Genomic DNA, 113,809 nt, shown 5'->3' on the forward strand with positions numbered 1-113,809 from the left:
CGCCACGTAGAACGGGAACCAGCCGTCGTCCGTCGTCGTGCAGTCGCCGAAGACGAGGCCGCCGCAATCGGTCCGCCAGGCCATGGAGGCCTGCGTCGCGACGAATCCCGCCGTCAGCAGGAGCGCGCCGGCCAGGTGCACGCGCGCGAGGTGGCGCGTGACGCGATTCGACCAGAAGCCCGCCTTCGACAGGACGGCCGGGGGCGCGGCTTCCGGCTCGCGGCGGCTCGCGCGGCTCTGCTCGGCGACGGGGGGCGCGGGGACAGGTCGCGCATCGGCGGCGCCGGCCGCGGGCGGCTTCCGGGCTCCGTCGCCGCCGTGGTCCTGCATGCCCGGGAGGTTGTCGTAGCGCAGCCGCGACATCGCGGACAGGACCCACAGCACCGCGGCCAGCCCCACGGGGATGAGCGCCATCAACGCGAGGCGCTGCCCGGGCGACCAATCCTTCATCGGACCGAAGACCCCCGAGAGCGGCCCGCAGAGCGCCGGCTCGGCGCCGCACTGCGAAGCGCCGATGTCGAGGGCCAGGGTCGCCATGGTCGTCGTGAACAGCAGCGTCAGCACGAAGCAGAACAACCGGGTCAGGCCCGATGTGAAAGCGATCCACCCCTGCCGTCCCCTGCTGTCGCCGGGCTGCGTCAGCCGCCGGGTCCACTGCGCGGCGTTCGCGAGCGAGAAGGGGAGGATCAGGGCGTAGAAGACGCGGGTGATGACGCCGAGAACGACGCCGCCGGCGCTGAACACCCCGGCCGTCGGGACCGTGCGCACCATACCGCCCCATGAATACGCCTCGCGCTGGATCCCCTCCGGGACGAATCCCCGGCTGTCCGGGGTCGTCGTGTCGAGGGATTCCTTCGTGGGCGCCCAGAACGATCCCAGGGTGTCGCCCGCGAGCCGGCGGATGGCCTCGGGCGGAAGGTCCAGCAGGGACGCCGGGGTGGTGTTGTTGACCCCGTGCACGCGCAGCTCGAGCGTCAGCTCGCCGCCGCGCACGATCTCGTCGGGTGGAGCCGCGCCGGTCGACGGGGCCCCGCCGCCGTCCTCTTCGGGAACCGGCTCCGTTGTTCCTATGGGCGCAGGGGTCTGGTCGGACATGGCGCGCCTCCGATCGGCGAGATTGCGCCACATGTTAGTGATCGCGTGCCCGCGGCGGAATACACCCTCGGAACGGGCCTTCCGACCCGCCGGCGCGCCGAGCCCCGGATCGCGTGCCGAGCCCGGATCGGCCGTCGAGCGCCGGTCAGCCGCCGAGCGCCGCCTCGATCGGCCCGCGGGCGAAGTAGACGACGAAGCCCGCGGCCACGATCCACAGGAGCGGGCTGATCTGCTTCGCCTTGCCCGACAGCGACCGGATCACGACCCACGAGATGAAGCCTGCGCCGATGCCGTTGGCGATCGAGTACGTGAACGGCATGACGGTCACCGTGAGGAAGACCGGGGTGAGCACCGTCAGGTCGCCGAGGTCGACGTGGCGGATCTGCGACATCATGAGCGCGCCGACGATGACGAGGGCGGCCGAGGCGACCTCCGAGGGCACGATGCTCGTGAGCGGCGTGAGGAACATCGCGAGGAGGAAGAGTCCGCCCGTCACGACGTTCGCGAGGCCCGTGCGCGCACCTTCGCCGATCCCCGACGCGGATTCGATGAACACGGTGTTGGACGACGACGATGTGAAGCCGCCGGCGATCGCGCCGACGCCCTCCACGACGAGGGCCGAGCGCAGCCGCGGGAAGTCGCCCTTCGCGTCGGCGAGCTCGGCCTCGCGCGAGAGCCCCGTCATGGTGCCCATGGCGTCGAAGAAATTCGTGAAGACGAGCGTGAAGACGAGCATCGTCGCGGCGAGGCCGCCGACGCGGCCGAAGGCGCCGAAGAGGTCGACCTGCCCGACGAGGCTCAGGTCGGGGATGCTCACCCAGCTCGTCGGCAGAGAGGGGACCGAGAGCGACCAGCCGCCCGGATTGACGGCGCCGTCCGCGCCGAACTTCGGCCCGATGTGCCACACGGCCTCGATGACGACAGCAAGGACCGTGCCCGAGACGAGGCCGATGAGCAGCGCACCCTTGACGCGCAGCACCATCAGCACGGCGCACAGCAGGAGCGTGACGACGAACACGAGGGTCGGGATCGTCGCGATCGAGCCGCCCTCACCGAGACCCACGGGCGGCGACGCGACGCCCGTCGAGGTCACGAATCCCGCGTCGACGAAGCCGATGAACGCGATGAAGAGGCCGATGCCCACGGTGATCGCGGTCTTGAGCGCGACGGGCACGGCGTCGAAGATGAGCCGCCGCAGACCTGTAGCCGCGAGCAGCACGATGATGAAGCCGTTGATCATGACGAGGCCCATCGCCTCGGGCCACGTGACCTGACCGACGACGCTGACGGCGAGGAACGAGTTGATGCCGAGCCCCGCGGCGAACGCGAACGGCAGCCGCGAGACGAGGCCGAAGAGGATCGTCATGACCCCGGCCGTCAGCGCCGTGACGGCGGCGACCTGCTGGAAGCCCAGACTGTCGCCCGCGACATCCGTCCCGCTGGACAGGATGATCGGGTTCAGGATGACGATGTAGGCCATCGTCACGAACGTCACGAGCCCGCCGCGCACCTCGGCGCCCGGGCCCGAGCCCCTTCGCGTGATCTCGAAGAAGCGGTCGAGCGCTCCTCGCTCCTCGGTGACGGACTTCTCGGACGCGGGTGCAGTGCTCACGGATGGACCTCCGTAAGAAGACGTTAGCCGCACCCTCGCCCACCGGAGGCCGCGGCATCCCGTCCCGCCCTGTTCCAGCCGGATTATTGTGAAGGCATGCCGCTGTCGGGAGAGTACAAGCCGTCCACCGCCGACTGGGCCCGCAAGCAGGCCGAGGAGTTCGAGCAGAGCGAGGGAGCGAAGGCGAACCTTCTGCGCGGGAAGCCCATCATCGTCCTCACGACGCTCGGCGCCAAGACGCGGGGCCTGCGCAAGACCGCGCTCATGCGCGTCGAGCACGAGGGCCGCTACGCCGTCGTCGCCTCGAAGGGAGGCGCGGAGCACGAGCCGAAATGGGCCGGCAACATGCGCAAGCACCCGCACGTCGAGCTCCAGGACGGCGCCGTCAAGCACGACTACGTCGCGCGGGAGCTGTCCGGCGACGAGCGTGCCGAATGGTGGAGTCGCGCCCTCGAGGTGTGGCCCGACTACGAGGGCTACCAGCGCAAGACGGACCGCCTCATCGCGGTCTTCGTGCTCGAGCCGACCGGGTCCTGACCTCGATCGCGCGGCCGGGGCGCGTCCGCGAAGACGGTTCCTCCCCGCTGGGTAGGGTCGACAGGGCATGCACCGCCTCATCGTCGCCTTCCTCTCCGCCTTCGACGCCGCCATCGCGGTCGCCGCGGGGATCGCGGCGACCCTCGCACCGCTGACGGTCCTGTGGGTGTTCGCCCTGGGCGACACGGCCGACTGGGGGGCGCTCTGGCCCGTGAGCGCCGTCGTCTGGCAGCTCGGGCACCTCGTGCCGCTGACGCTCACGCTGCCCGGCGAATACCTGGCCGAGACGGGGATCACGGAGGACGCGGCATCCTTCGTCCTCTCGCTGGCTCCGCTGGCCTTCGCGTCGTTCACGGCGATCTTCGCCGCCCGCTCGGGCGCGCGCGCGTCCCGGGCGGGCGGATGGATGACGGGGGTCGGGGTCTCGACCGTCGCCACCGCGACGCTCGCGACCCTCATCGCCCTGAGCTCGCAGAACGCCGTCGCGGCGGTCACGCTGTGGCAGGCGATCGTGTTCCCGACGCTCGTCTTCGCCGTCCCGGCGCTCATGGGCGCGGTCGCCACGGAGTGGCGCGAAGCGCCCGACGGGCTCATCGCACGGCTGCGCGATCGCGTCGAGAGCGCTCCGGGCTGGTGGGGCGCGGTCCCCGGTGTCGCGGTCCGCGCCTCGGCCGCGGCCGTCGCCGGCCTCGTGGGCGCGGGAGCGCTCGTCCTGAGCGTCGCCTTCCTGCTCCGCGGGGGCGAGATCGTCGCGCTGTACCAGGCCGCGAACCTCGACGCGCTCGGGGCGATCGTCGTGACGCTCGCGCAGGCGGCCTACCTGCCGACGCTCGTCGTGTGGGGAGTGTCGTTCGTCGCGGGTCCGGGCTTCTCCGTCGGCGAGGGCACCGCGGTCTCTCCCTCGGGCACGCAGTCCGGCGTCATGCCCGGCGTGCCGGTTCTCGGCCTCATCCCCGAGTCGTCGAGCCCGTGGCTCCTCCTCGTCGTGCTCCTGCCCATCGCCGTCGGGGCCGTCGCGGGGTGGATCGCGCGCTCGCGCCTGCTCGCTGCGGCCGGCATCCCGCCGCGCGTGCGGACCCGACGCGTCAAGGCGGACAGGACGGATGCCGTCGCCCCCGCCTCCGACGCCGGGCTCGACATCGACTCCGCCGATGCGGCGCGCCGCGCAGCCCTCGCCGAGCTGCTGACGCGGCCACCTCTCTCCGCGAGTGCGGGACCGGGAGAGGCTCGGGATGCCGAAGCCGCCGCGGACGGCGGAGCGGCAATGGACCGCGAGGTCGACCCAGAGCCCCGTCGCGCCGTCCACGTCGCGGAGCCCGTCCTGCCCCGCATCGTCGTGACCCTCGCGATCGCGGCGCTCGCGGCGGGTGCCGCGGCGGCGCTCGCCGTCTTCGCGTCCGGCTCGCTCGGGCCGGGAAGGCTCGCGCTCGTCGGTCCCGAGCCGGGGCCGGTCGCGCTCGCCGTCGGAGTCGAGGTGCTCGTGGGAGCCGCGATCCTCCTTCTGTCGCCGCGGTCGGGCGATCGGGACGACTCGCTCGAGTCCGAAGCATCGGCCGACCGGACGACGGCCGTCCCCGGGGGAGCCGCCGCGCCGACCGCCGAGGCCGACACCGCCCCGATCTGCGGGAAGGTCGCCGAGCCGGGTGCGGGGGGACCTGACGCGCCGCCGCTCGGAGCAGCGTCTGGGTCGGGCCCGGCGTCGCGGCCGACGGCCCCGGCGCCGCTGTCGGGGGTGAGCCCGGCACACCCGACCCGGACCCCGGCCCCGATAACCCCGACCCCGACGCCGGCAGCGCCGCCCGCGGCACCCCCACCGTCCGCGTCGGAAGCCCATCCGGACGAGGTCGATCCGCACGCCGACACGGCGCCCATCGACCTGCCGCCGTCACCGGGCGCGGGCGGCGATACGCCGTCGGTAGACTAGGCCCGTGCTCACGGTCGCCGTCCTCATCTCGGGTACGGGGTCGAATCTGCGGGCTCTGCTCGATGCGGCGGCCGATCCGGACTACCCCGCGCACGTCGTCGTCGTCGGCGCCGATCGCGAGGCCGAGGGCTTCTCGCACGCCGAGGAGTACGGCATCCCGACATTCCTCGTCCCGTGGCGCGAGTTCGACTCGCGCGACGAGTGGGGTGCCGAGCTCGCCGCACAGCTCGACGTCTGGAAGCCCGACCTCGTGGTCCTGAGCGGCCTCATGCGCCTGCTCCCGCCGAGCGTCGTCGAGGCGTGGGCGCCGCGACTCATCAACACGCATCCCGCGTACCTGCCCGAGTTCCCGGGCGCGCACGCGGTCCGCGACGCGCTCGAAGCCGACGTGGTGCAGACGGGGGCCAGCGTCATCGTCGTCGACGACGGCGTGGACACGGGCCCGATCCTCGCGCAGGAGCGGGTCCCCGTGCTGCCCGGCGACGACCTGCACACGCTTCACGACCGGATCAAGCCCGTCGAGCGTCGCCTTCTCATCGACGTCGTCCGCCGCATCGCGACGGGAGAGCTCGATCTCGCCGCCGTCGCGGCCGGTGGATCGAGCAGCCGCGACAGCGGCGTATCGAAGCCGTCCCCCCGCTCCTGATGCGCCGCCTCCGGCGCCCCTGAATCTGTCTGCAGACCCCGATCCCGAGGAGTCCTCACCATGGCCGGTCCCAGCCACGACCCGTCCCTCTACCGCGACCGCGACGTCGTCCCGATCCGCCGCGCCCTCATCTCGGTGAGCGACAAGAGCGACCTCCTCCAGCTCGGACAGGCGCTCGCGGGCGCAGGCGTCGAGATCGTCTCGACCGGCGGCTCGGCATCGCTCCTGCGCGACGCGGGCCTCACGGTCGTCGACGTCGCGAGCGTCACAGGCTTCCCCGAGTCGCTCGACGGGCGCGTCAAGACGCTGCATCCCGGCGTGCACGCGGGCCTGCTCGCGGACCTGCGCCTCGAGGACCACGTGCAGCAGCTCGCCGAGCTCGGCATCGAGCCGTTCGAGCTCGTCGTGGTGAACCTGTACCCGTTCGTCGAGACGGTCGCCTCGGGCGCCCAGGGCAACGACGTCGTCGAGCAGATCGACATCGGCGGCCCCGCGATGGTCCGCGCGTCGGCGAAGAACTTCGCGAACGTCGCCATCGTCGTATCGCCGGAGTCCTACCCCGCCGTCATCGAGGCCCTCGGGACGGGCGGCACGACCCTCGCGCAGCGCCGGGAGCTCGCGGCCCGCGCCTTCACCCACACGGCGCAGTACGACCGCGCGGTCGCGACATGGTTCGCCGAGGGCACCCTGACCGAGAACGACGGACTCCCGCAGCACCTCACGATCAAGGCCGAGCGCCTCGAGACACTGCGCTACGGCGAGAACTCGCACCAGCGCGCCGCGATCTACTCGCGCGTGGGCGGGCACGGCATCGCGCAGGCGACGCAGCTGCAGGGCAAGGAGATGTCGTACAACAACTACGTCGACGCGGACGCCGCGCTGCGCGCCGCCTTCGACATGGTCAAGCCCGCCGTCGCGATCATCAAGCACGCCAATCCGTGCGGCATCGCGGTCGCGGCACCCAACGCCCTCGACCCCATCGCGAGCGCCCATCTGCGGGCACACGAGTGCGACCCGGTGTCGGCGTTCGGCGGCGTCATCGCGGCCAACCGCACCATCACGCTCAAGATGGCCGAGAACCTGCGCGACATCTTCACCGAGGTGATCATCGCGCCGGACTTCGAGCCCGAGGCGCTCGAGGTCTTCAAGCTCAAGAAGAACCTGCGCGTGCTGCAGCTGCCCGCCGACTGGCGCGAGGAGCGCATGGACGTCCGCCTCGTCTCGGGCGGTCTCCTGCTGCAGGACGCCGATCGCTTCCCCGACGACATCGAGTCGGTCGCGAAGGACTGGGAGCTCGTCTCGGGCGAGCGTCCGTCGGAGGACGAGATGACGAACCTCATCTTCGCGTGGAAGTCGTGCCGCGCCGTCAAGTCGAACGCGATCGTGCTCGCGAAGAACTCCGCGACGGTCGGCATCGGCATGGGCCAGGTCAACCGCGTCGACTCGTGCCGCCTCGCGGTCGAGCGGGCCGGTGACCGCGCTGCGGGCTCGGTGGCGGCATCCGACGCCTTCTTCCCCTTCGCCGACGGACCGCAGGTGCTCATCGACGCGGGCATAACGTCGATCATCCAGCCGGGCGGCTCGGTGCGCGACGCCGAGGTCGTGGAAGCTGCGCGCGAGGCCGGCGTCACGATGTTCTTCACGGGGGAGCGCCACTTCTTCCACTGAGCTTGCCGAGTGCGAGCCGCAGCTGCGGTTCGCCGAGCCCACCTCTTCTGCGCGAACCCACCCCTTCCGGCGGACGGAAGCGGGTGGGTTCGCGGCGATCGGGTGGGTTCGCGATAGGGCGGGATGCTGTCCACAGCCATGTCCGATTTCCGCCAGTGGGTGTCGGCGGGGCGTGTCAGGCTAGGTGCATGAGCATCGCCATGACATCGGACGCGACGAGAGTCGCATCCATGACATTCGACGAGCGGTACCGCGCCATCGACTCGCGCGACGCCCGCTTCGACGGTCAGTTCGTCACCGCGGTGCGCTCGACGGGCATCTACTGCCGGCCGAGCTGTCCCGCGCGCACGCCCAAGGCGTCGAACGTGACGTTCTACCCCACGAGCGCCGCGGCACACGAGGCCGGCTACCGCGCGTGCAAGCGGTGCCTTCCGGAGGCGGCGCCCGGGTCTCCGCAGTGGAACCTCCGCGGTGACGTCGCGGGCCGCGCCATGCGGCTCATCGCGGAAGGCGTCGTCGAGCGCGAAGGCGTCCCGGGTCTCGCGCGGCGGCTCGGCTACTCGCCCCGCCACCTCACGCGGCTCCTGACCGCCGAACTCGGCGCAGGCCCGCTCGCGCTGAGCCGCGCGCACCGGGCCCAGACGGCGCGGATGCTCCTGGTCGGCACCGAGCTGCCGGCATCCGATGTCGCCTTCTCCGCCGGGTTCGCGAGCGTCCGGCAGTTCAACGACACCATCCGCGAGGTGTTCGGCCTGGCGCCCCTCGAGCTGCGCGCGCGCCGTCGGCGCCCCGCGTGGGCGGTGGGCGCCGAGTCGGCCGCGCCGGGCGCCATCGACCTGCTGCTTCCGCACCGCGGTCCGCTCGACTCCGCCGGGCTCTTCGCCTGGATGAGCGCGCGCGCCGTCCCGGGCATGGAGGTCGCGACGCCGACGTCGTACGCCCGGTCGCTGCGGCTGGACGGCGGTCCCGCGTGGTTCGAGCTGAGGCTCGACGACGCCGGTCGCGTGCGGCTGCGGGCGCGGATGACCGCTCTGCGCGACCTCCCCGCGCTCGTGTCGCGTGCGAGGCGGCTGTTCGACCTGGATGCCGATCCCATCGCAGTCGACGAGGCTCTCGCCGCTCATCCAGAGCTCTCGCCGCTCGTCGCGCGCGTTCCCGGCATCCGCGTCCCCGGTGCCGTCGATCCGCACGAGATGCTCGTGCGGGCGATGGTCGGCCAGCAGATCACTGTCGCGGCGGCGCGCACGGCGCTGACGGCGCTCGTCGAGGCGCTCGGCGACCGGCTCGACGGCTTCGCCGACACCCCGCGACTCTTCCCCACGATGTCCGCGATCGCCGAACGCGGGCGCGACGTCCTCCGGGGTCCTGCGGCGCGCACGAACGCCCTCGTCGGCGCAGCGGCTGCCCTCGCCGACGGCAGCCTCACGCTCACGACGGGGGATGACGGCGCGGAGCAGCGCGCGGCCCTCCTCGCGATGCCCGGCATCGGCCCGTGGACCGCCGACTACGTGCGCATGCGCATCCTGGGCGATCCCGACGTCCTCCTGCCGGGCGACGTCGCGGCGCGCGCCGGCGCCGCGGCCTCCGGCATCCCATCCGATCCTGCGGGGCTCACGGCGTGGGCGACACGGACGGCGCCGTGGCGCAGCTACCTCACGGCGCACCTGTGGGCGCCCGCGCCCGCATCGCGACCCCGCCGTGCCCGGCCCGGCACCGACCCGACTCCGAATCGACCGCTCGAGGAGCAGCCATGACCACCGCGACCATCCAGACGATCGACACTCCCGACGGCGCCTTCACGATCGTCGCCGACGAGCGAGGTCGCGTCCTCGCCTCAGGCTGGACCGCCGATCCCGAGGCCGCGCTCGCACGCATCAGCCCGCGGCTGCGCCCGGTCGCCGTCGCCGAGGGAGAGACGGATGCCGCAGCCGCCGCCCGCGCGTACTACGGCGGCGACCTCGCGGCGATCTGGTCGGTCGAGGTCGCCCAGACCGGCACCGAGATGCAGCTGAGCGGCTGGCGGGTGCTGCGCGCGATCGAGCCCGGCTCGCCCCTCAGCTACGCCGAGTTCGCCGCCGCCCTGGGCCAGCCGAGCGCCGTGCGCGCTGCGGCGTCCATCTGCGCCCGCAACGCGCCGGCGCTGTTCGTGCCGTGCCACCGCGTCCTGCGGTCCGACGGCTCGCTCGGCGGGTTCGCGTGGGGGCTCGAGGTCAAGCGATCGCTGCTCGCGCGCGAGGCCGCCTGACCGGAGGCATCCGGGGAGCGCGGGAGGAGCCGGCGAGGCTCCTTGATCCGAGCCATCCGGGGCGCGTGCGGTTCGCGCTGATTTCGCACTTGCATTCAGCGGACTCCCAGGTTTAGGCTGGTGGGCTGTCGCGCGTCCGCGCGGCATCCCACGATCCGAGGAGGAAGCCATGTACCAGGCAGTCATCGCCACCCAGCCGGCCGCGCTCGTCCTCACTCCGTGGACGGCCGTCGGCAAGGCCGGCCCTCTCGTCGAGCGCTCGCGCGCATAAATCCGCGTCCGAGGTCCGGCATAGCGTCGGACCCGTCGGCGTTCTCCTCGACAAGACCGGGTCACCGGCCACCTCCGCGCTCCCGCGCCCCCTCGCTGTTCCGTCGCGAAGTCGCGACATCCGTCACCCACAAGGATCATGACCTCCACCGCTCAGTCCTCGCAGCTGTCCACCGGGCGCGCGCTCGCTCGTCTCATCCCGTTCACCAGGCCCGTCATGGGGCGGCTCCTGCTCGGCGCCGGGAGCGCTCTCGCGGCGAGCCTCGTCGCGCTCAGCATCCCGCTCGTCCTCGAAGCGGTCGTCGCAGGCCCCATCGCGTCGGGCGACTTCGCCCAGATCGCGTGGGGCGCGGCCCTCGTGCTGGCTCTCGGTCTCGCCGAGGCGGGGCTCGTCTGGGCGCGTCGCTGGTTCGTGCTGACGCCCGCGACGCGGGTCGAGTACACGCTCCGCACGCGCATCTACGAGCACCTGCAGCGCCTGCCCGTCGCGTTCCACGACCGCTGGCAGTCCGGCCAGCTCCTGAGCCGCATGATGCAGGACATCGGCCTCATCCGGCGCTGGCTCGCGTTCGGGCTCATCCTGCTGCTCGTCAACGTCCTCACGATCATCGTCGGGTCGCTCATCCTGTTCCGCTGGCACTGGCTGCTCGGCACGATCTTCCTGGCCTGCTCGCTGCCGCTCTGGTACGCCGGCTACCGGTTCGAGAAGCGCTACAGCGCCCTCACTCGTCAGGGCCAGGACCAGGGCGGTGACCTCGCGACGGCCGTCGAAGAGAGCGTGCACGGCATCCGCGTCCTCAAGGCCTTCGGCCGCGGCAAGCACGCGCTGCACAAGTTCGCGCGCCAGGCCGAGATGCTGCGTGTCACCGAGCTGCGCAAGGCGCGCGCCGTCGGCCTCGTCTGGTTCTGGCTCGTGCTGCTGCCCGACATCGCGTTCGCGCTGTGCCTCGCGGCCGGCATCCTGCTCAACCTCGCGGGTCAGCTGAGCGTCGCCGAGCTCTTCGCATTCTTCGCGATGGCCACGGTGCTGCGCTGGCCGATGGAGTCGATCGGCTTCCTCTTCTCGTTCCTCCTCGACACGCGGACGGCCACCGACCGCATCTTCGAGGTGCTCGACGAGGAGAACACGATCGACGACCCCGAGACCCCGACGACGATCGCCGCGCCGCGCGGCGAGCTCGCGTTCGAGGGCGTGCACTTCCGGTATCAGGATGCCCCGGCATCCCAGCGCGATCTGCTCGACGGGATCGACCTCGTGCTGCGACCGGGTGAAACGATGGCGCTGGTCGGGCTCACCGGCTCGGGCAAGACGACCCTCACGACGCTGCCGGCACGCCTGTACGACGTGACCGGTGGGCGCGTGACGCTCGACGGCGTCGACGTCCGGGACCTGACCCTGCCCGAGCTGCGCACGCACGTCTCGATGGCGTTCGAGGACGCGACGCTGTTCTCGTCCTCGGTGCGTGAGAACGTGCTGCTCGGACGCGCCGACCTGAAGCCGGGCAGTCCGGAGGCCGAAGAGGCGCTGCGCGAGGCGCTCGCCGTGGCGCAGGCGCACTTCGTCTACGACCTGCCCGACGGCCCCGACACGGTGATCGGCGAGGAGGGGCTGTCCCTCTCCGGCGGTCAGCGCCAGCGGCTCGCGCTCGCCCGTGCCGTCGCCGCCAAGCCCGCCGTGCTCGTCCTCGACGACCCGCTGTCGGCGCTGGACGTCGACACCGAGGCGCTCGTCGAGGAGGCGCTTCGCGAAGTGCTCGCCGAGACGACGGCGCTCATCGTCGCGCATCGGCCCTCGACGGTCGCGCTCGCGGACCGCGTCGCGCTCCTCGAGGCGGGTCGCATAACGGCCGTGGGTGCGCACTCCGACCTGCTGCGCACGAGCGAGCACTACCGCCACGTGATCTCGAGCCTCGAGACCAAAGAGGCTGCCGACGACGAGACCGATACCCGCCTGCGGGAGAAGGAGGTGACCCTGTGAGCACCCAGACCGTGACCGGGACGAGCGGCGAAGACCGCTCCGACTACACGCGCGAGGAGAGCCGGCAGATCCGGCGCCGCTCGCTGCGCCTGCTCGGCTCGCTCGTGAGCCCGCTGCGCTGGCAGCTCGTGCTGGCAGCATCCGTCCTCGTCGTCTCGACGGCGCTCCGCGTCGCCGGCCCCGCCCTCATCGCCTACGGGCTCAACACGGCGCTTCCCACCGTCGTGGAGGAGGGGGACTGGATGCCGACCATCATGGTCGTCTCCGTCTACCTGGCCGCGGCGCTCGGCGGGTCCGCGCTCATCGGCTGGTACGTCGTCGTCGCGGCGCGGCTCACGCAGGCCGTGATGCTGGACCTCCGCAAGCGGATCTTCCTGCACACGCAGCGACTGAGCCTGGAGTTCCACGAGTCGTACACGTCGGGGCGCATCATCTCGCGCCAGACGAGCGACCTGGACTCCATCCGCGAGCTGCTCGACGGCGGACTCAACGAACTCGTGTCGGGGCTGCTGTACGGCGGATTCACGCTCATCGCGCTGCTGCTGCTGGACTGGCAGTCCGGAGTGATCCTCGTCGTGATGGGGCTCCCGCTCATCTTCCTCATGCGGTGGTTCTACACGCGGTCGCAGGTCGCCTACCGGCAGGGCCGCGTCGTGAGCGCGAAGGTCATCGTGCACTTCGTCGAGACGATGACCGGCATCCGCGCCGTCAAGGCGTTCCGCAAGGAGCCGCGCAACGACGACGAGTTCGGCGACCTCGCGGGCCAGTACCGCGACGTCAACATGCGCTCGATCCGACTGTTCGGCACGTTCGAGCCCGGGCTCATGGCGATCGCCGCGTTCTCGATGGCGGCCGTCCTCCTGTGGGGCGCCCTGCGTGTCGCCGAGGGCGTGCTCGAGGTCGGAACGCTCCTGGCGGCCGTCCTCTACGTGCGCAACTTCTTCTCGCCGATGCAGGAGGTCGCGTTCTTCCTGAACTCGTATCAGTCCGCGACGGCGGCGCTCGAGAAGGTCTCCGGCGTCCTCGAGGAGGAGCCGACGGTGCCGGACCCCATCCGTCCCGTCGACCTGTGGACGGCGCGCGGCCACGTGCGCTTCGACGACGTCACCTTCGGGTACAACGGCGACCGCACGATCCTGCCGGACTTCTCGCTCGACATCCCGGCGGGGCAGACGATCGCGCTCGTGGGCACGACGGGAGCCGGCAAGTCGACGCTCGCGAAGCTCGTGTCGCGGTTCTACGACCCGACCGATGGGCGCGTGACGCTCGACGGCGTCGACCTGCGGTCGCTGCACCCGAAGGACCTGCGCCGCGCGATCGTCATGGTGACGCAGGAGGCGTACCTTTTCAGCGGCTCGGTCGCCGACAACATCGCCCTCGGCAAGCCCGACGCGACCCTCGAGGAGATCAGGACGGCGGCCCGCGCGGTCGGCGCCCACGAGTTCATCGAGGAGCTGCCCGACGGCTACGACACCGACGTGAACAAGCGCGGCGGCCGCGTCTCGGCAGGTCAGCGGCAGCTGATCTCGTTCGCGCGCGCATTCCTCGCCGACCCCGCGGTCCTGATCCTCGACGAGGCGACGGCGTCCCTCGACATCCCGTCGGAGCGCCTCATCCAGGACGCGCTGCAGACGCTGCTGGCCGACCGGACGGCGATCATCATCGCGCACCGCCTCTCGACGGTCGCGATCGCGGACCGCGTGCTGGTCATGGAGCACGGCCGGATCATCGAGGACGACAGCCCCGACACCCTCATCGGGGGCACGGGCAAGTTCGCGCAGCTCCACGCCGCGTGGCGCGAGTCGCTCGTGTGACGCCCCGCCCCCGGCAGACGGATGCCGCGGCCCGCGCTTCGCGCCGGGTCGCGGCATCCCTCATTCCGGCGTGGGCCCGTCGCCGTCGGAGGTTCTGATCTGGGTCGGAGGTTGGCGGGCAGATCATCCGACCTGGGGCCGATCCTCCGACGTCAGCGGGCGTTGTGAGCGCCCGAGGCGATCGCCCGGGCGATGACGCGCTCGACGGCGGGCCAATCGTGGACGACCTGAGCGTAGGTGAATCGCAGAACGGTGTAGCCGCGTAGGGCGAGCTCGGCGTCGTGAGCTGTGTCGCGCGTTCGCTGTGCCGACGTGGAGTGGTGAGCGAACCCGTCGATCTGCACGACAAGCCGTTCGCCGATGAGCAGATCGACTCGGTGGCCGGCGATGAGGATCTGCTGCCGAATCGGGATGCCCCACGGTGTGAGACGCACCACCGCGAGCGTCTCGAGACCCGAGTCGGAGAGTCCATTCACGCTGTGCGCGCAGTTCCGCGCCGCGACCGAGGTCCACGCGACCCGTCGAAGCGCATCCACCGAGAGTCTCTCGAGCCTGACGGCCGACTCCCACACCAGGAGCGCGGACTCCTCGGTCAGGCAGCCCGCGATGTGAGACAAGGCGTTCTCGATCGAGTCGACGAGCTGACGCGTGGGAGCGGGTGCGACGGGGACACGCCAGTGCACGACGGTGTCATCCCGGGCCTTCGGAGACCGCGCGTGCGGATCGACCCACAGGTGCAGGTGATTGTCCGCCCCCTCCGGAACCCACCACTTCCGTCGCCGCGCGAGCGATAGGCAAGTGACTCGCCCACCTGCCTCGGCTGCGGCGAGCAGCGCCGGATTCGCATCAGTGGACGCCAGCCAATGGCGACGTACGATCCGGACTTCGCGCGAGGCGACAAGCCGGCGCTCCATCGCGGGCCGAAGACCCGCCGACGCCGCGGTCTGACGGTGCACGATGCCGTCGTGCGCGGTGAGCAGCTCCCGAAGATTCACTCGACCATGGTCGGGCTCACTCGCACGTCGACACCGGGAGCCCGACCATCCGTGGATGGCTCGGCGGATCGGACGCTTGGGGAGGCGGCGCTGCGTCGGAGGATTCGGCCGATGTCGGAGAGATCGAGCCGATCCCTCCGACCTTCGCGGCATGCTCCGACGCGGCGTGGAGCTAGAGGCGGACCTCGGCGATGACCTCGCCGTACTCGGTCTCGCCGACGGGCGTGAAGCCGACGCGCTTGAAGAACGCCTCGGGGCCGCCCGTGCCCGCTTCGTAGATGACGTCGACGTGGTCCTTGCCGCGCTCGCGCGCCTCGGCGAGGAGCTTCTCGACCGCGAAGCGGCCGACGCCGCGGCCCTGGTCGTCGGCGTCGACGTTGATGCGCCACAACACGGAGCGGAAGTGCTCCTCGGGGGCGTCGTCGTCGAAGTTCGCGCTCACGAAGCCGACGACCTCGTCGCCGTCGAGCACGACCCGCTGCCAGGCGGTGTTCGGATTCGCGACGGCGCCGGCCACGGCGTACGAGACGGGGGCCAGGAACTGCTCCTGACCGGGCTTCAGCGACAGGTTGTTGACCGCCACGATCGTCGCGGCGGACAGTTCCACAAGTCGGAGCTCACCCATACCGCTCAGGCTAGCGGTATCGACGGGATCCGGCACGTCGAGTATCCCCGCGTGACGAAAGTATCTCGATGTCAAGATAGTTTCGCCGGTGCGATAGGCTGAATCAGCCCTGGAACGAAAGCGATGCACGTGACCGATTCGACCATCATCTACACCTATACAGACGAGGCGCCGGCGCTTGCGACGGCGTCGTTCCTGCCCATCGTGCAGGCCGTCACGCGTCAGGCCGGAGTGGAGGTCGAGACCCGCGACATCTCGCTCGCGGGCCGGATCCTCGCGGCATTCCCGCAGAACCTCACCCCCGAGCAGCAGGTGGGCGACGCCCTCGCCGAGCTCGGCGGCCTTGCGACGCTTCCCGAGGCGAACATCATCAAGCTGCCGAACATCTCGGCGTCGATCCCGCAGCTGAAGGCGGCGATCGCCGAGCTCCAGTCCCAGGGCTTCGACATCCCGGACTACCCGGACGAGGCCGAGTCGGTCGAGGAGAAGGACGTCCGCGCGCGGTACGACCGCATCAAGGGCTCGGCGGTCAACCCGGTGCTCCGCGAGGGCAACAGCGATCGCCGTGCACCCCTCTCGGTCAAGAGCTACGCCCGCAAGCACCCGCACCGCAACAAGCCCTTCGCGGAGGGCTCCAAGACGCGCGTCGCGACCCTCGGCCACGACGACTTCCGCTCGAACGAGAAGACGACGGTCATCGAGGGCGACGACGTCCTGTCGATCCAGCACGTCGCCGCCGACGGCACCGTGACGACCCTCAAGGCGGGCGTCAAGGTGCTCCCCGGCGAGATCGTCGACGGCACGTTCCTGTCGGCGAAGGCCCTCGACGCCTTCCTCGCCGAGACGCTCGAGACGGCCAAAGCCGACGACGTCCTGTACTCGGTGCACCTCAAGGCCACCATGATGAAGGTCAGCGACCCGATCATCTTCGGCCACGTCGTGAAGGCGTACTACGCCGACGTCTTCGACCGCTACGGCGACAAGATCGCCGCGGCGGGCCTCACGCCCAACGACGGCCTCGGCGCGATCCTCGCGGGTCTCGCGAACGTCGAGGGCGGCGACGAGATCGCGGCCGCCTTCGCCGCGGCCACCGACTCGCCGCGTCTGTCGTACGTGAACTCCGACAAGGGCATCACGAACCTCCACGTGCCGTCCGACGTCATCGTCGACGCGTCGATGCCCGCGCTCGTCCGCAACGGCGGCAAGCTGTGGGGTGCCGACGGCGGCGAGGCCGACACGCTCGCCGTCATCCCGGACTCGTCCTACGCCGGTGTCTACCAGACGGTCATCGAGGACGTCGTCGCGCACGGTCCCCTCGACCCCGCGACGATCGGCACGGTGCCCAACGTCGGCCTCATGGCGCAGGCCGCGGAGGAGTACGGCAGCCACGACAAGACCTTCGAGATCGCGTCGCCCGGCACGGTGCAGGTCGTCGACGCCGCGGGCGACGTCCTCCTCGAGCACGCCGTCGAGCCCGGCGACATCTGGCGCGCGACGCAGACCAAGGACGTCGCCGTGCGCGACTGGGTCAAGCTCGCCGTCACGCGCGCCCGCGCGACCGGCTCTCCCGCCGTGTTCTGGCTCGACGAGAGCCGCTCGCACGACGCCGCTCTCATCGGAAAGGTGAAGGAGTACCTCGCCGAGCACGACACCGAGGGCCTCACGATCGAGATCCTCGCGCCCGCAGACGCGACGCAGTACTCGCTCGACCGCCTGCGCAAGGGTCAGGACACCATCTCGGTCACGGGCAACGTCCTGCGCGACTACCTCACCGACCTGTTCCCGATCCTCGAGGTCGGCACGTCGGCGAAGATGCTGAGCATCGTCCCGCTCCTCGCGGGCGGCGGCCTCTTCGAGACGGGCGCCGGCGGCTCGGCCCCGAAGCACGTGCAGCAGCTCCTCGCCGAGGACTACCTCCGCTGGGACTCGCTCGGCGAGTTCTTCGCGCTGGCAGCCTCGTTCGAGCACTTCGCGGACTTCACGGGCAACGTCAAGGCGCAGGTCCTCGCCGACACGCTGGATGCCGCGACCGGCACGTTCCTCGAGAACGACAAGTCGCCCGGACGCGCCCTCGGCACGATCGACAACCGCGGCAGCCACTTCTACCTCGCGCTGTACTGGGTGCAGGAGCTCGCGAAGCAGCAGGCCGATCCCGAGCTGGCCGCGGTCTTCGCGCCGGTCGCCGAGGCTCTCGCCGCGAGCGAGCAGCAGATCGTCGACGAGCTCATCGCCGTCCAGGGCACGCCCGTCGACATCGGCGGCTACTACCGCCCGGACCCGCTCGCGGTCGAGGGCGTCATGCGCCCGTCGAAGACGCTCAACGAGATCGTCGCCCGCCTGGCCTGAACCACCTCATCGAAGGGGCGACGGATGCTGCAGCATCCGTCGCCCCTTCCTCGTCGTGCGTCAGCAGACGTCCCCGCGAGACTTCACGAATGTCACGCGCGGAGCGTGCCCAGCGGACATATGCGAAAGTCTCGCGGACACAGGCGGTGCGTCAGACCTGACCCGCGCGCTGTACGACGGCGGAGAGCGGATGCTGTGTCGCGAGGTCCGCGAGGGCGACGGCGCCGTCGAGGCCGTCGCCGAGCGGATCGACGAGCGACGGGCCGCCGCGCGTGCCGTCCGCGGTGAGCGCCGCGGCGAACGCGTCGCGCAGCAGCGCCGAGCGGAAGACGCCGCCGATCGCGCACACGGCGAAGTGCTCGTCGTCGGCGCGGCGGACGTTGGAGAGCGACGTCGAGACGCTCGCGGCGAGCTCGCCGGCCGCGCGCTGCGTGATGCGGAGCGCGACAGCATCCCCTTCGGCCGCGAGGAGTGCGACGTGCGCCGCGAACGAGGCGACGACGCTCACGCGATCCTCGGCGGCCTGGAGCTCGATGTACGCCTGCGGGAGGCTGGGCCACAGCGCGCGGACGGGGTCGGTGAGCGCCGTCGCGGGGCCGCGGCCGTCGAAGGCGCGCATGACCGCGTCGAGGGCCTCGCGCCCGATCCAGTAGCCGCTGCCGGCGTCGCCCATGATGTGGCCCCAGCCGTCGACGCGCGAGATCGCGTCCTGCCCCACGGCGAGCGTCACGACGCCCGTGCCCGACGCGACGACGGCGCCGCGCTGCTCACCGAGCGCGCCGAGGAACGACGTCGTGGAGTCGTGGGCGAGGACCACGCCGCGCGCTCCCGCATCGCGCACGAGCGCCAGCAGGGGAGCGGCATCCGCGTCCTTGTCGGTCAGTCCCGACACGCCTGCCGTCACGACGTCCGGCGTGATGCCCGTCCGCTCGATCGCCCCGTGCACGACGTCGGCGAGCTGCGGGAGGAGCGGGCCGCTCGTGTCGATGCCGCGGAAGAGCAGGTCGCCGCGTTCGCCCTCTGCCTGCACGCGGACCTTCATGCCCGTCTGGCCCGCGTCGATCGCGAGCACCTTCGTCGTCGTCATCCCGGGTCCTTTCGTCTGCCGTGATCCGCGGGGGGCCTAGAGGTGCTCGCGGAGGAAGCGGACCTGCTCGGCCCACTGATAGAGCTGACCGCCCTCGTGATCGTTGTGGGTGTAGACCTCGATGCGCTTGTCGGCGGCGCCGTACCGGTTGAACGCCGCGAAGACGGTCGAGGGCGGGCACGTGAGATCCATGAGCGCCGCCGAGAAGAGGGCGGGCGCCGTCGCGCGGGTCGCCATGATCGCTCCGTCGAAGTACGACAGCGTGCGGTGGACGAGCTCGTCGGCCCCGCGGTGCACCGACAGGTACCGCACGATCTCCTGGTAGGGATCGCGATCGGTGAAGCCGACCGAGCGCGGGAACTCGCAGAGGAACGGGACGTCGGGCAGCACCGCGACGAGACCCTCGCACAGTCCGGCGGCGGCCAGGGCGATCCCGCCACCCTGACTGGCGCCGGCGACCGCGACGCGCGTCGCGTCCACCCCGGGAAGCGTGCGCACCGCGTCGACGGCGCGGACGGCATCCGTGAACACTCGGCGGTAGTAGTAGGCCGCGGGGTCCTCGATGCCGCGGGTCATGAAGCCGCTCGCGGACGGGCCCGTCCCGTGCGGATCGGGAGTCCCGCCGCCCGAGCCCCATCCCGAGCCCTGCCCGCGCGTGTCCATCACGAAGTGCGCGAAGCCCGCGGACGCCCAGCCGAGCTTCTCGAAGGGCAGGCCGCGCCCGCCGCCGTACCCGATGAACTCGACGACGGCGGGGAGCGGCGCGCTCGCACCTGCGGGCACGAGCAGCCACGCCTTCACCGGGTCCCCCGCGAAGCCGGGGAACGTCACATCGAAGGCCTCGATCGTCGTGAGCGGCGTCTCGGCGGGCGTCACGACGACATCGCCGCCGGCCGCGCGCGACCGCTCGAGGGTCTCAGCCCAGAACTCGTCGAAGTCGCTCGGTTCGGGGAGGTCGGGGCGATACGTCTCGAGTTCGGCGAGCGGCAGGTCGAAGCGGGGCACGGCGTTCCTTCTGGAGAGGGGATGCCGGCACCCGCCGGCGATCGAGCGCCCGGTTCAGTCCGGCGCATCGCCACGATAGGCAGTCGGCGAGGCGCGGCGCAAACCGCCGGTCGGACGGTGACGCGCGCGGCTCAGAGCGCGGGGCCGAGAGCGGGTCTCAGGCGTGGATCCACACGTCCGTGCCGTACGGTGCCCAGTCGTAGATCTGCTTGGCGCGCCACTCCGGCATGCCCACGCAGCCGTGGCTCATCCGGTTGCCGTAATTGCTGTGCCAGTAGACCCCGTGGAAGGCCTGACCCCCGTTGAAGTACATGGGCCAGCGCACGTTCGGCGTCTCGTACTCGCCCGTGATGTTGCCCTGGGCGTCGCGGTCGTAGCCCCGCATGGTCTGCACCGACGTCTTGTAGCCGATCGTGTAGTGGCCCGTGTAGGTCGGCGTGTTCGGCAGTCCGCTCGAGATGAGCCACGAGTCGACGACCGCGCCGTTCTCCTTGACGTAGAGGCGCTGCTCGCTGAGGTCGACCTCGAGCATGCGCGCGAGGTTCGTGGTCTTGAACGGCGTCTCCTCGACGGGGAGCGCGTAGACGGCGTCGCCGTTCGCGAGCTGTTCGGCGTACGCCTTCGCGATCCCCGCGGTCGAGTCCAACTCGCGGCCCACGACGCCCGCCGTGGGGGTGCTGAGGACCGTGCCGGCGGAGTTCACGATGACGGTCGCGTCGACGGGCGCCCGGTGGACCGCCGCGGGCAGCCCCTTGACGGCCTTGGCGATCGCGTTCGCGTCCGCGCTGATGTCGAACGTGCCGCGATCGCCCGATTCGATCGTGAGCCACGACGCGAGCGTCTTGCGCTCGACCGGGACAGCACGATCGGAGCCGACGTAGAAGCCCGCGGAGTCCAGCATCCGGTTCAGGATCCCCGCCGTCGCGTCGGCGACGTACGTCGACCGCTCCGGATCCACGGGGGCCGTCGTCGCCTCGATCGTGACGCGGGCGTCACCGGCCGCGAAGGCGTCGGCCAGAGCCGCATGGACGGCATCGACGTCGATCCCCTCGCCGTCGACGGAGGGCGTCACGACGTAGGTCGCGGATTCGACGTCGAACGCGAGCTTCGAGTCGGTCGGATCGACGTAGAGCCCGGGGAGGGCGGACCGCAGGGCGCCGCCCGCGACTGCCGCGTCGATCGCGATCGGCGCATCGAGCGGCTCCGCGAACCACTCGCCGACGTTCCAGGCGGGGCGTGCGGCGAAGGCTGCGTCGACGAGGGCCTGGGCGTCCACGGTCGCGCCGAGCTCGGCGCCCGTGACCTCGGCGTCGCCGGCGTCGCTGGTCAGCACGATCGTCGTGTCGGCCATACGCTGCTCGACCGCTTCCGCGGCGGCGCCGGGCGTGAGGCCTCCGACGGGTACGCCGCCGATGGACGTGCCGGGCGCGATGACGACGGCGGATGCCGCGCCGAGTCCCACCGCGGCGACCGCGACGGGGATGCCGATCCACAGCCAGAGGCGGCGCTTCTTGCGCGCCGGCTCGGCCGGAGCCCACTCGTACGCTGTCGCGTCGCCGGTCTCGGCATCCGTCTGGATGACGGAAGTCTCGTCGTCGGGCGAGGACGCGTCGGCGTCCGGCCGTGCGACCAGATCGGTCATGCCATCAACCCCCCGGCTCCGATAGCTGTCTTTCCATGGTAGGGGATCGAGGTTTCACCAAGGCAACGGTCGCATCACGACCGGCTGTCACTCCGCCGAGCAGAGGTCTTGAAACTGCTGGACGGTGTCATGGAAGGTGTCGCCGATCTCGGCGAGCTCGCCGATCTTCGACACGTCCCCGTCGACGATTCCCTGCATGATCTCGGCGGTCTGGGCGAACATGTCCTGCACGCCGGGCAGCACCGCGGCGACATCGGCGTTCGTGATCTGGACCGCGGCGGCAGCGAGGTCGTCGGCAGCGGACGTCATGGCGTCCACGACGGCCGAAGGGTCTTCCTTCGCGGCGTCGGCGAAGGACTCGCTCGCCTGCTGGATGGTGTCCTGGACGAGGGCGCAGGCCTCCGCGACGCTCTGCGCGTCATCGCTCGGTGCGGCCGTCTCCCGTGGCGTGGTGCCGGCGCTCGGCGAATCGGTGGGGGATGCTGTGCACCCGGTGATCCCGAACAGCGCGACGGCGACGATCGTCATGGCGGTGATGCGACGGTTCATGGGCGGCCTCCCGCCGATCAGCCTAGGCGACGAGCATCCGCAGGCGGAGGGTGCGTCCAGGCGAGCGGTCGGCGGAGAATGTAACAAGTTTGTAAACGGTCCACCCAAATCGACGGCGCGGACTTGAGATGTGTTTGTTCGTACGCTTTACTAACAAACATGACTTCATCGGAAGTGCAGCGCGGCTCCTCCACGATCGAACCGCCGCACGCCTCTCACGGAACCGCGGGCGCTCGCGCCTTCGGTCCTGGGCGCGCTCTGCGCCAGGGAGGCAAGGTGCTTCCGGAGCACGCCCGCGGCCACAACCGCTCGCTCGTGCTGCAGACGCTCTTCCACCAGGGCGCGATGAGCCGCGCCGACCTCTCCCGTGAGACGGGGCTCACGCGCGTCACGATCTCCGACCTCGTCGGCGAGCTCATCGCCGACGGCTTCGTCGCAGAGATGGGCATGCGCGAGGCCTCCGGCCCCGGCAAGCCCGCCATGCTCGTCGACCTCGATCGCGACGGGCACCGCATCGTGGGCCTCGATCTGTCCGGCGCGGACGAATTCATCGGCGCGATCCTGACCCTCGACGGCGACATCGTCGGCCGCAAGAGCGTCGCGGTCGCGACGGGGGAGGGCGCCGTCGTCGAGGCGGTCGTCTCGCTCGCCCGCGATCTCGTCGCCGACGCGCATGCGCCGGTCCTCGGCATCGGCGTGGGCACCCCGGGTGTCGTCGACGAGCACGGCGTCATCCTCACCGCCCCCAACCTCGGCTGGGCGGGCTTCGACCTCGAGACCGCGCTGCGAGAGGCGCTCGACCTCCCCGTCCTCGTCGCCAACGACGCGAACGCCGCCGTGCTCGCGGAGTACACCTTCGGCGGCGCCGGCGACGACGTCCTGCTGGTCAAGGTCGGCCGCGGTGTCGGCTCGGGCCTGCTGGCGTCCGGTCAGCCGATGCGCGGCGCCCACTTCGCCGCGGGCGAGGTCGGGCACGTCACGGTGGGCACCGACGGCGGCCCCGTCTGCGTCTGCGGCAAGGTCGGATGCCTCGAGGCCTGGCTCGCCGTGCCCGCACTCACGGCACGGCTCGCCGCGGCATCCGCCGACGACCGCGAGGGGATCCTCCGCGACGCGGGGGAGCGCCTCGGCATCGCGCTCGCCCCCATCGTCGGGGTGCTCGACGTGTCGGAGATCGTGCTCTCCGGCCCCCAAGAACTTCTCGACGGACCCCTCGCGGAGGCGACCGTCGAGACTCTCCGGGCAAGGACGCTCGCCCAGTTCCACGACGGCGTCCGCGTGCGGATGACGGAGCAAGGCCAGGACATCGTCCTGCGCGGCGCTGCTGTCATGGTCCTGTCTGGACAACTCGGGGTGTCGTAGCACCGGCACCCACCACCCCCCGGATGGGTCGCCCGACCCACCCGAAACACCAAGAGAAAATCGAAGGAAGACACCATGATCAAGAAGCTCGGAGCCTTCGCGCTCGTCGGCGCTTCGGCTGTCGTTCTCGCAGGCTGCGCAGGCAACGGCACGGACGCCGCCGCCGAGCCGGAGACCGGTGACCTCACCGTCTGGGTCGTCGGCACCGACACGCCGCAGACCGCTCGCGACTACCTCAAGGAGACGTTCGAGTCGGAGAACGACGGCTGGACGCTCACCATCGAGGAGAAGACGTGGGCTGACGTCTCCGACACCTACACGGCGGCCCTGTCGTCCAACGACTCCCCCGACGTGGTCGAGGTCGGCAACACGCAGGCCCTCGGCTTCGCCGACGCCGGCCTGTTCCTCGACATCTCCGACATCCAGGAGGAGCTGGGCGGCGACGACCTGCTCCCGGGTCTGGTCGAGGCCGGCACGTACGACGGCGCCCTGTACGCCGCGCCGTACTACGCCGGTGGCCGCATCGTGTTCTACACGCCGCAGATCGTGGGCGACACGCTCCCCGCGACCCTCGACGAGTACGTCGCCAAGGGCAAGGAGCTCAAGACCGACACGGTCTCGGGCATCTACGCCCCGGGCAAGGACTGGTACAACGCCCTTCCCTACGTCTGGGCGCACGGCGGCGAGATCGCGGTCCAGGACGGCGACATGTGGGACGCGCAGTTCTCGAGCCCGGAGAGCCTCGAGGGCCTCGAGCAGCTCCAGGACGTCTACCTCAACGCCTCGGTCGCTCCCGTCGACGGCAACGAGCGCCTCGGCAACATCGCGTTCTGCAACGGCGAGGTCGGCTTCCTGTCCAGCCCCGCGTGGGCCGCGGGCAACATCACCGGCGCATGGCCGTGGGGTGACGAGGCCGCGGGTGAAGAGGTCTCGCAGGGCTGCCCCGACACCTACGGCAAGGACCTCGCAGCGTTCGCGCTGCCCGGCCTCGAGGAGGGCACGACCGCGCCCATCTTCGCCGGTGGCTCGAACATCGCCGTCGCGACGAAGTCCGACGCGCAGGGCAAGGCCAAGGAAGCCCTCAAGATCATGCTCTCGGAGGACTACCAGAAGCTCCTCGCCGAGCAGGGCCTGACCCCGGGCTACGTCCCGGCCTCGTCCTCGCTGCCGGACACCGACATCGCCAAGGCTCAGGCCGCGGCGCTGGCCAACTCGAAGTTCACCCCCACGAGCCCGAACTGGGCCGAGGTCGAGGCTGCGCAGATCATCCCCGACGCGCTCGTCAAGATCGCTGAGGGCGGCGACGTCAAGGCGATCGCCGAGGAGCTCGACACGCAGATCGAGGCGATCCTCAACAAGTAGCAGGCCGAGGGGGTCCCGGTCCCGTCCGGGACCCCCTTGCCCCGCTCCGATCCCTCGGACAGGCTCAGGACGACCAGCTCCTGAACTTGTCCCGGAGACCGGAGTGCCCCGCACCGCGGGCTCCTGATCCGCCGCGTGCACGTCTGCAGCCGCGTGCGCGAGATCAAGCCATCCCCCTTCATCAAGAACGCTTCACAGAAGAGAGAGGAGGCGACGCATGAGCAGCCACGACACGCTCGTCCGCGAGTCATCGACCGCAGGCGAACACGACGAAGCAATCGCCACCGCCACCGCCCGTGAGAAGCGGCGCAAGCGCCGCGACGCACGCAGCGCCTGGGCCCTTCTCGGCCCGTCGCTCATCATCCTCGGCGTCATGGTCGGCTACCCAGCCGTTCTCATGGTCATCCAGTCCTTCACCGACTACACGGTCAAGAACAAGGTCCTCGGGACCACGCCGAACTTCATCGGCTTCGAGAACTACATCGACCTGTTCTCGGAGTCGGACTTCCCCGTCGTCCTCATGCGCAGCCTCGCGCTCATGGTCGTCCTGACGGTGCTGAACATGCTGTTCGGCATCCTCGTCGCGGTCCTCATGACGCGCCTCGGGCGCGCGTGGCGGATCGTCGTGTCGGTCGGCCTCCTGCTGGCGTGGGCGATGCCGCCCCTGACCGCGACGGTCGTGTGGGGCTGGATCTTCGACACGCAGTACGGCCTCGTGAACTGGACGCTCAACACCATCAGCGGGACGCAGGACTGGACAAACCACTCCTGGCTCCTCAACCCGTGGTCGTTCTTCTTCGTCCTGACGATCATCATCGTGTGGCAGTCCGTGCCGTTCGTCGCCTTCACGACGTATGCGGCGCTGGGCCAGGTGCCGGGTGAAGTGCTCGAAGCAGCATCCCTCGACGGAGCGACGGGGCTGTCGCGCTTCCGGCTCATCGTCTTCCCGTACCTGCGCAGCGTCCTGACGGTCGTCCTGGTCCTCCAGATCATCTGGAACCTGCGCATCTTCACGCAGGTCTACGCCCTGCAGAGCCGCGGCGGCATCGCGGCGGAGACCAACGTGCTCGGCACGTATCTGTTCCGGCAGGGCGTCGGAGAGTTCGGCGCGACGGCCGCGATCGGTGTCGTGATGGTCATCCTGCTGCTCGCCCTCTCGTGGGGCTACGTCCGGACGACGCTCAAGGAGGAGGAGCTGTGAGCACTCAGATCAACGCGTCCACCCAGCTCGGAACGCTCGGCGTCGACGACATCCTCGGCGAGGGCGGCGAGCCCAACGCGCCCAAGGCGCGCTCGATGCGGGCGCGGCGCCCGTCGGCGAAGCGCGTCGCGGCGAGGACCTTCCTCAACATCGCGGCTGCCATCGTCTTCATCTGCTCGGTGTTCCCCGTCTACTGGATGGTGAACATGTCGTTCACCCCCAACAGCGAGATCACGAGCCGTCGGCCGAGCTTCGTGCCGCTGCCGTTCACGATCTCGAACTACATCACGGCGTGGACGCGCGAAGCGGCTCCGGGCCAGACGGACTTCCCGCACGCCCTGATCGCGACGCTCACGGTGACGTTCGGCGTCCTCATCGCGACGCTGCTCTTCGCCTTCCTCGCGTCGATCGCCGTGGCCCGGTTCCGCTTCGGCGGGCGCCGCATGTTCATCGTCGGGGTGCTCGTCGTCCAGATGATCCCCGGCGAAGCCATGATGTTCACGATCTACGGAATGATCGACGACTGGCACCTCATGAACACCCTCCTCGGGCTGGGCATCGTCTACCTCGCGACGGTCATCCCGTTCACGATCTGGACGCTGCGCGGCTTCGTCGCGGGCGTCCCGGCCGACCTCGAAGAGGCCGCCATGATCGACGGGTGCACCAAGTCGCAGGCCTTCTGGCGCGTGACCTTCCCGCTCCTGGCCCCCGGCCTCATCGCGACGGGCATCTTCGCCTTCATCCAGGCCTGGAACGAGTTCACGATGGCGCTGCTGCTGCTGAAGGGTTACAACCTGACGCTCATGCCGTGGCTCAACGCGTTCCAGTCCTCCTCCGTCGGCGGTGCCGTCAACTGGGGTGCAGTCATGGCCGGCTCGACGCTGATCGCGCTGCCCGTCATCATCTTCTTCCTCATCGTCCAGGGCAAGATGACCGGCGGACTGGTCGCAGGGGCGGTCAAGGGCTGATGCGCGCGCAGGATGCTGCCGCCTCTCGCAGGGAGGACGGCCGATGAAGGTCGGGCTCGACGTCGGAGGCACGAAGGCCGAAGCGGTCGTCGTGAACGGCGACGGCGGGATCATCGCACGGGTCCGCCTCGCGACGGGCTGGGGCGGCGAGGAGATCGTCCGCACCGTCGTGGCTGCCGTCCACGCCGTGGCGGCGGATGCCGGCGCCGGCCTGGATGCGATCAGCTCGGTCGGGATCGGCATCCCGGGGCAGGTCGACCCCGGCACGGGCCGCGTCTCGCACGCCGTCAACCTCGGGGTCGACGAGCTGGACCTCGCGGCCGAGGTGGCGCCTGCATTGGGCGTCACGGTGCGGGTCGAGAACGACGTCAAGGCGGCGGCCGTCGGCGCGTACGCTCTCCGCGGCACGGCGCACGGCCTCGACCTGCGGCACGGCTCGATGGCCTACCTCAACCTCGGAACAGGCGTCGCGGCGGGCATCGTCGTCGACGGCGAGGTCTGGCGCGGGGCGCACGGCACTGCGGGAGAGGTCGGGCACGTGTCGGTCGACCCCGCCGGGCCGCTGTGCCGCTGCGGTCAGCACGGCTGCGTCGAGGCTCTCGCGGGGGGCGGCGCCGTCGCCCAGCGCTGGGGCCGGCCTGGGCGGTTCCCCGTCCTGGATGTCTTCGATGCGGCCGACGCCGGCGACGAGACGGCGCGCGAGCTGCGCGCCGGCATCGCTCGCGGAGTCGCGGCGGCCGTCCGGATCCTGGTCCTCACCGCCGACGTCGACGTAGTCGTCCTGGGCGGCGGTCTCACGGCGCTCGGCGACCGGCTGCTGGCCGATGTCACGGCCGAGCTCGTCGCAAGTGCCGAGGCATCCCCGTTCATGCGCTCGCTGCGGCTCGAGGAGCGCGTCGAGCTGCTGCCGCCGGGGTCGCCCGCCGCGGCGCTCGGCGCGGCGATCATCGGTGCCGCCCACGATCCCCGCCCCGAGGAGGCGCTGACCCATGGCTGAAGTCGTCATCGTCCCCGACCCCGCCGCCGCCGGCGCGCTCGTCGCCGACGAGATCGCGCGGCTCATCCGCCGCAAGCCGGAGGCCGTCCTGGGTCTTGCGACCGGCTCGACGCCGCTCCCCGTGTACGAGGCGCTTCCCTCGCGGCTCGAGGGCGTCGATGTGTCCCGCGTGCGCGGCTTCGCCCTCGACGAGTACGTCGGCATCGATCCCGCGCACCCCGAGTCGTACCGCTCCGTCATCACCCGCGAGGTCGTCGAGCCTCTGGGCCTGGACGCCGCGCTGATCCGCACGCCCGACGGATCGCTCGAGGGGATCGAGCACGCCGGCGCCGACTACGACGCCGCGATCTCGGCCGCGGGCGGCATCGACCTGCAGATCCTCGGCATCGGAACCGACGGCCACATCGGCTTCAACGAGCCCGGATCGTCCTTCGCGTCGCTCACGCGCGTCAAGACGCTCACGCAGCAGACGCGCGAGGACAATGCGCGCTTCTTCGACTCGATCGACGACGTCCCGATGCACTGCATCACACAGGGGCTGGGGACGATCCTGCGGGCCCGCCATCTCGTGCTGCTCGCATTCGGCGAGGGCAAGGCAGAAGCGCTCGCGGGCGCCGTCGAGGGCCCGCTCACGGCATCCCTGCCGGGCTCGGCGATCCAGCTGCACCCGCACGTGACGGTCGTCGTCGACGAGGCCGCGGCATCCCGCCTGCAGTTCGCCGGCTACTACCGCTACACGTTCGACAACAAGCCGGACTGGCAGGGACTCTAGGGGTCGTCGCGGCGGGTGGCTCGACGCGTCGCAGCCACCCGGCCGGCGCATCGACGCCGGCCGGAATCGCTAGGACAGCACGTCGCGCGTCGTGAAGCGCCACATCGCGAGGGCGCCGAAGACCACGACGTAGACGGTCTGCAGAAGCGCGTTCGCACCGAACGACTCCCACACGACCGGTGACCGCATGAGATCGGCGAAGTCGAACCAGCGGTATGTGAAGAGCCACGGATGCAGCGCCTCGAGCTGCGGGATCTGACCGGCGATCTGCGCGCTCACGGCGAGGATGGCCGTCGCGGCCATGGCGCCGACGGGCACGCTCGTGAGCGTCGACAGGAACAGCCCGATCGCCGAGAGGCCGAGCAGCGACACCGTGGCGAAGGCCGCGACCCCGAGGAGCCGCAGTACGCCCTCGCCGGCGGGCACCTCCGCGCCCGACAGCAGCGTCACGGGGCCGATCGGGAACAGCGCCCACCCGATCAGCAGGCCGGCGACGACGAGCGTCAGCGCGGCCGCGACGCAGAAGACGGCCGCGCCGGCGTACTTCACCACGAGCAGCCGGATGCGCCCGGCCGGTGCCACCAGGAGGTAGCGGAGCGTGCCGTGGCTCGCCTCGCCCGCGATCGCGTCGCCTGAGGTCACGGCGATCGTGAGCGGGAGGAAGAGCGGGATCGCGACGGCGAACGCCACGAGACCGACGAAGAGCCCGTTCTGCGTGACCTGATCGAGGAACGCGGGCCCGCGGCCGGGGCGGGTGGCGCCGGCGATGCGGATCGCGACCGCGATCAGGACCGGGATGAGCGCGAGCGCCCCGAGCATCGCCCACGTGCGGCGGCGCCGGAACAGCGTCGCCAGCTCGTTCCCGGTGAGCCCGAGCGTGCCCCCGACGCGCTCACGCGACGACATCGAAGCCCTCGCCGGTGAGCTCGACGAAGCGCTGTTCGAGGCTCGCGGGCTCGACGCGGAAGCCCTGGACCCGGACGCCGTCCGCGACGAGAGCCGCCACGATCGCCTCCGGAGCGAGCGCCCGATCCGTCGTCGACCCGGCGACCACGCCTGCGGCGCCCACGCCGTCGGCGGCGACGCCGAAGCGCTCGAGGACGCGGCGGGCGGCCTCGGCATCCGGGGTCTGGACCTCGATGCGAGCGGGCCCGCCCGACCGGCGCAGCTCGTCCAGCGTCCCTTGCGCGACGAGGCGGCCGGCGCTCATGACGCCGACATGAGTGCACAGCTGCTCGACCTCCGCGAGCAGGTGGCTCGAGACGAACACGGTCGTCCCGTCCGCCGCGAAGGACCGCACGAGCGCGCGGACCTCCCGCGTGCCCTGCGGATCCAGCCCATTGGTCGGCTCGTCGAGCACGAGCAGCTCGCGCGGCAGGAGCAGGGCGTTCGCGAGGCCGAGCCGCTGCTTCATGCCGAGCGAGTACGCGTGCGCCTTCTTGCGCGCCGCGTGCTCGAGCCCCACCCGCGCGAGAGCCGAGGCGACGCGCTCGGAGCGCGTACGCGCCGGCGCATGCCGATCGGCGGCGTCGAAGCGGCGGAGGTTCTGCTCGCCCGTGAGGTAGGGAGCGAAGGCCGGGCCCTCCACGAGTGCGCCGACGCGCGGCAGCACGGCGTCGAGCTCGCCGGGGACGTCCCGGCCGAGCAGCCGGGCGTCGCCCGCGGATGCGCGCACGAGGCCCAACAGCATCCGGATCGTGGTGGTCTTGCCCGATCCGTTGGGCCCGAGGAAGCCGTAGACGGCGCCGCGCGGGACCGCGAGGTCGATGCCCGCGACCGCCGTCTGCGCGCGGAAGCGCTTGGTGAGCCCGCGCGTCCGGATGGCGAGTTCGTCCTCCACCCGCGGGCCCGTCAGCGCCCGGCCTGGGCGACCTCGACGAGGTGCTCGGCGGGGACGGCCCCGGCCAGCACGCGGCCGTCGTCGGTGAACATGATCGTCACGAGCGAGGTCTGCAGCACTCGACCGCCCTCGACGGGCGTCGTCGCAGCCTGGAGGGCGGCGGATGCCTCGGCGGAGGCTTGTCCCCCATGCTCGCCGGGCGGCAGCTCGACAACCGCGGACCAGCCCTCGCCGTGCACGACCGGCTCGGCATGATCGCCGTGATCGACCCCATCGGGTCGATCGAGCGGCAGGGCGATCTCCTCCTCGGCGACCGTGATGCCGGCGCCGGGCACGAACTCGAACACCGACGGGTCCGGTGCGCTGAAGTCGACGTCCGTGAAGGCGACGCGGAAGGCCGGCGCTTCAGCGCCGCGGGCCGTGATCGAGGCGGCCAGCGGCACGCCGTTCTCGCCGTCGATCGCGAAGCGCACCTCGCCGACGAGGGTGTCGTCGGTACGCGGTGTCAGGACGAGCTCGTACACCTCGCGCCCCGCGACGAGCGCATCGGTGCCGACGCTGACCTCGGTCGTCTCGTCGAGCTTTGCGAACGCGTCGTCGACGACGTCCTCCGGGGTCGTGACCCCCGCCTCGTGCTTCGGGTCGCCGGACTCTCCCGTCACGGTGACGTGCGTCGCCGTCTGCGTCTCGGAGTCGACGAACCAGGCCTCGCGCGCCGCGCCGTCGACGTAGACGTTGCGCTCCGCCAGGCGGTCGAGCACCTGCAGCCGCGCGCTCTCGCCGTCGAGGAAGACATTCGCGGTGTGCGTGCCCGTCGCGAGGTCGATGAGGTCCTCGAGGTCGGCGGGAGCGCCCGCCTCGGATCCCCGATCCCGATCGGGCGTCGAGCCGAGGAGCGCGCCCAGATCCGGCAGGCCCAGCTCGGAGGTCTGCTCGATCGTGCCCGACAGGGCGTCGATGTCGCTCGCGTGCACGAAGGCGATGAGCTCTTCGGGCGTCTTGTCGGGCAGGTCGACGGCGGCGCCGGCCTGCAGCGGCGCGAGCACGGCGGCGGCGACCGCAGCAGCCGAGGCGCCGAGGGCGGCGAGGAGCACTCCGATACGGGCACGACGAGGCGCGCCGACGCGCATGGCCATGGGGTCAGCCTACGTCGATCGCGGCAGGGCGGCGCGGATCCGTGGAGAACGCTCAGGATGCCGCGGACCACCGCCTCATCGCCGAACCCACCCTTTCCCCGCGAACCCACCCCATTCGGTGCGTCGAAGCGGGTGGGTTCGCAGAGAAGGGGTGGGTTCGGCGCGCGGAGCGGGCTGAGGGGCCGCCGGCGTCAGTCCGCGAAGACCTTGCCGGGATTCAGGATGCCGAGAGGATCGAAGACGCGGGTGACCTGGCGCTGAAGCTCCCACTGGGCGTCGCCGAGCTCGTCGGCGAGCCAGCGGCGTTTGAGGATGCCGACGCCGTGCTCGCCCGTGAGCGTCCCCCCGAGGCGGAGGGCCGCGCGGAACAGGTCGTCGGCGGCATCCCAGATCGCGGGCGGCACCTCCACGGTGCCGTCCGGGCCGACCTGTCCGTCGAAGATGAAGTTCGGGTGCAGGTTGCCGTCGCCCGCGTGCGCCACGGTCGGGATCTCGACCCCGTGGTCGTGCTCGACGCGCGCGATCTCGTCGAACATCGCCGGCAGCGCGCTGCGCGGCACCGAGACGTCCTCGATGAGCGTCGTGCCGAGCCGCTCCATCGCAGGATGCATCGATCGTCGGATCGTGAGGAGCCGTTCGCCCTCGTCGCGATCGTGCGTGACCGCGACGGACCCGCCTGCCGCGCGCAGGGTGGCGGCGATGGCGTCGGCCTCGACGTCCGCGGCCGGCCCGTCGGTCTGGATCGTCAGCTGCGCCGCACCCGGCGACGGCGGGTCGAGCTGCAGGAGGTCGTGGACGGCGCGGAGGGACGCGGCATCCATCAGCTCCATGATCGAGGGCTGCACGCCCGAGGCGGTGACGGCGGCGGATGCCGCGGCCGCGGCCCGCACGCCGGGGAAGGTCGCGGCGACCGTGCAGACGCTTCCGGGGACGAGTCGACGGAGCTTGAGCGTCGCGCCCACGATGACGCCGAGCGTGCCCTCCGAGCCGATCACGAGCGACGTGAGATCGAGCCCCGTCACGCCCTTCACCGTGCGGTGGCCGAGGGTCAGGAGACGTCCGTCGGCGAGGACGAGGTCGACGCCGAGGACGGCATCCCGGACCACGCCGTACTTCGCGCACAGGAGCCCGCCCGCGCCCGTCGCGATGTTGCCGCCGACGGTCGCGATGGCCCGGCTCGCAGGGTCCGGCGCCCACCACAGGCCGTGCTCGGCGAGTGCCGCATTGAGGTCCGCGTTCAGGATGCCCGGCTCGACGACCGCCAGGAGGTCGTCGGGGCGCACCTCGAGGATGCGGTCCATCGCACGCATCGACAGCGCGATCTCGCCGCTGCCGGCGTTCGCGCCCCCGGCCAGGCCCGTGCCGGCGCCGCGCGTCACGACGGGCGTCCGCGTCCGGGTCGCGATGCGCAGCGTCTCCTGGACGTCCGAGACCGAGCGCGCGTGGACGACGGCGAGGGGGAGACCGGATGCCGCGTGCCCCGACTTGTCGGCGCGCGCCGCGTGGCGCGCCGCCTCGGACGTGTCGACGCGATCGCCGAGGACCGCCTCGAGGCGGGCGACGACGTCCGCGGAGGAGGTCACGCGAACCGGCGCCGTCCCGCGATGACGCCGACGGTCACGGCGATGATGCCGAAGCCGAGACCGATCCAGGGCTGGCCCATGCTCCACCAGGCCATCGTCGCGGAGGCGTAGACGAGCAGTTCGACGAGCGCGCGGACGAAAGGGTGGACCGCGAAGACGGCGCGCGGCGAGACGAAGAGGGCCCACACGAGGATCGCGACGACGGGGGCGGCGATGCCGACCACGAGGTTCCACGGGAAGCTCCACGCCGCGAAGCCCCACAGGGCGAGCGACGCGAACGCGAAGAGGCCGCACACGAACCCCAGGATGTCGATCACCGACAGCGGGGCGCGTGTTCCTGACTCGGGCTCTGCGGGCTTCGCGGGACGGACGTGGGGCAGTTCCGACATGGACTCCAGTCTAAACGGGGTCCGTCAGGCGGCCGGAGGCCCCTTGCACCTGCCCGCTTGCGCGTCACTCCTCGTCGTCGGGCGCCACGCCCGAGTCGGCGACCGCGTCGGTGCCCGTGGTCGTCGCGGCCTTGCCGCTGCCGTTCGGGGCCTTGCTCCCGCTCGTCGTGCTCGAGACCGTCGTGTCGTCTGTCGAGACATCCGTGGTGGCGGTGTCTTCGGTGCCGGTCTCGCCGCTCGTGGTGGCCGTGCCCGTGGTCGCCGTGCCGGTGCTGTCGGTGCCGGTGCTGTCGGTGCCGGTGCTGTCGGTGCCGGTGCTGCCCGTGCCGCTGCTGCCCTTGCCGTGTGCCTTGCCGCTGTTGGTGGTGGGTCCGTTGCCGTTGTTGGTCGCCGGGCCGTTGCCGCTGGTGGTCGCCGGGCCGTTGCCGTTGTTCGCCGTCGGTCCGTTGCCGCTGTTCGTCGTCGGACCGTTGCCGTGGTCGTCTGCCTCGTCGACCGGCGGCGCGGTGGGTTCGAGCGGCTTCATCGCGAGCAGGAGCGGGCCGAGGTCGGCCAGCTCGCTGAGCCGCACGGTGAGGGACTCGCCGACGAGTTCGCCCGCGCGGTATCGGAGCTGCACCAGCGCGTCGCTGACCAGGTTGCCGTAGTTCGGCTGGAACGAGGCGCCGCCGGTCCCGCCGTCGTCGAGGACGGCTACGGACTTCACGGCGCCGTTGAGGAGCACCTCCACGACCGTGCCCGGCTGGCCCGAGACGGACAGCGAGAAGGTGGGCTGCGTCCCGTCGATCGAGACGCTCGCGGAGGCGAGCGAGGGGACTCCCGCCGGGAGGAGCGATATCGAGCCGTCCCCGATCTCATCTCGGGCGGTGCCGTCGGCGCCGAGCACCGCTGCCGTCGGGTCGTCGCTCGGTGCGTCGGCGACCGCGACGACGTCGCTCGATCCGTCGGCGAGCCGGCTCGTGTCGGGAGTGGCGAGGGATGCTGTCACCGACGACCCCACCAGCACGGCGGCCGTCGCGGCCACGCCGGTGATGACCCCGAGTCCAGAGAAGACCCCGCCGCCGGCTGCGGCCGCGGTGGCTGCCACACCCGCGGCGACGGCCGCCCCGGAGGCGACGGTCGCGGTCGACCCGGCCGCAGTCGACCCCGCGGCGACGAGTGACCCCGCCGCGGCGGTGGAGCCGCCGACGGCCGTCCCGCCTGCGGCGGTCCCGCCGACCGCAGAGCCGCCTGCGGCGGTCCCGCCGGTCAGTCCCGCGCCCGAGGCGTTCACGGCGGCTCCCGGCGCGAGGGCGGCAGGAGCGAATGCCGCAGGTGTGGCAGCACCCGCGCCGGCGGCCAAGGCGACCGCGGGGACTCCGCCGCCCTGGAGCGACGCGAGGTAGCCCGCTGCGCCGACGGCACCGAGTGTGAGAGGCAGGAGGACGAGTGCGAGGCGGCTCGAGACCGCCTTGGCCTCGGCGGCCACGATCGTGCAGCGAGCGCACCCGGCCAGATGCTCCTCGATCTTGCGCAGGTCGCGGCGCGAGACGGTCTCGCGGGCATGGGCGCCGAGGCGCTCGATCGTCCACTGGCAGTCCGAGCCCTCTTCGGCCGACTGGAGGTGCGCCTGGATCCACGCCTCGCGCAGGCCCTCGCGCGCGCGGTATGCGAGCTGTGCGACGGCGGTCGCCCGCATGCCGAGGAGCGGTGCGATCTCGGCCGGCTTCATGTCCTCGATCTCGGTGTACCAGAGGACCTCCTGCCAGCGCGTGGGGAGACTCCTGAAGGCGCGATGCGTGAGGCTCCGGTCGAGCGCCGCCTCGGCGGCTTCGTTGCTCGTGGACGGGTCCTCGATCGTCTCGGCCAGGTCGATGGTGTGCTCGTGCGCCGAGCGGCCCCACGCGGCGGCGGTGTTGCGGATGCTGGTGAAGAGGTAGGCGCGGAACGACCCGGTGGGCCCGCCCCCGCGGAGGATCGACTGATAGATGCGGGCATAAGCCTCTTGCACCAGGTCGTCGGGGTCGATCGTCGAGCTCACGGCTCGCGCGACGGTGGTGCCCGAGCGGTAATGGCGGAACCACAGTTCGCCGAATGCGTCCTTGTCTCCCGAGCGGGTGCGCAGCACGAGGTCGGCATCGGCGGTCGCGGGCGTGCCGTCGGGATCGAGCACGGATTCGCCGGTGTTGTCGATGGTTGTCACGTTCCTGCGGGTCTTTCCGGGGACGCGCACGTGCTCCAGGTCGACATCGACCTTCCCCCGAGCATCCATTCTCGACGCTCCTGCGGGTTTGCGCCATGCCCGGACGGATCCGTTCCGAGAATTCTCGAGAACTCGCGTAATAGAACCCGCCTCCGCGCGTCTCATGATCAGGAGAGATTTGCCCGCTCCCCTTCTGGAAATACCCGCGGGCACGACGACCTGAGGAACGGAACGCCTCGGGTCGCCGCGGGGGGAGAGATTTCAGAAGAGGACTTCTCCTACCCCGGCTCTCCCGGGAATCTGCGGCCGTTGCATCTTGGGGATGCAACGGCCGCACCCGTCCCTGGCGGGCGCTGCAACAACCCCCCTGGCGCGCCTCTCGGCGGTCTCACCGCGCCGCGCCCGGCCTGACCAGGTCGGGCGCGGCGGACGCGGTGCACCGTGACAGGGGACCGGTCGCGCGGCCGGCCGGTGGGCCTGCCGGCGCGGATCAGCCGCGCTCGCGACCAGTCCTGAGACCGCGCGTCGCGGGCGCCGTTCAGTCGCGCCCGCCCGCGGTCCAGACGGCGCGGACGTTCAGGTCTGCCGACAGCAGCACGGCGTCGGCCATCGCACCCGCCGTCATCCGGCCGAGGTCCGCCTGCCGTCCGATCGCGCGGGCGGGCACGCTCGTGAGCGCCGCGACCGCCTCGGTCAGGGGAACGCCCGCCGACACGGCGACGCGCAGCGCGGCATCCTGCGTCAGCGTCGAGCCGGCGATCGCGCCACCGCCCGCAAGGCGCGCGACGCCGTCGACGACGTCGACGGCGAGGGGCCCGAGGTCGTACCGGCCGTCGGGGGCGCCGGCAGCGGCCATCGCGTCGGTCACGAGCGCGACGCGGCCGGGAGCCGCCGCGAAGGCGATCCGCACGACGGCGGGGTCGAGGTGCACGCCGTCGGCGATGACCTCGAGCGTCACGCGCTCGTCGGATGCCGCGGCGCCGACCGGCCCCGGATCGCGGTGGTGCAGCGGCCGCATGGCGTTGAAGGCGTGCGTCACGATGGTCGCGCCCGCGTCGAAGGCGGCGCGCGCCTGCGCGGCATCCGCGTCGGTGTGCCCCACGGCGGCTGCGGCGCCGGCCGCGACGATGAGGCGCACCGCGTCGAGGCCGCCGGGCAGCTCGGGGGCGAGCGTCACCTGCCGCACGGTGCCGCGGCCCGCCGCGAGCAGCCGCTCGACGGAGGCGGGCAGCGGCTCACGCAGAAGCGAAGGGTCGTGCGCGCCCTTGTGGCCGGGGTCGAGGAACGGGCCTTCGAGGTGCGAGCCGAGCACGTCCGGATCCGTCGCGGCGAGGTCCGCGATAGCGGCGACCTGCCGCTCGAGCGTCTCGACGGGCGCCGTCACGAGCGAGACGACGGCACGGGTCGTGCCGTGCGAACGGTGCAGGGCACGGGCGGCGCGGATGGCGTCCGGCCCGTCGTCGTACGAGAAGCCTCCGCCGCCGTGTCCGTGGAGGTCGATGAACCCGGGCGTCAGCAGCGCACCGGCGCCTGCCAGAGCCGATCCGTCGACGGCGGTGGCGGCATCCGGCCGCTCCTGCCACCCCGTCCCTGTGCCCGACTCGACGACGAGGCCCTCGGCGAAGCGCACCCAGGCGTCGTCGACGATGCTCGCGCCGTCGACGAGCCGGACGGAGTGGATCGTGGTCATTCGGCACTCCAGGGGATCTCGTCGGAGGGGTGGAAGCCGATGCCGAGCGCCGTCCACAGCGGACCCAGCGCGCCGACGCGCTCGCGGAACGAGTCCCACGTGCGCAGGTCGCTCGCGCCGACGGCGGGCGACCACGCGGCTTCGGCGGCCGCCGCGATGCGGGGGAACGCGAGCTCGTCGATGTCGCGGAGGTCGCGGACGGTCTCGGTCCACATCGGCGCCTCGACGCCCAGGATGTCGGACTCGCCGACGCCGTCGATGATCTCGGCCGGCTCCCACGAGTAGGCCCGCTCGACGCTCGTCGGGCCGTTCGCCCATGTCAGCCCGATCCGCGCGTCGGCGGCGTACTTCATGTCGAGGTAGATCGCGTCGGCGGGGGAGAGGATGACCTGCGCGCCGTGCGCGACGAAGGCGCGGGTCTTGTCGTCCATGCCGTCGGTCGGGGTCGTGAAGCCCCAGTACTGCCCGATCGTGTCGGGGTGCAGGCCGGCAGCGGCACCCGCCTCGTGCCACGCGACCGGCGTCTTGCCGAGGTCGGCGACGATGTCCGTGACGCGCTCCATGAAGAGCGCGAAGTCGGCCGGATCGGTGCCGTGCGACTCGTCGCCTCCGATGTGCAGATACGGCCCGGGCGTCATCGCGGCCAGCTCGCCCACGACGTCGGCCACGAAGTCGTACGTGGCCTCTTCGTGGATCTTGAGCGACGAGAATCCGACGGCGATCCCCAGATAGGGCTCTCCGGCGACGGGCGCGTCGCCCTCGCCGCCGACGGCCGCCGAGAGGACGGGATCCTCCGCGAGCTCGGGATAGGCGAGGCCGACGGCGTGCGTGTGACCCGGCATGTCGATCTCGGGCACGACGGTCATGTGACGGGATGCCGCGTACTCGACGATGTCGCGGTAGTCCGCGGCGGTGTAGAAGCCGCCGGGATCGCCTCCGACCGACGTGCCCGATGCGACCTCGGTCAGGAGGGGCCGGGACCTCAGCTCGAGGCGCCAGCCCTGGTCGTCCGTGAGGTGGAGGTGCAGGACGTTGTACTTGAGCCCCGCCGCGCGGTCGATGTACGCCTTGACCGTCGCGACCGGGTGGAAGTGGCGGGCGACGTCGAGCATGACGCCGCGGTAGGCGAAGCGCGGCGAGTCCTCGATGGCGACCGCGGGGATCTGGAAGCCGTCGCCGCTCTTCGTGATGAGCTGGCCGAGAGTCTGGACGCCGTAGAAGAGTCCCGCCGCGTCCGCGCCGGTCACGACGACCGACGCCTCGTCCACCGTGAGGCGGTAGGACTCCGCCGCACCGCCGTGCTCCACGCGCAGCTCGATCGACGGCTGACCGGATGCCGCGGCATCCCCGACCTCGAGGGCCGACCCGGTGCGGGCCCGGACGATCGCGGACAGCGCGGCGGCGTCATCCGCGTCCCCCGTCACGACGGTGCCGGGGCCGAGGGCGAACGGCGCGGAGCCGCTCGCCTCGATGGACGAGGGGGCAGGCACGACGGCGGGCAGCGACATGGTCTCTCCATTCTGGTCGTCCGCGCCGCACGCGGCGAGGGCGGCGACGAGCAGCGCGGTGGCGACGGCCACGGCCGCACATCGTCGTCGACTCATCATGTAAGGATCCCTAACAAAAGGTGCGATCAGCTTATCAGGTGGCCGGACGCGGGCCGCGGCATCCGTTATGCTCGGAGGGTCGCGACTGGCGTTGAGGTGGGACACCACCGGGGAGCGACGGAGACGGCATTCGACCGCACGCCTGGGCCGAGGGCACGCTATTCAGGGAAACCCGGTTGTTGAGTAGCGCGCTCTGCGCGCGTATCGAAACACGTCAGGAGATCGCATGACCGATCAGTTCTTCAACGCCCCGCTCGCCGAGATCGACCCCGAGATCGCGCAGGTGCTCGACCGCGAGCTGGACCGCCAGCGCGGCTACCTCGAGATGATCGCCTCCGAGAACTTCGTTCCGGTGTCGGTGCTGCAGTCGCAGGGTTCCGTGCTGACCAACAAGTACGCGGAGGGCTATCCGGGCCGCCGCTACTACGGCGGCTGCGAGGAGGTCGACGTCGCCGAGGAGCTCGCGATCGAGCGCGCCAAGGCGCTCTTCGGCGCGAAGTTCGCCAACGTCCAGCCGCACTCGGGTGCGACGGCCAACGCGGCAGTCCTACACGCCATCGCGCGCCCCGGCGACACGCTCCTGGGCCTGTCGCTCGACCAGGGCGGCCACCTCACGCACGGCATGAAGATCAACTTCTCCGGCCGGCTGTACAACATCGTCGCGTACGGCGTCGACCCCGAGACCTCGGTCATCGACATGGACGAGGTGCACCGCCTCGCCGTCGAGCACCAGCCGAAGGTCATCATCGCCGGCTGGTCGGCGTACCCCCGTCAGCTCGACTTCGCGCGGTTCCGCGCGATCGCGGACGAGGTCGGCGCGCTCCTGTGGGTCGACATGGCACACTTCGCGGGACTCGTCGCGGCGGGCGTCCACCCCTCGCCCGTCCCGCATGCGCACGTCGTGTCCTCGACCGTGCACAAGACGATCGGCGGCCCCCGCTCGGGCTTCATCCTGACCAACGACGAGGACCTTGCGAAGAAGATCAACTCCGCGGTCTTCCCGGGCCAGCAGGGCGGTCCGCTCATGCACGTCATCGCGGCGAAGGCGACGGCGTTCAAGCTGGCGGCGACCCCCGAGTTCAAAGAGCGCCAGGAGCGCGTCCTGCGCGGCGCGCACCTCATCGCGGAGCGGCTCTCGCAGCAGGATGTCCAGGATGCCGGCATCACCGTCCGCTCGGGCGGCACCGACGTGCACCTCGTCCTGGTCGATCTGCGCAACGCCGCGATCGACGGCAAGCAGGCGGAGGACCTCCTCCACGAGATCCGCATCACCGTCAACCGCAACGCCGTCCCCAACGACCCGCGTCCGCCGCTCGTGACGTCGGGCCTGCGCATCGGCACGCCCGCGCTCGCGACGCGCGGCTTCGGCGACGCCGAGTTCACCGAGGTCGCCGACATCATCGCGCTCGCGCTGCTGCCGGGCGCCGACGTGGCGGCGCTCCGTGAGCGCGTCGCGGCCCTCACGGCGGCCTTCCCGCTGTACCCCGGGCTGCAGCACTGACGAGATCCGGGATGCCGCGGCTCGGGCATCCCGTGGCATCCAGGCAGGGGAATCCGCCGAAGCAGGGCGCTACGATGCCCCGTCTCGGCACGATCCCCTGTCTGGATGAGAGAAAGGACTTGAAGTGACGGCACAGAAGCTCGACGGGCGCGCGGCAGCTGCCGAGATCAAGGCGGAGCTGCGGGGGCGCGTTGACGCGCTGCGCGCCCGCGGAGTCACGCCGGGGATCGCGACGGTCCTCGTCGGCGCCGACCCCGCGTCGCAGCTGTACGTCGGCATGAAGCACCGCGAGTCCGAGGCGATCGGGATGAACTCGATCCAGCGCGAGCTTCCGGCCGACGCGACGCAGGAGGACGTCGAGGCGCTCATCGACGAGCTGAACGCCGACCCGACGTGCCACGGCTACATCGTGCAGCTGCCGCTGCCGAAGCACCTCGACACCGACGCGATCCTCGAGCGCATCGACCCCGCGAAGGACGCCGACGGGCTGCACCCGACCAACCTCGGGCGGCTCGTGCTGAACGTCAACTCCCCCATCACGACGCCGCTGCCCTGCACGCCGCGCGGTGTCATCGAGCTGCTCGTGCGCAACGGCTACGACCTCGCCGGCAAGCACGTCGTCGTCGTCGGACGCGGCGTCACGATCGGTCGCTCGATCGGCCTGCTTCTGACGCGCCGCGAGTACAACGCGACGGTGACCTTGACGCACACCGGAACAGTGGAGCTCGGCAGCCACCTGCGCGAGGCCGACGTCATCGTTGCGGCGGCCGGCGTCAAGCACATCGTCAAGGCCGCGGACGTGAAACCCGGTGCGGCGGTGCTCGACGTGGGGGTGACCCGCGAGACGGATCCCGAGTCCGGCAAGAACGTCGTCCACGGGGATGTCGCGCCCGACGTCGCGGAGGTCGCAGGCTGGCTCTCACCCAACCCCGGCGGAGTCGGACCTATGACGGTCGCGCTGCTCATGACGAACGTCGTCGAGGCCGCGGAGCGCGCGGCCGGCTGACCTTCGTTCGGGTCGGTCGGCACGCCTGTCTCCGCTCGGCGGCGGGATGCCGTTCGGCCCGTCGCGCGAACCGGGCGTCCTTGACGGGTCGGTGCCCGGGGTGTCTCATGGGACGCAGATGACGGTGGGGGACCAGTCTGCTGAGGAGCGATCATGACCGAAGGAACGAAGATCACCTCCTACGCCGTGACGATCGGCGACAACGGCGCCGATCTCACTCTCGAAGGAGACCCCGACTCGAACCTGATGCACGGCACCAGGATCGCGCGGATCGAGTACGCGCCGGGAGCGGAGCCGAAGGCCATCATCAACCGGGGTGGGTTCCTCTCGATCGATCGTCCCCTGGAGCTGCTCGCGCCGACGCTGGCCCTCCTGCAGAGCGGTCTGCCGGTCGTGATCGACGAGGCGGGCGCGCTGTCGGCGTCCGGCACGGTCGGCGGGGCCGGCGATGGCTCGACGGAGGATGAGCCCGACCCCGAGACGCCGGACCCGGCCTGACGGATCGGGGATGCGGCCTCCCGCCGGATCGGCGTGGGCGGGCGCTGCAGACGAGCGCCCTGCGGCGATGCCTACCGCCCTGCCGGGGGCAGCTTGTCCATGCCGTGCACACGAGGCTTGTCGGGCTCGGCGGCCGTCTCGGGTGAGGCATCGGGCTCGTCGACGGGTGCGCCGACGTCGGGATAGTCCGGCTGGTCGAGGTCCGTCCCGTCGTCGCGTTCGTCCTGCGGCGGCAGGTGGTCCAGAGGCTGCTCGGGGTCGTGTCGATCGCTCATGCAGCAAGCCTTCCGGGCGCGCGGCGATGAGGAAGGGGCTTGTCATCCGCGGATCCGCCTGATCCGCGGGTGCGCGCTCGGATCAGCCTTGACGTCGAAGACCCCGCACGACGCGAACGATGCGGATCTGCCAGGCGACGAGGACGCGCGGGGGAGCCGCGTGGTGTCGTGCGGGGCTGTGCAGCCGGGGGGCGTGCTGGTGCCGGCGGTGCTGGTGGCCCGCAGCCTGTCGTGCCGGACGGGATGTGGCGTCGAGGTGCGCGGGAACTCCGGGGATGCGGTGGGTGGCGTCGTGCAGCGTGTCGACAAGGGTGTCCATGGCGTGTCCTGTTCGTGGGATCGGGGGGCGGATGACGAGCTCGGCGCCGGGATCGGCAGGACGAGCTCGACTCTCTTACAGCGTTAGAGATCGGACAATTGTCTAACATTGTTCGAGACGAAGTGCAAGGGAGGCCGCGCATGCCGCTCGATCGTGAGCAGATCGTCGCTGGAGCTCTGCGGCTCGTCGACGGTGAGGGCCTGGACGCGCTCACCCTGCGCTCCCTCGCCGCACACCTCGGGGTGCAGGCGCCGACCCTCTACTGGCATGTGAAGAACAAGTCCGAGCTGCTGGACGCTCTCGCGGACGCGATCATGGATGACGCCATCGGCGGCGTCGAGCAGCTGGATGCCGACACGACCGACCCGGCCTGGCTCCTCGAAGCCCTCGAGCAGCTGCGCGGCGCGATGCTCCATCGCCGCGACGGAGCGCGGATCGTGTCGGGCGCGCGCTCCTCCCTGCGCCGTGCCGACTTCTCCGAGCGTGCGATGGCGACGCTCGTCGAGCGCGGCATGGACGTTCACCGCGCGCGGCTGCTCGTGCTGGCCGGCGAGCGGTACACCGTGGGGTGGGTCCTGGAGGAGCAGTCGCCCGAACCGGTCGGCGCGCAGGTCGACCCCGACGAGCTGCAGGCTCGCTTCCCCGTCATGATGGGAGCGATCAGCGACTACTTCGTGGGGACGGGGCGCACGGCGGACGACCTCTACCGCGATGCCGCGCGCCTCATCCTGCACATCGCCTAGGCAGGCGGCCGGCCCTCCCAGCGATAGAGGACATCGGGCTCGCACTCCTCGTTGTCGCCGTCGGTGCGGCGGGTCTCGATGAACCCGTGCCGCTCGTAGAACTCGCGCGCACGCGTATTGCGCTGGAACGTCCACAGCTGCAGACCCGCGGCGTCGGCGTCCTGCGCGACTGTCAGGAGCCTCGATCCGAGACCGCGACCCTGCTCGGAGGTGGCGACGTAGAGCTGGTCGACCCAGCCGGGGCTGACAGCCAGCACCGCGACGACGGTGTCGCGTTCCGTCATGACCGTCACGTCGTGGCCGGGGAGGAGCACCCCTGCGACCCACGCTTCGTCCTCTTCGAGCGTGTGCGGGACCGCGAGCCATGGCATCGCGTCGGCTTTCGCCTGACGGATGAGGCGGGCGATGGCGACAGCATCCGTCGACCGGGCCGGTCTGACGACCTGGGCCGGCTTCACGGACAGCCCCGGCGCACACCACGAGTCGTCACCGCCAGATCCGCCCTTCTCGGTGTTGAAGCCCCACGTGCACTCCAGCTGAGTACAAGCATGCCTGCCGAGGCCATGATGTTCGAGAAGAGGCAGGCGGTCACGGCGTGGGGAGGGGCACCTGTGAACAGCGCGAGCGAGGTTGCGCCAGGAGTATTCGTGTCGACCAGCCGGGAGATGCTCACGACCTCGACGATGCTTGTCGGAGGGGCGCAAGCGCTGCTGATCGATCCGGCCTGGCTTCCCGACGAGCTCGACGCTCGTGCGGCGAGCGTCCGCGAAACAGGGCTGAACGTGATCGGGGGCTTCTCGACGCACGCCCATCACGACCACCTGCTGTGGCATCCGGGCTTCGGCGCCGCGCCTCGGTGGGCGTCGCAGAAGACCGCGCAGCTCGCCGCCGCCGAGCGTTCGTCGCTGGTCGAGCAGCTGGGGCCTTCGTTTCCGCGGCACCTCGCCGGTCTCGTGGGCCTCGTGCGGGGGATCGAGGCTGTCATCCCGGAGGAGTCCGTCCCGGCGGGCTTCGAGGTCGAGCTCGTGATCCACGACGGGCACGCACCCGGTCATACGGCCCTGTGGCTGCCGCGGCAGGGCGTGCTCGTCGCCGGTGACATGCTCAGCGACGTCGAGGTCCCTCTGCCGTTCGACCCGGATGACCTCGCCGCCTATCTCGAGGCGCTCGATCGGCTCGCGCCCTACGCCGATGCCGCAGACGTGGTCGTTCCCGGCCACGGACATGTCGGTCCCGACGCCCGCGCTCGCCTGGACGCGGACCGTCGATACCTCGACGACATGATGCGTCGCGGTGCGTCCGACGATCCCCGCGCCGCCAACCCCGCCAACGCCGACGATCACGACCGCCTGCGCCGTCTCATTCGCCGGCTCGAGCGATGACCCCGGGTCGGCTCTGCGAGTGTCACGACTTGATCTCGGCCGGCCCCGGGTCTTCCGTCATGACGGACACTGAAGGCATGTGGAGGTTCCTCAAGGCGGTCAGGCACCGTGAGCACCGCGTCGCGCCGACGACGTGGATCGCGGCGATCGCCGCGACGGTCTACACGTTCGCGCCGATCGACGCGATCCCCGAGCTCGTGCTCGGTCCCCTCGGATTCGGCGACGACCTCGGGATCTGGGGCGTCTTCGCGCTGCTCCTCGTGCGCGAGCAGCGCCGCTGGCAGGCCGGACTCGCGTCGGAGTAGTCGGCGTGGCCGGAGTGGTCGAAGTGGGCCCTAGGAACGCTCGCCCGACGGGTGCGATGCGGCCCGGATGAGCGCGGACAGCGGCTCGGGCACGCGATCCAGCGGCACGGCCTCGGCGAGCAGTCGCGCATACCGCCGCTTGTTGCCGCTCCTGCCGCCGAAGAACCGCGCGAGCTGCGCCTCAACGGGACGGTCGCGCAGGGCGGGCTGATTCTGCAGGCTCCGGAACGACTCGAGCTCGCCCTCGGCGGCGATGACGGCCTCGACCCCGTCCACGCCGAGTGCTCGCACGAACTCGCCCTCGAGGTCCGGATCGCACACGAAGACGCGCTCGATGACACGCTCGAACTGCGCCCGTTCCCCGGCATCGACGAGCCCCAGGATGCTGTCGTCCGGCAGCTCTGCACGGGCTCGGCGGGCACCGCTCGCCCCGCCGACCGTCACGATCCGCGGAAGGTCGACGCCCACGCGCGACGCGAGGACCTCCAGGGCGACGCGGTCGCTCTCGCCCTCGACGAGGATGACCGTCATCCGCGCAGACGGGAGAGGGCCTGCTCGTGGACGGCCGGGTCGGAGCCGAGCCCCGCGGACGAACCAGGCCCGTAGACGACCAGCTCGTCGAAGCCGAGCTCTTCGACGCGCGCCACGGCGTCCATGAAGGCCCCCGCACTGCTCGTCGGCCGGACACGGCCGAAGCCGAGCAGCACGGAGCGGCGCACGGATCGCGGGTCCCGGCCCGCCTTGGCGCACTGCTCCTCGAACCCCGCGCGCTGCGTCGCGAGCAGCTCCCAGAAGTCGTCCGCCTCGAGCTGCGTGCCGGCGGGCCCGCCGTAGGTGTTCCACGTGTCTGCCACCGCGACCGTCAGGGCCAGAGCGCGCGGACCGTGGGCGGCGATGAGCAGCTCGGGCGGTGCGACACCGTCGGGAGCGGGCGCGGACTGCAGTCGCGAGAACGACATGGTCGCGCCATCCCACTCGGTCGCGCCGTCCAGGGCCGCGAGGTATCCGTGGACGACGTCGGTGAACCGCTCCGCCATCGCCTTCAGCTCACTGCGCTCACCGCGGTTCGCGACCTCGCAGTCGGGGGCGCCGAGTCCGACTCCGAGCACGAGCCGGCCGGCGGAGATGTCCTGCACGGTCATCGCGATCCGGGCGAGCGCGACGGGGCGACGGAACACCGCGGACGCCACGAGCGTGCCCAGCCGGATCCGCTCGGTGGATGCTGCCGCCGCCGTGAGGGTCGTGAACGCTTCGCCGAGCCACAGGTCCACCGCAGTCCGGTGGGTGAGGTGGTCGTAGGTGTACGCGACGTCGTAGCCGATGTCCTCCGCCCATCGGTACCAGCGCGCCTGGTCCCGCCAGGGTCCGATCGGAGGGATGACGACGCTGATCCTGGAGAGAGCCATGAGCGAAGGATGCCATGACCCGGCCGGCTGCGGCACGCGGGGCGGGTCACCGCCGACGGGAGCTGTGGTCCTCGACGTCGGGCTCGGCGCGCAGGAGGTCGGCGATCTCCTCCTCCGGGCGGGGCGCGATGTTCTCGTCCTCTTCGAGCTCGGGCACCGTCGGCTCTTCCGGCCCGGGAACGTGGTCGTGGCCGTGAGGGCCGTTCTGCGGGGATGACATGGCGTCCTCCTTCGGCGGGTCTCACCCACAACGTAGCCCCTTGTGCGATCCGCGATCACGGCCCTGCGGCAAGGGCCTGTGCGGTCAGGCGGTGAAGCGGGCGAGGAAGGCGCGCGTGCGCTCCTCTCGAGGAGCGCCGAACACCTCGGCGGGCGGGCCCTGCTCGAGGATGCGGCCCCCGTCGAGGAACACGACGCGATCGGCGACGTCGCGGGCGAACGCCATCTCGTGCGTCGCCATGACGATCGTCATCCCGTCGTCGGCGAGCGAGCGCACGAGGTCGAGCACTTCGCCGACGAGCTCGGGGTCGAGTGCCGAGGTGATCTCGTCGAGGAGCAGGAGGTCGGGCGAGGTCGCGACAGCGCGTGCGATCGCGACGCGCTGCTGCTGACCGCCGGAGAGTCGGTCGGGGTGCGACGGCGCCTTGTCGGCGAGGCCCACGCGATCGAGGAGACCGAGGGCCGCGGCATCCGCCTCCGCCTTGCCGAGGCGATGCACGTGCCGGAGGGCGAGGGTGATGTTGCCGAGCACGGTGAGGTGCGGGAAGAGGTTGTACTGCTGGAAGACGACGCCGATGCGGGCCCGGACGGCGTCGGGATCGACCCGCGGGTCGCTGATGTCGTCGTCGCGGAGGAGGATGCGCCCGTCGTCGATGGGTTCGAGCAGGTTGACGGTGCGCAGGAGCGTCGACTTGCCCGAGCCGCTCGCGCCGATGAGGGCGACGACTTCGCCCTCACCGACCTCGAGGTCGATGCCGCGCAGGACCTCGTGGTCGTCGAACGACTTCCAGACGTCGTCGAGACGCAGGACGGCGGTCATACGATGCCGCCGATCTGCTCGCGGGCCCGGACGCGCGCGGTGTACCAGTCGGTCAGGCGGATCGTCGGGATCGCAAGGAGGACGAACAGGACGCCCGCCACGACGTAGGGCGTGAAGTCGAAGAACTTGGCCGTCTCGATCTGCGCGGCGCGGACAGCATCCACCGCTCCCAGCACCGAGATCAGGCCGACGTCCTTCTGGAGAGCGACGAAGTCGTTCATGAGCGCGGGCGTGACCTTGCGGATGGCCTGCGGGACGACGATGAGCCGCATCGTCTTGGCGTGGCTGAGCCCCAGGGAGCGCGCTGCCTGGCGCTGGGACGGGTGGACGGCCTCGATGCCGGCGCGGAAGACCTCCGCGACGTACGCCGAGTACGTGAGGGTGAGCGCCACAACGCCCCAGAAGGCGAAGGGGAGGCGGACGGGAATGAGGTCGAGTCCCGGGATGCCGAATCCCACGAGGTAGAGCACGATGATGAGCGGCAGGCCGCGGAACAGGTCGGTGTAGCCCGCCGCGAGGGCGCGGAGCGGAAGCCACACGGGGCCGCGGAGCGTGCGCAGCGTCGCGATGAGCAGGCCGAAGAAAACGACGAGGACGGCCGAGATCGCCAGCACCTGCAGGTTGAGGAGGAACCCCTGCCAGATGCGGGGGAACGAGGCGACAGCGACGTCCCAGTCGAAGAACATCTCCTTGACGCGCTCCCACCCGGGGGTGTTGATGAGCGTGATCCAGACGACGGCGGCCAGGACGAGCGTCGAGAGGACGCTGATGACGACCGACCTCGCGCCTTGGCGCTTCCGGAAGGCGCGACGCTCCTGTTCGATCGCGCTGACGGGGCGCGCGGCCGCATCGGCGGGCGGGGCGAGTGTCATCGGGCCAGGATAGGCGAGCGGCTCGGCGGCGGATCGTGGGCGGGGCGCGGCCCCGGGGTCACTTCAGGACGGGCGCTTCGTCCTCGCCGCCCAGCCACTGCTCCGCCAGGTCATCCAGGGTGCCGTCCTCCCGGAGCGCGTCGACCGCGGCGCTGACCTGCTCGGTCAGGGGCGAGTCCTTTGCGAGGAGGAGGCCGAACTGGTCACCGGACTCGCCTTCGGGGGTCGGGAGCTGGCCGACGATGACGCCGTCGGTGAGCTCTGCGCCCGCGATGTAGAAGGCGGTCGGGAGGTCGACGACGATCGCGTCGACCTGGTCGTTCTCGAGGGCGAGCTTCGCGTCCTCGTTCGTGTTGAAGGCCTGCGCGCCCTGCGTCGGCTGGATCGACTCCTCGATGGCCGTGAAGCTCGTGGTGCCGGTCTGCGCCCCGATCAGGAGGTCCTTGAGGTCCGCGATCGAAGTCGCGTCGGCGGCAGCCGAGGATCCCGTCGTGATGACGACCTGCGTCGTCTCGTAGTACGGCGAGCTGAAGTCGACCGACAGCTTGCGCTCGTCGCTGATCGAGAACTGCTGCAGGTTGAAGTCGAAGTCCTTGGGTCCGGGTGCGATCGCCTCCTCGAAGCCCGTGCGCACCCACACGACGTCGTCCGCGGCGAAACCGAGCTGCTCGGCGACCGCGTACGCGACGGCGGCTTCGAAGCCCTCGCCGCTCTCGGGCGCGTCGTCGATGACCCACGGGTAGTATGCGGGCTCGCCCGTCGCGACCGTGAGCTTGCCGGGGGTGACCCAGCCTTCGTCGTCGGTCGCGGGCTCGGTCGCCTCGCCGCCGGAGCCCGATGCGCAGCCGGCGAGGATGAGCGCCGCCGCGACGCTCGTGACGACGAGGGCGGAGCGAAGGGAACGCGACATGGGAGCCTCCAGGGGTCGGGTGGCGCCGTGCTGACCGGCGTGCTCCCCATCTTCCCGGCGCTGCCGGGCGGTTGGGTGTCCCGCGTCGCATTGTTACGGGGGTTCCGGCGCATCGCCGGTGTGCACAACGTCGCCGATCGGCCGACATATCGTGCGCTGGGGGGCGTCGCGCCTGACGACGGGCCGGAATGGCGACGTTGTGCACAGCGGGTCCGGATGCTGGGAGGCGGCGCACCGGCTGCGTCGCACTGGTGGAGCCGCTCGCGCGGGCGTGCCCGTGGCTTGCGCGGCGTCCGGGTTCGACCCCTCGACGAGCTCGGGGATCGCGGGCGGGGCGGGGTGGCTGGTCAGGGGGTTCGGCGGGCCTCCGCCGCGGCGAGGGCGGCGCGGGCGCCCTCGGTCGGCGCGATCGCGACGAGGCCCCGGTACAGGGTCACGAGCGCCTCGACGTCGAGCTCGCCCGTGCGGGCGCGGTCGCAGTGCACGGCCTGGATCGCCGCCTCGAGCTGGAAGCGGCCGAGGGGCCGTCCGAGTGCCGAGGCGCGCGCCAGGAGCGCGCGGCCCTCTGCGATGAGCTCGGCATCCCACTCCCGCGGATCCTGCTCGTCCAGCGGCGGCCACGGGACGACGGCGCGTGCCGGGGCGCGGGACTGCGCGAGGGTCAGCAGGGCCGCGAGCCCCCAGGCCTCCGCCTCGTCGGGCAGCAGGCTCGCGACGAGGACCGCGAGCCAACGCGCCTCGTCGGCGATCGACTCGCGCACCTGCTCGCGCTGATCGAGCCAGTCGATCGCGTAGGCGCCGTAGACGGCCTCGAGCACGGCGGGCAGCCGGTCGGGCATGTCGGCGCGCGAGGGCACGCGGAACGGGATGCCGGCATCGCGGATGCGGCGCTTCGCGCGCACGAGCCGCTGCGCCATGGCGGCCGGCTCGACCCCGAACACGCGCCCGATCTGCGCAGCGTCGAAGCCGAGCACGGTCTGGAGCATGAGCGGCGGGCGGATCGCCGGGTCGAGGGCCGGGTGGGCGCACGCGAAGAGCAGCTCGAGGCGCTTGTCGGGGATGTCGTCGCGGCGCAGGACAGCGGCCGCGGCATCCTCCCGGTCGGAGAGCCGCGCGGCGATCGCCTCGTCCAGCGGGAGACCCGTGCGGTGCGCGGCGGAGCGCAGCTCGTCGCGGAGTCGATTGCGGGCCACGGTGAGGAGCCAGGCGTCGGGATTGTTCGGGATGCCGCCGGCCGGCCACGTCGTCAGCGCGCGCTCGAACGCGTCGCCGAGGGCGTCCTCGGCGAGCGGGATGTTGCGCGTCGAGGCTGCGACGAGGGCCAGCAGCCGGCCGTACGAGTCGCGGGCGGCGCGCTCGGCGACGGCCCGCGACCGCACAGCATCCGTCACGTCATCGCCGTCCACTCGCCGTCGACGAAGCGCGTCGCGGTCGGGCGGATCTCGACGGCGCCCCACGCGATGGACGGCGACTTGCCGGCCCACGAGATCGCCTCGTCGAGGTCGGCGACGTCCACGACGAACGTGCCGCCGAGCTGCTCCTTCGTGTCGGCGAAGGGCCCGTCCTGCACGCGCAGCGTGCCGTCCGGCGCCGTGAGGGTCGTCGTGACCTGGGACGGCTGCAGGACCTCGGCGGACTCGAGCACGCCGGCGGCGTGCAGCGCCTTCGCGTAGGCGTCGAACTCGCGCATGGCCTCGGCGATCGCCTCTGGTCCGAGGTCGTCGGCGGTCATCTCGGGGTAGTGCAGGAGAAGCGTGTACCGCATGGTGTCATCCTTCCGGTGTGGGTGCGACACCTCTCTGACGATCGACCACGCTCCCGATCGACAGGCTCGCCACCGGGCCTGGACGCGGCTCAGCCCTTGCCGAGCTCGTCGAGCATGCGGCGCTGTTCGGCCGTGAGCCCGTCCTGCAGCTCCTCCCGCGCGGCGCTCGTCTCGGGCGTCGGAGCCGGCGACGAGGCATCCCCGGGCCGCCCGCCGAGTCCCGTCGAAGCGCGGTCGTAGAGCGCGCCCGCGCGCGCCTCCAGACGATCGTCGATCGCGGAGTAGATGGCCCACGCGATGAGCAGGAAGACCGGCGGGAGGAGGTATCCGAAGAACCAGTTGTGCACCTGGACGCCCGAGAGGAGCACGACGAGGACCCAGACCACGAGCTCGACGAGGAAGACGAGCGCGATCTTCACGAGCGTCTCGCCGGCCTTCGTGCGCTGCGACGACGACTTGGCGGCCATGCCGCCGAACCACTTCTGGATGACGGGCTTGAGCCAGATGACCGCCGCCGTGAGGATGACGCTCGCCCACAGCACGCCCCACCCCACCCGGACGCCCGCCACGAGCAGGTCGATCACGAGCAGGACGACGAGGTTGAACACGTACAGCGTCGCGAAGCGGACGATCCAGGTCTTCATGCGTCCAGCGTCCCACGCGCACGGCGACGCGGCCACATCGCGCTACGTGATCGAGACGAGCTGCGTCACGTCGTCGTTCGGGAGGGAGTCTGCGACGGCCGAGACGGTGACCTCCCCGAGGTCGGCGCGGCCGGAGAGGATCGTGAGGAACGCCGTGTCGGCAGCATCCCGTCCCGTCGCGATCCGCACGAGGGTCTGCCGCGGCGCGAGCGTCGTGGCGTCGACGACGCACCAGCGCTCATCGACCCATGCCTCCGCGACCGCGTGGAAGTCCATCGGCGCGAGCCCCGGCGCATACACGGCGACCTGGCGGGCCGGCACGCCGAGCGAGCGCAGGAACGCGACGCAGAGATGCGCGTAGTCCCGGCAGACGCCCTGGCGGTTCAGCAGCGTGCGGACGGCTCCGTCCGTCGGAAGGGACGAGCCCGAGACGTAGGCCAGGCGCGTGCCCACCCACGACGACACGGACGCCAGGAGCTCGGCCGAGCCCGTGATCCCCGCGAACTCGGCGACGGCGGTCGGCGCGAGGGCGTCCGACTCGGCATACCGGCTCGGCCTGCCGTACACCAGGAGGTCGGATTCGGCGGCGGCCTCGGTCACGCTGTCGCTCTCGGTGGACGCGGAGTACTCCACGACGAGCTCACCCGCGTCGCTCTGGACGCGGTGGAGCCGGGTGCCGTGCGCGTCGAGGACCTCGCGGAAGGGCAGTGCCGCGCCGTCGAGCGTGGCGGCGAAGGACTCGCCGACGGGATGCTGTGCCGCGACCGCGATGGCGAACACGAGGTCGGCGGGCTCGGTGACGTGCAGGACGATGCGGGCGGAGACATCCCTCTTCATGTCCCCACGATGGCATGGCCGACGACTTCGGCGCCCGCGCTTGACACGGGGCGCCGACGTCGTCGGGTGGTGACCGCCCGGCCCCGCGGCGGCGATCTCTCCGGGGGCGGGATCGCGGCGCGAGGGGCCGGACGGAGTCAGTGCCGGTTCTTCTGGGCGCCCTTGACGGGTGCCACCTCGACCGCTCGTTCGATCTCCTGGGAGAAGGTGTTGCCCGCTTCGTCGGATGCCGTGATGCGGAGGTCGATCCACCCACCCGCATCAGGCGTCGGGAGCCCGACCCGGTACGAGGCGACGTAGGCGCGTCCCTCGGCGAACACGTCGTCGGAGGGCTCACCCGGTCCGGACGTGTCCTTCGACACGAGCGTCAGCGGGACCTTCGTCCAGGCGCCACCGCCCACGCGCATCTCGAGCGTGGTTGCTGCGACGGCTCCGCTGCCGACGGCGCCGGCGACGTGCCCGACTTCGAGCTGGAACGGGATGTCGGAGCCCTTCCTGCGGCCGGCCCCGGCCAGCCCTTCGGCATCGACATCGATGCCGTAGTAGGCCTGCAGCATCGGCAGGAACCGGTTCGTCCAGTCGTCCGCCGTGCCCGTCGTCGTGAACGTCCAGTCGCTGACGATCTTCGTCGACGAGGCCATGACGGTACCGTCGTGGGTCGCCGTCTGCACGACGCGCGCATCGAGGGTGCCGTCGGGCGTCTCCCAGTAGTTGACGTCCGCCCAGGCCGAGGACTTCACGAGCTCTCCGTCGAGGTAGAGGTCGGTCGTCACTGTGGCCGCCGGCGCGTCGCCGTCGAGGCTGATGGTGCCGGTGTGCTCCGCGTCGCCGCCGTCCGCCCACGCGGGCAGGTTGATCGCGAGGGTCGAGCTGTACCGCGCCGGTGCATAGAAGCCCTCTCCCACGAACGGCCGGACGATGGGGCCGAAGTAGGACTGCTCGTCGCGCTGCCCAGGCTCGTAGCTGCGGGGCGCATCGCGGATCTCCCAGAGTCCCTCCACCGTGAGGACGCCCGTGTCCCAGTCGGCGGACGGGTCTATCCAGTCGGTCCGCACCATTCCGCGCTGCGTCGGCATGTACAGGGCGTACCCGCCGCGTCCTGCGGGATTGATGTCGGAGCGGGCTTCGCCGATCTCGTCGCCCTTCTCGCCGAAGAACGTCGTCTCGACCCGGGCGAGATCGGTGGGCCGGTACGCGAGACCGGCGGGGACCGACTTCTCGGCGTAGTGCGAGAGGTCCCATACCTCGTCGGAGTAGGCCTCGGCCGTCACGGTGGCCTTCTGCTTCTTCGCGGCGAGCAGGGCGCGCACGGACTTCCCCTCGACGCCGCTGATCCCGGCGACGGCGATCGGGCCGTTCGCGTAGGAGTCCTCGCCGCCGACCCAGGTGTTGAACTCGCCGTCCGCGTCGTTGGCGATGATGAGCATCGACGCCCCCGCGGCCGCTGCGTTCGCCGCCTGCTGCATGGGCGTGACGTCAGGCGACAGGCGGACGAGAGCGACCTTGTTGCGAACCGCCGCGGCGGCGAACTCGCCGGGCCTGCCCGCGCCGGCATCGACGACCGCTGCCTTCAGCGTGCCTGTGAAGGGCCGGGACCCGGCCAGGGGCATGGTGTCGAGGTCCTCGCCGCCGATGCGGATCTGCATCCGCGCGTGCTGGAGCCGCCAGCGGGTCGTGAAGTCGACCGCGACACTCTCCGTCGACTGCATCGGCTGCGCCCAGATCTCATCGGAGACGATCGGGACGAGCGTCCCGCTCTGGAACGCGTTCATCGTGACGTCCATGCGACGCACGATCGGCTCGAGGCCCTCCTCGCCGACATCCACCGTCACGGGACGGGCGTTGCGCGCATCGAGGGGAACCGTGCGCGCCGCGTCGAGCTCGATCGCGGGATCGCCGAGCCCGACGGTCGCCAGTGTGTCGGCATCCCTTGCGACCTCGGGGTAGGCGGCGACGGCCCACGTTCCCCTGGGCAGTCGCAGGATGCGCTCGCCGGAGACCTCGACGAAGTCGATCCAGCCCTCGTCGTGGTTGTAGAGCGTCGCGAGCAGATCGATCGGCTCGCCGTGGAAGCCCGTCGCCGTCAGCGTCAGGTCGTACCGCTCCGCCTCGCGGAGGACTCCGAGGGCCGTCCGGGCCACGGGAGTGCCTGCGATCGACGCGACGAGCGCTCCGGTGTGCTGCGTGCCCGGAGCGAGCCCTTCGGGATCGGCGGTGACGGTGACCGACCGGGTCTCACCCGCCGGGACGGTCAGGGTCTCGGCGCCGAGCGCGAGCGCGCCCGCCGAGTCGCCTCCGGCGCCGCCGAACGTCGTGTCGCGCAGGCTTGCGGCGAGGTCGATCACGACCTCCGCGTCGCCGCGGTTGGTGTACTCGATCGTGCGCTCGATGGCTGACAGATCCTCGCCCCACGACACGAGGCCGAAGTCGCCGGAGCCCGCGGCGACGACCTGCGCGTCGACGGCCGCTGCGACATCGAGGGCTCCCGCGCCGACCTGGTACGACGTGAGCCCCAGGTCGGTCGCACTGCTGACGAGTGCGGCGCGGAGCTGGTCGGCGTCGTACTCGGGGTGCTGCTGCTTGAGGATCGCGGCGGCGCCGGAGACGTGCGGCGTCGCCATCGACGTCCCGCTCATCGTCGCGTAGTCCCCTTCGCCGGGGGCATCGCTCGAGCGCGCCGCCGTGATGTCGCTTCCCGGGCCCGCGATGTCGGGCTTCAGGACGCCCGTGCGCGTCAGCGGGCCCTGGCTCGTGAAGCCGGAGAGCGCGCCGCTCGGGTCTTCGACGGAGCTCACTGTCAGCGCCTCGGCGGCGGCGCCGGGCGCGTTGATCGTCTCGGGCCCGCCGGAGTTGCCGGCCGCGACGACGAAGAGTGCGCCGGTCTCCTCCGCGATGCCGTTCAGGGCCGTCGACATCATGTCGGTGCCGTCCGACGGGAACATCGAGCCGATGCTCATCGAGACGATCGGGGCGTGCTGCGCGGCCCATTCCATGCCCGCGATGACCCAGGAGTCCTGGCCCTGGCCCGTCGCATCGAGGATCTTGCCGACGAGGAGGTCCGCGCCGTCGGCGACTCCGCGGTGGGTGCCGCCGCTCGCGGCACCCGTGCCGGCGATCGTCGATGCGACGTGCGTGCCGTGTCCGTTGGGGTCCCAGGCGACCTCCTCGTCGGGGACGAAGCTCGTCGACGCCGGCAGCACGTGCCCGGCGAGATCGGGGTGGGTGTCGTCGTACCCCGTGTCCAGCACGGCGACCGTGACGCCCTCACCCGTGAAGCCGTCGACCCACGCTTCGGGCGCGCCGATCCACGGAACGCTGGAGTCGAGCGTTGCCGTGACTTTGCCGTCCAGGTGGATCGCCTCGACGCCGCCGCCGAGGCTCACGTCGCCGCCGAACGGGGCGGGTCCGTCGGTGCGGGTGAGCGCCGCCCAGGTGGTCGCGGCGTGCTCGTGATCGGCCGCCGCTGCGGCGCCGCCGATGCTCTCGAGCGGCACACCGAGCTCGACACCGGGAACCGGCCCCTCGGCGCTGAACGACCTCGCACCGGACTCGAGCTCGAGGATGACGGGCGTCGCGTCGACGTGCGCGTCGTCGTAGCCGTAGGAGACGAGCCGCGTGACGTTGAAGAGGTCGCGATCCACGACGCCCGCGGCGAGATAGCGGTCGACGCCGTCGGGGATGACGTAGAGGTCGTCCTTCACCCTCACGGTGCGGTATCCCGAGCCGGGGAGGGCGGGATCGACTTCGACGAACTGCTGTCCGTCGGCGTTCGTCCGGACCGTGACGCGGTCGCCGGTGATCAGCGTGACACTGTGCTCGCCGCTCGCGGCGACGGCCGCCGCAAACCCGGACGCCGCGGGCGGCGATGCGGAGGCCGGGGCTGCAGCGCTGAAACCGGTGGCGGTGATCGCGACGGCGCCGATGCCGGCCGCGAGTGCGCAGGCGCGGCGCAGGAGGGAGGGGTGGTGGCTGTGCATGGGGAGGGCCTCTCGTGAAAGCGTCCCCTCCACTGTCACTGAGAGCCGGTCTAGTGTGGTGGCGGAGAGGCGTCATGGCGTATATCCGCCAGGGGGGAGCGTCGACATGCTCGAGGCGATCGGACTCGGAGAGGACCACTCGGCCGTCTACCGCCTGCTGCTCGCGGTGCCGTCCGCCGACCTCGCACGGATCGCCGCCGAGGCGTCCCTCTCGGTGCGCGAGGCGCGGCGCATCGTCGACGATCTCGAGGAGCTCGGGCTCATCGCACGTCTCGCGTCGGCACCGGACCGCGTCGTGGCATCCCCTCCCGCCGTCGCGATGCTGCCGATCCTCCGCGAGCGCGAGCGGCAGCTCGCCGCGGGCCACGAGGCCATGGTCCACCTGAGCAGCCTGTACCGCGAGGGAGCCGGGCAGCGCGAGGCGCCCGACGTCGTCGAGGTCGTGTTCGGGCCTGAAGCCGTGGTCCAGCGACTCGGCCAGCTGCAGGCGTCGGCCCGTGAGCAGGTGCGAGCCTTCGTGCTGCAGGATGTCGCGATCATGTCCGGTGCCGAGAACGTCGAGGAGGACCGCGCGTTGGCCCGTGGCGTCAAGTACCGGGTCGTCGTCGAATCAGGCGTCCTCGAGCGACCCGGGTACCTCGAGGCGGTGCGCGAGCTCGAGCCCCTCGGCGAGGAGGTTCGCGTGGTGCCGAAGCTGCCCACGCGGCTCTTCATCGCGGACGAGTCGCACGCGCTCATCCCCATGTACACGAGCGGCGAGCGTCGCGTCGCGGGCGGCCTCCTCGTACATCCGAGCGGTCTGCTCGACCTCGTCGTGGCGATGTTCGAGGAGGCGTGGAAGTCCGCGCCGACGCTCCTCGCCTCCCGCGGGGTGCTGCAGGAGCGAGACGAGGACCCCGTCGACAACGACCTGCTGAATCTGCTCCTGATCGGATTGACGGATGCCGCGGCCGCGACTCAGCTCGGGATCTCGGTCCGCACGGTCCAGCGCCGGGTCGCCGAGCTCATGGAACGGGCCGGCGTCGCGACGCGGATCCAGCTCGGTGCCGAGGCGGTCCGGCGCGGCTGGGTCTGACCCTCGGTGCGAGGCGCGGTTCGGGGGCCCGCCCTCAGTAAGAGCTGCGGATGCTGCCATCCGCCGCGGGGATGAACCTGGCGGCGAGGGCCTCCGACCCGCGCGCGAGGAGCGACACATCGGCGCCGACGAGCACGAAGCCCGCCCCCGCCTCGACGTACGCGTCGGCGACGGCGGGGTCGAACGCGTTGACGCCGACGGGCTTGCCGGCGGCCCGGACGGCGTCGAAGGTGCGGCGCACGGCGGCCACGACATCCGGATGCGTCTGCTGTCCGAGGAGGCCCATCGACGCCGCGAGGTCGCTGGGCCCGACGAAGACGCCGTCGACGCCGTCGGTCGCCGCGATCTCGGCGGCGGCCTCGACACCGGCAGCGGTCTCGATCTGCACGAACAGCGAGACGTGGCTGTCGGCATCCGCCAGGTACCCGTCGACGCGGTTCCAGCGCCCGCTGCGCGCGAGGGCCGAGCCGACGCCTCGGGTGCCGCGCGGGGGATACCGGACGGCCTGGACGACGGCGCGGGCCTCGTCGGCCGACGCGATCATCGGGACGAGGAGGTTCTGCGCTCCGAGGTCGAGCACCTGCTTGATCGTCACGACGTCGCCGATCGGCACCCGCACGACAGGCGTCGCGGGGTACGCCGACACGGCGTGCAGCTGCGCGAGGACGGACTCCAGGCCGTTGGGGGCGTGCTCCATGTCGATGAGGATCCAGTCCAGCCCCGCGCCCGCGCAGATCTCGGCGACGAGGGGGCTGCCCGTGCACACCCACATGCCGGTCAGGGGGCGGGATGCCTCGCCCAGCGCGTCGCGGAAGGTCGGCGTCAGACGAAGCGGCATGTGATGACTCCCATCGGCCCGTAGTCGCAGCGGACGGCGTCGCCGCGGTTCACCCACATGGGGCGCGTGAACGAGCCTGCCAGGATGATCTCGCCGGCTTCGAGGCGCGCGCCGTGCTGGTGGAACTTGTTCGCCAGCCACGCGACGCCCGTCGCGGGGTGGTCGAGCACGCCGGCGGCGACACCCGTCTCCTCGATCTGGTCGTTCTTGTACAGCAGCGCAGGGACCCAGCGCAGGTCGATCTCGTCCGGGCGCTTGCGCGTCTCACCGAGGACCATCGCGCCGTAGGCGGCGTTGTCGCTGATGGTGTCGACGATCGTGCGGCCCTCGAGCTCGATGTGGGAGTTGAGGACCTCGAGGGCGGGAACGGCGTAGTCGATCGCGGCGAGGGCGTGCTCGAGCGAGCAGTCCGGGCCCTCGAGCGGCTCCTTGAGCACGAAGGCGAGCTCGACTTCGATGCGGACGTTGGAGAAGTGGTCGACCGGGATGTCGGCGCCCGACGTGTACACCGTGTCGTCGAACATGACGCCGTAGTCGGGCTCGGTGATGCCCGTCGCCTGCTGCATCGCCTTGGACGTGAGCCCGATCTTGCGCCCGACCAGCGTGCGCCCGGCGGCGAGGTTCTGGTCGCGCCACACGCCCTGGATCGCGTACGAGTCCTCGACCGTCGCCTCGGGGTAGCGCGCCGTGATCCGCGGGATCACGCTGTGCGTCCGGTCGGCCTCGGCGAGCTCGTCCGCGAGCCGCGCGATGTCATCGGGTGACAGCATCCGTCCTCCTTCCGTGTGTCGTAGGTCCGGGGCGTTTCGTCTCGCTTCGCTCGCTCAACGACCGGAGGCCTCGGTCGTTGAGCGAGGAGCGAAGCGACGAGACGAAACGCCCCGGACGTTCCTACAGCTGGTGGCCGAGCTTGTACTCGGGCATCGAGTCCTCGCCGGCGCGCGTGTACGAGAAGCCGTCCGCGCCGATCGTCACGGCCATCTCGGACGTGTCGGTGCGGGCGTGGACGGGCTGCGGGTTGCCGTCGAGGTCGAGGACGAGCGAGGCGTCGGTGTACCAGGACGGGACGACGGGGTTGCCCCACCAGTCGCGGCGCTGGTTGTCGTGGACGTCCCATGTGACGACGGGGTTGTCGGGGTCGCCGGTGTAGTAGTCCTGCGTGTAGATCTCGACGCGGTGGCCGTCGGGGTCGCGCAGGTAGAGGTAGAACGCGTTGCTCACGCCGTGCCGGCCGGGGCCGCGCTCGATGGCGTCCGAGCGGCGCAGGGCGCCGAGCTTGTCGCAGATGGCGAGGATGTTGTGCTTCTCGTGCGTCGAGAACGCGACGTGGTGCATGCGGGGGCCGTCCCCGCCGGTCATGGCGGTGTCGTGCACGGTGGGCTTGCGGCGCATCCACGCGGCGTACACGGTGCCCTCGTCATCCTGGATGTCCTCCGTCACACGGAAGCCGAGGTCCTGCATGAACTTCACGGCCCGCGGCACGTCGGGTGTCACCTGGTTGAAGTGGTCGAGGCGCACCAGCTCGCCGGGGGTGTGCAGGTCGTACCGCCACGAGAGTCGCTCGACGTGGTCGGTGGCGTAGAAGAACTCATACGGGAAGCCGAGCGGGTCTGTGACGCGCACGGAGTCGCCGATGCCCTTCACGAACCCGTCCGGGTTGCGGCGCACGTCACAGCCGAGCTCCTCGTAGAACGTGACGGCCTTGTCGAGGTCCTCGGGCGTACGCACCCGGTACGAGAACGCGGCGACGGCCGCGACCGGGCCCTCGCGGAGGATCAGGTTGTGGTGGATGAACTCCTCCGTCGAGCGGAGGTAGATCGCCTCGCCGTCCTCCTCTGTGACGTACAGGCCGAGCACGTCGACGTAGAACTCGCGGGATGCCGCGAGGTCGGTGACGACGAGCTCCATGTACGCGCAGCGGAGGATGTCGGGGGCCGGGCTGGTCGGCGTCGGCACCGGGTTGTCGGTGTGGATCGGCGCCTCCTGGCTCACGAAGAAGCCGGAGGAGGTGCGGGTCATCTGGTCGCGGTGGGTCATGTCAGCGTCCTTGCTCGAGGTGATTTCGTGGGTCCGGGGCGTTTCGTCTCGTCGCTTCGCTCCTCGCTCAACGACCGCGTGAGAGTTCCGGTCGTTGAGCGAGCGAAGCGAGACGAAACGCGTCACTGCTTGCCGAAGGTGGGGTTGTGGACCTCGCCGAGCGTGATGTGCACGGCCTGCTGGTCGGTGTAGAAGTCGATCGAGCGGTAGCCGCCCTCGTGGCCCAGGCCCGAGGCCTTGACGCCGCCGAACGGCGTGCGCAGGTCGCGGACGTTGTTCGAGTTGAGCCACACCATGCCCGCCTCGACGGCCTGCGAGAAGTTGTGCGCTCGCTTGAGGTCGTTGGTCCAGATGTAGGCGGCCAGGCCGTACTTCGTGTTGTTCGCGAGGGCGAGAGCCTCCTCGTCGGTCTCGAAGGGCGTGATCGCGACGACCGGTCCGAAGATCTCCTCCTGGAAGATCCGCGCGTCCGGGGCGACGTCGGCGAACACCGTCGGCTCGACGAAGTTGCCCGTCTCGAACCCGGCCGGGCGTCCGCCGCCGGCGACGAGACGCCCCTCGGTCTTGCCGATCTCGATGTACGACACGACCTTGTCGTAGTGCTCGGGGTGCACGAGCGCCCCGACCTCGGTCGCGGGATCGTGCGGGTAGCCGACCTTGACCCGCGTGGCCTGTGCCGCGTACTTCTCGACGAACTCGTCGTAGATCGCGCGCTCCACGAGGATCCGCGACCCCGCCGTGCAGCGCTCGCCGTTGAGCGAGAAGACGCCGAAGATCGTCGCATCGACGGCGGCGTCCAGGTCCGCGTCGGCGAACACGACCGCAGGCGACTTGCCGCCGAGCTCCATCGACAGGCCCTTCAGGAACGGAGCCGCGTTGCCGAAGATGATCTGCCCCGTCCGCGACTCGCCGGTGAAGGAGATGAGCGGGACATCGGGATGCTTCACCAGCGCGTCGCCGGCATCCTCGCCGAGCCCGTTCACGAGGTTGAAGACGCCCTGGGGCAGCCCCGCCTCCTCGAAGATCCCGGCCCACAGCGATGCGGACAGCGGAGTGAACTCCGCCGGCTTCAACACGGCCGTGTTGCCCGTGGCGAGGGCGGGGCCGAGCTTCCACGACTCGAGCATGAACGGCGTGTTCCACGGCGTGATGAGCCCGGCGACGCCGATCGGCTTGCGGTTGACGTAGTTGATCTGCCGGCCCGGCACCTTGTAGGTGTCGTCGGCCTGCGCGACGATCAGGTCCGCGAAGAACCGGAAGTTCTCCGCCGCGCGGCGCGCCTGGCCGAGCGCCTGCGTGATCGGCAGACCCGAGTCGAACGACTCCAGCTCCGCCAGCCGCGCGTCGCGGGACTCCACGATGTCGGCGATCCGGTGGAGGATCCGGGACCGCTCGCGCGGCAGCATCCGGGGCCACGGCCCCTCCGTGAACGCGCGCCGGGCGGCAGCGACGGCCTTGTCGATGTCGGCCTTCTTGCCCGCCGCGGCCTGCAGGTACACCTCGTTCGAGACGGGGTCGAGCACGTCGAACGTGTCGCCGTCGGACGAGTCGACGAACTCGCCGTCGATGTAGTGCTGGATGCGCGTGGGCAGGTCGTCGGGCACATGGCGCGGCTGCGTGAGCGTTGCGGTGTCGGTCATGAGTGCTCCTCCGTCGTCGGGGGTGGTCAGAATGCCGGGAGGCCGAGGGCCTCGTCGGGGTGCTCGTGGATCATGTAGGCGTCGAGGGTCGCCGAGCGGTGGCGTCGCGCCGCCTTCTCGATCTCGCCGAGGGGTGCCGAGCTCTCGATGAGCTGCAGGATGTTCTCGTGCTCGCGCACGGACTCCTGCGCACGGCCGGGGATGAAGGCGAACGTCGAGTCGCGCAGGTGCCCGAGGCGGGCCCACTCGTTCTCGACGAGGTCGAGCATGCGGGGGTTGGCGGTCTTCTCGAACAGCGCCGCGTGGAACTCCTGGTTGAGCCGCGTGAACGCGCGCGGGTCGAAGTGGTCGAGCGTCTCGATCATGAGCTCGTTGATGGCGCGCGCTCGCCGGATGTCGTCGGCGGTGAGCCGGCGGGCCGCCAGCGCGGTCGCGGCACCCTCCAGGATCGACAGCGCCTGCATGCTGAACCGGTACTGCGTGTCGTCGACCATCGAGACCCGCGCGCCGACGTTGCGCTCGAACATCACGAGCCCCTCGGCCTCGAGCTGGCGGATCGCCTCGCGCACCGGCACGACGCTCATGTCGAGCTCGCCCGCGATCGTGCCGAGCACGAGCCGATAGCCCGGCGTGAACTCCTGGTTCGCGATGCGCTCCTTGATCCAGTGGTAGGCGCGCTGCGACTTGCTCTGCCCGTTCGAGCCCGATGCCTGAGCCGCGCCCGGTCCCTGAGCCTGTCGAAGGGTCGTCACTTCGTCTCCTGCCATGCGCGGTACCTCGCCTTCCACTCGTCGTTCATGGGGAACAGGCCCTCGACGGGATGCCCCGCCGCGACCTGCTCCGCGATCCACGCATCCTCCTCCTCTTGCGCGAGGGCCGCGTCGGCGACCTCCTCGGCGAGGGCGGGCGGGATGACGATGACCCCGTCGGCGTCGCCGACGACGACGTCGCCCGGCTGCACGGTCGTGCCGCCGCATCCGATCGTCACGTCGAGGTCCCACGGGACGTGCTTGCGGCCGAGGACGGCGGGGTGCGCGCCTTGCGAGAACACCGGGATGCCGACGGATGCCACGGCCTCGGCATCCCGGACCCCTCCGTCCGTCACGATCCCGGCGGCGCCGCGCGCGTGGGCGCGGATCGCGAGGATGTCGCCCAGCGTGCCCGAGCTCGTCTCGCCGCGGGCCTCGATGACGATGACCTCGCCCTCGCCGACGCCGTCGAACGCCCGCTTCTGCGCGTTGAAGCCGCCGCCGTGCGACGCGAAGAGGTCTTCGCGGTTCGGGACGAAGCGGAGCGTCTTGGCGGTGCCGACGATCTTGGCCCCGGGGGTGAGCGCGCGGACGCCGTCGATCGTGACGTTGTTCAGACCCCGCTTGCGCAGCTGCTGCGAGAGGCCCGCGACGGGTGTGCGCTCGAGCTTGGCGCGAAGTTCGGGGGAGAGTGCGGTGCGTGCCGCGCCCGTGGCCTGGGCCTCCGGCAGCCCGGCGGCCTCCCGCGATCCCCACGCCTCGGCGCGCTGCGTGTCGTCGACGGCGGGCAGCGAGCCGACCGCCGCGTCGAACGCGACGTCCGGGCCCTCCACGACCGTCGTCACGAGGCGCCCGGACGTCACGCCGCCGGCGGAGACCTCGACCTCGACGACGTCGCCGGGGATGACGACCGTCGATCCTGCCGGCGTGCCCGTGAGGATGACGTCGCCCGGCTCGAGCGTGAAGTGCTGCGAGAGGTCGGCGACGAATTGCGCGAGCGGGAAGATGAGGCCCGCCGTCGTGTCGTCCTGCACGGGCTCGCCGTTGACCCACGTGCGCAGGCGCAGCGCGCCGGGGTCGACATCCCGCGCGTCGATCAGCGCCGGGCCGATCGGCGTATAGCCGTCGCCGCCCTTGGACCGGACGTTCGAGCCCTTGTCGGCCGCGCGCAGGTCGTAGAGGCCGAAGTCGTTCGCCGCCGTGACCCACGCGACGTGGCGCCAGGCGTCGGCGAGGGCGACACGACGTGCGGCGGCTCCGACGACGAGTGCGATCTCGCCCTCGAACGCGAGCAGCTCGGTGCCGGCGGGGCGCTCGATGACGCTTCCGGATGCCGCGACCGAGCTCGACGGCTTGAAGAAGTAGGACGGATCGGCGGGACGGCGGCCGCGCTGATCCGCGCGGGAGGCATAGCTCAGGTGCACCGCGATGATCTTGCCCGGTCGGCCGGGAAGGCCGGCGAACCGGGGGTCGGTGTCAGTGGTCATGAGCTCCCTCGCTCTTGCGTCGTATCCGAAATCGTATATCATCGGTCGCAGCGAAGGCAACAGCCTCCGACGAAGAAGTCGACACGGACGAGGGAGTCACGGAAATGAGCACACGCGACCACGCCACCGCGCCGGAGGGGTTCACCCCGACGGGCACGATTGCCACGAGCACCGACCGGCGCCGGGTCGTCTTCGCGACGGTCGTCGGCACGACGGTCGAGTGGTACGACTTCTTCATCTACGCCACAGCCGTCGGCCTCGTGTTCGGGCAGCTGTTCTTCGCGCCGCTCGGGGCGAACAGCATCCTGGTCGGATTCGCGACGGTCGGCATCAGCTTCCTGTTCCGCCCCCTCGGCGCCTTCCTCGCAGGCCACTTCGGCGACAAGTACGGCCGCAAGGTCGTCCTCATGTGGACGCTGATCCTCATGGGTCTCGCGACGGCGCTCATCGGCCTGCTCCCCACGTACGAGGCGATCGGCATCGCAGCCCCCATCCTGCTCGTGCTGCTGCGCATCCTCCAGGGTCTGTCGGCCGGCGGCGAGTGGGGTGGCGCGGTCCTCATGGCCGTCGAGCACGCCCCCAGGAAGCGCCGCGGAGCGTTCGGCGCGTCGCCGCAGATCGGCGTCCCGCTCGGCCTGCTGCTCGCTTCGGGCGTCATGGCGCTCATGGCCATGATCGCGCCCGGCGACGCGTTCCTCGCGTGGGGCTGGCGCGTGCCGTTCCTCCTCAGTGTCGTGCTGATCGTCGTCGGCTGGTACGTCCGCCGCCGCGTCGAGGAGAGCCCCGTCTTCACCGAACTCGCCGAGCGCAAGGAAGAGGCCCGGACCCCGATCGTCCAGCTCTTCAAGAAGCACGCCCTCCTCGTGCTCATCGCGGCCCTCGTCTTCGCGGGCAACAATGCCGTCGGCTACATGACGACGGGCGGCTACATCCAGAACTACTCGACGAACCCCGAGGGCCCGCTCGCGCTGGACCGCACGCCGGTTCTCTGGGCGGTCGCGGCGTCGGCCGTCACGTGGCTCCTGTCGACGCTTGCGGCAGGCTTCGTCTCGGACCGTGTCGGCCGTCGCTCGACGTACATCGTCGGCTGGATCCTGCAGCTCGCGGGCGTCTTCATGCTCTTCCCCCTCGTCAACACGGGAGAGATCGGGATGCTGTTCCTCGGCCTCGCGATCCTCACGATCGGGCTCGGCTTCACGTACGGGCCGCAGGCCGCGCTCTACTCCGAGCTGTTCCCCGCCTCGATCCGCTTCTCGGGCGTCTCGATCTCGTACGCGATCGGCGCGATCCTCGGCGGCGCCTTCGCCCCCATGATCGCGGCGGCGCTCGTGCAGGCGACCGGCTCGACGCTCTCGGTCACGTGGTACCTCGCGGGCATGACCCTCGTCGGCCTCGCCGCAACGCTGCTGCTGCGCGATCGCTCGGGGATCCCGCTCGGCCCCGATCACGAGGCTGAGCAGGCCGAGAGCCCCATCTACGGCCTCTCGAAGGCCTGAACGGCCCGATCCCTGAGCCTGTCGAAGGGTCGAACCCCAGCCCTCCCAGGCGCTGAGTTCGATCCTTCGGCCGTCCCCTTGCCGAGGTGTCGTCCCCTTCGGGAGGCGCCGGGCGCAGCATCCCTCCTCCCATCGGGGACGACTCCTCGCCAACCGGTCGCCGAACCTGTCGAGGCCGCGGGCTGACTCCGCGCGCCTCAGCCGCCGATCGCGGAGGTGATCGCCGCGGCGACCCTCGTGAGCCGCGCCGCGATGTCGGCGTCGGGGTGGGGGTCCGAGAGGTAGACGACGGCGACGGCCGCGCGCTCGCCCTTCGGCAGCCGCAGCGGCACGGCGATCGACCGCAGGCCCGCGATGACCTCGTCATGGCTCGTCGCCCACCCCCGCTCGCGCGCGACGCGGACGTCGGCCCGATGCGCATCGTCCAGGCCCTCCGGCCAGGACGGCTCGGGTGCGAGCGACAGGATCGCCTTGCCCGGCGCGCCGACCGTGACGGGATGCCGCGTCCCGGGCCGCTGCGCGACCGACGCGACGCCGTGCCGCGGCTCGACGCTCGCGAGCGTGATGCACTCCTCGCGGTCGAGGATCGACAGGAAGCACGTCATGCCCAGGTCGTTCGCCGCCTGCGTCAGCTCGGGCAGGGCCTCGGCCTGCAGGTCGTGCGCGACGCCGGCCGCGAGGGCGGCCATGCGCGCGCCGAGGTCGACGCGGCCGTCGGCCTCGCGCACGACGAGCCCGTGGTCCTCGAGCGTGCGCAGCAGCCGGTAGGCGATCGAGCGATGCACGCCGAGCCGCCGCGCGACTTCGTCGATCGACAGCGGCTCGCGCGCATCCGCCAGGATCTCCAGGATCCGGATGCCGCGGCTCAGGGTCTGCGACCCGGCCGAGCCGCCGGGTGTCCCCTCGCGAGAACGCGCTTGTGTCATCAGGACGGCCCCTTTCGGTGACATACGGGCGTTCTCGCGAAGGAGGGGCGGGGCGCAGCCTTGTGCAGCGGCATCCGCTTCGTATACGATCTGTTCAATAGTAGAACGGTGTGTTCGAATATAGAACACGATCGCTCGCACGACAACACCTCGACACAGCCGTCCGAGGAAGGGATCGACGAAGATGCAGTTCCATCACCATGGGTACGTCTCGGGGGAGCCGAGGGTTCAGGATGCCGCGGGCACGGGCATCGACCGCCCTGCCGAGCTTCCCGACGAGATGGACGTCCTCATCGTCGGCTCGGGCCCGGCGGGCATGCTCCTGTCGGCGCAGCTCTCGCAGTTCCCGGATGTCGTGACGCGGATCATCGAGCGCCGCGACGGACGGCTCGTGCTCGGTCAGGCGGACGGCATCCAGCCCCGCAGCGTCGAGACCTTCCAGGCGTTCGGCTTCGCCGAGCGGATCGTCGCCGAGGCGTACAACATCGCCTACATGAACTTCTGGGGCCCCGACCCCGACAACCCGCGCAACATCGTCCGCACGGCGCGGACGGAGGACTACGCCTTCAAGATCAGCGAGTTCCCGCACCTCATCGTCAACCAGGCGCGCGTCCTCGACTACTTCGCCGAGGCCGCCGCGCACGGGCCGGGGCGCATCGTCCCCGACTACGGGATCGAGTTCCTCGGGCTCACGGTCCACGACGAGGGACAGCATCCCGTCGAGGTGCGCGTGCGGTACACGGCAGGCCCACGGGCCGGCGAGGAGCGCACCGTGCGCGCCAGATACGTCGCGGGGTGCGACGGCGCACGCAGCGGTGTGCGCGAGGCGATCGGTCGCAAGCACGTCGGCGGAGTCTCTCTGCACGCGTGGGGCGTCATGGACGTGCTCGTCAACACCGACTTCCCGGACTGGCGGACCAAGTGCGCCATCAACTCCGAGGCGGGCAACATCCTGCACATCCCGCGCGAGGGCGGCTACCTCTCCCGCATGTACATCGACCTCGGCGCCGTCGCGGAGGATGACGCCCACCACGTGCGCACGACGCCGATCGACGAGATCATCCGCCGAGCCAACGAGATCCTGCATCCCTACACGCTCGACGTGAAGCAGGTCGCCTGGCACAGCGTCTACGAGGTCGGGCACCGCGTGACCGATCGCTTCGACGACGCCGGCGAGGACGGGCGCTCGCCGCACGTCTTCCTCACCGGCGACGCGTGCCACACGCACAGCGCGAAGGCCGGGCAGGGCATGAACGTCTCGATGCAGGACGGCTTCAACCTCGGCTGGAAGCTCGGGCACGTCCTGACCGGCCTCGCACCGGAGACGCTCCTGGAGACCTACTCGGCCGAGCGTCAGCCCGTCGCCCAGCAGCTCATCGACTTCGACCGCGAGTGGTCGACGCTCATGGCGCGCAAGCCCGAGGAGATCTCCGACCCGCAGGAGCTCGCGACGTTCTACCTCGGCACGGCGGAGTTCCCGTCCGGGTTCATGACGCAGTACGGACCGTCCGCGATCACGACGGATGCTGTCCACCAGGCCCTCGCGACCGGGTTCTCGCTCGGCAAGCGGTTCAAGTCGGTCGAGGTCACGCGAGTGTGCGACGGCAACGTCATCCACCTCGGGCACCACGCGAAGGCCGACGGGCGCTGGCGGATCTACGCCTTCGCCGACGCGTCTGCGGCGGGGGAGCCCTCGGCGCTCGGGACGTTCGCGGAGTGGCTCGCCTCGCCCGAGTCGCCGCTCTCGCGCTTCACGCCCGAAGGTGCCGACCCGGACGCCGTCTTCGACGTCAAGGCGATCTACCAGCAGCGCTTCGAGGAGGTCGACATCTCGCGCGTGCCCGAGGTGTTCCTGCCGAAGTCGGGCCCGCTCGGGCTCACCGACTGGGAGAAGGTCTACGCCGCGGGACCCGACGGGTGGCGTGACGACGACATCTTCGCCGAGCGCGAGCTCTCGCGCGACGGCGTCGTCGTGGTCGTCCGGCCCGACCAGTACGTCGCGGCGGTCCTGCCGCTGGAGGCGACGGCCGAGCTCGCGGCGTTCTTCGACGGCTGCCTGCGGCCGCAGCAGGCTCCGGTCGCCGCACGCTGAGCCGTTGCCTGTTCGCGAGACTTCACGAATGTCACGCTTCGGCGCGCAGGGCGTGACATTCGTGAAGTCTCGCGAGTGAAGGGTGGCGCGACGCGCGTGGCATCGAGTTGTACATGACGGCGAATCGGATGCCTCTGATCGCCGTACCGGAGAAGGCAGGCCATCGTCGGCCTCATGAGAATGGGTGCAGGCGACGGCCGTAGACGAGAGACGAGCACGCCGCGAGGGCGGCGACGACGAGGGAGTCCCATGAGCGAGAACCGCGAGACCGAGCTGCTGGCGAAGGTCCCCGATGGCCTCTTCATCGGCGGCGAGTGGCTCGCCGCCGATGGCGGCAAGACGCTGAAGGTCTACGACCCCGCGACCGGCGAGGTCGTCAAGGAGATCGCGAACGCCTCGCCCGGCGACGGCATGGCGGCGCTGGATGCCGCGGATGCGGCGTTCCCGGCGTGGGCGGCGACACCGGCGCGGGAGCGGGGCGAGATCCTGCGGCGCGCGTTCGACCTGCTGCAGGAGCGCAAGGAGGAGTTCGCGCTGCTGATGACGATCGAGATGGGCAAGCCGCTGGCCGAGGCGCGCGGCGAGGTCGCGTACGGCGGCGAGTTCCTGCGCTGGTTCAGCGAGGAGGCCGCGCGCATCCAGGGCCGGTACGGTGCGAACCCGGAGGGCACGGGCCGCATGATCGTGTCGCAACATCCCGTCGGGCCGTGCTTCCTCATCACGCCGTGGAACTTCCCGCTCGCGATGGCGACCCGCAAGATCGCGCCGGCGCTCGCCGCCGGCTGCACCGTGGTGATCAAGCCGGCTGAGCTGACGCCGCTGACGACGCTGTACTTCGCGAAGCTGCTCGAGGACGCGGGGCTGCCCAAGGGTGTCGTGAACGTCTTCACGACGTCGACGTCGGGTGCCGTGTCCGAGCCGATCATCCGCGACCCGCGCCTGCGCAAGCTCTCGTTCACGGGCTCGACCCCCGTCGGCGTGAAGCTGCTCGAGCAGGCCGCGAGCGGCATCCTGCGCACCTCCATGGAGCTGGGCGGCAACGCGCCGTTCGTCGTCTTCGATGACGCCGACCTGGACAAGGCGGTCGACGGCGCGATGCTCGCGAAGTTCCGCAACATCGGGCAGGCCTGCACCGCCGCGAACCGGTTCATCGTGCACCGCTCGGTCGCAGACGAGTTCGCCCGCCGCGTCACTGAGAAGGTGCAGGGCTTCAAGATCGGCCGCGGCACGGAGGACGGCGTCGTGATCGGCCCGCTCATCGACGACCGCGCCGTCGCGAAGGCCTCGCAGCTGGTTCAGGATGCTGTCTCCCGCGGCGCGACCGTCACCACCGGCGGCTCCGCGGTCGACGGACCCGGCACGTTCTACCAGCCGACCGTGGTGACCGACGTGCGGCCGGGATCGGAGATCCTCCAGGAGGAGATCTTCGGGCCGGTCCTGGCGATCATCCCGTTCGACGACGAGGACGACGCCGTGCGCATCGCCAACGACACCGAATACGGGCTGGTCTCGTACGTCTTCACGGAGAACCTCGCCCGTGGGCAGCGCATGATCGAGCGCCTCGAGACCGGCATGATGGGCCTCAACGTCGGCGTCGTCTCGAACGCCGCGGCGCCGTTCGGCGGCTGGAAGTCGTCGGGCCTGGGCCGTGAGGGCGGCTTCGAAGGCATCCACGAGTACCTCCAGACCAAGTACACCCTGACGCCCAACCCGTTCGCCTGACCATCACCGCTCCACCACCACCCGGTCGTTGAGCGAGCGAAGCGAGACGAACCGCCCTGCACGGTGGGTCGCGCCGGTTGTCGAGTAGGGCGCTCCGCGCCCGTATCGAGGCACGTCTCGGTCGCTGCGCTCCCTCGCTCAACGACCGGTGGTCGCCGCCGCGTCGTCCGGCCAGGATGAGGGGATGGACCTCTCCGCCGTACGCGCCGCGCGTCTGAAGTCGCACCGCCTGAGCGCCCTGGCGCCCACGGTCGCCGCGGCCGCGCGGCACATGCTGACGACGCAGGGGCAGGAGTTCTGGGGCGGTCGGTGGGCGCTCGCGGCACGCACTCGCGGTGAGCCGACGGCGCGCGATGTGGACGCCGCGTTCGACCGCGGCGAGATCATCCGGTCGTGGACGATGCGCGGCACGATCCACATCCTCCCGGCGGAGGACCTCGCCTGGGTGCTCTCGGTCACAGGGGAGCGCCAGCTCCAGAAGGTGGCGCACGTCCACCGGGCGGAGACGATCGACGCGGACGAGGTCGCCCGCGCCGAGCGCATCGCGCGAGGTGCCCTGCGCGGCGGCAACGGCCTGACGCGCAAGGAGCTGTTCTCGGTGTGGGAGGACGCCGGGGTCTCGACCCGCGGGCAGCGGGGTTACCACGTGCTGTTCTCGCTCTCGGTCCGCGGCGTCGTGTGTCAGGGAGGCGTCGTCCCGCGCAGGACCGGGCCCACGCGCGAGCAGTTCCAGGTGCTCGCGGAGGAGTGGGCGCCCCACCAGGCGTCTCCCGCGGACCCGCTCGCGGAGTTCTTCGTCCGCTACATCGCGTCGCACGGACCGGCGGGGGCGCGGGACTTCGCGTGGTGGTCGGGACTGCCGCTCGGCGTCTCGCGCACAGCCGCGGAAACAGCATCCGATCGCCTGAAAGTCGTCGATGACGAGCCCGAGCCGCAGTACGTCGTCGCCGGGGCCGCGCCGCGCCGATCGCCGGATGCTCCCGAGGTCGTCGCGCTGCCGCCGTTCGAGGAGTACTACCTCTCGTACGCCGACCGGACGGTGCCGTGCGCGCCCGAATTCCTCGCGGCGGTCGGGCCGGGTCTGGGCGGCATCGACCGGCCGATCCTCGTCGCGCGCGGCGAGGCGGTCGGAGTCTGGACGCATTCGCTCGCCGTCGGCCGTCACACCGACGATCCGGTCCCCGAGCTGTTCGCGCCCGGGGCGGCGACGGATGCCGAGATCGGCGCCGCGCTCGACCGCTACAAGCGCTTCATCACGGCCTAGGGCTGCGAGGTCGCCCAGCCCTCGGCCGCCCGCGGGCTCGGTCGTTGAGCGAGCGGAGCGAGACGAAACGCCTGCGCGCGGCTCACGCGTTTCGTCTCGTCGCTTCGCTCCTCGCTCAACGACCGGGGGCCGGGACCACAGGCTGCGCGGGGTCAGACGTGACGGTCGAGGAAGGCGTACACCTCGTTGTCGTCGACGCCCGGGAATGCTCCGCGGGGCAGCGGCGAGAACATCTGCATGTGCACGCGTGCGCTCGGCCAGGCCTTGCCGCCCCAGCGCTCGGCGGCATCCGACGCGGGGCGCCGGCAGCATGCCTCGTCAGGGCAGCGCGAGACGTCGCGCTTCTGCGTCTCGCGGCCGCGGAACCAGCGCGCGTCGTCGAACGGCACGCCGACGGTGATCGAGAACTCTCCCGCCGACGTCGTGCCCGTCTGCGTCGAGCACCAGAAAGTCCCGGCCGGGGTGTCGGTGTACTGGTAGTGCTCGGTGGTCCGGTTCTGCTCCTCGAACGCCGAGCGCGCGAGGAACCGGCGGCACACGATCTGGCCCTCGACAGACCCGGTGACGTCCATCGGGACGGGCAGGTCGTCGTTCTCGTACACGCGTGAGATCGCACCCGAGCCGTCGACCCGCAGGAAGTGCAGCGGGATGCCGAGATGCTGCGTGAGGAGGTTCGTCATCCGCATGCCCGCCGCCTCGTGCGTCACGCCGAACGCGTCCCGGAAGTCCTCGACGGCGAGATTGCGGTCCTTCTTCGCCTGCTGCAGGAACGCGACCGAGGCCGTCTCGGGCATGAGGCAGCACGCGGCGTAGTAGTTGATCTCGAGGCGCTGCTCGAGGAAGTGCGCGTAGTCGGTCGGCGGCTTGTGGCCCAGGAGTCGGTGCGCCATGGCCTGCAGCGCCATCGAGCGCAGGCCGTGGCCGCCCGGGATCGACGCCGGCGGCAGGTAGATGCGGCCGTTCTCGAGGTCGGTCACCGAACGGGCCGAGTGCGGCAGGTCGCTGACGTAGATGAGCTCGAAGCCCAGCTGCTCGGCCATGATGCTGACGGTCCGGTGCGTGAGGGCGCCTGACACGTGGCCGGCGGACTTGAGCTGCTTCTCGGCGAGCTTCTCGATGTCGGGGAGGTAGTTGTTGCGGTCGCGCATGCGCAGCCGCAGGTCCGTGTTGGCGCGGCGGGCCTCCTCGGGCGTCGCGATGGCCTCGCGTTCGCGTCGCTGCAGCTCGCGATGCAGCCCGAGGATCGACTCGATCGTCTCGTCGCTCGTGCCCTTCGTGATCTTGACGGGCGCGATGCCCAACTGGCGGAACACCGAGCTCGCCTGCGCTCGCTCCAGCTCGATCTCGAGGGCGGCTCGCCGATTCGGCGGCTCGCTCGACAGAAGGTCCCCGACGGCGACGCCGGTCACATCGGCGATCGCCTGGAGGAGGGACAGCTTCGGCTCGCGCTTGCCGTTCTCGATGAGGCTCAGCTGGCTGCCCGCGACCCCGACCTTCTCACCCAGTTCGTCCAGCGTGAACCCGTGCGACACACGCTGATGGCGGATCCGGTGACCGAGCGTCGACAGCTCGAGTGACGTGGGAGGCATTCCTTGAGGATATCGAAAGAAACGCACTTCTTGACGCGGATGACGCACATAATCCCTCGCGAGATCGGCCCAAGGTGGAAGGGAGCCAGCCCCGACGCGATCAGCTCTTCAAGGAGGAAACCCACCATGGCGCTCGCCGATCTCTTCACCCGCCCCACGCCGATCACCACGGCGCAGCCCGCCCCGTCGACGCCGACGACCGGCGCGCGTCCTGAGATCGCAGGTGACGGCATGACGGCGCTCGTCGCGTGGGTCGACGAGATCGCCGCGCTCACCGAGCCTTCGGCCGTGCACTGGATCGACGGCTCACGGTCGGAGAACGAGACTCTGCTGCGTCGCATGGTCGACGAGGGCAAGCTCATCAAGCTGAACCCGGAGTGGCGTCCCGGCTCGTACCTCGCCCGCTCGCACCCGAGCGACGTCGCGCGCACAGAGGCGCGGACCTTCATCGCCTCGGAGCGCGCGGAGGACGCAGGCCCCACGAACAACTGGATCGACCCGGCCGAGATCCGTGCGACGATCACGCCGCTGTTCAAGGGCAGCATGCGCGGACGGACGATGTACGTCGTGCCGTTCTCGATGGGCCCCGTCGGCGGCCCCCTGTCGCACATCGGTGTGCAGATCACCGACAGCGCGTACGCCGTCACCTCGATCGGCATCATGACGCGCGTCGGCGTCGACGTCCTCCGCGAGATCGCCGGCGGTGCGCCGTGGGTGAAGACCGTCCATTCGGTCGGTGCGCCGCTGGCGCCGGGCGAGCAGGATGCCGCGTGGCCCTGCAACGACGAGAAGTACATCGTGCACTTCCCCGACACGCTCGAGGTCTGGTCGTTCGGTTCGGGCTACGGCGGCAACGCGATCCTCGCGAAGAAGTGCTTCGCGCTGCGCATCGCCTCGGTCATCGGCCGCGACGAGGGCTGGCTCGCCGAGCACATGCTGCTGATCCGCGTCATCGACCCGCAGGGCAAGGCGTACCACGTCGCCGCGGCCTTCCCGTCGGCGTGCGGCAAGACGAATCTCGCGATGCTGCGCCCGACGATCCCGGGCTGGCGCGTCGAGACGCTCGGCGACGACATCGCGTGGCTGCGTCCCGGCGAGGACGGGCGCCTGTGGGCGATCAACCCCGAGGCGGGCTTCTTCGGCGTCGCGCCGGGCACGGGCGAGTCGACCAACGTGACGGCGGTCGAGACCCTGTGGGGCAACACGATCTTCACGAACGTCGCGCTGCGACCCGACGGCGATGTCTGGTGGGAGGGACTCACGGACGAGCCGCCCGCGCACCTGACCGACTGGGAGGGCAACCCCTGGACGCCCGCGATGGGCCGGCCCGCGGCCCACCCCAACTCGCGATTCACCGTGAGTGCGGCGCAGTGCCCCCAGATCGCCGACGACTGGGCCGCCCCGCAGGGCGTGCCGCTGGACGCCATCCTGTTCGGCGGCCGGCGCGCGACGAACGTCCCGCTCGTGGTCGAGGCGACCGACTGGACGCACGGCGTCTTCATGGGCTCGAACATCTCGTCGGAGCGCACCGCGGCCGCCGAGGGCACGGTCGGCGAGCTGCGCCGCGATCCGTTCGCGATGCTCCCGTTCTGCGGCTACAACATGGCCGACTACTTCGGCCACTGGCTCAAGGTCGGTCAGAAGCTGCGGTTCGACCGCGCGCCGCGGATCTTCCAGGTCAACTGGTTCCGCAAGGGCTCGGACGGCCGATTCCTGTGGCCGGGCTTCGGTGACAACTCGCGCGTCATCGAGTGGATCGTCGGTCGCCTCGAGGGTCAGGTCCCCGCCGCCGACAGCCCCATCGGGCGCCTGCCGCGCACCGAGGACCTCGACCTCGAGGGCCTGGATGTCACCCAGGAGGACCTCGACGAGCTCTTCGCCGTCGACCCCGCCCTGTGGCAGCACGAGGCCGACCTCACGGAGGAGTTCTACGCCCAGTTCGACGGTCGCGTGCCCGCCGCGCTCCAGGCCGAGCTCGCCGCGCTGCGCTACCGCCTGAAGGTCGCCCAGCGCTGACCCCACGCCCCGGATGCCCCGGCTCGCACTGTGCAGCGAGCCGGGGCATCCGTCGTCTCCGAAGCCTCGCTCTCCACCTCTTCATCTCGAGACTGCATCCGGGCGTCGAGACTGCAATCTGCCGCCGCAGTCTCGGCGCCCCGTTGCAGTCTCGCGAGCGGTAGGCGACCACGGCGGACGTGGACGACTCGCGGAGCCGCGGACCGCGCCGCAGCGGACCCTCAGGTCCGCATAGACTCCCCAGACGGCCCGTGCTGGACGGGCCCTGACTGGGAGACCTCTCTAGATGGATCTGTACGGAATCGTCGGCATCGCCGCCGGCATCGCCGCCGTCGTCGTGATCGCGCTCATCGGGCTCGCGATCTTCCGAGCCTGGTACCTCGTTCCCAAGGCGGACGAGGCGATCGTCATCGTGGGCAAGAAGCAGCGGGGCGCCGACGGCGCGGCCTCGAAGATGACCGTCATCAGCGGCGGCGGCGCGCTCGTCAACAAGCTCACGCAGCGCGCCGACAAGGTGTCGCTGCGCTCCCGTCAGATCAAGATGGAGCCCGTCGCGCAGACGATCAACGGCGTCACGATCCACCTCGCGGGCGTCGCGCTGGTCAAGATCGGCTCGGAGCCCGAGCTCGTCCGTCGGGCGGCGGAGCGCTTCGCCTCTCAGGACGACGCCATCGACACGTTCACGACCGAGCAGCTCGAGGGCGCGCTCCGCGGCGTCGTCGCGAAGCTCAGCGTCGAGGAGGTCATGCAGGACCGCCAGAAGCTCGGCGAGGAGATCGCCGAGGGGATCAAGGGCGAGCTCCTCGCGCAGGGCCTCGTCCTCGACTCGTTCGCGATCCAGGGCGTCACCGACCCGAACGGCTACATCGCGGCCCTCGGCGCCAAGGAGGTCGAGCGCGTCAAGCGCGAGGCCGAGATCGCGTGGATCGACGCGCGTCGCGAAGTGAAGAAGCGCCAGCTCGCGACCGACGAGGCGAACCTCATCGAGCAGACGGCCCTCGACAAGAACACCGCCGCCGCCAAGTCGGAGGTCGGCCGGGCCAACGCCGAGGCCGAGCAGGCCGAGAACCTCGCCCGCGCGCAGGCCGAGCAGGGCGTCCTCATCCAGGAGACCGAGAACACGCAGGCGCGCCTGGACGCGGAGGTCAAGAAGGTCGCGGACGCCGCGAAGTACCGCCAGCAGTCAGAAGCGGATGCCGAGGCCTACGCGCGCCAGAAGCGCGCTGAGGCCGATCGCCAGGTGGCGCAGGAGCAGGCCGACGCCGAGGCGTACGCGCTGCGCAAGCAGGCCGAGGCCCGCGAGGCGGCCGCGGCCGCCGATGCGGCCACCGTCAAGGCCAAGGCGCAGGCCGAGGCCGATGCCGTGAAGGCCAAGGCCGAGGCCGACGCCGAGGCGGTCAAGCTCGTCGGAACGGCCAAGGCGGAGGCGATCGCGGCCGAGGCGGCCGCGCTCCGCGAGAACCAGGACGCGATCCTCGCGAAGGAGATCGTCTCGCAGCTGCCGCAGCTCATGGCCGAGTTCGCCAAGGGCTACGAGCGCGTCGGGAGCATCACCCTCATCGGCGGCGACAGCGCGTCGACCCACCTCGCGCGCGAGCAGTCGGCCGGCCTCACCGCGACGTTCGAGAGCGTCAAGGCCGCGACGGGCCTCGATCTGGGCGCGGTCCTGCAGGGCCAATCGGTCGGGCGCGGGCTCGCGGCGGGCAAGATGGCGCACCTCACGGAGCAGGACCTCGCGGAGGTCTCGAAGGACTGATCGCGCCCCAGCGCGGTTCCGGATGCCCCGGCCCACCTCAGCGGTGGGCCGGGGCATCCGTCGTTCTGGATGCGAGGGGCGGCCGCCGCTGCGGGCCGGGCTTGTCGAGGCGCCACGCCGTGCGCCGGCATCCGCTGTTCCCGGCTTCACCGGGCGCGCAGCATCCGTGCCCTGCCGTCACTCGCGGCGCCATTTCAGGACGAACTCCTCCACCCGCATCGTGTCGAGGTCGTCGCGCACGCGCCGGAGGAGATCGCTCGCCTCGGCGAGCGTGCCGGCCGACATCCGGATGACGGGCCTGCCGGTGTCTTTGCGCATGACGACGAGGTCGGTGACGGACGGCCCCGACTCGAGATCGTGGGTCATGAGCCCGGCGGCGATCGTCGCGAGCGACCGGAGCGACTTGACCCACCACGAACCCTCCCGCGGCGCGAGGTACGCGATGAGGTGTTCCGAGGCGGCTTCGAAGTCTGCCATCCCGGCCCACGGTAGTCCGGTCCCGCCCGGATCTCGCCGCGACGCTCAGACGAGCAGCTGGTGCCTGGCGAGGTCGCGGTAGAGCGGCGTGGTCTCGACGAGCTCGGAGTGCGTGCCCTGGCCGACGACGCGCCCGTGGTCCATCACGACGATGTGGTCGCTGTCGACGACCGTCGAGAGACGGTGGGCGATCACGACGAGCGTGCGGCCCGTCGCGACGGCGTCGATCGCGTCGCGCATGCGCTGCTCGTTGAGGCCGTCCAGCGACGACGTCGACTCGTCCAGGAGCAGGATCGGGGGAGCCGCCAGCAGGGCCCGCGCGATCGCGAGGCGTTGGCGCTCGCCGCCGGAGAGCATGACCCCGCTCTCGCCGACGGGCGCCTCGATCCCGAGCGGGCTCCGCTCGAGCACTTCGCCGAGGTTGACGGCGCGCAGGACCCGCTCGCAGTCGTCGGCGGATGCCTCGGGGGAGGCGAGGCGCAGGTTCTCGGCGATCGTGCCGGCGAGGGTCGGAGCATCCTGCTCGACGTAGCCGAGCTGTGCGCGCAGCGCGCCGCGGTCGAGCGCGCGGACGTCCTGCCCGTCGAGCAGCACGGCCCCGTCGGTCGGGTCGTAGAAGCGCTCGATGAGCGCGAGGGTGGTGCTCTTGCCCGCGCCGGACGGCCCGACGAGCGCGACTCGCGCCCCGCGGGGCACCGAGAACGAGACACCGCGCAGCACCTCATGCTCCGCATCCAGCTGTTCAGGCGCCGATGCACCGTCGCCCTCGGCGAGACGGCGCAGGTCGTCCGCGACGGACTTGTCGACGTGGGCGTCCTCGAGGGCGGCGAGGGCCGCGTCCTCCGCCTTGCGCCGGGCGGCGACGACGGCCTCGGGGTAGCGGAAGCGCACGTCGCGGAACTCGATCGCCGCGGCCCGGCCTCCTGAATCGAGGACATCTCCCGAATCGAGGACCGAGGTGACAACATCCGTCCTCGTTTCGGAAGATGTCCTCGTCTCGGAAGATGCGCGATCCCGGACCCGCGCCGCGATCTCGGCGTCGCGCTGCGTCTCGGTGGGGAGGTCCATGATCTCCTGGATGCGTCCGAGCGCGCCGAGCGCCTGGTTGACCGAGGTGATGGCCCCGAAGAACGAGCCGAGCGGCGCGATGAGCAGGAACAGGAACATGACGAAGGTCACGAGCGCCGCGACCGGGATCGCGCCCGCCGCGACGCGCAGGCCGCCGACGCCGAGCACGACCAGGAGCGACACCTGCAGCGCGATGTTCGCGATCGGGACGACGAGCGCCGACACCTTCGCGATCCGGACGCCCTGTGCGTAGGCGTCCTGCGCGAGACCGGCGATCGCCGCCTCCTCGCGGTCGCTCGCACCCGCCGCGCGCACTGTGCGGATCGAGCCGACGGCGCGCTCGACGCCCGAGGCGAGCTCGCCCACGCGCTCCTGCTGGTCGGCCGTGGCCTGACGGATGCGGCCGCTCAGCACCGTCACGACAGCGATCGACACGCCGATCACGAGGACGATGAGCCCGAGCAGGACCGGGTCGATCAGCGCCATCGCGACGAGGGCGCCGAGGAAGACGAGGGAGTTGCCGACAGCATCCGCGAGCCCCTGCGTCAGGACGGCGTAGAGGAGCGTCGTGTCGGTGCCGACGCGCGAGACGAGGTCGCCCGTGCGGCGCGCGTCGAACTCGCCGATCGGCAGGTGAAGAATGCGGCCGATGAGCTTGCGCCGCGACGAGTACACGACGGCGGTGCCGGTGCGCTGCAGCAGGAAGTGCTGGTACCCGCCGATGAGCGACGCCGCGATGACGAGAGCGACGATACCCCACACGAGCATGCCGAGCGGCTCGCCGGCCTCGACGCGTCCGATGAGGACTCCGACGAAGAGCGGCTGAGCCAGCACCGCCACGGCGCCGATGATGCTCAGGATCGCGACGACGATGAGCACGCGCTTGTGCTCGAGGAGGAACGGGACGAGCTGCTTGAGGCTCGCGCGCGGGCCGTCCTGGGGTGCGCGACGGCCGCGGCGTCCGCGGGCGGGGGATGTCGTCGTGGACATGGGTGTTCCCTGTTCGTTCTCTGCGGGAGGAGGCGGGCGATCGGCCCTACCTTCGACCGTACTTCTTGTGGACGGCCTGCCTGCTCACTCCGAGGGCGTCGGCGATCGCCACCCATGAGAAGCCCAGGCCCCGCGCGCGCCGCACCTGCTCGGCCTCGGCGCGCGCCAGCTCGGCGTGCAGAGCGCGCAGCCGCCGCAGCTCCGGCAGCGGATCGCCGCCCTGTGCCGAGGCGATGGCGGTGCGGATGTCGTCGCTCATGAGCGTCAACCTTAGTTGACAGCCGCGGATGCTGTCAACTTGGGTTGACGGGCGGTGGCTGTTCGAGAGGACTTGTGCCGTTCGGGAGGGCCGGCTGACAGCATCCGTCCTCCCGAAGGGGACAATCCCTTCGGTCGGGTACACCCCTCCGAGGCCGTGCTGTCCGTGCCCGGGGATAGGGTTGTCCGGTGCCTGCCCCTGTCATCGAAGCCAAGAACCTCGTGAAGGCCTACAAGGTCAAGGGCAAGCCGGACTTCCTCGCCGTGGACGGCTTGTCGTTCGAGGTGGCGCCCGGCGAGTCGTTCGGGCTCCTCGGCCCCAACGGCGCGGGCAAGTCCACGACGATGAAGATGATCGGCGCCGTCTCGACGCGCACGCGCGGGGACCTGTCGATCCTGGGGCTCGACCCCGACCATTACGGTCCCGAGATCCGTTCGCGCCTCGGCGTCGTGCCCCAGCAGGACAACCTCGACGGCGAACTCAACGCCCGCGAGAACCTCTACATCTACGGCCGCTACTTCGGCCTGCCCGGCAAGGTGTGCCACGAGAAGGCCGACGAGTTGCTCGCCTTCGCGGCGCTCGAGGACAAGGCGAAGAGCAAGGTCGACCAGCTCTCCGGCGGCATGAAGCGGCGCCTCACGATCGCCCGCGGGCTCATCAACGACCCGCGCATCCTGCTCCTCGACGAGCCCACGACGGGCCTCGACCCGCAGGCGCGCCACGTCCTGTGGGACCGCCTCTTCCGGCTCAAGGAGCGCGGCACGACCCTCGTCCTCACGACCCACTACATGGACGAGGCCGAGCAGCTCTGCGACCGGCTCATCGTCGTCGACAAGGGTCGCATCATGGCCGAGGGGACTCCGGCATCGCTCATCCGCGAGCACTCCAGCCGCGAGGTGCTCGAGGTGCGCTTCGGGTCAGACCGCAACGAGCAGGTCGCGGCGCAGCTGCAGGGCATCGGCGACCGTGTCGAGGTGCTGCCCGACCGCATCCTCATCTACACAGCCAACGGCGAGCAGGCGCTCGAGCGCATCGTGCACGAGGGCCTCGAGCCGGTGACCTCGCTCGTGCGTAGGTCGTCGCTCGAAGACGTCTTCCTCCGCCTCACGGGAAGGTCGCTCATCGAATGACCTCCGACCCGCACCCGCTGGGTGACCCTGTCGGACGACGGATGCCGGAGCCCGCTGCCGCCGTCACGGCACAGCATCCGACTCTCGACGAGCTGCGCGACGAGGCGATGGAGTGGGGCCGCAAGCCTCGCCGGCTCGGCACGTGGTACGTCACGGAGCACATGGTCCGCGCGATGCGCGCATACGGCTGGACGATCATCGTCGGAGCCCTCGGGCAGCCGATCCTCTACCTCCTCGGACTCGCCGTCGGCCTCGCGGCGCTGATCCAGGCGCCCGTCGACGACCGCGGCATGGAGGTGCCGTACCTCCTGTTCGTCGCGCCGGCCCTCCTCATGACGGCGGCGATCTCGGTCGCATCCGAGGAGTTCACGTATCCCGTCATGGCGGGCTTCAAGTGGCGCCGCTACTTCTTCGGGTTCAACGCTTCGGCCCTGTCGTCGCCGCAGATCGCGGCCGGCGTCGTGGTCGGGGCGGCGGCGCGCATGCTGCTCACGGTCGGGCTCTACTACCTCTTCATCTGGATCTTCTTCGCGTGGCTGCACCCCGGCGAGACATCGCCCGGCACGGCGTGGCTCATGATCCCGATCGGAGTCCTCGCGGGCCTGTCATTCGGCATCCCGCTCATGGCCTACGCGGCGTCGCTCGAAGACGACAAGGGCCAGTTCGCGCTCGTGCAGCGGTTCGTCTTCATGCCGATGTTCCTCTTCTCGGGCACGTTCTATCCGCTGATCAACCTCCCGCTGTGGCTGCAGTGGATCGGCTGGATCTCGCCGCTGTGGCACGCGTCCGAGCTCGGGCGCATCGTGACCTACGGGTCGTGGGCGGACGAGCCCCTCGCGTGGGTTCACCTCGCCTACCTGCTGGTCCTCGCGATCGGCGGCTTCGTGGTCGCGCGACGCGTCTTCACGAGGAGGCTCGCGAAATGACGGCCGTGACGACGACGGATGCTGTCACCCGCCGCGGCGGCGTGCGCGCGCTGTGGGCGGGCAACCCGGGCGCCGTCGTGCAGCGGGGGCTCGTCGCGGCGCGGTCGTCGAGCTGGGTCGTCGTGCTCTCCGGGTTCTTCGAGCCCGTCTTCTACCTCGCCTCGATGGGGCTCGGCCTCGGGGCCCTCATCGGCGATGTCGAGACGTCCGCCGGCGTCGAGGTGCCGTACGCGGCGTTCATCGCGCCCGCGCTCCTGGCGACCTCCGCGATGAACGGCGCGCTGTACGACTCGACGTGGAACGTCTTCTTCAAGCTCAACTACGGCAAGCTCTACGAAGGCATGCTCGCGACATCCCTCGGACCGCTGGATGTCGCGCTCGGCGAGATCCTCTACGCGCTGCTGCGCGGCCTGCTGTACGCGACGGGCTTCATGATCATCATGCAGATCCTGGGGCTCAATCTCGCCCCGACGGCGATCCTCGCGATCCCCGCCGTCCTGCTCATCGCCTTCGGCTTCGCGGCGCTCGGCATGGCCGTCACGAGCTACATGAAGACCTTCCAGCAGATGGACTGGATCAACTTCGTCCTGCTGCCGATGTTCCTCTTCTCGGCGACGCTCTACCCCATCACGGTGTACCCCGAGTGGGTGCAGACGATCGTGATGGTCTTCCCGCTGTGGCACGGTGTCGAACTCGTCCGCGGGCTCACCACGGGCGTCATGACCCCCGACATGATCTGGCACGTCGTGTATTACCTCGTCATGATCGCGATCGGCCTCGTCTTCACGACGAAGCGGCTCCGCGCCCTCTTCCTGGACTGACGTGACTGCGCGGCTCGCGCGTTTCGTCTCGTCGCTTCGCTCCTCGCTCAACGACCGAGATCATGGCCACCGGTCGTTGAGCGAGCGAAGCGAGACGAAACGTCCCGGGCTTCCGCGTGCCCGCCGCCCGCGCGCCACCACGTCGCAGATAACCACAGCGCAGGACGCGTGCACGGCGTGTCGGTCCGACGTTGTGGCTATCCCCGGCGATGTGGTGCGGTCGTTGAGGCTCAGAGGAGCCCGCGCCGCGCGAGCTCTGGCCGCACGCCCTCGGCGAACCAGTACGCCTCCTCGAGGTGCGGGTATCCCGACAGGACGAACTCTCCGAACCCGACCGCGCGGTACTCCTCGATGAGCCCCGCGACCTCGGCGTAGCTGCCCACGAGCGCCGTGCCGGCCCCGCCGCGCACGAGCGAGGCTCCGGCCCACAAGCCCGGATGGATCTCGAGCTCGGCCCGAGACGTGCCGCCGTTCGTGAGGGCGAACTGGCGCTGCTGCCCGACCGACCCCGACGCGGCGAAGGCTGCACGACGGTTCGCGACCACCGCGGGGTCGAGCCCCGCCACGAGCGCGTCGGCGATCGCCCACGCCTCGTCCGACGTCGGTCGCGCGATCACGTGCAGACGGATGCCGTACCGCAGCTTCCGTCCGCGGGACGCTGACCGGTCGGCGACGCGTGCGATCTTCTCGCCCGCCTGCGCGGGCGGCTCGCCCCACGTGAGGTAGACGTCGGCGTGCTCGGCCGCGACGTCGATCGCGGCATCCGACGACCCGCCGAGGTAGATCTCGGGCACCTTCGCGATCGGCGGGATGAAGGCCGACTCGATGTCGAAGTAGTCGCCGCGATACGTGACGACCTCGCCCGTCCACAGGCGCCGCACCACCTCGAGATACTCGGCGGCGCGCGCGTACCGGCCATCGTGGCCGAGACGGTCGCCGAACCTGCGCTGTTCGGCGTCCTCTCCGCCCGCGACGACGTTGATGCGCAGGCGTCCCTCGCTCACGCTCTGGAACGTCGCCGTCACCTGCGCCTGCAGCGTCGGCGACACGAGCCCCGGCCGCACCGCCACGAGGTACTCGAGCCGGCGGGTGTGCTGGGTGAGGGCCGTGGCCATCGTCCAGCTCTCCTGATTGCCGCCGCCGGTCGGGATGAGCACGGACTCGAAGCCGAGGTACTCGGCGGCCTGCGCGATCTGGGTGAGGTATGGCAGCTCGGGCGGGCGGGATGCCGCGCCGAGCCGCGCCGGATCGCTGTCGGTCGCGCCGCCGAGCACGAGGTTCGTGCGCGAGTCGCCCGTGAGCGGCAGGAACCAGTCCAGGACGACCTTCGCCGACATGCCCGTCTCCTCACCCGCGCCCGCCGCGCCGGTTCAGACTACGAGCGCCCGGCCACGGAGCAATGGTCGAGTTTCGCCGTGTGACGAGTGGACGAGAAGAGCGGATGCCGCGACTCCGGGTCGCGGCATCCGCTCTCGTCGGACGGGGGAAGGTCAGCGCCAGATCACGGCGATGGCCGCGTTGGCGAGCGTCAGGACGCCGATCGACCAGAAGATCGCGGGCGGGACCGCGCCGTTCTTGCGCTGGCGGCCGGCGCCGATGCCGAGGAGGGCGCCGATGATGATCAGGATCAGCAGCTTGATGCCGATCTTGACGTAGTTGAGCTCGTACGAGATGCCCCACGGCGCAGCGAGGATGAGGCCAGCGAGGCCGGCGACCGCGAGGCCCCAGTTCATGAGACGAGTGATGTGGTGGCGTCCGTTGACGACCTCGACCGCCCACGCGCCGAACAGCAGCGCGAAGCCGACGAGGTGGATCAGGACGACGACATGGCGCAGGATTTCCATGCGTTCAGCGTACCTTACGTACTACTGAAGGTTGGGAGATGTCACGACGTCGAAGCAGAAGGCGCCGCGCCCGGATCTGAGGGCACGAAGGGCTCGTCGGCGGCTGTCAGAACCCGGCGGGACGCTTCTGCGCCGCGCGCAGCTCCTGCAGGACGAGCGCCGTGCGGATCGCCGCATCCGCGGCCTCGGCGCCCTTGTCCTCCTTCGAACCGGGCAGACCCGCGCGGTCGATGCCCTGCTGTTCGTCGTCGAGGGTCAGCACGCCGAACCCGACCGGCTTGCCGGTGTCCAGCGCGACGCGCGTGAGGCCGTCGGTCGCGGCGTTCGAGACGAACTCGAAGTGCGGAGTGCCGCCGCGGATGATGACGCCGAGTGCCACGACGGCGTCGGCGCCGGCATCCAGCGCCGCCTTGGCCGCGACGGGCAGCTCGAAGGATCCGGGCACGCGGACGAGCCGCCACGACGCCCCGGACGCCTCGAGCGTGCGCTCGGCGCCCGCGATGAGGCCGTCCGTGATGACGTCGTGCCATGTGCCGGCGATCACGACGACGTCGAGTCCCGACGCGTCCGTTCCGCCGACGATCGGCGCTCCCTTGCCGCTCATGCGTTGCTTCCTCCTGCCAGGTGCGACTCCCTCATCTGCGCGAGGGCATCGCTGAGCTCCTGCTCGTCGATGATGTGGCCCATCCGGTCCCGCTTCGTGGCGAGGTACTGGTGGTTGTTGGGTCCGACGCCGACCAGGAGCGGCACCTGCTCGACGATGTCGAGTCCGAACTCGCGCAGCTGCTTGACCTTGTCGGAGTTGTTCGTGAGCAGGCGCACCTTGTCGACGCCGAGGTCGGCGAGGATGCCGGCCGCCGCCGCGTAGTCGCGCGCGTCGGCGGGCAGGCCCAGCGCGAGGTTCGCGTCGACGGTGTCGAGGCCGCGCTCCTGCAGGCTGTACGCCCGGAGCTTGTTGATGAGGCCGATGCCGCGGCCTTCGTGGCCCCGCATGTAGATGACGACGCCGCCGTCCTGCTCGATCGCGTCGAGCGCGGCCTGCAGCTGCGGACCGCACTCGCACTTGAGCGAGTCGAAGGCCTCACCCGTCAGGCACTCGGAGTGCACGCGCACGAGCGGCGCGTCGTCGAGCTCGCCCGAGACGACCGCGACATGGTCGGTGCCCGTGACGCGGTCCTTGTAGGCGAGGAAGCGGAAGTGGCCGTGCGCCGTCGGGACGTTGGCCTCGGCCCGCAGGCTCACGCGGCGCTTGTGCGCGGCGTGGGCGGGAGCCTCGAGCGGCTCGTTCTCCTGAAGGTAGGCGATGAGCTGCTCGATCGTGATGACGGGAACGTCGTCGCGCGCGCCGAGCTCGATGAGGCCCGGAAGTCGCATCATCGAGCCGTCCTCGGCGACGACCTCGGCGATCGCACCGACGGGCTTGAGACCTGCGAGGCGCATGAGCTCGACGGCGGCCTCGGTGTGGCCGCCGCGTTCGCGCACGCCGCCCTCGACGGCGCGCAGCGGGAGGATGTGGCCGGGGCGGATGACGCTGGACGGCGTCGACGCCGGGTCGGCGAGGACGTTGAGCGTGTGGGCGCGGTCGGACGCGCTGATGCCGGTCGACTGGCGGTCGGCCGCGTCGACGCTCACGGTGTACGCGGTGCCGCGGGCGTCCTCGTTGACCGCGACCATGGGCGGCAGGTCGAGGCGGTCGGCCCACTCGGCCGGCATGGGCGCGCAGATGAAGCCGCTGGACCAGCGGACCGTCCACGCGACCCACTCGGGGGTCGCGAGCTCGGCGGACAGGACGACATCGCCCTCGTTCTCGCGGTTCTCATCGTCCGCGACGATGACGGGCCGCCCGGCGCGGAGCGCTTCGAGGGCCGAGGGGATCGTGGCAAGGCTCATCGGGAGCCTCCTTCCGTGGTCGCGGCATCCACCGCGAGGTGGGCAAGGGCGGCATCGGCCGCCGGGATGTCGGGTGTCGTGGGTGCCGCAGGTGCAGCGGGCCCCGCGAACGAGGCCTCGCGGAGCGCGGGGGCGGCCGGTGCCGTGAACGACAGCAGGCGCTGCACGTGGCGCGCCAGGATGTCGGTCTCGAGGTTGACGCGGTCGCCCGCGTGCCGCGCGCCGAGCGTCGTGGCGGCGAGGGTCTCGGGGATGAGCGAGACCTCGAGCCACTGGGTCGCAACCCCGGCGGGAGACACGGCGCTCACTGTCAGCGAGACGCCGTCGATCGCGATCGAGCCCTTGTCGACGACGAGCGGTGCGAGGTGCGCCGGGACCGCGACCCGCACGACGCGCCACTGCGCGCCGTCGCGCACTTCGAGCACTTCGCCCGTGCCGTCGATGTGGCCCTGCACGATGTGGCCGCCCAGGCGCCCGTGCGCTCGGGTCGCGCGCTCGAGGTTGACCGCCCGTCCCGCGGTGACCCCGGCGAGCGTCGACATGTCGAGCGTCTGCTTCATGACGTCGGCGGTGAACCAGTCGTCGCCCTGGTCGACCACCGTGAGGCACACGCCGCTGACCGAGATCGAATCGCCGTGCCCGGCGTCCGAGACGGCCTTGGGCGCGCGGACCGTGAGCCTGACGCCGTCGCCCGACGGCACGACATCCGTCACTTCGCCGATCTCTTCGACGATTCCCGTGAACATCAGCGGTCTCCCTTTTGTTCTGCGTCGGAGCGATGCGCCGCGACCCTTTCACCTGCGTCCGAGCGGTGCCCCGCGACCACGGCCGGCCGTGGGCGGGGTGTCGCGATGACCAGGAGGTCCTCGCCGAGCCGCTCGACGGCCTTCACATCCAGTCGCTGCGCGTCGCCGATCGTGCCGACGCCGACGTCGCCCACCGCGAGCCGGTCGCCGCCGATGAGCACGGGGGCGACATACGCGAGCACCTCGTCCACGATGCCGTCGCGCAGGAACGCGCTCGCGACGACGGGTCCGCCCTCGACGAAGACGCGCTGCACTCCGCGCTCGCGCAGGTCGCCCAGGACCGCGCGCAGGTCCCGTCCGTCGTACTGCAGGTGCGGGAGCGGATGCTGTCGCACGGCCGCCCCGTCGGGCACCGGGCGTGCGCCGAGCACGACCGGCACAGGCTGGTCGGGGAGCAGGCCGCCCGCGGCATCCCGAGCCGTCAGGGCGGGATCGTCGGCGAGGACCGTCCCGATCCCGGCGACGATCGCGTCCGCCGCCGAGCGCCGGCGGTGCACGTCCGCGCGCGCTTCGGGCCCTGTGATCCACTGGCTCGTGCCGTCGGATGCCGCGGCCCGGCCGTCGAGGCTCTGCGCCCACTTGACGGTGACGTGCGGCCGGCCGAGCCGCTGCACGGTGAGCCAGGATTCCAGCAGCTCTGCCCCCTCGTCGGCGAAGAGTCCGGGCACGACCTCGACGCCCGCGGCCCGCAGGCGGTCGGCGCCGCCGGACGAGTGATCGCCCGGGTCGTCGACGGCGTACACGACGCGCGAGACGCCTGCCGCGATGAGCGCCTCTGCGCAGGGGCCGGTGCGACCCGTGTGGTTGCAGGGTTCGAGCGACACGACGGCCGTCGCCCCGCGCACGGCCTCGGGCGAGAGCTTGGAGAGCGCGTCGACCTCGGCGTGCGGAGTGCTCGCGCCGCGATGCCACCCCTCGGCGAGGACGCGCCCGTCCGGCGAGAGCAGGACGGCGCCGACCTGCGGGTTGATGCCGCGCGGTCCGTTGAGCGCGAGTGCGAGCGCGCGCCGCATGGCGTCGCGTTCCGCCTCGGTGACCGTCATCCGCTTCCCTGCCTGTTCCGCGAGTCCGGGCAAGGGCGAACGACGGCATACGCCGCTTCGCCCGTGCTGCCTCCCATCCGGACTAGCAGCACTGGATGCTGCATCACCGTCGGTTCCGGATTTCCACCGGATCGGCCCCGGCTCGCTCCCGGAAGGGAGCGGAGGCCAGGGCTCGCGGACTGTCACCGCCGGTTCGGATTCTCACCGACCCCGGAGCACGTCGATGCTCTCGAGTGTAGTAAACGCGCCCGTGGATGATTCATTCCATGACGGAGAGAGACGGCGCGGGGAAGTCTGTCGTTCACCGGCGCGTGACCGGCTGGACGCCGGCTGTGGGGAACATGGGACATGCCCGCGCCACGGGCCCCGGTGTCGCCGGGGAGACGTAGCCTGGAGGAAGGAGGCACCGGGCATGCGTGATGGGGGATCCGGATTCGAGGCACTTGCGGCGCGCCCGTCCGCAGACGTCCTCATCATCGGCGGGGGCATCAACGGGCTGGCCACGTTCCGCGATCTCGTCCTTCAGGGACTGGATGTCGCGCTCGTCGAGCGCGCCGACTACGTCTCCGGCGCGTCCGCGTCGTCGTCCCACATGATCCACGGCGGCATCCGGTACCTCGAGAACGGCGAGTTCCGGCTCGTGCACGAGGCCGTCACCGAACGCAACGCCCTCCTCCGGCTCGCACCGCACTTCGTCCGGCCGCTGCAGACCACGATCCCCATCTTCACGACCTTCTCGGGCGTCCTGAGCGCGCCGCTGCGCTTCCTCCGCCACGGCGGCTCCAAGACCCGTGAGCGCGGCGCGCTGCTCATCAAAGTCGGCCTCGTCATCTACGACTCGTTCTCCCGGAGCGGCGGGCGCGTTCCGCGGCACAGCTTCGAGGGTCGCGCGCGCTCGCTCGAGCGGTTCCCCCGGCTCAACCCCCGGGTCAAGTACACGGCGACGTACTGGGATGCTTCGCTCCACGACCCCGAGCGGCTCGCGATCGACATCCTGAGCGACGCACGCGCCGCCGGCCGCGGCCGCGCCCGCGCGGCCAACTACACGGCGGCGGTCGGCGTCGCCGACGGCGGCGTCGTGCTGCGCGATCTCGAGACCGGCGACGAGACGCGGTTCTCGGCATCCGTCGTCATCAACGCCTCGGGGCCGTGGACCGACCTGACCAACGCGGCCCTCGGTGATCCGACGTCCTTCATGGGCGGCACGAAAGGGTCGCACATCGTGCTCGACCACGCCGAGCTCCTCGAGGCGACGGGCGGCCGCGAGCTGTTCTTCGAGCACCGCGACGGGCGCATCGTGCTCATCTACCCCCTCAAGGGACGCGTCCTCGTGGGCACGACCGACCTCGAGCACGACATGGACGACCCGATCGTGTGCACCGAGGAGGAGGTCGACTACTTCATCGCGCTCATCGGGCACATCCTGCCCGGCATCCCGGTCGACCGATCGCAGATCGTCTACCGGTTCGCGGGTGTCCGGCCCCTGCCGGGCCACGGCGGCGTGGCACCCGGGTTCGTCTCGCGCGACTACCGCGTCGAGGCGGCGCCGCTCGAGGGGAGCCCCGGCACCACGGTGCTGAGCCTCGTGGGCGGCAAATGGACGACGTTCCGCGCCTCGGCCGAGCACCTCGCCGACCGGACGCTCGCGCAGCTGTCGCTGTCGCGCGTGCGCTCGACGAAGAAGCTGCCCATCGGCGGCGGACGCGGGTACCCCACGACCGAGCCGGCGCGCCGCCAGTGGCTCGCGGCGCACGAGGGCGGATTCGGCGTCGAGCGCGCGGCGATCCTGCTCGACCGGTACGGCACCGTCGCGGCCGACGTCATCGAGGCGATCGCGGTCGACGACGACGACGAGCCGCTGCGGACACTTCCGGAGTACTCGACCGCCGAGCTGCGCCATCTCGCCCGCACGGAGGACGTCGTGCACCTGGACGACCTGCTCATGCGCCGTACGAGCATCGCGTTCATCGGCGCCGCGACCGCCGAGGTCGCCGCCGAGGTGGCGGACGCCGTGGCGCCCGTCCTCGGGTGGAGCGTCCGGACGCGTCAGGCCGAGGTCGAGCGCGCGCTCGCGCGGGTGCACGGCGCCGATCCGGCGTGGCCGGACGCGGCATCCGTTTCCACCTCGCGATAGCCTGACGCCAGTCGCCCGAGCGGGCGCTCTCGACGAGGAGGAGGCGCCGTGGCCGACCATGTGCTGGCGATCGACCAGGGGACGACGTCGACGAGGGCGATCGTGTTCGACGCGGGAGGCACGATCGTCTCGACCGCCCAGCGGGAGCACGCGCAGATCCTCCCTCGTGCAGGATGGGTCGAGCACGACCCCGTGGAGATCTGGACGAACACCGAGTGGGTCGTCGCGTCGGCGCTCTCGCGCGCGCGGCTGGGCGCCGGCGACCTCGCCGGGATCGGGGTCACGAATCAGCGCGAGACGGCGGTCGTGTGGGACCGTCGGACGGGCCGGCCCGTCGCGAACGCCATCGTGTGGCAGGACACGCGCACGCAGGAGCACATCGACCGGCTCGCGGCGGAGGTCGGCGGCGACCGGTTCGCGGACCAGACGGGCCTCCCGCTCGCGACGTACTTCTCGGCCTCCAAGCTCGCGTGGATCCTCGACAACGTGCCCGGCGCCCGTGGCGCGGCCGAGGCCGGCGACCTTCTCTTCGGCACGACCGACACATGGGTCGTGTGGAACCTGACGGGCGGCGGGAGGGGCGGCATCCACGTGACCGATGTCACGAACGCGAGCCGCACGCTGCTGATGGATCTGCGGACCCTCGACTGGTCGGATGAGCTGCTGGAGGCATGGCGGATCCCGCGGGCGATGCTCCCCGAGATCCGGTCGTCGTCCGAGGTGCTCGGCGACGTGCAGCTGCCGGGGGTCGCGCGCGGCGTCGCGATCGCCGGGATCCTCGGCGACCAGCAGGCGGCGACATTCGGCCAGGCCGCCTTCGACGCCGGCGAGTCGAAGAACACGTACGGCACAGGCAACTTCCTGCTCGTCAACACGGGCACCGAGATCGTCCGGTCCGCCCACGGGCTGATCACGACCGTCGCGTACCGCTGCGGCGCCGAGCCGGCGCGCTACGCCCTCGAGGGCTCGATCGCCGTCACAGGGTCGCTCGTGCAGTGGCTGAGGGACAACCTCGGCATCATCGAGCGGTCCGAAGACGTCGAGACCCTCGCCTCGACCGTCGCCGACAACGGCGGCGCGTACTTCGTACCCGCGTTCTCCGGCCTCTTCGCGCCGTACTGGCGCCCGGACGCCCGTGGGGCGCTCGTCGGCCTCACGCGCTTCGTCAACCGCGCGCACATCGCGCGCGCGGCTCTCGAGTCGACGGCCTTCCAGACGCGCGACGTCATCGAGGCGGTCGTCGGCGACACGGGCCGGCCGCTCGCGGAGCTCCGCGTCGACGGCGGGATGACGCGCGACGCGCTCCTCATGCAGTTCCAGGCCGACATCCTCGGCGTGCCGGTCGTCCGGCCGAAGGTCGTGGAGACGACGGCGCTCGGCGCCGCGTACGCGGCCGGCCTCGCGACGGGCCTGTGGACGGGGTTCGACGAGCTCCGCGAGCACTGGCGCGAGGACGTGCGCTTCGAGACCGAGATGCCCGACGAGGAGCGCGAGCGCCGCTACCGCCTCTGGAAGAAGGCCGTCTCGAAGGCGCTCGACTGGGTCGACGCCGACGTCACCGCCTGACCCGGCGCGTTTCGTCTCGTCGCCTCGCTCCTCGCTCGACGACCGGGTGAGCACACCGATGATTGAACGAGTCGAGCGAACGAAACGGCCAGGCCGACCGGCTGTGCCTCCCGGTCGTTGAGCGAGCGAAGCGAGACGAAACGCCCCGGGGCGCGGCCGCGACTCCTTCCGGTCGTTGAGCGAGCGAAGCGAGACGAAACGCCCAGGACCCGCCCGCTACTTCAGCAGCCGCGACAGCCTCCGGTCGGCGAGGATCTTGCCGCCGGTCTGGCACGTGGGGCAGTACTCGAGCGAGTTGTCCGCGAAGAAGACGCTCCGCACGGTGTCGCCGCACACGGGGCACACCTCGCCCCGCCGCCCGTGCACCTGCATTCCGCGGCGCTTCGCGTCCTTCAGCTCGGCAGGGGGCTTCCCGGATGCTGCGGCCACCGCCTCCGCGAGCGTCGCCGTCATCGCGGCGTAGAGCCGCTCGACATCCTCCGGCGACAGCGACGACGCGAGGGCGTACGGCGACATCTTCGCCGCGTGCAGGATCTCGTCGGAGTACGCGTTGCCGACGCCCGCGATGATCATCTGATCGCGCAGCACGCCCTTGATCTGCGTGCGGCGCCCGGCGAGGAGCCCCGCGAACGTCTCGAGGTCGAAGCCCGCCTCCAGGGGGTCGGGGCCCAGCCTCGCGATCCCCGGCACATCGGCCGACTCCCGCACGACGTAGACCGCGAGCGACTTCTTCGTGCCCGCTTCGGTGAGGTCGAAGCCAGAGCCGTCGCTCAGCGCGACCCGCAGCGCGATGGGCGTGCGCCCGGGCTTGATGAGGGTCGTCGGCAGGGCGTCGTACCAGCGCAGCCAGCCGGCCTTCGCGAGGTGGAACACGAGGTGGGGTGCGGCATCCGTCCCCGTCGTCGAGAGGTCGATGAACTTGCCGTGGCGCGCGGCGCCGGTGATCTCAGCGCCCTGCAGCGCCTGGACCGGTGGGTCGTACGTCTTCAGCGCCGCGATGTTCGCGACCGAGACGCGCGTGATCGACAGACCCGTCACGCGCTCCCTCAGGAACTCGACGAGCCCCTGCACCTCCGGCATCTCCGGCATGGGGCCATCCTCGCACGGGGTGCGGACGAGCGGTCAGCCCTCGAGGACCGGCCAGGGCTGCGGTGTGCGATCGTCGGTCGCGAGCAGCCCCGCGATCCAGCCGTCGTCGCGGTCGCCCGCCGCGTTGCGCAGGGCCTGGCGGAGCGTGCCCTCGTACCGGAACCCGACCGTCCGCGCCGCGCGCGCCGACCCGATGTTGCCCACGACGGCGCGCCACTCGACGCGGTCGAGATCGAGGCCCTCGACCGAGAACGCCCAGTCGAGCACGGCCCGGGATGCCTCGGTCACCAGCCCGCGCCCCCTGCAGTCAGGTGCAACCCAGTAGCCCAGCTCGGCCGAGCCGGCGCCTTGGCGGTAGAGGCCGATCATGCCCGCGAGCGTCTCGCCGTCGCGCATGGCCCACGTCTGCTCGGTGCCGTCGTCCCAGTGCTTCGCGACGCGCTGCACGAACTCCTCGGCGTGACGACGCTCGTACGGCGACGGAACCGTCGTGTAGCGCTGGATGTCGGGGTCCTGGCACGCCTCGAGCACGGCGTCGATGTCGGCGTCGCGGGGAATCGACAGCTCGAGCCGTTCGGTGTGCAGCGTCACGGGTTCCACTCGGTCAGCCTAGGCGGATCCTCCGCGCCAGCCCGCCTCTGCCGATCTCGGATCGCGCTGGTTCGCAACTCAGGCTGGTCGTGCGGGTTCCAGCCACAACCCCTGGAATAACGGGCTATGCCTACGCAGCTCCCGCTTCCAGCCTGAGTTGCGAACGGCCGCTACTCCACAAACCGGCCTTTCGAGGCATTTATCCCCCGTCCCAAACGAGAGCCTGGGTGGAGCCTGGCGCGCAGCGACTGTGGGGCCATGGCGATCTCACATATGACTCGATCGGATCTCAGAGCCCAAGGGCTGTCGGGACGGGCCATCACCGCTGCGGTTCGCCGTGGCGATATCATCCGTGCGCGGAGGGACCGCTATCTGCCACACGACGCGCCGGACGAGATCGTTCGCGCAGTCCGCGTCGGAGGACGGCTGACATGTCTCTCACTGCTCGCCTCCCTGGGGATCTTCGTCGAGCGCAACTCGAGGCTGCACGTGCATGTTCCACGAAGTGCGAGCCGGATGAGATCGCCGCACGATCGCCGTCGTCCACTCGAGTCGAGGCTGACCAGAGGGGTTCGACTGCACTGGCTCGCGCCTTCCGTCGACGTGGGCGCCGCGACGTGCGTCGACATCGTGGACGCGCTCGCACACGCCGTCCTCTGCCAGCCGCCGCGCGCTGCCATCGCGACACTGGACAGCGCGCTGAACAAAGGGCTGGTGGGGATGCCGCAGATCGGCGAGATCTTCGCGCTGCTCCCCTCGAAGTACAAGGCACTCCGCCCGCTCATCGACGAAGACGCGCAGTCCGGGCCTGAGACGCTCATGCGACTCCTGCTTCGAGGGCTGGGTTGCAGGGTCGAGCTCCAGGTGTTCTTCGAAGGAGTAGGGCACGTGGATCTCGTCGTCGACGGCTGGCTGGTTATCGAGTGCGACAGCCGCGAGTTCCATGGCGGATGGGAAGCCCAGGAGAAGGACCGTCGGCGGGACCTGATGCTCGCATCGCTCGGCTATACGACCATCCGCCCGACCGCGGCGATGATCATACGCGAGCCCGAGCTCGTCCTTTCCGCGGTCCGCGGTCTCTTGGCGGCGCGTGTGGTGGAGTAGGGGTGCGACGTCAGCGGACGTTAGCTTTCGGCGCCGTTGGTTCGCAACTCAGGCTGAAAGTGATCGCTCCCGCTGAGCCCCCAGGCATCTGGCGGCGACGGGAGTCGCCGAGCGCAACGAGCCTGAGTTGCGGACAGCGTCGGAGACCCCGAGCGGGCCGGTGCCTTGTGGCGGGGCCGCAGCCGCAGCCGCGACCAGCCGGGCCGCAACTCAGGCGCGGCGGAGCAGGCCGACCTTGGCGTACACGTCCGAGAGGGTCGCGTTGGCGACGTCCTCCGCCTTCTCGGCGTTCGCGGCCAGCACGCGGTCGAGCTGGGCGGGGTCGTCGAGAAGGTCGAGCGCGCGCTGGCGGACCGGGCCGAACTCGTTGACCACGACTTCGGCGAGGCCCTTCTTGAAGTCGCCGTAGCCGCGGCCCGCGTACTCGTCCTCGATCGCCGGGATCTGGCGGCCCGTGAGGGCGGCGTAGATCACGAGCAGGTTCGAGACGCCGGGCTTGGCCTCGCGGTCGTAGCGCACCGACCCTTCGCTGTCGGTGACGGCCCGCATGATCTTCTTGGCCGAGACCGCGGGGTCATCGAGCAGCCACAGGACGCCGGCATCCGACTCGGCAGACTTGGACATCTTCGACGTGGGGTTCTGGAGGTCGAAGATGCGAGCCGTCTCCTGCTGGATGACGGGCATCGGAACCGTGAACGTCTGCCCGTAGCGGCTGTTGAAGCGCTCGGCGAGGTCGCGGGTCAGCTCGACGTGCTGCTTCTGGTCGTCGCCGACCGGCACGATGTCGGTCTGGTAGAGCAGGATGTCCGCCGCCATGAGGACGGGGTAGGTGAAGAGCCCGACGGAGGTCGCGTCGGCGCCGTAGCGCTGCGACTTGTCCTTGAACTGCGTCATGCGGCCGGCCTCGCCGAAGCCCGTGACCGTCGAGAGCACCCAGGCGAGCTCGGCGTGGGCGGGCACGTGCGACTGCACGTACAGCGTCGACTTCGACGGCTCGATGCCGGCCGCGATGTACTGCGCCGCCGTGCGGCGGGTCTTCTCGCGCAGCTCGGCCGGGTCGTTCGGCTGCGTCAGGGCGTGCAGGTCGACGACGGAGAAGAACGCGTCGTACGCCTCCTGCAGGTCGCGCCACTGCATGAGGGCCCCGATGTAGTTGCCGATCTGGAGCGAGTCAGCGGAGGGCTGCATGCCGGAGTAGAGGCGCGGTTTCGTCACCGACCAATCCTATTCAAGAAGCTGGATGCCCCGTCCCGCCGTCGCAGCCACGCAATCGGCCCCGTGCGGAGCACGATGCTCCCGGGCCGTGAGGCTGGCCCAGGGTCTGGCGGGAGCCGTCGACCTGAGGCCGCCGGCCGAGGGCATGCCGAGCGGACGGAGTATCGCGCGCGGCGCTCAGCGCCCGACGGTGTAGTCCGCGACGACGGGGGCGTGGTCGCTCCAGCGCGTATCCCACGACGGCGCCCGCACCACGCGGTAGTCCGTCACGCGGGCCGCGAGATCGGGCGTCGCGAGGTGGTAGTCGATGCGCCACCCCGTGTCGTTGTCGAACGCCTTGCCGCGGTTCGACCACCACGTGTACGGCCCGTCGATCTCGCCGTGGTGCCGGCGTCCGATGTCGATCCAGCCGAGGCCGGGTCCCACCGATCCGTCGACGCCGGTGACCTCATCGCCGTCCGCACCCAGGAAGCGGTCGAAGTAGGCGCGCTCACGGGGGAGGAACCCGGCCTTCTTGACGTTGCCCTTCCAGTTGCGGATGTCGAGCTCGCGGTGGCCGACGTTCAGGTCGCCCATGATGAGGCTGAGCGGCCGCTCGGCGCGGAGGAGCGGCATCCGCTTCTCCATCGCGTCGAGGAAGGCCCACTTCGCGTCCTGCTTCGCAGTGTCGGCCTCGCCGGTCGGGACGTAGGCGCTCACGATCGTGACGATCTCGCCGTCGACGTCGAAGTCCGCCTCGATCCAGCGCCCCGCCGAGTCGAGCGTCTCGGCGTCGCCGAGCACTCGGCGCACCTCGACCGAATCGGCGCGCGACGCGACCGCGACGCCGGCACGCCCCTTCGCGAGGGCCTCGTCGTTGACCAGGCGCCAACCGGGGAGCGAGGCCGCGAGCTCGTCGACCGTCGCACGCACTTCCTGGAGGGCGAGGACGTCGACGTCGGCCTGCTCGAGCCAGGGCAGCATCCCCTTGCGGGTGGCGGCCCGGATGCCGTTGACGTTGACGGAGGCGATGCGGAGGCGGCGTGGCACGACGGCCAGCCTAGCCGCGCCCTCGGACGTCGGCGGGCGCGGTCCAGGGACTGCGCGGGGTCGGTGGAGGCGGAGCGGATGCCTCGACCTCGGCGACCTCCTGCTCGGCCTGCCGCACCGCACGGTCGGCGCTCCACGTCCGGTACCAGGGCGCGTGGGCCCGCTCCTCCTGAGCGGTCCGCAGCCGGACGTGCGCGGCCACGAGGAGGGCCTTGTGCTCCGCCGCGAGCCGCTCGGCCTCCGACGGCTCCAGCAGCGGGACGTTGCGGTCCTGCGCCGAGATCGCGATCCAGGATGCCGCGACGAGCATGATGATCCCGGCGATCTTGAACCACAGCAGCAGCCCAACGAAGATGGCGAACGTCGCGAGCAGCGGGTTCGACGGCGTGTAGCTGACGAGGAGCCCCGCGCCGAGGAGCAGGACCGTGCTGGCCGCGCCGCCCAGGAGGGAGCCGGGCCAGATGCGGCGCCATTTCAGCGTCGCGCCGGTGAGGAACCGGAAGAGCGCCGCCAGCGCGGCGGAGATGATGGCGAACGACACGACGAGCGATCCCAGCCGCAGGTAGGAGAGGAGGCCCGACGAGGCATCCACCCCGAAGAGTCCTGCGACGAACTCGAGCGCCCATGTGCTCATCTGGCTGAGCCCGAAGCCGATGATGAGCGCGATGCCGAAGATGAGGGCCGCGAGCAGGTCGCGGGCCTTGAGGAGGAAGTACGACCGCCGGTCGTACGGGAGTTCGAAGATGTCTCGGACCGCGCGACGCGAGTACGTGACGAAGCCGATCGCGGTCCAGATGACAGCGCCGAGCGCGATCAGGCCCGTGATGCCGAGGACGCCCGTGCTGGCGGTCGCGACGGCCTGCACCGCCTCGGGGGTCACGACCCCCTCGTCGCTGATCAGACCCGGGATGTAGCTGTTGATCACGTCGATGAGGGCTGAGACCGCCTCGGGGCTGCCTCCGAGCCAGAGCCCGACGACCGCGAACGCGACGTAAATCCCGGCGAAGACGGCGAACAGCGCCTGATAGCTCACGCCGGCACCGAGGAGGAACCCGTTCGTCAGGAGGAAGTGCCGCCACACCCTGATCGGAAACCAGGCGAGGGTCTTCTGCGTGATCTCGGTCGCTCGCGCGATGGGCGCGTCGAACCGCTCGCGAAGCCGCTCCTGCGTGCTCTCCCAGCTCTGGCGGAGCCGCTCCTCCTCCTGGCGCGCGCGGGCGGCCGCGGTCCGCTTGTCGGCCGCGTCCTGCGGCGCGGGCGATCCGTTCGGCGAGGCGGTCACGCAGACAGACTAGCGAGCCCGGGATGCTGGATCTCGAGCCCCGACCGGATCAGCGGCCGCGCAGAACCGCCTGCTTGACCTCGGCGATCGCCTTCGTGACCTCGATGCCGCGAGGGCACGCCTCCGTGCAGTTGAAGGTCGTGCGGCAGCGCCACACGCCCTCCTTGTCGTTGAGGATGTCGAGGCGGACGCTCGCGGCGTCGTCGCGCGAGTCGAAGATGAAGCGGTGCGCGTTGACGATCGCGGCGGGCCCGAAGTACTGGCCGTCGGTCCAGAACACGGGGCACGACGACGTGCACGCGGCGCACAGGATGCACTTGGTCGTGTCGTCGAAGACCTCGCGGTCGACGATCGACTGGATGCGCTCCTTGCCCGCTGCGGGGGTCGAGTTCGCGATGAGGAAGGGCTGCACTTCGCGGTACGACGCGAAGAACGGCTCCATGTCGACGATGAGGTCCTTCTCCAGCGGCAGGCCCTTGATCGCCTCGACGTAGATCGGCTGCGAGATGTCGAGGTCCTTGATGAGGGTCTTGCACGCGAGCCGGTTGCGGCCGTTGATGCGCATGGCGTCCGAGCCGCAGATGCCGTGGGCGCACGAGCGGCGGAACGACAGCGACCCGTCGACCTCCCACTTGATCTTGTGGAGGGCGTCGAGGACCCGGTCGGTCGAGTAGAGCTCGACGTCGTAGTCGACCCAGCGCGGCTCCTCGTCGACCTCGGGGTCGAACCGGCGGATGATGAAGGTCACGAGGAACGACTGGATGCCCGTGTCGTTCACAGCATCCTGAGCCGTCTCCTGCGCGTCGGCGTCGGTGCGCTCGATGATGTCGGTCGCGGAAGTGGCCATGCTCAGTACTTCCTCTCCAGCGGCGGGTAGCGCAACTCGCCCGCTTCGTTCCTCGTGAAGACGACGGGCTTCCAGTCGAGCCGGATGTGGTCGTCGGCGTTCGACGAGTCGGCCTCGCCGGACAGGTACGCCATCGTGTGCTGCATGTAGTTCTCGTCGTCGCGCTGGGGGAAGTCGTCGCGCATGTGTCCGCCGCGGCTCTCCTTGCGGTTGCGCGCGGTGACGACGACGACCTCGGCGAGGTCCAGGAGGAAGCCGAGCTCGACCGCCTCGAGCAGGTCGGTGTTGTAGCGCTTGCCCTTGTCGTCGACGTGCACGTTCTTGTAGCGCGCGCGGAGGTCCTCGATCGTGCCGAGCACGTCGGTCAGCGACTCCTCCGTGCGGAAAACCTGTGCCTTGCGGTCCATCTCGTCCTGCAGCGTCTTGCGCAGGACCGCGATGCGCTCGGTGCCGGGGTTGCTGCGCAGGCCCTCGAGCAGGTCGCGGACGTCCTTCGCGGGGTCCTCCGGCAGCGCCACGAAGTCGGCGGTCTGCACGTACTCGACCGCATTGCGGCCGGCGCGCTTGCCGAAGACGTTGATGTCCAGCAGCGAGTTCGTGCCGAGGCGGTTGGAGCCGTGCACCGAGACGCACGCGCACTCGCCGGCGGCGTACAGGCCCGGGACGACGGTGGTGTTGTCGGCGAGCACCTCGGCGTTGTTGTTGGTCGGGATGCCGCCCATCGCGTAGTGCGCCGTCGGCATGACGGGGACGGGCTCGACGACCGGGTCGACGCCCAGGTAGGTGCGCGCGAACTCGGTGATGTCCGGGAGCTTCGTCTCGAGCACCTCTGCGCCCAGGTGCGTGCAGTCCAGCAGCACGTAGTCGCGGTGGGGGCCGGCGCCGCGGCCCTCGGCGACCTCCTGCACCATGCAGCGGCTCACGATGTCGCGCGGGGCGAGGTCCTTGATCGTCGGCGCATAGCGCTCCATGAACCGCTCGCCGCTGACGTTGCGGAGGATCGCACCTTCACCGCGGGCGCCCTCGGTCAGCAGGATGCCGAGTCCCGCGAGGCCGGTCGGGTGGAACTGGAAGAACTCCATGTCCTCCAGCGGCAGGCCCTTGCGCCACACGACGCCGACGCCGTCGCCCGTGAGGGTGTGGGCGTTGGAGGTCGTCTTGAAGATCTTGCCGAAGCCGCCCGTCGCGAAGATGACGGCCTTCGAGTGGAAGACGTGCAGGTCTCCGGTCGCGAGCTCGTAGGCGACGACTCCGGCGACCTCGGTCTTGCCGGACCCGTCCTTCACCGTGATGAGGTCGAGCACGTAGTACTCGTTGAAGAAGTTGATGCCGAGCTTGACGCAGTTCTGGAAGAGCGTCTGCAGGATCATGTGGCCCGTGCGGTCGGCGGCGTAGCAGGCGCGGCGCACGGGGGTCTTGCCGTGGTCGGCGGTGTGGCCGCCGAAGCGACGCTGGTCGATCTTGCCCTCGGGGGTGCGGTTGAACGGCAGGCCCATGTTCTCGAGGTCGATGACGGCGTCGATCGCCTCCTTCGCGAGGATCTCGGCCGCGTCCTGGTCGACGAGATAGTCGCCGCCCTTGACGGTGTCGAAGGTGTGCCACTCCCACGAGTCCTCTTCGACGTTCGCCAGCGCCGCGGCCATGCCGCCCTGCGCCGCACCCGTGTGCGAGCGGGTGGGGTAGAGCTTCGTGATGACGGCCGTCTTCGCGCCAGGCCCGGCCTCGATCGCGGCGCGCATGCCGGCGCCGCCGGCGCCCACGATGACGATGTCGAACTGGTGGTAGTGGACGCCGTCCTTGACGTAGCTGTCGGCGTTGGTCTGGGTGCTCACGTGAAGGATGCTCTCGTCTCTGTCTGTCTCGTCAAGGCGCCGGTCAGGACGCGACGTCCTGGCACATCTCCCAGAGGGAGCTGCTCTCGGTGACGCCGAGGCACGGGTCGAAGGTGAAGACCACGAGGGTGCCGAGGAGGATCAGGAAGGCCGCGGCCAGCCACAGCGCCCAGACGAGGACCGTGCGCGTGCGGGCGTGCGACACGTAGTCGTTCACGATCGTGCGCATGCCGTTCGCACCGTGGATGAGCGCCAGCCACAGCATGATGACGTCCCACCACTGCCAGAACGGCGTCGCGAACTTGCCGGCGACGAAGGCGAAGTCGATCTGGTGGATGCCGTCGCCCGTCAGCAGGTTGACGAACAGGTGGCCGAAGATGAGGACGACCAGCAGCACGCCGGAGGCGCGCATGTAGATCCAGCCCCACTTCTCGAGGTTGGCGCCCCTGCGGCGCGGCGCGGTCTGCGGGGAGCGCGGGTCGGCGATCGAGACGGACGCCATCAGTGGCCCCCTCCCGTCGACGCGAAGACGTTCATGAGGTGGCGCGGCGCGAAGCCGAGCATCGTGACGGCCCACAGGCCGATGACGCCCCACCATAGCTGGCGCTGGTGGCGCGTGGCCCACGGCCAGAAGTCGACGAGGATGATGCGCAGCCCGTTGTAGGCGTGGTACGCGATCGCGGCGACGAGGACGACTTCGCCCAGGCCCATGATCGGGTTCTTGTACGTGCCGATGACGGCGTTGTACGCCTCGGGCGAGACGCGGATGAGCGCGGTGTCGAGCACGTGCACGAGGAGGAAGAAGAAGATCGCGACACCGGTGATGCGGTGCAGGACCCAGGACCACATCCCCTCGTGGCCGCGATAGAGAGTGCCGCGGGGCACTCGGGACGTGGTCTCGGCGACCGACGGTGTGACGCGTGCGGGTGCAGACACTGGCCGTCCTCCCTGACTGGAATCTGTGCGGGGGCGGTCTGTGCCCCTTGGGGACAGTGGTCCCCATTGCGTCTCGCGGGCGCGTCCCTCATCTTATTGCCAGGGGGTCGCGCGACGGCATGCGCCTCTCCGAGATATCTCGACATCGAGATATCTGAAGGGGGGACGCAGCATCCCGGCTTCACGGACCTGACAACTTGCCGACACCCGCCCGCAACACCCCTCGATAGCCTGGATGACATGGCCGAGCCGATCTCTGACTTCTACGCCGTCATCCCCGCTGGGGGCATCGGCAGCCGGCTGTGGCCGCTGTCGCGGGCCGATGCGCCGAAGTTCCTCCACGACCTGACGGGTTCCGGCCAGACGCTCCTGCGCGACACGTGGGACCGGCTCGAGCCCCTTGCGGGCCACGACCGCATCGCCGTCGTGACGGGGCGCGCGCACCGCGCGGCCGTCGAGAAGGAGCTGCCCGGCGTTCCCGACAGGAACGTCTTCCTCGAATCCGAGCCCCGGGACTCCGCCGCAGCGATCGGCCTCGCGGCGGCGATCCTCGCCAAGCGCGAGCCGGACGTCATCATCGGCTCCTTCGCCGCGGACCACGTCATCCGGGGCACCCAGGTCTTCGACTGGGGCGTCCGCCAGGCGGTGGCGACCGCGCGGGAGGGCTACATCTGCACGATCGGCATCCCGCCCGTCGAGCCCTCCGTCGGGTTCGGCTACATCAAGAAGGGCGACGAGCTCGTCATCGACGGCGCCCCGGAGGCCGCCCTCGTCGAGCGGTTCGTCGAGAAGCCCGACCTCGAGACGGCGAAGGCGTACTACGCCGACCGCTCCTACCTGTGGAACGCGGGCATGTTCATCTCGCGCGCCGACGTGCTGCTGGGCGAGATCGCCGAGAATCAGCCGCATCTGTACGCGGGACTCATGGACCTCGCGGAGGCGTGGGACGACCGCGACCGCCGGGGACCGGTCGTCGACCGCGTGTGGCCGACGCTCACCAAGATCGCGATCGACTACGCCGTCGCGGAGCCCGCCGCCGAGAAGGGCCGGCTCGCCGTGATCCCCGGCCACTTCGACTGGGACGACGTCGGGGACTTCGCGAGCCTCGCGAAGCTCAACACGCACGGCCGCGGGAACGATCTCGCGATCCTGGGTCAGAACGCGCGCATCCTCGCCGACGCCTCGAGCGGCATCGTCGTGAGCCAGACCAACCGGGTCATCAGCGTCATCGGCGTCAAGGACATCGTCGTGGTCGACACGGATGACGCGCTGCTGGTGACCACGAGCGAGCACGCGCAGCGGGTCAAGGGCGTCGTGGATGCCCTCAAGGTCAACGGGCGCAACGAGGTCCTCTGACCCGCCGTCGCGCGGAATCGGGTCCGGAGGCTCCGGGCGGCGCGGGCCCTGAACCGCCGTCGCGCAGGATGCGGCATCCCGTTCCAAGCGTGTTGCGTCTTTGCAACATTTCGCCCCTCGGGGCCGTGCGCGAATGCAAATCGCCGGTCATAGTAGGTAACTTCTCTTCTGCACGCGCGAGGTCCGCGGGTGCAGGCCTTGCGACATCCGCAGGTCATCTTCCGTGGGAGGCAGACTTGACCATTTCCACCCGAAAGCGCGCGCTCGGCGGACTCGTCGCCGTGGGCCTGTTCGTCGCTCTTGCAGGCTGTGCCTCGGCCCCGCCCGAGGAGACAGATGAGACGGCAGACGCCGGCAGCGAGGTCGTCGAGGGCTTCCTTCCGTGCGTCGTCTCCGGCGCGAGCCCGGGCGGCTTCCAGGACAAGTCGTTCAACCAGCTCTCGTACGAGGGCCTGGAGCGTGCGGCTGACGAACTCGGGGTCGACTTCCTCGACGTGCGCTCCACGTCCTCGTCCGACTTCGCCCCCAACATCCAGAGCCTGATCGACCAGAACTGCACGCTCGTCGTCACGACCGGCTTCGACCTCGGCGCAGCGGCAGGCGAGGCCGCAGCGGCCAACCCCGACATCCAGTTCGTCACCGTCGACACCATCGTCGACGAGGACTTCGACGGAGACACGGACTCCCCCAACATCAAGCCCGTCATCTTCGACACGGCCCAGGCCGCGTTCATGGCCGGGTACGCGTCGGCGTCGTACAGCACGTCGAAGATCGTCGGCACGTTCGGCGGCGGCAACTTCAGCACGGTCTCGATCTTCATGGACGGCTTCGCCCAGGGCGTGGAGTACTGGAACGAGCAGAAGGGCGACAACGTCACCGTGCTCGGCTGGGACCGCGAGAAGGAGGACGGCCTCTTCACGGGCTCGTTCGTCGCGGGTCAGGAAGCGATCAACGCGGCACAGGGCCTCGTCGACCAGGGTGCCGACGTGATCCTGCCGGTCGGCGGCGAGATCTACCAGAGCGCGGCGTCCGTCATCCGCGACTCGGGCAAGGACATCGCGCTGCTCGGCGTGGACGCCGACGTGTTCGAGACCGACCCGACCGTCGGTGACCTGCTGCTCACCTCGGTCCTGAAGGCCGTCGACGTGGGCGTCGAGGAGGCGGTCCTGAAGGCCGGCGTCGGCGAGTTCGACGTCACGCCGTTCATCGGCACGCTCGAGAACGACGGGGTGGGCATCGCTCCGTTCCACGACTTCGAGGACAAGGTCTCGCCGGACCTCCAGGCGGAACTCGACGAGATCAGGGCCGGCATCATCGACGGCTCCATCACGGTCGAGTCGTACCTCGCGGGCTGATCCGCATCACGGCGGGGAGGTCGGGTTCGTCCCGGCCTCCCCGTTCGTTTCCCCGGCGACGCGCGGACCGCGTCGCCCTTCACGCCTCCGGTGCGCCGGGGCACCCCGCTCACTAGGATCGGCACCATGAAGCTGGAGCTCCGCGGCATCACGAAGCGGTTCGGCCCCCTCGTCGCCAACGACCACATCGACCTCGTGGTCGAACCGGGCGAGATCCACTGCCTTCTCGGAGAGAACGGCGCGGGCAAATCGACCCTCATGAATGTCCTCTACGGCCTGTACACCGCCGATGAGGGCGTCATCCTCCTCGACGATCACGTGCAGGACTTCAAGGGCCCCGGCGACGCCATGCGCGCAGGGATCGGCATGGTCCACCAGCACTTCATGCTGATCCCCGTCTTCACGGTCGCCGAGAACGTGATGCTCGGGCACGAGTCGACCCGGGCCGCCGGGCTGCTCGATGTGAGCGCGGCGCGCGAGCGTGTGCGCGAGATCTCGCAGCGCTTCGGCTTCCACCTCGATCCCGATGCGATCGTGGAGGACCTGCCGGTCGGCGTGCAGCAGCGCGTCGAGATCATCAAGGCGCTGTCGCGCGACGCGAAGGTCCTCGTCTTCGACGAGCCGACGGCCGTCCTCACGCCGCAGGAGACCGACGAGCTGATGGAGATCATGCGCCAGCTCAAGGCGTCCGGGGCATCCATCGTCTTCATCACCCACAAGCTCCGCGAGGTCCGCGAGGTCGCCGACCGCATCACGGTCATCCGACTCGGAAAGGTCGTGGGGGAGGCGTCCCCGACCGCTTCGAACGCCGAACTCGCGTCGATGATGGTCGGTCGAGCGGTCGAGCTCACGGTGCAGAAGGCCGCACCCCAGCTCAACGAGCGCGGCCTCGTCGTCGAGGGACTCAGCGTCATCGACCCGCTGGGCCAGCTCGTCGTCAACGACGTCAGCTTCGACGTGCGGGGCGGAGAGATCCTCGCCGTCGCGGGGGTTCAGGGCAACGGCCAGACGGAGCTCACGGAGGCCCTCATCGGCCTGCAGGACCGGGTCCGCGGGTCCATCACCCTGGACGGCGAAGAGCTCGTCGGCAAGAGCGTGCGGCACATCCTCGATGAAGGCGTGGGCTTCGTGCCGGAGGACCGCAATGAGGACGGGCTGGTCGGCACGTTCACGATCGCCGAGAATCTCATGCTGGATCGTTCGAGCGGAGCGCCATTCGTCAAGTCGTGGACCCTGCAGCGGCGCACGCTCGCCGATTTCGCGAAGGAGAAGTTCCGCCAGTTCGACGTCCGCGCCCAGGGCATCGAAACCCCCGTCGGCGCGCTGTCCGGCGGCAATCAGCAGAAGGTGGTGCTGGCACGCGAACTGAGCCGCGACCTTTCGCTGCTCGTCGCGGCACAGCCGACGCGCGGCGTCGACGTCGGCTCCATCGAGTTCATCCACAAGCGCATCGTCGCGACGCGCGACGAGGGGGTGCCGGTGATCGTCGTCTCCACCGAGCTCGACGAGGTCGCAGCGCTCGCCGACCGGATCATGGTGATGTATCGCGGCAAGATCGTGGGGATCGTTCCGGGAGACACCCCCCGCGAAGTGCTCGGACTGATGATGGCGGGCGAGACCCCCGCTGGGGAAGGGGCCGCCGCGTGACCACGCCATCCGAGCCGACCGAGGCTCCACCGCCGTCCAGGTGGCATCAGACTTTCATCAAGATCACGCAGGGCAATGCCATCATCTCGGTGCTCGCCGTGCTCCTCGCGTTCGTCGGCGGCGGCATCCTCATCGCCGTCACCGACGAGCAGGTCCAGGCCGCCGCGAAGTATTTCTTCGCGCGCCCGGGCGACACGTTCGCCGCCGCCTGGGATGCCGTTTGGGGGGCGTACAGCGCTCTCTTCCAGGGAGCCATCTACAACTTCGGCGCGCCGACGTTCGCGCGCGCGATCCGACCGCTGACCGAGACGCTCACGTTCGCCACCCCGCTCATCGCGGCCGGTCTCGGCGTCGCGCTCGCGTTCCGCATCGGCATGTTCAACATCGGCGGCCGCGGCCAGATGCTGCTCGCGGCTGCCGCCGCCGGCTACGTCGGCTTCGCCTTCGACATGCCCTTCCCGCTGCACATGATCGTCGCGCTGATCGCAGGCCTCATCGCCGGTTCCCTGTGGGCGGGAATCGCGGGCTTCCTCAAGGCCCAGACCGGCGCGCACGAGGTCATCGTGACCATCATGCTCAACTACATCGCCTACTACCTGGTGGCCTGGATGCTGCGCACGGAAGGTCTGCTCCAGGCGCCGGGGACCAACACCCCCAAGACGCCGCCCATGAAGGATACGGCGGTCTTCCCCGAGCTGTTCGGTCCTCAGTACAACCTGCACTTCGGATTCATCCTCTCGATCGCGGCGACGTTCCTGGTGGCGTGGATCCTCAACCGCTCGAGCCTCGGGTTCAAATTCCGCGCCGTCGGAGTGAATCCGAACGCCGCGCGTGTCGCGGGCATCAACGTCAAGAGGATGTATCTGTACGGGATGCTGATCTCCGGCGCCCTCGTCGGTCTCGCGGGCGTCCACCAGGTGCTCGGCACGGTCACCACCGGTTTCGGGGCCGACATCGATGCCGGCATCGGGTTCGACGCGATCACGGTCGCGCTCCTGGGCCGGTCCACGGCCTGGGGCACGTTCGCAGCCGGCATCCTGTTCGGCGCGTTCAAGGCGGGCGGCTTCGCCATGCAGGCGTCGGAGCAGATCCCGATCGAGATCGTGACGGTCGTGCAGGCGCTCATCGTCCTCTTCATCGCCGCTCCGCCGCTCGTGCGGGCGATCTTCTTCCTGCCGTCTCCGGAGCGCGACCGGCGCAGGGCGGAGAAGGCGCGCCGCAAGGCCCTCAAGGCCGAGGTCAAGGCCGATGCCGAGCTCGAGGGGGTGGCGAAGTGACCACGCCACGAATCTCGGTCGAGGGCCTGATGCCGCCGGAGGCGACCGAGAGGACCGTCATCCGCAGCTGGAAGGCGCCCGTCGCCCTCCTCATCTTCTCAGTGCTCTACGCACTGCTCCTGCTTTTCGCGCCACGCGAAGGCTCGACGACGTTCCGCCTGTCGACCGACGCCGACGCGATCCAGCTCCCCGACCTCGTCGTTCCGGTCATGACGACGGCGTGGATCTGCTTCGTCCTGCTCGTCCTCTTGACGATCGCTGCGGCGTACTTCGTGCGGGCGGGTGGCCGGACGCCTCTGTGGATCCCGATCGTGTACATCCTGATCGGCGTCTTCGGCTTCCTGACCTGGGCCGCCGCCGGAGCCACGATCCCCGTCTCAGGCCTGCTCGCCGGATCGCTGGGGCTCGCCATCCCCCTCATCTACGGCGCCCTCGGCGGCGTCATCGGTGAACGAGCGGGCGTCGTCAACATCGCGATCGAAGGTCAGCTGCTCGCCGGTGCCTTCACCGCCGCGATCGTCGCGACGATCACGGGCCAGCCCATCCTCGGCCTCCTGGCCGCCGCGTTCGCGGGGGTCCTCGTGGCGGCGGTGCTCGCGGCGTTCGCCATCAAGTACCTGGTGGACCAGGTGATCGTCGGCGTCGTCCTCAACGTGCTCGTGACGGGCCTCACCAGCTTCTTCTTCACGCAGGTGCTGCAGCCCAACGCCGCGCAGCTCAACGCGCCGCCGAGGTTCCCGCGCATCCCGATCCCGTTCCTGAGCGAGATCCCCGTCATCGGTCCGGTCTTCTTCCGGCAGACGATCATCGTGTACCTCGCCTACATCGCAGTGGCGCTGGTCTACGTCGGGATGTTCCACACGCGGTGGGGGCTGCGGCTGCGCGCCGTCGGCGAGCACCCTCAGGCTGCGGACACCGTCGGCATCAAGGTCAACGCGACCCGATTCTGGAACGTGCTCCTGGCCGGCGCGATCGCCGGCATCGGCGGCACCGTCTTCACGATCGGCAACGGCATCGCGTTCAACAAGGAGATGACGGCGGGTGCCGGCTTCATCGCGCTCGCGGCCGTCATCTTCGGCCAGTGGGATCCGATCAAGGCGACCCTCGCGGCGCTGCTGTTCGGGTTCGCGTCGAGTCTGCAGAACACGCTCAACATCATCGGGTCGCCCGTGCCGAGCGAGTTCATGCTCATGCTGCCCTACCTCGTGACGATCTTCGTCGTGGCGGGCGTCGTCGGGAAGTCGAGAGCTCCCGCGGCGGACGGCAAGCCGTACATCAAGGGGTGAGTCGCGTGACCGACATCGACTGGGACGAACTGCGGGCAGCCGCGACGGAGGCCATGCAGCGGGCCTACGCGCCGTACTCGCGCTACCGCGTGGGGGCCGCGGCACTCGTGTCGGACGGGCGCATCATCCAGGGCTGCAACGTCGAGAACGCCTCGTACGGCGTGACGCTCTGCGCCGAGTGCGGGCTCGTGTCAGAGCTGCACATGTCCGGCGGAGGCCGGCTCGTCGCGTTCGTGTGCGTCAACAACGACGGCGAGACGATCATGCCGTGCGGGCGCTGCCGCCAGCTGCTCTACGAACACGCACTCCCCGGGATGCTGCTGGAGACCGTGTCCGGCATCCGGACGATCGACGAGGTGCTGCCCGACGCGTTCGGGCCCCGCGACCTCGAAGAGGCCTCGCGATGACCGACGATCAGGCAGGGTCCGGCGTCGAAGCGCCTGCGTTGAGCGAGCGGCGGCGAGTCGAAGCGTTCGACGCGGTCGACGTCATCCGGCTCAAGCGCGACGGACATGCGGTCCCCGAGGACGCCCTCCGCTGGATGATCGACGCCTACACGCGCGAGTACGTCCAGGACTCGCAGATGGCGGCCTTCGCGATGGCGGTCCTCCTCAACGGGATGCAGCGCGACGAGATCCGCGTCATGACCGACGCGATGATCGCGTCGGGGGAGCGCATGAGCTTCGAAGGGCTCGACAAGCCGACCGTCGACAAGCACTCGACCGGGGGCGTCGGCGACAAGATCACGCTGCCGCTCGCCCCTCTCGTCGCCTCCTTCGGGGTCGCCGTGCCGCAGCTCTCCGGCCGAGGCCTCGGCCACACGGGAGGGACGCTCGACAAGCTCGAGTCGATCCCGGGCTGGCGCGCCGCCCTGTCGAACGACGAGCTCTTCGCGCAGCTGCGCGACATCGGCGCCGTCATCTGCGCCGCGGGCTCGGGCCTCGCGCCCGCCGACAAGCGCCTCTATGCGCTGCGCGACGTCACGGGCACGGTCGAGGCGATCCCGCTCATCGCGTCGAGCATCATGTCGAAGAAGATCGCCGAGGGGACGGGTGCGCTCGTCCTCGACGTCAAGTTCGGCTCCGGCGCCTTCATGCGCGACGTCGACCGCGCGCGCGAGCTCGCCCGCACGATGGTCGCCCTCGGCACGGACTCGGGCGTCGCGACGACCGCGCTGCTGACCGACATGAACACGCCGCTCGGGCTCGCCATCGGCAACGCCAACGAGGTTCGCGAGTCCGTCGAGGTGCTGGAGGGCGGCGGTCCCGCCGACGTCATCGAACTCACCGTCGCACTCGCGCGCGAGATGCTGAGCCTCGCGGGGCAGCCCGACGCCGACGTCGAGGCCGCGCTGAAGGACGGTCGCGCGATGGACTCGTGGCGTGCCATGATCCGCGCGCAGGGCGGGGATCCGGATGCCGCGCTCCCCGCTCCGAACGAGACCCACACCGTGACAGCCGACGCCGACGGGTTCGTGACGCGCATGGAGGCACTGCCGTTCGGCATCGCCGCGTGGCGACTGGGCGCCGGCCGCGCCCGTGCGGAGGACCCCGTCCTGCACGCCGCCGGCATCGACCTGCACGTCAAGCCGGGCGACGAGATCTCGGCCGGACAGCCGCTGTTCACCTTGCTCGGGCAGGATTCCACGCGGTTCGAACGCGCTCTCGCTGCTCTCGACGGCGCCTGGGAGATCGGCGCCGACAAGCCCGAAGCCCGGCCGCTCGTGCTCGAGCGCATCACCGCGTGAGCCGACGCTCCGCCCGCACCGACAGCATCCGATCCCTTCCCGACCACCGAGGAGACACACATGCCCATCGACCAGCACGGTGACGCCGTCCTTCAGGGCGTCTCGATCCGGAGCCTGCCGAAGGTGTCGCTGCACGACCACCTCGACGGGGGAGTCCGGCCCGCGACGATCATCGAGCTCGCGGACCAGATCGGGCTCGACGTCCCCTCGGACGACGCCGACGACCTCGCGGACTGGTTCGCCGAGAAGAGCGACTCCGGATCGCTCGTCGAGTATCTCAAGACCTTCGACCTGACGACGGCCGTCATGCAGACCGCCGACGGCCTGCGCCGTGTCGCGCGCGAGTTCGTCGAGGACCTCGCCGCAGACGGCGTCGTGTACGGCGAGGTCCGCTGGGCGCCCGAGCAGCACCTCGCGCGCGGGCTCTCGCTGGAGGAGGCGGTCGAGGCCGTCCAGGAGGGCATCGAGGAGGGTGAGGATGCCGCGGACCGCGCGGGCCGCGACATGCGCGTGGGCCAGCTCATCACCGCGATGCGGCACACCGACCGGTCGCTCGAGATCGCCCGGCTCGCCGTCGACTTCCGGAGTCGCGGAGCCGTCGGGTTCGACATCGCGGGGCCCGAGGACGGCTTCCCGGCCTCGAACCACCGCGCCGCGTTCGACTACCTCGCATCGGAGTTCTTCCCCGTCACGGTGCACGCCGGCGAGGCGGCGGGGCTCGACTCGATCCGGTCCGCACTCCTCGACGGGCGTGCGCTGCGCCTCGGGCACGGCGTGCGGATCGCCGAGGACCTCGAGATCGTCTCGCGCGAGGGCGAGGAGGTCCTCGTGACCTTCGGCGACCTCGGCCGCTGGGTGCGCGACCGCGAGATCCCGCTCGAGCTGTCGCCCTCCTCGAACCTGCAGACCGGAGCCATCGAGCGCTGGGGCACGACGATGGAGGACCACCCCTTCGACCTGCTCTACCAGCTCGGATTCTGCGTCACCGTCAACGTCGACAACCGCACGATGAGCCGCACGTCGCTCACGCGCGAGCTCGCCCTCCTGGCCGAGACGTTCGACTACGACCTCGACGACCTCGAGACGTTCCAGCTCAACGCCGCCGCGGGCTCGTTCCTGCCGGTCGAGGAGCGCGAGGAGCTGATCGACATCATCAGCGAGGGCTTCGAGGGCTGACGGCCGGAGCGCTGTCGCGGTTCACAACTCCGGAAGACCCGACCGAGATCGCCGTACAGCGAGCTCCGAGGCAGGTTGGCGTCGCATCGATCCGGAGTTGTGAACGCCGCGCGGCCTCGAGTCGTGGTTCAGGATGTCCTTGAGGACGCCGAGAACCCAGTCCGGGTGATACAGGATGTCCTCGGCGAGCAGTCGAACGGTCGTGTAGCCCTGCGCGGCGGCCATCGCGTCGCGTCGACGGTCGGCCTTCAGTTGCTTCCAATCGGCGTGGTGGGCTTCGCTGTCGCACTCGATGATCAGCCAGCCGTCGACCACGAGGTCGACGCGTCCGACCCTGTCGATCTCGACCTGGAGTTCGGGCCGGACGCCGAGGGAACGCAGCATGAGGCGGGCAAGGGTCTCTGTGCCCGACTCGGCGCGAGGGTCCAGAAGCGGCCGAAGGCGCCGGAACCGTCGAGGGAGTGCGGCGAACACCTGCGCGATCCCGTGCTGGTCGATCACGCCGATGTGCCACGCGCTGTCAAGCGTGGCGATGGCCGCCCGCGGCTGCTGACATCGAACGGCCTGGACGAGAGCTTCGACTACGGGCGTCAGCAGTGCATCGCGAGCAGCCGCCGAGACTCTCCAGTGACGGACGATCCCCGCGCCGGGCTGCGGGAGCCGGGTCGCGTGCTGGTCGACCTGAACGTGCGTCGCCGAAGATTCCAGCACGAAGACGCCGAACAGCCTCAGCATCGAGACGCAATCCAGTCGACCACCCTGGGTCGCTGCGCGTTGCACGTCGGCGTGGGTCTGAGCAGGAAGGTAGCGGCCCCGGCGCGGGCGGAGCAGCCTGCCGTCGCGAACGGCTACCGTGATGTCGCGCGCCGTCGCACCCTGTGCCATCAGCGCCCCCCGGCTCATGAGTTCGGTCGGGACTTGCGGGTGCAGCGCCGCAGGTGGGCGCGAGGGACGATACATCCCGCCACCATGCGTCCGCAGAGGAGCGCGCGGCGGGTCATACGGCGTTGCAGGGGGATCCGGGGGATCGACCGGCTCTGGGGAGGAGCCGATGAACCGTTGCTTCGGGCGGATCGGTTCGCAACTCCGGAAGTCTGTCCGGTGATCGGGTGCGATTCCGGTTTGGCGCGCCGATGCGCCCCATCTTCCGGAGTTCTGAACGCGCGGCGAGGGTAACGGCGGGCCAGGGGTCAGAGGCGCCGGGTGAGGCCGGGGTCAGCGCCGCGCGACGCCGGGGTGGGTCTCGAGGTACGCCTCGAAGGCCTGGGCGCTCGTCTTGGCGGGCGTGAACCCGAAGGCGCGCTTGAGGGCTTCGTTGGCGAGCACGGGGCGGTAGCGGAGGAACCCGACCTGCTCGGGCCCGTGGACGGTGAGTCGCAGCATCCGTCCGACGCGCAGCGCGAAGGCGAGGAGCCCGGCCGGGACCGTGAGGACGGGCTTGCCCAGGCGCCGCGCGAGCTCGTGGACCGTGAGCCTGCCGTCGCCGGCGACGTTGAATATGCCGGCCGGGCCGTCGGTCGCGGCGCGCGCCATCGCGGCGGCGACGTCGTCGACCCACACGAACACGAAGGGCGACTCCGAGCCGCGGATCGCGAGGATGCGGCGGCCGTCCCACAGCGCCGTGATCTGGTTGCGCACCGTCGGGCCGAGGATCGTGCCGATGCGTAACACGACCTGCTCGAGGGCCGGATGCGAGGCGCGGTACGAGGCCAGCAGCTCCTCGACGAGCCTCTTGTGCCTCGAGTACGGGAACTCGTCGTTTCCGCGCACGGGGTCGCTCTCGCGCAGCCACT

General features: G+C 70.8%; 100 protein-coding genes (2 of these 100 running past the window's edge). 42 read left to right on the top strand and 58 right to left on the bottom strand.

The window, feature by feature from the left end; genetic code table 11:
* Both ABZ477_RS11160 and ABZ477_RS11165 read right to left on the bottom strand, forming a co-directional pair.
* A protein-coding gene (locus ABZ477_RS11160; protein ID WP_360132398.1) for a hypothetical protein crosses the window boundary here: on the bottom strand, positions 1-1,095 show its beginning. 1,803 nt of this gene lie to the left of the window's left edge; the window shows 1,095 of its 2,898 coding nt (coding positions 1-1,095); the start codon lies at positions 1,093-1,095; its stop codon lies off the left edge, out of view.
* Positions 1,096-1,240: 145 nt separating this feature from the next.
* Positions 1,241-2,707 carry an NCS2 family permease gene (locus ABZ477_RS11165; protein WP_360132400.1) on the bottom strand — a complete coding sequence of 489 codons (1,467 nt, stop codon included), beginning with the start codon at positions 2,705-2,707 and terminating at the stop codon, positions 1,241-1,243.
* A 96-nt stretch (positions 2,708-2,803) separates the two neighbouring features.
* Here ABZ477_RS11165 and ABZ477_RS11170 point away from each other — a divergent pair, with 96 nt between their 5' ends.
* The 8 genes from ABZ477_RS11170 (at position 2,804) to ABZ477_RS11205 (ending at position 13,789) form a co-directional block, all read left to right on the top strand.
* A complete protein-coding gene (locus tag ABZ477_RS11170) occupies positions 2,804-3,244 on the top strand; it encodes a nitroreductase family deazaflavin-dependent oxidoreductase (RefSeq protein ID WP_360132403.1) in 441 nt (146 codons plus the stop codon).
* A 67-nt stretch (positions 3,245-3,311) separates the two neighbouring features.
* Positions 3,312-5,168: a DUF6350 family protein gene (locus ABZ477_RS11175; protein ID WP_360132406.1), complete on the top strand. Its 1,857-nt coding sequence runs from the start codon at positions 3,312-3,314 to the stop codon at positions 5,166-5,168.
* 4 nt (positions 5,169-5,172) lie between these two features.
* Positions 5,173-5,814 carry a phosphoribosylglycinamide formyltransferase gene (gene purN, locus ABZ477_RS11180; protein WP_360132409.1) on the top strand — a complete coding sequence of 214 codons (642 nt, stop codon included), beginning with the start codon at positions 5,173-5,175 and terminating at the stop codon, positions 5,812-5,814.
* A gap of 60 nt (positions 5,815-5,874) precedes the next feature.
* The gene (purH, locus tag ABZ477_RS11185; protein ID WP_360132412.1) at positions 5,875-7,482 is read left to right on the top strand and encodes a bifunctional phosphoribosylaminoimidazolecarboxamide formyltransferase/IMP cyclohydrolase; all 1,608 of its coding nucleotides are present in this window, start codon (positions 5,875-5,877) and stop codon (positions 7,480-7,482) included.
* 230 nt (positions 7,483-7,712) lie between these two features.
* The gene (locus ABZ477_RS11190) at positions 7,713-9,236 is read left to right on the top strand and encodes an AlkA N-terminal domain-containing protein (protein WP_360132415.1); all 1,524 of its coding nucleotides are present in this window, start codon (positions 7,713-7,715) and stop codon (positions 9,234-9,236) included.
* On the top strand, positions 9,233-9,727 hold the full coding sequence (locus ABZ477_RS11195; protein ID WP_360132418.1) for a methylated-DNA--[protein]-cysteine S-methyltransferase: 495 nt from the start codon (positions 9,233-9,235) through the stop codon (positions 9,725-9,727). Before ABZ477_RS11190 ends, ABZ477_RS11195 begins: the two co-directional genes overlap by 4 nt.
* Positions 9,728-10,136: 409 nt before the next feature.
* The gene (locus ABZ477_RS11200; RefSeq protein WP_360132421.1) at positions 10,137-11,975 is read left to right on the top strand and encodes an ABC transporter ATP-binding protein; all 1,839 of its coding nucleotides are present in this window, start codon (positions 10,137-10,139) and stop codon (positions 11,973-11,975) included.
* On the top strand, positions 11,972-13,789 hold the full coding sequence (locus ABZ477_RS11205) for an ABC transporter ATP-binding protein (protein ID WP_360132424.1): 1,818 nt from the start codon (positions 11,972-11,974) through the stop codon (positions 13,787-13,789). The genes ABZ477_RS11200 and ABZ477_RS11205 overlap by 4 nt, the downstream gene beginning before the upstream one ends.
* Before the next feature lie 152 nt (positions 13,790-13,941).
* Here the strand turns inward: ABZ477_RS11205 and ABZ477_RS11210 are convergent, their stop codons facing one another.
* Positions 13,942-14,472 carry a DUF559 domain-containing protein gene (locus tag ABZ477_RS11210; protein ID WP_360132427.1) on the bottom strand — a complete coding sequence of 177 codons (531 nt, stop codon included), beginning with the start codon at positions 14,470-14,472 and terminating at the stop codon, positions 13,942-13,944.
* 484 nt (positions 14,473-14,956) lie between these two features.
* Entirely contained in the window at positions 14,957-15,409 is a 453-nt protein-coding gene (locus ABZ477_RS11215; protein ID WP_360132430.1) for a GNAT family N-acetyltransferase, read from the bottom strand.
* Between the two features lie 129 nt (positions 15,410-15,538).
* Here ABZ477_RS11215 and ABZ477_RS11220 point away from each other — a divergent pair, with 129 nt between their 5' ends.
* Entirely contained in the window at positions 15,539-17,755 is a 2,217-nt protein-coding gene (locus ABZ477_RS11220; RefSeq protein ID WP_360132433.1) for an NADP-dependent isocitrate dehydrogenase, read from the top strand.
* A 151-nt stretch (positions 17,756-17,906) separates the two neighbouring features.
* Here the strand turns inward: ABZ477_RS11220 and ABZ477_RS11225 are convergent, their stop codons facing one another.
* The 4 genes from ABZ477_RS11225 to ABZ477_RS11240 all read right to left on the bottom strand — a co-directional run bounded on the left by ABZ477_RS11225 (position 17,907) and on the right by ABZ477_RS11240 (position 22,038).
* The gene (locus ABZ477_RS11225) at positions 17,907-18,842 is read right to left on the bottom strand and encodes a BadF/BadG/BcrA/BcrD ATPase family protein (RefSeq protein WP_360132436.1); all 936 of its coding nucleotides are present in this window, start codon (positions 18,840-18,842) and stop codon (positions 17,907-17,909) included.
* Positions 18,843-18,878: 36 nt separating this feature from the next.
* Entirely contained in the window at positions 18,879-19,847 is a 969-nt protein-coding gene (locus ABZ477_RS11230) for an acetylxylan esterase (RefSeq protein WP_360132439.1), read from the bottom strand.
* 157 nt (positions 19,848-20,004) lie between these two features.
* Positions 20,005-21,489, bottom strand: coding sequence for a L,D-transpeptidase (locus ABZ477_RS11235; protein ID WP_360132442.1), 1,485 nt, complete (start codon positions 21,487-21,489; stop codon positions 20,005-20,007).
* Between the two features lie 87 nt (positions 21,490-21,576).
* A complete protein-coding gene (locus ABZ477_RS11240) occupies positions 21,577-22,038 on the bottom strand; it encodes a hypothetical protein (RefSeq protein ID WP_360132445.1) in 462 nt (153 codons plus the stop codon).
* Between the two features lie 159 nt (positions 22,039-22,197).
* Between ABZ477_RS11240 and ABZ477_RS11245 the strand changes: the two genes are divergently transcribed.
* The 6 genes from ABZ477_RS11245 to ABZ477_RS11270 all read left to right on the top strand — a co-directional run bounded on the left by ABZ477_RS11245 (position 22,198) and on the right by ABZ477_RS11270 (position 28,700).
* Entirely contained in the window at positions 22,198-23,400 is a 1,203-nt protein-coding gene (locus ABZ477_RS11245) for an ROK family transcriptional regulator (RefSeq protein WP_360132448.1), read from the top strand.
* A 75-nt stretch (positions 23,401-23,475) separates the two neighbouring features.
* Positions 23,476-24,762 carry an extracellular solute-binding protein gene (locus tag ABZ477_RS11250; protein WP_360132451.1) on the top strand — a complete coding sequence of 429 codons (1,287 nt, stop codon included), beginning with the start codon at positions 23,476-23,478 and terminating at the stop codon, positions 24,760-24,762.
* 217 nt (positions 24,763-24,979) lie between these two features.
* A complete protein-coding gene (locus ABZ477_RS11255; protein ID WP_360132454.1) occupies positions 24,980-25,963 on the top strand; it encodes a sugar ABC transporter permease in 984 nt (327 codons plus the stop codon).
* Entirely contained in the window at positions 25,960-26,931 is a 972-nt protein-coding gene (locus ABZ477_RS11260; protein ID WP_360132457.1) for a carbohydrate ABC transporter permease, read from the top strand. The genes ABZ477_RS11255 and ABZ477_RS11260 overlap by 4 nt, the downstream gene beginning before the upstream one ends.
* Positions 26,932-26,974: 43 nt before the next feature.
* Entirely contained in the window at positions 26,975-27,928 is a 954-nt protein-coding gene (locus ABZ477_RS11265; protein WP_360132460.1) for an ROK family protein, read from the top strand.
* Entirely contained in the window at positions 27,921-28,700 is a 780-nt protein-coding gene (locus ABZ477_RS11270) for a glucosamine-6-phosphate deaminase (protein WP_360132463.1), read from the top strand. The genes ABZ477_RS11265 and ABZ477_RS11270 overlap by 8 nt, the downstream gene beginning before the upstream one ends.
* A gap of 69 nt (positions 28,701-28,769) precedes the next feature.
* On the opposite strand, the gene ABZ477_RS11275 is transcribed toward ABZ477_RS11270, so the two are convergent.
* The 8 genes from ABZ477_RS11275 to ABZ477_RS11310 form a co-directional block, all read right to left on the bottom strand.
* Positions 28,770-29,606, bottom strand: coding sequence for an ABC transporter permease (locus ABZ477_RS11275; RefSeq protein WP_360132466.1), 837 nt, complete (start codon positions 29,604-29,606; stop codon positions 28,770-28,772).
* Positions 29,593-30,540: an ABC transporter ATP-binding protein gene (locus ABZ477_RS11280; RefSeq protein ID WP_360132469.1), complete on the bottom strand. Its 948-nt coding sequence runs from the start codon at positions 30,538-30,540 to the stop codon at positions 29,593-29,595. The genes ABZ477_RS11275 and ABZ477_RS11280 overlap by 14 nt, the downstream gene beginning before the upstream one ends.
* Before the next feature lie 11 nt (positions 30,541-30,551).
* Positions 30,552-31,676 carry a hypothetical protein gene (locus ABZ477_RS11285; protein ID WP_360132471.1) on the bottom strand — a complete coding sequence of 375 codons (1,125 nt, stop codon included), beginning with the start codon at positions 31,674-31,676 and terminating at the stop codon, positions 30,552-30,554.
* Between the two features lie 191 nt (positions 31,677-31,867).
* Positions 31,868-33,259: an FAD-linked oxidase C-terminal domain-containing protein gene (locus ABZ477_RS11290; RefSeq protein ID WP_360132474.1), complete on the bottom strand. Its 1,392-nt coding sequence runs from the start codon at positions 33,257-33,259 to the stop codon at positions 31,868-31,870.
* Positions 33,256-33,648, bottom strand: a complete 393-nt coding sequence (locus ABZ477_RS11295; RefSeq protein ID WP_360132477.1) for a YrdB family protein — start codon at positions 33,646-33,648, stop codon at positions 33,256-33,258. Before ABZ477_RS11295 ends, ABZ477_RS11290 begins: the two co-directional genes overlap by 4 nt.
* Positions 33,649-33,712: 64 nt before the next feature.
* Positions 33,713-35,899, bottom strand: coding sequence for a sigma-70 family RNA polymerase sigma factor (locus ABZ477_RS11300; protein ID WP_360132480.1), 2,187 nt, complete (start codon positions 35,897-35,899; stop codon positions 33,713-33,715).
* 469 nt (positions 35,900-36,368) lie between these two features.
* Complete coding sequence (nagA, locus tag ABZ477_RS11305; protein WP_360132483.1) at positions 36,369-37,520, bottom strand: N-acetylglucosamine-6-phosphate deacetylase; 1,152 nt, start codon at positions 37,518-37,520, stop codon at positions 36,369-36,371.
* Positions 37,517-39,100, bottom strand: a complete 1,584-nt coding sequence (locus tag ABZ477_RS11310; RefSeq protein ID WP_360132486.1) for a beta-N-acetylhexosaminidase — start codon at positions 39,098-39,100, stop codon at positions 37,517-37,519. Before ABZ477_RS11310 ends, nagA begins: the two co-directional genes overlap by 4 nt.
* 253 nt (positions 39,101-39,353) lie before the next feature.
* Between ABZ477_RS11310 and glyA the strand changes: the two genes are divergently transcribed.
* The 3 genes from glyA (at position 39,354) to ABZ477_RS11325 (ending at position 42,132) form a co-directional block, all read left to right on the top strand.
* The gene (glyA, locus tag ABZ477_RS11315; protein WP_360132489.1) at positions 39,354-40,628 is read left to right on the top strand and encodes a serine hydroxymethyltransferase; all 1,275 of its coding nucleotides are present in this window, start codon (positions 39,354-39,356) and stop codon (positions 40,626-40,628) included.
* Between the two features lie 124 nt (positions 40,629-40,752).
* Positions 40,753-41,634 (top strand): bifunctional methylenetetrahydrofolate dehydrogenase/methenyltetrahydrofolate cyclohydrolase, encoded by an 882-nt coding sequence (locus ABZ477_RS11320; protein ID WP_360132493.1) that lies wholly within the window; start codon positions 40,753-40,755, stop codon positions 41,632-41,634.
* 153 nt (positions 41,635-41,787) lie between these two features.
* On the top strand, positions 41,788-42,132 hold the full coding sequence (locus tag ABZ477_RS11325) for a hypothetical protein (protein WP_360132496.1): 345 nt from the start codon (positions 41,788-41,790) through the stop codon (positions 42,130-42,132).
* 71 nt (positions 42,133-42,203) lie between these two features.
* Here the strand turns inward: ABZ477_RS11325 and ABZ477_RS11330 are convergent, their stop codons facing one another.
* Both ABZ477_RS11330 and ABZ477_RS11335 read right to left on the bottom strand, forming a co-directional pair.
* Positions 42,204-42,407 carry a hypothetical protein gene (locus tag ABZ477_RS11330; protein WP_360132499.1) on the bottom strand — a complete coding sequence of 68 codons (204 nt, stop codon included), beginning with the start codon at positions 42,405-42,407 and terminating at the stop codon, positions 42,204-42,206.
* Between the two features lie 82 nt (positions 42,408-42,489).
* Positions 42,490-42,726 (bottom strand): hypothetical protein, encoded by a 237-nt coding sequence (locus tag ABZ477_RS11335; protein ID WP_360132502.1) that lies wholly within the window; start codon positions 42,724-42,726, stop codon positions 42,490-42,492.
* Between the two features lie 140 nt (positions 42,727-42,866).
* Between ABZ477_RS11335 and ABZ477_RS11340 the strand changes: the two genes are divergently transcribed.
* Positions 42,867-43,469, top strand: coding sequence for a TetR family transcriptional regulator (locus ABZ477_RS11340; protein ID WP_360132504.1), 603 nt, complete (start codon positions 42,867-42,869; stop codon positions 43,467-43,469).
* Here ABZ477_RS11340 and ABZ477_RS11345 read toward each other — a convergent pair.
* A complete protein-coding gene (locus tag ABZ477_RS11345) occupies positions 43,466-43,927 on the bottom strand; it encodes a GNAT family N-acetyltransferase (protein ID WP_360132507.1) in 462 nt (153 codons plus the stop codon). The two genes, ABZ477_RS11340 and ABZ477_RS11345, sit on opposite strands and share 4 nt — an antisense overlap.
* Positions 43,928-44,116: 189 nt before the next feature.
* On the opposite strand from ABZ477_RS11345, the gene ABZ477_RS11350 reads away from it, so the two are divergent.
* Positions 44,117-44,851 (top strand): MBL fold metallo-hydrolase, encoded by a 735-nt coding sequence (locus ABZ477_RS11350; RefSeq protein ID WP_360132511.1) that lies wholly within the window; start codon positions 44,117-44,119, stop codon positions 44,849-44,851.
* 59 nt (positions 44,852-44,910) lie between these two features.
* Complete coding sequence (locus ABZ477_RS11355; RefSeq protein WP_360132518.1) at positions 44,911-45,156, top strand: YkvA family protein; 246 nt, start codon at positions 44,911-44,913, stop codon at positions 45,154-45,156.
* Between the two features lie 30 nt (positions 45,157-45,186).
* On the opposite strand, the gene ABZ477_RS11360 is transcribed toward ABZ477_RS11355, so the two are convergent.
* The 11 genes from ABZ477_RS11360 to ABZ477_RS11410 form a co-directional block, all read right to left on the bottom strand.
* A complete protein-coding gene (locus ABZ477_RS11360; RefSeq protein ID WP_360132521.1) occupies positions 45,187-45,687 on the bottom strand; it encodes an ATP-dependent endonuclease in 501 nt (166 codons plus the stop codon).
* Positions 45,684-46,562: an LLM class flavin-dependent oxidoreductase gene (locus ABZ477_RS11365; RefSeq protein ID WP_360132524.1), complete on the bottom strand. Its 879-nt coding sequence runs from the start codon at positions 46,560-46,562 to the stop codon at positions 45,684-45,686. The genes ABZ477_RS11360 and ABZ477_RS11365 overlap by 4 nt, the downstream gene beginning before the upstream one ends.
* 46 nt (positions 46,563-46,608) lie before the next feature.
* On the bottom strand, positions 46,609-46,782 hold the full coding sequence (locus ABZ477_RS11370) for a hypothetical protein (RefSeq protein WP_360132527.1): 174 nt from the start codon (positions 46,780-46,782) through the stop codon (positions 46,609-46,611).
* A gap of 84 nt (positions 46,783-46,866) precedes the next feature.
* The gene (locus ABZ477_RS11375; RefSeq protein ID WP_360132530.1) at positions 46,867-47,601 is read right to left on the bottom strand and encodes an amino acid ABC transporter ATP-binding protein; all 735 of its coding nucleotides are present in this window, start codon (positions 47,599-47,601) and stop codon (positions 46,867-46,869) included.
* Positions 47,598-48,473: an amino acid ABC transporter permease gene (locus ABZ477_RS11380; RefSeq protein WP_360132533.1), complete on the bottom strand. Its 876-nt coding sequence runs from the start codon at positions 48,471-48,473 to the stop codon at positions 47,598-47,600. The genes ABZ477_RS11375 and ABZ477_RS11380 overlap by 4 nt, the downstream gene beginning before the upstream one ends.
* 58 nt (positions 48,474-48,531) lie before the next feature.
* Entirely contained in the window at positions 48,532-49,383 is an 852-nt protein-coding gene (locus ABZ477_RS11385) for an ABC transporter substrate-binding protein (protein ID WP_360132536.1), read from the bottom strand.
* 347 nt (positions 49,384-49,730) lie between these two features.
* A complete protein-coding gene (locus ABZ477_RS11390) occupies positions 49,731-50,789 on the bottom strand; it encodes a DUF6596 domain-containing protein (protein WP_360132539.1) in 1,059 nt (352 codons plus the stop codon).
* A complete protein-coding gene (locus ABZ477_RS11395) occupies positions 50,771-51,148 on the bottom strand; it encodes a YciI family protein (protein WP_360132542.1) in 378 nt (125 codons plus the stop codon). The genes ABZ477_RS11390 and ABZ477_RS11395 overlap by 19 nt, the downstream gene beginning before the upstream one ends.
* Positions 51,149-51,237: 89 nt before the next feature.
* Complete coding sequence (locus ABZ477_RS11400; protein ID WP_360132545.1) at positions 51,238-51,792, bottom strand: hypothetical protein; 555 nt, start codon at positions 51,790-51,792, stop codon at positions 51,238-51,240.
* A 42-nt stretch (positions 51,793-51,834) separates the two neighbouring features.
* Complete coding sequence (locus ABZ477_RS11405) at positions 51,835-52,629, bottom strand: transglutaminase family protein (protein WP_360132548.1); 795 nt, start codon at positions 52,627-52,629, stop codon at positions 51,835-51,837.
* Between the two features lie 137 nt (positions 52,630-52,766).
* On the bottom strand, positions 52,767-56,606 hold the full coding sequence (locus tag ABZ477_RS11410) for a S8 family serine peptidase (RefSeq protein ID WP_360132552.1): 3,840 nt from the start codon (positions 56,604-56,606) through the stop codon (positions 52,767-52,769).
* 106 nt (positions 56,607-56,712) lie between these two features.
* Between ABZ477_RS11410 and ABZ477_RS11415 the strand changes: the two genes are divergently transcribed.
* A complete protein-coding gene (locus tag ABZ477_RS11415) occupies positions 56,713-57,681 on the top strand; it encodes a transcriptional regulator TrmB (protein ID WP_360132555.1) in 969 nt (322 codons plus the stop codon).
* Positions 57,682-57,715: 34 nt separating this feature from the next.
* Here the strand turns inward: ABZ477_RS11415 and ABZ477_RS11420 are convergent, their stop codons facing one another.
* The 6 genes from ABZ477_RS11420 to ABZ477_RS11445 form a co-directional block, all read right to left on the bottom strand.
* Positions 57,716-58,519 carry an aldolase/citrate lyase family protein gene (locus ABZ477_RS11420; RefSeq protein ID WP_360132558.1) on the bottom strand — a complete coding sequence of 268 codons (804 nt, stop codon included), beginning with the start codon at positions 58,517-58,519 and terminating at the stop codon, positions 57,716-57,718.
* The gene (locus ABZ477_RS11425) at positions 58,504-59,289 is read right to left on the bottom strand and encodes a fumarylacetoacetate hydrolase family protein (RefSeq protein WP_360132561.1); all 786 of its coding nucleotides are present in this window, start codon (positions 59,287-59,289) and stop codon (positions 58,504-58,506) included. Before ABZ477_RS11425 ends, ABZ477_RS11420 begins: the two co-directional genes overlap by 16 nt.
* A 121-nt stretch (positions 59,290-59,410) precedes the next feature.
* Positions 59,411-60,556 (bottom strand): 3,4-dihydroxyphenylacetate 2,3-dioxygenase, encoded by a 1,146-nt coding sequence (gene hpaD, locus ABZ477_RS11430; RefSeq protein WP_360132564.1) that lies wholly within the window; start codon positions 60,554-60,556, stop codon positions 59,411-59,413.
* Between the two features lie 122 nt (positions 60,557-60,678).
* Positions 60,679-62,196, bottom strand: coding sequence for a 5-carboxymethyl-2-hydroxymuconate semialdehyde dehydrogenase (gene hpaE, locus ABZ477_RS11435; RefSeq protein WP_360132567.1), 1,518 nt, complete (start codon positions 62,194-62,196; stop codon positions 60,679-60,681).
* 26 nt (positions 62,197-62,222) lie between these two features.
* Positions 62,223-62,948 (bottom strand): GntR family transcriptional regulator, encoded by a 726-nt coding sequence (locus ABZ477_RS11440; RefSeq protein ID WP_360132570.1) that lies wholly within the window; start codon positions 62,946-62,948, stop codon positions 62,223-62,225.
* A complete protein-coding gene (locus ABZ477_RS11445; RefSeq protein WP_360132573.1) occupies positions 62,945-64,432 on the bottom strand; it encodes a fumarylacetoacetate hydrolase family protein in 1,488 nt (495 codons plus the stop codon). Before ABZ477_RS11445 ends, ABZ477_RS11440 begins: the two co-directional genes overlap by 4 nt.
* 104 nt (positions 64,433-64,536) lie before the next feature.
* Here ABZ477_RS11445 and ABZ477_RS11450 point away from each other — a divergent pair, with 104 nt between their 5' ends.
* Positions 64,537-65,928 (top strand): MFS transporter, encoded by a 1,392-nt coding sequence (locus tag ABZ477_RS11450; RefSeq protein ID WP_360132576.1) that lies wholly within the window; start codon positions 64,537-64,539, stop codon positions 65,926-65,928.
* Positions 65,929-66,125: 197 nt separating this feature from the next.
* Here the strand turns inward: ABZ477_RS11450 and ABZ477_RS11455 are convergent, their stop codons facing one another.
* Entirely contained in the window at positions 66,126-66,854 is a 729-nt protein-coding gene (locus ABZ477_RS11455) for an IclR family transcriptional regulator (protein ID WP_360132578.1), read from the bottom strand.
* 184 nt (positions 66,855-67,038) lie between these two features.
* Between ABZ477_RS11455 and ABZ477_RS11460 the strand changes: the two genes are divergently transcribed.
* The 3 genes from ABZ477_RS11460 (at position 67,039) to ABZ477_RS11470 (ending at position 71,932) form a co-directional block, all read left to right on the top strand.
* Entirely contained in the window at positions 67,039-68,946 is a 1,908-nt protein-coding gene (locus tag ABZ477_RS11460; protein ID WP_360132581.1) for an FAD-binding monooxygenase, read from the top strand.
* 249 nt (positions 68,947-69,195) lie between these two features.
* On the top strand, positions 69,196-70,668 hold the full coding sequence (locus ABZ477_RS11465; RefSeq protein ID WP_360132584.1) for an NAD-dependent succinate-semialdehyde dehydrogenase: 1,473 nt from the start codon (positions 69,196-69,198) through the stop codon (positions 70,666-70,668).
* Positions 70,669-70,852: 184 nt separating this feature from the next.
* Positions 70,853-71,932 (top strand): winged helix DNA-binding domain-containing protein, encoded by a 1,080-nt coding sequence (locus ABZ477_RS11470; protein ID WP_360132587.1) that lies wholly within the window; start codon positions 70,853-70,855, stop codon positions 71,930-71,932.
* Between the two features lie 152 nt (positions 71,933-72,084).
* Here ABZ477_RS11470 and ABZ477_RS11475 read toward each other — a convergent pair whose 3' ends face one another.
* Positions 72,085-73,521, bottom strand: a complete 1,437-nt coding sequence (locus ABZ477_RS11475; RefSeq protein ID WP_360132590.1) for a helix-turn-helix domain-containing protein — start codon at positions 73,519-73,521, stop codon at positions 72,085-72,087.
* 126 nt (positions 73,522-73,647) lie between these two features.
* Here ABZ477_RS11475 and ABZ477_RS11480 point away from each other — a divergent pair, with 126 nt between their 5' ends.
* Both ABZ477_RS11480 and ABZ477_RS11485 read left to right on the top strand, forming a co-directional pair.
* Positions 73,648-75,537, top strand: a complete 1,890-nt coding sequence (locus ABZ477_RS11480; RefSeq protein ID WP_360132593.1) for a phosphoenolpyruvate carboxykinase (GTP) — start codon at positions 73,648-73,650, stop codon at positions 75,535-75,537.
* Between the two features lie 286 nt (positions 75,538-75,823).
* Positions 75,824-77,293 (top strand): SPFH domain-containing protein, encoded by a 1,470-nt coding sequence (locus tag ABZ477_RS11485; protein ID WP_360132596.1) that lies wholly within the window; start codon positions 75,824-75,826, stop codon positions 77,291-77,293.
* 177 nt (positions 77,294-77,470) lie between these two features.
* On the opposite strand, the gene ABZ477_RS11490 is transcribed toward ABZ477_RS11485, so the two are convergent.
* Genes ABZ477_RS11490 through ABZ477_RS11500 form a run of 3 tightly spaced genes read right to left on the bottom strand, consistent with a single transcriptional unit; the run spans position 77,471 to position 80,087 of the window.
* A complete protein-coding gene (locus ABZ477_RS11490; RefSeq protein ID WP_360132599.1) occupies positions 77,471-77,770 on the bottom strand; it encodes a hypothetical protein in 300 nt (99 codons plus the stop codon).
* A gap of 45 nt (positions 77,771-77,815) precedes the next feature.
* Positions 77,816-79,828: an ABC transporter ATP-binding protein gene (locus ABZ477_RS11495; protein ID WP_360132602.1), complete on the bottom strand. Its 2,013-nt coding sequence runs from the start codon at positions 79,826-79,828 to the stop codon at positions 77,816-77,818.
* A gap of 46 nt (positions 79,829-79,874) precedes the next feature.
* The gene (locus ABZ477_RS11500) at positions 79,875-80,087 is read right to left on the bottom strand and encodes an AsnC family protein (RefSeq protein WP_243077048.1); all 213 of its coding nucleotides are present in this window, start codon (positions 80,085-80,087) and stop codon (positions 79,875-79,877) included.
* 188 nt (positions 80,088-80,275) lie between these two features.
* Between ABZ477_RS11500 and ABZ477_RS11505 the strand changes: the two genes are divergently transcribed.
* Genes ABZ477_RS11505 through ABZ477_RS11515 form a run of 3 tightly spaced genes read left to right on the top strand, consistent with a single transcriptional unit; the run spans position 80,276 to position 82,964 of the window.
* Complete coding sequence (locus ABZ477_RS11505) at positions 80,276-81,217, top strand: ABC transporter ATP-binding protein (protein ID WP_360132606.1); 942 nt, start codon at positions 80,276-80,278, stop codon at positions 81,215-81,217.
* 41 nt (positions 81,218-81,258) lie between these two features.
* A complete protein-coding gene (locus ABZ477_RS11510; protein WP_360132609.1) occupies positions 81,259-82,143 on the top strand; it encodes an ABC transporter permease in 885 nt (294 codons plus the stop codon).
* A complete protein-coding gene (locus ABZ477_RS11515; RefSeq protein WP_360132612.1) occupies positions 82,140-82,964 on the top strand; it encodes an ABC transporter permease in 825 nt (274 codons plus the stop codon). The genes ABZ477_RS11510 and ABZ477_RS11515 overlap by 4 nt, the downstream gene beginning before the upstream one ends.
* A gap of 230 nt (positions 82,965-83,194) precedes the next feature.
* Here the strand turns inward: ABZ477_RS11515 and ABZ477_RS11520 are convergent, their stop codons facing one another.
* From ABZ477_RS11520 to ribD, 6 genes are all read right to left on the bottom strand, one after another.
* Positions 83,195-84,301, bottom strand: a complete 1,107-nt coding sequence (locus ABZ477_RS11520) for an LLM class flavin-dependent oxidoreductase (RefSeq protein ID WP_360132615.1) — start codon at positions 84,299-84,301, stop codon at positions 83,195-83,197.
* Between the two features lie 153 nt (positions 84,302-84,454).
* On the bottom strand, positions 84,455-84,808 hold the full coding sequence (locus ABZ477_RS11525; RefSeq protein ID WP_360132618.1) for a Fe-S protein: 354 nt from the start codon (positions 84,806-84,808) through the stop codon (positions 84,455-84,457).
* 106 nt (positions 84,809-84,914) lie between these two features.
* Positions 84,915-85,412 (bottom strand): 6,7-dimethyl-8-ribityllumazine synthase, encoded by a 498-nt coding sequence (ribH, locus tag ABZ477_RS11530; RefSeq protein WP_360132621.1) that lies wholly within the window; start codon positions 85,410-85,412, stop codon positions 84,915-84,917.
* A complete protein-coding gene (gene ribA / locus ABZ477_RS11535; RefSeq protein WP_360132624.1) occupies positions 85,409-86,698 on the bottom strand; it encodes a GTP cyclohydrolase II in 1,290 nt (429 codons plus the stop codon). The genes ribH and ribA overlap by 4 nt, the downstream gene beginning before the upstream one ends.
* On the bottom strand, positions 86,695-87,444 hold the full coding sequence (locus ABZ477_RS11540) for a riboflavin synthase (protein ID WP_360132627.1): 750 nt from the start codon (positions 87,442-87,444) through the stop codon (positions 86,695-86,697). Before ABZ477_RS11540 ends, ribA begins: the two co-directional genes overlap by 4 nt.
* Complete coding sequence (gene ribD, locus ABZ477_RS11545) at positions 87,444-88,547, bottom strand: bifunctional diaminohydroxyphosphoribosylaminopyrimidine deaminase/5-amino-6-(5-phosphoribosylamino)uracil reductase RibD (protein WP_360132630.1); 1,104 nt, start codon at positions 88,545-88,547, stop codon at positions 87,444-87,446. Before ribD ends, ABZ477_RS11540 begins: the two co-directional genes overlap by 1 nt.
* A gap of 412 nt (positions 88,548-88,959) precedes the next feature.
* On the opposite strand from ribD, the gene ABZ477_RS11550 reads away from it, so the two are divergent.
* Complete coding sequence (locus ABZ477_RS11550; RefSeq protein WP_360132633.1) at positions 88,960-90,681, top strand: glycerol-3-phosphate dehydrogenase/oxidase; 1,722 nt, start codon at positions 88,960-88,962, stop codon at positions 90,679-90,681.
* Between the two features lie 48 nt (positions 90,682-90,729).
* A complete protein-coding gene (glpK, locus tag ABZ477_RS11555; RefSeq protein ID WP_360132636.1) occupies positions 90,730-92,247 on the top strand; it encodes a glycerol kinase GlpK in 1,518 nt (505 codons plus the stop codon).
* Positions 92,248-92,463: 216 nt separating this feature from the next.
* Here the strand turns inward: glpK and ABZ477_RS11560 are convergent, their stop codons facing one another.
* Both ABZ477_RS11560 and ABZ477_RS11565 read right to left on the bottom strand, forming a co-directional pair.
* A complete protein-coding gene (locus ABZ477_RS11560; protein WP_360132639.1) occupies positions 92,464-93,336 on the bottom strand; it encodes a DNA-formamidopyrimidine glycosylase family protein in 873 nt (290 codons plus the stop codon).
* A gap of 33 nt (positions 93,337-93,369) precedes the next feature.
* Positions 93,370-93,936 (bottom strand): GNAT family N-acetyltransferase, encoded by a 567-nt coding sequence (locus ABZ477_RS11565; protein WP_360132642.1) that lies wholly within the window; start codon positions 93,934-93,936, stop codon positions 93,370-93,372.
* 249 nt (positions 93,937-94,185) lie between these two features.
* On the opposite strand from ABZ477_RS11565, the gene ABZ477_RS11570 reads away from it, so the two are divergent.
* Positions 94,186-95,031, top strand: coding sequence for a hypothetical protein (locus tag ABZ477_RS11570; RefSeq protein WP_360132645.1), 846 nt, complete (start codon positions 94,186-94,188; stop codon positions 95,029-95,031).
* Positions 95,032-95,241: 210 nt separating this feature from the next.
* On the opposite strand, the gene trpS is transcribed toward ABZ477_RS11570, so the two are convergent.
* The 7 genes from trpS to sdhC form a co-directional block, all read right to left on the bottom strand.
* Positions 95,242-96,246: a tryptophan--tRNA ligase gene (trpS, locus tag ABZ477_RS11575; RefSeq protein ID WP_360132648.1), complete on the bottom strand. Its 1,005-nt coding sequence runs from the start codon at positions 96,244-96,246 to the stop codon at positions 95,242-95,244.
* Positions 96,247-96,423: 177 nt separating this feature from the next.
* Complete coding sequence (locus ABZ477_RS11580; protein ID WP_360132651.1) at positions 96,424-97,275, bottom strand: exodeoxyribonuclease III; 852 nt, start codon at positions 97,273-97,275, stop codon at positions 96,424-96,426.
* A 10-nt stretch (positions 97,276-97,285) separates the two neighbouring features.
* Positions 97,286-98,557: a YihY/virulence factor BrkB family protein gene (locus ABZ477_RS11585; protein ID WP_360132654.1), complete on the bottom strand. Its 1,272-nt coding sequence runs from the start codon at positions 98,555-98,557 to the stop codon at positions 97,286-97,288.
* A gap of 49 nt (positions 98,558-98,606) precedes the next feature.
* Positions 98,607-99,404 carry a succinate dehydrogenase iron-sulfur subunit gene (locus ABZ477_RS11590; protein WP_360132657.1) on the bottom strand — a complete coding sequence of 266 codons (798 nt, stop codon included), beginning with the start codon at positions 99,402-99,404 and terminating at the stop codon, positions 98,607-98,609.
* A gap of 2 nt (positions 99,405-99,406) precedes the next feature.
* Positions 99,407-101,236 (bottom strand): succinate dehydrogenase flavoprotein subunit, encoded by a 1,830-nt coding sequence (gene sdhA / locus ABZ477_RS11595; protein WP_360132660.1) that lies wholly within the window; start codon positions 101,234-101,236, stop codon positions 99,407-99,409.
* Positions 101,237-101,279: 43 nt separating this feature from the next.
* Positions 101,280-101,738, bottom strand: coding sequence for a succinate dehydrogenase hydrophobic membrane anchor subunit (locus tag ABZ477_RS11600; RefSeq protein WP_360132663.1), 459 nt, complete (start codon positions 101,736-101,738; stop codon positions 101,280-101,282).
* Complete coding sequence (gene sdhC / locus ABZ477_RS11605; RefSeq protein WP_360132666.1) at positions 101,738-102,172, bottom strand: succinate dehydrogenase, cytochrome b556 subunit; 435 nt, start codon at positions 102,170-102,172, stop codon at positions 101,738-101,740. The genes ABZ477_RS11600 and sdhC overlap by 1 nt, the downstream gene beginning before the upstream one ends.
* Before the next feature lie 240 nt (positions 102,173-102,412).
* On the opposite strand from sdhC, the gene ABZ477_RS11610 reads away from it, so the two are divergent.
* From ABZ477_RS11610 to ABZ477_RS11645, 8 genes are all read left to right on the top strand, one after another.
* On the top strand, positions 102,413-103,528 hold the full coding sequence (locus ABZ477_RS11610) for a mannose-1-phosphate guanylyltransferase (RefSeq protein ID WP_360132669.1): 1,116 nt from the start codon (positions 102,413-102,415) through the stop codon (positions 103,526-103,528).
* Positions 103,529-103,764: 236 nt separating this feature from the next.
* Positions 103,765-104,883 (top strand): BMP family ABC transporter substrate-binding protein, encoded by a 1,119-nt coding sequence (locus ABZ477_RS11615; protein WP_360132672.1) that lies wholly within the window; start codon positions 103,765-103,767, stop codon positions 104,881-104,883.
* A gap of 126 nt (positions 104,884-105,009) precedes the next feature.
* Complete coding sequence (locus ABZ477_RS11620; RefSeq protein ID WP_360132675.1) at positions 105,010-106,530, top strand: ABC transporter ATP-binding protein; 1,521 nt, start codon at positions 105,010-105,012, stop codon at positions 106,528-106,530.
* Positions 106,531-106,586: 56 nt separating this feature from the next.
* Positions 106,587-107,807 carry an ABC transporter permease gene (locus ABZ477_RS11625; RefSeq protein WP_360132717.1) on the top strand — a complete coding sequence of 407 codons (1,221 nt, stop codon included), beginning with the start codon at positions 106,587-106,589 and terminating at the stop codon, positions 107,805-107,807.
* A gap of 29 nt (positions 107,808-107,836) precedes the next feature.
* On the top strand, positions 107,837-109,093 hold the full coding sequence (locus ABZ477_RS11630) for an ABC transporter permease (RefSeq protein ID WP_360132720.1): 1,257 nt from the start codon (positions 107,837-107,839) through the stop codon (positions 109,091-109,093).
* A gap of 5 nt (positions 109,094-109,098) precedes the next feature.
* A complete protein-coding gene (locus ABZ477_RS11635) occupies positions 109,099-109,500 on the top strand; it encodes a cytidine deaminase (RefSeq protein WP_360132678.1) in 402 nt (133 codons plus the stop codon).
* Complete coding sequence (locus ABZ477_RS11640) at positions 109,497-110,840, top strand: thymidine phosphorylase (protein ID WP_360132681.1); 1,344 nt, start codon at positions 109,497-109,499, stop codon at positions 110,838-110,840. The genes ABZ477_RS11635 and ABZ477_RS11640 overlap by 4 nt, the downstream gene beginning before the upstream one ends.
* A 60-nt stretch (positions 110,841-110,900) precedes the next feature.
* Positions 110,901-112,016, top strand: a complete 1,116-nt coding sequence (locus ABZ477_RS11645; protein WP_360132684.1) for an adenosine deaminase — start codon at positions 110,901-110,903, stop codon at positions 112,014-112,016.
* Between the two features lie 21 nt (positions 112,017-112,037).
* Here ABZ477_RS11645 and ABZ477_RS11650 read toward each other — a convergent pair whose 3' ends face one another.
* Positions 112,038-112,901, bottom strand: coding sequence for a DUF559 domain-containing protein (locus ABZ477_RS11650; RefSeq protein ID WP_360132687.1), 864 nt, complete (start codon positions 112,899-112,901; stop codon positions 112,038-112,040).
* A gap of 330 nt (positions 112,902-113,231) precedes the next feature.
* Positions 113,232-113,809: the 3' portion of an SDR family oxidoreductase gene (locus tag ABZ477_RS11655; RefSeq protein ID WP_360132690.1), read on the bottom strand. Its footprint extends 379 nt past the window's final position; the window shows 578 of its 957 coding nt (coding positions 380-957); the start codon falls outside the window, past its right edge; it ends in the stop codon at positions 113,232-113,234.

The sequence above is a fragment of the Microbacterium sp. NPDC019599 genome, assembly GCF_040632175.1.
Lineage (GTDB): Bacteria > Actinomycetota > Actinomycetes > Actinomycetales > Microbacteriaceae > Microbacterium.

What these genes read in the sequence shown, in the direction of transcription:
- nagA (WP_360132483.1), bottom strand. Translation starts at nt 37,520, where the DNA reads ATGACCACGATCCACTCCGTCCGGCTCGTCGACGGCGCGAGCATCGTC.
- ABZ477_RS11510 (WP_360132609.1), top strand. Translation starts at nt 81,259, where the DNA reads ATGCCGGAGCCCGCTGCCGCCGTCACGGCACAGCATCCGACTCTCGAC.
- ABZ477_RS11475 (WP_360132590.1), bottom strand. Translation starts at nt 73,521, where the DNA reads ATGCCTCCCACGTCACTCGAGCTGTCGACGCTCGGTCACCGGATCCGC.
- ABZ477_RS11485 (WP_360132596.1), top strand. Translation starts at nt 75,824, where the DNA reads ATGGATCTGTACGGAATCGTCGGCATCGCCGCCGGCATCGCCGCCGTC.
- ABZ477_RS11295 (WP_360132477.1), bottom strand. Translation starts at nt 33,648, where the DNA reads ATGTCGGAACTGCCCCACGTCCGTCCCGCGAAGCCCGCAGAGCCCGAG.
- ABZ477_RS11620 (WP_360132675.1), top strand. Translation starts at nt 105,010, where the DNA reads ATGAAGCTGGAGCTCCGCGGCATCACGAAGCGGTTCGGCCCCCTCGTC.
- ABZ477_RS11370 (WP_360132527.1), bottom strand. Translation starts at nt 46,782, where the DNA reads ATGTCATCCCCGCAGAACGGCCCTCACGGCCACGACCACGTTCCCGGG.
- ABZ477_RS11610 (WP_360132669.1), top strand. Translation starts at nt 102,413, where the DNA reads ATGGCCGAGCCGATCTCTGACTTCTACGCCGTCATCCCCGCTGGGGGC.
- ABZ477_RS11455 (WP_360132578.1), bottom strand. Translation starts at nt 66,854, where the DNA reads ATGACACAAGCGCGTTCTCGCGAGGGGACACCCGGCGGCTCGGCCGGG.
- ABZ477_RS11250 (WP_360132451.1), top strand. Translation starts at nt 23,476, where the DNA reads ATGATCAAGAAGCTCGGAGCCTTCGCGCTCGTCGGCGCTTCGGCTGTC.
- ribH (WP_360132621.1), bottom strand. Translation starts at nt 85,412, where the DNA reads ATGAGCGGCAAGGGAGCGCCGATCGTCGGCGGAACGGACGCGTCGGGA.
- ABZ477_RS11190 (WP_360132415.1), top strand. Translation starts at nt 7,713, where the DNA reads ATGACATTCGACGAGCGGTACCGCGCCATCGACTCGCGCGACGCCCGC.
- ABZ477_RS11450 (WP_360132576.1), top strand. Translation starts at nt 64,537, where the DNA reads ATGAGCACACGCGACCACGCCACCGCGCCGGAGGGGTTCACCCCGACG.
- ABZ477_RS11225 (WP_360132436.1), bottom strand. Translation starts at nt 18,842, where the DNA reads ATGACGACGACGAAGGTGCTCGCGATCGACGCGGGCCAGACGGGCATG.
- ABZ477_RS11200 (WP_360132421.1), top strand. Translation starts at nt 10,137, where the DNA reads ATGACCTCCACCGCTCAGTCCTCGCAGCTGTCCACCGGGCGCGCGCTC.
- ABZ477_RS11550 (WP_360132633.1), top strand. Translation starts at nt 88,960, where the DNA reads ATGCGTGATGGGGGATCCGGATTCGAGGCACTTGCGGCGCGCCCGTCC.
- ABZ477_RS11360 (WP_360132521.1), bottom strand. Translation starts at nt 45,687, where the DNA reads ATGACGGTCATCCTCGTCGAGGGCGAGAGCGACCGCGTCGCCCTGGAG.
- ABZ477_RS11515 (WP_360132612.1), top strand. Translation starts at nt 82,140, where the DNA reads ATGACGGCCGTGACGACGACGGATGCTGTCACCCGCCGCGGCGGCGTG.
- ABZ477_RS11415 (WP_360132555.1), top strand. Translation starts at nt 56,713, where the DNA reads ATGCTCGAGGCGATCGGACTCGGAGAGGACCACTCGGCCGTCTACCGC.
- ABZ477_RS11495 (WP_360132602.1), bottom strand. Translation starts at nt 79,828, where the DNA reads ATGTCCACGACGACATCCCCCGCCCGCGGACGCCGCGGCCGTCGCGCA.
- purH (WP_360132412.1), top strand. Translation starts at nt 5,875, where the DNA reads ATGGCCGGTCCCAGCCACGACCCGTCCCTCTACCGCGACCGCGACGTC.
- ABZ477_RS11380 (WP_360132533.1), bottom strand. Translation starts at nt 48,473, where the DNA reads ATGACACTCGCCCCGCCCGCCGATGCGGCCGCGCGCCCCGTCAGCGCG.
- ABZ477_RS11520 (WP_360132615.1), bottom strand. Translation starts at nt 84,301, where the DNA reads ATGTCGGCGAAGGTCGTCCTGGACTGGTTCCTGCCGCTCACGGGCGAC.
- ABZ477_RS11570 (WP_360132645.1), top strand. Translation starts at nt 94,186, where the DNA reads ATGGCGATCTCACATATGACTCGATCGGATCTCAGAGCCCAAGGGCTG.
- ABZ477_RS11175 (WP_360132406.1), top strand. Translation starts at nt 3,312, where the DNA reads ATGCACCGCCTCATCGTCGCCTTCCTCTCCGCCTTCGACGCCGCCATC.
- ABZ477_RS11385 (WP_360132536.1), bottom strand. Translation starts at nt 49,383, where the DNA reads ATGTCGCGTTCCCTTCGCTCCGCCCTCGTCGTCACGAGCGTCGCGGCG.
- ABZ477_RS11365 (WP_360132524.1), bottom strand. Translation starts at nt 46,562, where the DNA reads ATGGCTCTCTCCAGGATCAGCGTCGTCATCCCTCCGATCGGACCCTGG.
- ABZ477_RS11325 (WP_360132496.1), top strand. Translation starts at nt 41,788, where the DNA reads ATGACCGAAGGAACGAAGATCACCTCCTACGCCGTGACGATCGGCGAC.
- hpaD (WP_360132564.1), bottom strand. Translation starts at nt 60,556, where the DNA reads ATGACCCACCGCGACCAGATGACCCGCACCTCCTCCGGCTTCTTCGTG.
- ABZ477_RS11410 (WP_360132552.1), bottom strand. Translation starts at nt 56,606, where the DNA reads ATGCACAGCCACCACCCCTCCCTCCTGCGCCGCGCCTGCGCACTCGCG.
- ABZ477_RS11500 (WP_243077048.1), bottom strand. Translation starts at nt 80,087, where the DNA reads ATGAGCGACGACATCCGCACCGCCATCGCCTCGGCACAGGGCGGCGAT.
- ABZ477_RS11275 (WP_360132466.1), bottom strand. Translation starts at nt 29,606, where the DNA reads ATGTCGTCGCGTGAGCGCGTCGGGGGCACGCTCGGGCTCACCGGGAAC.
- ABZ477_RS11600 (WP_360132663.1), bottom strand. Translation starts at nt 101,738, where the DNA reads ATGGCGTCCGTCTCGATCGCCGACCCGCGCTCCCCGCAGACCGCGCCG.
- ABZ477_RS11650 (WP_360132687.1), bottom strand. Translation starts at nt 112,901, where the DNA reads ATGGCACAGGGTGCGACGGCGCGCGACATCACGGTAGCCGTTCGCGAC.
- ABZ477_RS11640 (WP_360132681.1), top strand. Translation starts at nt 109,497, where the DNA reads ATGACCGACGATCAGGCAGGGTCCGGCGTCGAAGCGCCTGCGTTGAGC.
- ABZ477_RS11445 (WP_360132573.1), bottom strand. Translation starts at nt 64,432, where the DNA reads ATGACCACTGACACCGACCCCCGGTTCGCCGGCCTTCCCGGCCGACCG.
- ABZ477_RS11560 (WP_360132639.1), bottom strand. Translation starts at nt 93,336, where the DNA reads ATGCCGGAGATGCCGGAGGTGCAGGGGCTCGTCGAGTTCCTGAGGGAG.
- glyA (WP_360132489.1), top strand. Translation starts at nt 39,354, where the DNA reads ATGACCGATCAGTTCTTCAACGCCCCGCTCGCCGAGATCGACCCCGAG.
- ABZ477_RS11235 (WP_360132442.1), bottom strand. Translation starts at nt 21,489, where the DNA reads ATGACCGATCTGGTCGCACGGCCGGACGCCGACGCGTCCTCGCCCGAC.
- ABZ477_RS11355 (WP_360132518.1), top strand. Translation starts at nt 44,911, where the DNA reads ATGACGGACACTGAAGGCATGTGGAGGTTCCTCAAGGCGGTCAGGCAC.
- ABZ477_RS11470 (WP_360132587.1), top strand. Translation starts at nt 70,853, where the DNA reads ATGGACCTCTCCGCCGTACGCGCCGCGCGTCTGAAGTCGCACCGCCTG.
- ABZ477_RS11330 (WP_360132499.1), bottom strand. Translation starts at nt 42,407, where the DNA reads ATGAGCGATCGACACGACCCCGAGCAGCCTCTGGACCACCTGCCGCCG.
- ABZ477_RS11285 (WP_360132471.1), bottom strand. Translation starts at nt 31,676, where the DNA reads ATGGCCATGCGCGTCGGCGCGCCTCGTCGTGCCCGTATCGGAGTGCTC.
- ABZ477_RS11480 (WP_360132593.1), top strand. Translation starts at nt 73,648, where the DNA reads ATGGCGCTCGCCGATCTCTTCACCCGCCCCACGCCGATCACCACGGCG.
- ABZ477_RS11540 (WP_360132627.1), bottom strand. Translation starts at nt 87,444, where the DNA reads ATGTTCACGGGAATCGTCGAAGAGATCGGCGAAGTGACGGATGTCGTG.
- ABZ477_RS11405 (WP_360132548.1), bottom strand. Translation starts at nt 52,629, where the DNA reads ATGAAGAGGGATGTCTCCGCCCGCATCGTCCTGCACGTCACCGAGCCC.
- ABZ477_RS11590 (WP_360132657.1), bottom strand. Translation starts at nt 99,404, where the DNA reads ATGGCCACTTCCGCGACCGACATCATCGAGCGCACCGACGCCGACGCG.
- ribD (WP_360132630.1), bottom strand. Translation starts at nt 88,547, where the DNA reads ATGACGGTCACCGAGGCGGAACGCGACGCCATGCGGCGCGCGCTCGCA.
- ABZ477_RS11490 (WP_360132599.1), bottom strand. Translation starts at nt 77,770, where the DNA reads ATGGCAGACTTCGAAGCCGCCTCGGAACACCTCATCGCGTACCTCGCG.
- ABZ477_RS11170 (WP_360132403.1), top strand. Translation starts at nt 2,804, where the DNA reads ATGCCGCTGTCGGGAGAGTACAAGCCGTCCACCGCCGACTGGGCCCGC.
- ABZ477_RS11375 (WP_360132530.1), bottom strand. Translation starts at nt 47,601, where the DNA reads ATGACCGCCGTCCTGCGTCTCGACGACGTCTGGAAGTCGTTCGACGAC.
- ABZ477_RS11400 (WP_360132545.1), bottom strand. Translation starts at nt 51,792, where the DNA reads ATGAAGACCTGGATCGTCCGCTTCGCGACGCTGTACGTGTTCAACCTC.
- ABZ477_RS11425 (WP_360132561.1), bottom strand. Translation starts at nt 59,289, where the DNA reads ATGCTGTCACCCGATGACATCGCGCGGCTCGCGGACGAGCTCGCCGAG.
- ABZ477_RS11465 (WP_360132584.1), top strand. Translation starts at nt 69,196, where the DNA reads ATGAGCGAGAACCGCGAGACCGAGCTGCTGGCGAAGGTCCCCGATGGC.
- ABZ477_RS11630 (WP_360132720.1), top strand. Translation starts at nt 107,837, where the DNA reads ATGCCGCCGGAGGCGACCGAGAGGACCGTCATCCGCAGCTGGAAGGCG.
- ABZ477_RS11255 (WP_360132454.1), top strand. Translation starts at nt 24,980, where the DNA reads ATGAGCAGCCACGACACGCTCGTCCGCGAGTCATCGACCGCAGGCGAA.
- ABZ477_RS11240 (WP_360132445.1), bottom strand. Translation starts at nt 22,038, where the DNA reads ATGAACCGTCGCATCACCGCCATGACGATCGTCGCCGTCGCGCTGTTC.
- ABZ477_RS11300 (WP_360132480.1), bottom strand. Translation starts at nt 35,899, where the DNA reads ATGGATGCTCGGGGGAAGGTCGATGTCGACCTGGAGCACGTGCGCGTC.
- ABZ477_RS11335 (WP_360132502.1), bottom strand. Translation starts at nt 42,726, where the DNA reads ATGGACACCCTTGTCGACACGCTGCACGACGCCACCCACCGCATCCCC.
- ABZ477_RS11340 (WP_360132504.1), top strand. Translation starts at nt 42,867, where the DNA reads ATGCCGCTCGATCGTGAGCAGATCGTCGCTGGAGCTCTGCGGCTCGTC.
- ABZ477_RS11245 (WP_360132448.1), top strand. Translation starts at nt 22,198, where the DNA reads ATGACTTCATCGGAAGTGCAGCGCGGCTCCTCCACGATCGAACCGCCG.
- ABZ477_RS11270 (WP_360132463.1), top strand. Translation starts at nt 27,921, where the DNA reads ATGGCTGAAGTCGTCATCGTCCCCGACCCCGCCGCCGCCGGCGCGCTC.
- ABZ477_RS11215 (WP_360132430.1), bottom strand. Translation starts at nt 15,409, where the DNA reads ATGGGTGAGCTCCGACTTGTGGAACTGTCCGCCGCGACGATCGTGGCG.
- ABZ477_RS11265 (WP_360132460.1), top strand. Translation starts at nt 26,975, where the DNA reads ATGAAGGTCGGGCTCGACGTCGGAGGCACGAAGGCCGAAGCGGTCGTC.
- ABZ477_RS11645 (WP_360132684.1), top strand. Translation starts at nt 110,901, where the DNA reads ATGCCCATCGACCAGCACGGTGACGCCGTCCTTCAGGGCGTCTCGATC.
- ABZ477_RS11195 (WP_360132418.1), top strand. Translation starts at nt 9,233, where the DNA reads ATGACCACCGCGACCATCCAGACGATCGACACTCCCGACGGCGCCTTC.
- ABZ477_RS11395 (WP_360132542.1), bottom strand. Translation starts at nt 51,148, where the DNA reads ATGCGGTACACGCTTCTCCTGCACTACCCCGAGATGACCGCCGACGAC.
- ABZ477_RS11525 (WP_360132618.1), bottom strand. Translation starts at nt 84,808, where the DNA reads ATGGAAATCCTGCGCCATGTCGTCGTCCTGATCCACCTCGTCGGCTTC.
- hpaE (WP_360132567.1), bottom strand. Translation starts at nt 62,196, where the DNA reads ATGACCGACACCGCAACGCTCACGCAGCCGCGCCATGTGCCCGACGAC.
- ribA (WP_360132624.1), bottom strand. Translation starts at nt 86,698, where the DNA reads ATGAGCCTTGCCACGATCCCCTCGGCCCTCGAAGCGCTCCGCGCCGGG.
- ABZ477_RS11420 (WP_360132558.1), bottom strand. Translation starts at nt 58,519, where the DNA reads ATGCCGCTTCGTCTGACGCCGACCTTCCGCGACGCGCTGGGCGAGGCA.
- ABZ477_RS11460 (WP_360132581.1), top strand. Translation starts at nt 67,039, where the DNA reads ATGCAGTTCCATCACCATGGGTACGTCTCGGGGGAGCCGAGGGTTCAG.